General features: G+C 42.1%; 103 protein-coding genes, 4 tRNA genes and 4 pseudogenes (2 of these 111 cut by a window edge). 66 read left to right on the plus strand and 45 right to left on the minus strand.

Annotated features, from left to right (window positions below; genetic code table 11):
• From ACG9ZB_RS04125 to ACG9ZB_RS04155, 7 genes are all read left to right on the plus strand, one after another.
• Positions 1-1,468, plus strand: the 3' portion of a protein-coding gene (locus ACG9ZB_RS04125; RefSeq protein WP_419324316.1) for a hypothetical protein. It extends 593 nt beyond the left edge of the window; only the last 1,468 of its 2,061 coding nucleotides appear in the window; its start codon lies beyond the left edge, outside the window; the stop codon is at positions 1,466-1,468.
• Positions 1,469-1,480: 12 nt separating this feature from the next.
• Positions 1,481-2,173 carry a hypothetical protein gene (locus tag ACG9ZB_RS04130; RefSeq protein ID WP_419324318.1) on the plus strand — a complete coding sequence of 231 codons (693 nt, stop codon included), beginning with the start codon at positions 1,481-1,483 and terminating at the stop codon, positions 2,171-2,173.
• A gap of 171 nt (positions 2,174-2,344) precedes the next feature.
• Positions 2,345-2,965: a Fic family protein gene (locus ACG9ZB_RS04135; protein WP_419324320.1), complete on the plus strand. Its 621-nt coding sequence runs from the start codon at positions 2,345-2,347 to the stop codon at positions 2,963-2,965.
• Between the two features lie 151 nt (positions 2,966-3,116).
• Positions 3,117-5,402, plus strand: coding sequence for a type I restriction-modification system subunit M (locus ACG9ZB_RS04140; RefSeq protein ID WP_419324322.1), 2,286 nt, complete (start codon positions 3,117-3,119; stop codon positions 5,400-5,402).
• A complete protein-coding gene (locus tag ACG9ZB_RS04145; protein WP_419324324.1) occupies positions 5,402-6,751 on the plus strand; it encodes a restriction endonuclease subunit S in 1,350 nt (449 codons plus the stop codon). The genes ACG9ZB_RS04140 and ACG9ZB_RS04145 overlap by 1 nt, the downstream gene beginning before the upstream one ends.
• Positions 6,748-10,014 (plus strand): type I restriction endonuclease subunit R, encoded by a 3,267-nt coding sequence (locus ACG9ZB_RS04150; protein WP_419324326.1) that lies wholly within the window; start codon positions 6,748-6,750, stop codon positions 10,012-10,014. The genes ACG9ZB_RS04145 and ACG9ZB_RS04150 overlap by 4 nt, the downstream gene beginning before the upstream one ends.
• 85 nt (positions 10,015-10,099) lie before the next feature.
• Positions 10,100-11,440, plus strand: a complete 1,341-nt coding sequence (locus ACG9ZB_RS04155) for a hypothetical protein (protein ID WP_117006614.1) — start codon at positions 10,100-10,102, stop codon at positions 11,438-11,440.
• A 222-nt stretch (positions 11,441-11,662) separates the two neighbouring features.
• On the opposite strand, the gene ACG9ZB_RS04160 is transcribed toward ACG9ZB_RS04155, so the two are convergent.
• Both ACG9ZB_RS04160 and ACG9ZB_RS04165 read right to left on the minus strand, forming a co-directional pair.
• Positions 11,663-12,859, minus strand: coding sequence for a tyrosine-type recombinase/integrase (locus ACG9ZB_RS04160; protein ID WP_419324328.1), 1,197 nt, complete (start codon positions 12,857-12,859; stop codon positions 11,663-11,665).
• 180 nt (positions 12,860-13,039) lie between these two features.
• Positions 13,040-13,130 (minus strand) — tRNA-Ser (locus ACG9ZB_RS04165).
• 121 nt (positions 13,131-13,251) lie between these two features.
• On the opposite strand from ACG9ZB_RS04165, the gene ACG9ZB_RS04170 reads away from it, so the two are divergent.
• Positions 13,252-15,129: a potassium transporter Kup gene (locus ACG9ZB_RS04170; RefSeq protein WP_094148584.1), complete on the plus strand. Its 1,878-nt coding sequence runs from the start codon at positions 13,252-13,254 to the stop codon at positions 15,127-15,129.
• Positions 15,130-15,192: 63 nt separating this feature from the next.
• Here the strand turns inward: ACG9ZB_RS04170 and ACG9ZB_RS04175 are convergent, their stop codons facing one another.
• Complete coding sequence (locus ACG9ZB_RS04175; RefSeq protein WP_419324330.1) at positions 15,193-15,801, minus strand: hypothetical protein; 609 nt, start codon at positions 15,799-15,801, stop codon at positions 15,193-15,195.
• 257 nt (positions 15,802-16,058) lie between these two features.
• On the opposite strand from ACG9ZB_RS04175, the gene ACG9ZB_RS04180 reads away from it, so the two are divergent.
• Both ACG9ZB_RS04180 and ACG9ZB_RS04185 read left to right on the plus strand, forming a co-directional pair.
• The gene (locus tag ACG9ZB_RS04180) at positions 16,059-17,147 is read left to right on the plus strand and encodes a DNA/RNA non-specific endonuclease (RefSeq protein WP_419324526.1); all 1,089 of its coding nucleotides are present in this window, start codon (positions 16,059-16,061) and stop codon (positions 17,145-17,147) included.
• 76 nt (positions 17,148-17,223) lie between these two features.
• Entirely contained in the window at positions 17,224-17,469 is a 246-nt protein-coding gene (locus ACG9ZB_RS04185; RefSeq protein WP_419324332.1) for a hypothetical protein, read from the plus strand.
• Positions 17,470-17,562: 93 nt separating this feature from the next.
• Here ACG9ZB_RS04185 and ACG9ZB_RS04190 read toward each other — a convergent pair.
• Both ACG9ZB_RS04190 and ACG9ZB_RS04195 read right to left on the minus strand, forming a co-directional pair.
• Positions 17,563-17,733, minus strand: a pseudogene (locus ACG9ZB_RS04190) (aquaporin); the annotation flags it as partial.
• A 132-nt stretch (positions 17,734-17,865) separates the two neighbouring features.
• A complete protein-coding gene (locus ACG9ZB_RS04195; RefSeq protein ID WP_419324333.1) occupies positions 17,866-18,867 on the minus strand; it encodes an AraC family transcriptional regulator ligand-binding domain-containing protein in 1,002 nt (333 codons plus the stop codon).
• 110 nt (positions 18,868-18,977) lie between these two features.
• Between ACG9ZB_RS04195 and ACG9ZB_RS04200 the strand changes: the two genes are divergently transcribed.
• Entirely contained in the window at positions 18,978-19,616 is a 639-nt protein-coding gene (locus ACG9ZB_RS04200; RefSeq protein ID WP_201952735.1) for a hypothetical protein, read from the plus strand.
• Between the two features lie 318 nt (positions 19,617-19,934).
• Here the strand turns inward: ACG9ZB_RS04200 and ACG9ZB_RS04205 are convergent, their stop codons facing one another.
• Together ACG9ZB_RS04205 and hisF are read right to left on the minus strand one after the other, a co-directional pair.
• Positions 19,935-20,396: a hypothetical protein gene (locus ACG9ZB_RS04205; protein WP_419324335.1), complete on the minus strand. Its 462-nt coding sequence runs from the start codon at positions 20,394-20,396 to the stop codon at positions 19,935-19,937.
• 74 nt (positions 20,397-20,470) lie between these two features.
• Positions 20,471-21,232 (minus strand): imidazole glycerol phosphate synthase subunit HisF, encoded by a 762-nt coding sequence (gene hisF, locus ACG9ZB_RS04210; RefSeq protein ID WP_317112828.1) that lies wholly within the window; start codon positions 21,230-21,232, stop codon positions 20,471-20,473.
• 110 nt (positions 21,233-21,342) lie between these two features.
• Here hisF and ACG9ZB_RS04215 point away from each other — a divergent pair, with 110 nt between their 5' ends.
• From ACG9ZB_RS04215 to ACG9ZB_RS04225, 3 genes are read left to right on the plus strand one after another with little or no spacing between them, the layout of a single operon-like run.
• The gene (locus ACG9ZB_RS04215; RefSeq protein WP_419324337.1) at positions 21,343-22,293 is read left to right on the plus strand and encodes a homoserine kinase; all 951 of its coding nucleotides are present in this window, start codon (positions 21,343-21,345) and stop codon (positions 22,291-22,293) included.
• A gap of 13 nt (positions 22,294-22,306) precedes the next feature.
• On the plus strand, positions 22,307-22,936 hold the full coding sequence (locus tag ACG9ZB_RS04220; RefSeq protein WP_419324339.1) for a DUF1294 domain-containing protein: 630 nt from the start codon (positions 22,307-22,309) through the stop codon (positions 22,934-22,936).
• 28 nt (positions 22,937-22,964) lie between these two features.
• Positions 22,965-23,357, plus strand: a complete 393-nt coding sequence (locus ACG9ZB_RS04225) for a DUF4870 family protein (RefSeq protein ID WP_419324341.1) — start codon at positions 22,965-22,967, stop codon at positions 23,355-23,357.
• A gap of 164 nt (positions 23,358-23,521) precedes the next feature.
• On the opposite strand, the gene ACG9ZB_RS04230 is transcribed toward ACG9ZB_RS04225, so the two are convergent.
• Both ACG9ZB_RS04230 and ACG9ZB_RS04235 read right to left on the minus strand, forming a co-directional pair.
• Entirely contained in the window at positions 23,522-23,731 is a 210-nt protein-coding gene (locus ACG9ZB_RS04230; protein ID WP_419324343.1) for a hypothetical protein, read from the minus strand.
• Entirely contained in the window at positions 23,683-24,582 is a 900-nt protein-coding gene (locus tag ACG9ZB_RS04235; protein ID WP_419324528.1) for a DMT family transporter, read from the minus strand. The genes ACG9ZB_RS04230 and ACG9ZB_RS04235 overlap by 49 nt, the downstream gene beginning before the upstream one ends.
• Before the next feature lie 91 nt (positions 24,583-24,673).
• On the opposite strand from ACG9ZB_RS04235, the gene ACG9ZB_RS04240 reads away from it, so the two are divergent.
• Positions 24,674-25,222 (plus strand): helix-turn-helix domain-containing protein, encoded by a 549-nt coding sequence (locus ACG9ZB_RS04240; RefSeq protein WP_094148590.1) that lies wholly within the window; start codon positions 24,674-24,676, stop codon positions 25,220-25,222.
• 76 nt (positions 25,223-25,298) lie between these two features.
• Here the strand turns inward: ACG9ZB_RS04240 and hisA are convergent, their stop codons facing one another.
• The 3 genes from hisA to ACG9ZB_RS04255 all read right to left on the minus strand — a co-directional run bounded on the left by hisA (position 25,299) and on the right by ACG9ZB_RS04255 (position 27,335).
• Positions 25,299-26,030 (minus strand): 1-(5-phosphoribosyl)-5-[(5-phosphoribosylamino)methylideneamino]imidazole-4-carboxamide isomerase, encoded by a 732-nt coding sequence (hisA, locus tag ACG9ZB_RS04245; protein WP_419324345.1) that lies wholly within the window; start codon positions 26,028-26,030, stop codon positions 25,299-25,301.
• Between the two features lie 79 nt (positions 26,031-26,109).
• Complete coding sequence (locus ACG9ZB_RS04250; protein WP_419324347.1) at positions 26,110-26,778, minus strand: 3'-5' exonuclease; 669 nt, start codon at positions 26,776-26,778, stop codon at positions 26,110-26,112.
• Positions 26,779-26,870: 92 nt separating this feature from the next.
• Positions 26,871-27,335: a DUF805 domain-containing protein gene (locus tag ACG9ZB_RS04255; protein WP_419324349.1), complete on the minus strand. Its 465-nt coding sequence runs from the start codon at positions 27,333-27,335 to the stop codon at positions 26,871-26,873.
• A gap of 356 nt (positions 27,336-27,691) precedes the next feature.
• Between ACG9ZB_RS04255 and ACG9ZB_RS04260 the strand changes: the two genes are divergently transcribed.
• Entirely contained in the window at positions 27,692-27,760 is a 69-nt protein-coding gene (locus ACG9ZB_RS04260; protein WP_410113662.1) for a hypothetical protein, read from the plus strand.
• Between the two features lie 344 nt (positions 27,761-28,104).
• On the opposite strand, the gene hisH is transcribed toward ACG9ZB_RS04260, so the two are convergent.
• Positions 28,105-28,722, minus strand: a complete 618-nt coding sequence (gene hisH, locus ACG9ZB_RS04265) for an imidazole glycerol phosphate synthase subunit HisH (protein ID WP_224216382.1) — start codon at positions 28,720-28,722, stop codon at positions 28,105-28,107.
• Positions 28,722-29,315: an imidazoleglycerol-phosphate dehydratase HisB gene (gene hisB / locus ACG9ZB_RS04270; protein ID WP_058951612.1), complete on the minus strand. Its 594-nt coding sequence runs from the start codon at positions 29,313-29,315 to the stop codon at positions 28,722-28,724. Before hisB ends, hisH begins: the two co-directional genes overlap by 1 nt.
• Before the next feature lie 92 nt (positions 29,316-29,407).
• On the opposite strand from hisB, the gene ACG9ZB_RS04275 reads away from it, so the two are divergent.
• The 4 genes from ACG9ZB_RS04275 (at position 29,408) to ACG9ZB_RS04290 (ending at position 31,154) form a co-directional block, all read left to right on the plus strand.
• Positions 29,408-29,785 (plus strand): GNAT family N-acetyltransferase, encoded by a 378-nt coding sequence (locus ACG9ZB_RS04275; RefSeq protein ID WP_419324351.1) that lies wholly within the window; start codon positions 29,408-29,410, stop codon positions 29,783-29,785.
• A 186-nt stretch (positions 29,786-29,971) separates the two neighbouring features.
• Positions 29,972-30,047, plus strand: a tRNA-Phe gene (locus ACG9ZB_RS04280).
• Between the two features lie 136 nt (positions 30,048-30,183).
• Positions 30,184-30,259, plus strand: a tRNA-Phe gene (locus ACG9ZB_RS04285).
• 142 nt (positions 30,260-30,401) lie between these two features.
• Entirely contained in the window at positions 30,402-31,154 is a 753-nt protein-coding gene (locus tag ACG9ZB_RS04290; protein ID WP_419324353.1) for a class I SAM-dependent methyltransferase, read from the plus strand.
• 10 nt (positions 31,155-31,164) lie between these two features.
• Here ACG9ZB_RS04290 and ACG9ZB_RS04295 read toward each other — a convergent pair whose 3' ends face one another.
• The 4 genes from ACG9ZB_RS04295 to ompR form a co-directional block, all read right to left on the minus strand.
• Positions 31,165-31,584, minus strand: a complete 420-nt coding sequence (locus tag ACG9ZB_RS04295; protein WP_234954528.1) for a GNAT family acetyltransferase — start codon at positions 31,582-31,584, stop codon at positions 31,165-31,167.
• Between the two features lie 128 nt (positions 31,585-31,712).
• Positions 31,713-33,230 (minus strand): acetyl-CoA hydrolase/transferase family protein, encoded by a 1,518-nt coding sequence (locus ACG9ZB_RS04300; protein WP_419324355.1) that lies wholly within the window; start codon positions 33,228-33,230, stop codon positions 31,713-31,715.
• A gap of 206 nt (positions 33,231-33,436) precedes the next feature.
• Positions 33,437-34,897 carry an ATP-binding protein gene (locus tag ACG9ZB_RS04305; protein ID WP_419324357.1) on the minus strand — a complete coding sequence of 487 codons (1,461 nt, stop codon included), beginning with the start codon at positions 34,895-34,897 and terminating at the stop codon, positions 33,437-33,439.
• A gap of 240 nt (positions 34,898-35,137) precedes the next feature.
• Positions 35,138-35,902 (minus strand): two-component system response regulator OmpR, encoded by a 765-nt coding sequence (ompR, locus tag ACG9ZB_RS04310; RefSeq protein WP_004691545.1) that lies wholly within the window; start codon positions 35,900-35,902, stop codon positions 35,138-35,140.
• A gap of 336 nt (positions 35,903-36,238) precedes the next feature.
• Between ompR and ACG9ZB_RS04315 the strand changes: the two genes are divergently transcribed.
• Positions 36,239-38,590, plus strand: coding sequence for a Tex family protein (locus ACG9ZB_RS04315; protein WP_419324359.1), 2,352 nt, complete (start codon positions 36,239-36,241; stop codon positions 38,588-38,590).
• A 55-nt stretch (positions 38,591-38,645) separates the two neighbouring features.
• On the opposite strand, the gene ACG9ZB_RS04320 is transcribed toward ACG9ZB_RS04315, so the two are convergent.
• From ACG9ZB_RS04320 to ACG9ZB_RS04330, 3 genes are all read right to left on the minus strand, one after another.
• Entirely contained in the window at positions 38,646-38,963 is a 318-nt protein-coding gene (locus ACG9ZB_RS04320; RefSeq protein ID WP_004691542.1) for a hypothetical protein, read from the minus strand.
• A 550-nt stretch (positions 38,964-39,513) separates the two neighbouring features.
• A complete protein-coding gene (locus ACG9ZB_RS04325; RefSeq protein WP_419324361.1) occupies positions 39,514-40,389 on the minus strand; it encodes an SDR family NAD(P)-dependent oxidoreductase in 876 nt (291 codons plus the stop codon).
• Positions 40,390-40,709: 320 nt separating this feature from the next.
• Entirely contained in the window at positions 40,710-41,987 is a 1,278-nt protein-coding gene (locus ACG9ZB_RS04330) for an O-acetylhomoserine aminocarboxypropyltransferase/cysteine synthase family protein (protein WP_078425525.1), read from the minus strand.
• A gap of 295 nt (positions 41,988-42,282) precedes the next feature.
• Here ACG9ZB_RS04330 and ettA point away from each other — a divergent pair, with 295 nt between their 5' ends.
• Positions 42,283-43,944, plus strand: a complete 1,662-nt coding sequence (gene ettA, locus ACG9ZB_RS04335) for an energy-dependent translational throttle protein EttA (RefSeq protein ID WP_130235295.1) — start codon at positions 42,283-42,285, stop codon at positions 43,942-43,944.
• 66 nt (positions 43,945-44,010) lie between these two features.
• On the opposite strand, the gene ACG9ZB_RS04340 is transcribed toward ettA, so the two are convergent.
• The 5 genes from ACG9ZB_RS04340 to ACG9ZB_RS04360 form a co-directional block, all read right to left on the minus strand.
• Positions 44,011-44,814, minus strand: a complete 804-nt coding sequence (locus ACG9ZB_RS04340; protein WP_419324363.1) for a DUF4198 domain-containing protein — start codon at positions 44,812-44,814, stop codon at positions 44,011-44,013.
• Between the two features lie 151 nt (positions 44,815-44,965).
• Positions 44,966-45,307 carry a membrane protein gene (locus tag ACG9ZB_RS04345; RefSeq protein ID WP_010327661.1) on the minus strand — a complete coding sequence of 114 codons (342 nt, stop codon included), beginning with the start codon at positions 45,305-45,307 and terminating at the stop codon, positions 44,966-44,968.
• A 152-nt stretch (positions 45,308-45,459) separates the two neighbouring features.
• Positions 45,460-45,535: transfer RNA gene (locus ACG9ZB_RS04350), tRNA-Glu, on the minus strand.
• Between the two features lie 92 nt (positions 45,536-45,627).
• On the minus strand, positions 45,628-47,136 hold the full coding sequence (gltX, locus tag ACG9ZB_RS04355; protein WP_419324365.1) for a glutamate--tRNA ligase: 1,509 nt from the start codon (positions 47,134-47,136) through the stop codon (positions 45,628-45,630).
• Positions 47,137-47,284: 148 nt separating this feature from the next.
• The gene (locus ACG9ZB_RS04360) at positions 47,285-47,569 is read right to left on the minus strand and encodes a hypothetical protein (RefSeq protein ID WP_419324367.1); all 285 of its coding nucleotides are present in this window, start codon (positions 47,567-47,569) and stop codon (positions 47,285-47,287) included.
• Positions 47,570-47,958: 389 nt separating this feature from the next.
• Here ACG9ZB_RS04360 and ACG9ZB_RS04365 point away from each other — a divergent pair.
• From ACG9ZB_RS04365 to ACG9ZB_RS04405, 9 genes and pseudogenes are all read left to right on the plus strand, one after another.
• Positions 47,959-48,957, plus strand: a pseudogene (locus ACG9ZB_RS04365) (sulfate ABC transporter substrate-binding protein).
• A gap of 249 nt (positions 48,958-49,206) precedes the next feature.
• Entirely contained in the window at positions 49,207-50,226 is a 1,020-nt protein-coding gene (locus tag ACG9ZB_RS04370) for a sulfate ABC transporter substrate-binding protein (protein WP_419324369.1), read from the plus strand.
• Between the two features lie 187 nt (positions 50,227-50,413).
• Positions 50,414-51,337: a 16S rRNA (cytosine(1402)-N(4))-methyltransferase RsmH gene (gene rsmH, locus ACG9ZB_RS04375; protein WP_419324371.1), complete on the plus strand. Its 924-nt coding sequence runs from the start codon at positions 50,414-50,416 to the stop codon at positions 51,335-51,337.
• Positions 51,337-51,669: a cell division protein FtsL gene (ftsL, locus tag ACG9ZB_RS04380; protein ID WP_058870427.1), complete on the plus strand. Its 333-nt coding sequence runs from the start codon at positions 51,337-51,339 to the stop codon at positions 51,667-51,669. The genes rsmH and ftsL overlap by 1 nt, the downstream gene beginning before the upstream one ends.
• A gap of 12 nt (positions 51,670-51,681) precedes the next feature.
• On the plus strand, positions 51,682-53,505 hold the full coding sequence (gene ftsI / locus ACG9ZB_RS04385; protein WP_419324373.1) for a penicillin-binding protein PBP3: 1,824 nt from the start codon (positions 51,682-51,684) through the stop codon (positions 53,503-53,505).
• Between the two features lie 7 nt (positions 53,506-53,512).
• Entirely contained in the window at positions 53,513-55,009 is a 1,497-nt protein-coding gene (locus ACG9ZB_RS04390) for a UDP-N-acetylmuramoyl-L-alanyl-D-glutamate--2,6-diaminopimelate ligase (protein WP_419324375.1), read from the plus strand.
• 9 nt (positions 55,010-55,018) lie between these two features.
• Positions 55,019-56,428 (plus strand): UDP-N-acetylmuramoyl-tripeptide--D-alanyl-D-alanine ligase, encoded by a 1,410-nt coding sequence (locus tag ACG9ZB_RS04395; RefSeq protein ID WP_419324377.1) that lies wholly within the window; start codon positions 55,019-55,021, stop codon positions 56,426-56,428.
• Positions 56,429-57,547, plus strand: a complete 1,119-nt coding sequence (gene mraY / locus ACG9ZB_RS04400; protein WP_004691502.1) for a phospho-N-acetylmuramoyl-pentapeptide-transferase — start codon at positions 56,429-56,431, stop codon at positions 57,545-57,547. It abuts the gene before it with no gap.
• Between the two features lie 69 nt (positions 57,548-57,616).
• Positions 57,617-58,423, plus strand: a complete 807-nt coding sequence (locus ACG9ZB_RS04405; RefSeq protein WP_419324379.1) for a putative RNA methyltransferase — start codon at positions 57,617-57,619, stop codon at positions 58,421-58,423.
• A gap of 31 nt (positions 58,424-58,454) precedes the next feature.
• Here ACG9ZB_RS04405 and ponA read toward each other — a convergent pair whose 3' ends face one another.
• Complete coding sequence (gene ponA, locus ACG9ZB_RS04410; protein WP_419324381.1) at positions 58,455-60,983, minus strand: penicillin-binding protein PBP1a; 2,529 nt, start codon at positions 60,981-60,983, stop codon at positions 58,455-58,457.
• 165 nt (positions 60,984-61,148) lie between these two features.
• Here ponA and ACG9ZB_RS04415 point away from each other — a divergent pair, with 165 nt between their 5' ends.
• The 15 genes and pseudogenes from ACG9ZB_RS04415 (at position 61,149) to ACG9ZB_RS04485 (ending at position 78,941) form a co-directional block, all read left to right on the plus strand.
• Positions 61,149-62,207 carry a pilus assembly protein PilM gene (locus ACG9ZB_RS04415; protein WP_004978085.1) on the plus strand — a complete coding sequence of 353 codons (1,059 nt, stop codon included), beginning with the start codon at positions 61,149-61,151 and terminating at the stop codon, positions 62,205-62,207.
• Complete coding sequence (locus ACG9ZB_RS04420; RefSeq protein WP_419324383.1) at positions 62,207-62,863, plus strand: PilN domain-containing protein; 657 nt, start codon at positions 62,207-62,209, stop codon at positions 62,861-62,863. The genes ACG9ZB_RS04415 and ACG9ZB_RS04420 overlap by 1 nt, the downstream gene beginning before the upstream one ends.
• Positions 62,860-63,582: a type 4a pilus biogenesis protein PilO gene (locus tag ACG9ZB_RS04425; protein WP_419324385.1), complete on the plus strand. Its 723-nt coding sequence runs from the start codon at positions 62,860-62,862 to the stop codon at positions 63,580-63,582. Before ACG9ZB_RS04420 ends, ACG9ZB_RS04425 begins: the two co-directional genes overlap by 4 nt.
• Positions 63,582-64,109: a pilus assembly protein PilP gene (locus ACG9ZB_RS04430; protein WP_333640607.1), complete on the plus strand. Its 528-nt coding sequence runs from the start codon at positions 63,582-63,584 to the stop codon at positions 64,107-64,109. Before ACG9ZB_RS04425 ends, ACG9ZB_RS04430 begins: the two co-directional genes overlap by 1 nt.
• 19 nt (positions 64,110-64,128) lie before the next feature.
• Positions 64,129-66,207: a type IV pilus secretin PilQ gene (gene pilQ / locus ACG9ZB_RS04435; RefSeq protein ID WP_419324387.1), complete on the plus strand. Its 2,079-nt coding sequence runs from the start codon at positions 64,129-64,131 to the stop codon at positions 66,205-66,207.
• Between the two features lie 37 nt (positions 66,208-66,244).
• Positions 66,245-66,778 carry a shikimate kinase AroK gene (aroK, locus tag ACG9ZB_RS04440; protein WP_279731413.1) on the plus strand — a complete coding sequence of 178 codons (534 nt, stop codon included), beginning with the start codon at positions 66,245-66,247 and terminating at the stop codon, positions 66,776-66,778.
• A 30-nt stretch (positions 66,779-66,808) separates the two neighbouring features.
• Positions 66,809-67,894: a 3-dehydroquinate synthase gene (gene aroB / locus ACG9ZB_RS04445; RefSeq protein ID WP_419324389.1), complete on the plus strand. Its 1,086-nt coding sequence runs from the start codon at positions 66,809-66,811 to the stop codon at positions 67,892-67,894.
• A gap of 7 nt (positions 67,895-67,901) precedes the next feature.
• Positions 67,902-68,741: a hypothetical protein gene (locus tag ACG9ZB_RS04450; protein ID WP_419324391.1), complete on the plus strand. Its 840-nt coding sequence runs from the start codon at positions 67,902-67,904 to the stop codon at positions 68,739-68,741.
• Between the two features lie 447 nt (positions 68,742-69,188).
• Positions 69,189-73,664, plus strand: a complete 4,476-nt coding sequence (gene gltB / locus ACG9ZB_RS04455) for a glutamate synthase large subunit (protein WP_419324393.1) — start codon at positions 69,189-69,191, stop codon at positions 73,662-73,664.
• Positions 73,665-73,735: 71 nt separating this feature from the next.
• The gene (locus tag ACG9ZB_RS04460; RefSeq protein ID WP_130235310.1) at positions 73,736-75,157 is read left to right on the plus strand and encodes an FAD-dependent oxidoreductase; all 1,422 of its coding nucleotides are present in this window, start codon (positions 73,736-73,738) and stop codon (positions 75,155-75,157) included.
• A 278-nt stretch (positions 75,158-75,435) separates the two neighbouring features.
• A pseudogene (locus ACG9ZB_RS04465) lies at positions 75,436-75,943 on the plus strand (metal-dependent hydrolase).
• Between the two features lie 113 nt (positions 75,944-76,056).
• A complete protein-coding gene (locus ACG9ZB_RS04470) occupies positions 76,057-76,647 on the plus strand; it encodes a LemA family protein (RefSeq protein ID WP_419324395.1) in 591 nt (196 codons plus the stop codon).
• Between the two features lie 37 nt (positions 76,648-76,684).
• A complete protein-coding gene (locus tag ACG9ZB_RS04475; RefSeq protein ID WP_419324396.1) occupies positions 76,685-77,758 on the plus strand; it encodes a TPM domain-containing protein in 1,074 nt (357 codons plus the stop codon).
• Positions 77,752-78,312, plus strand: a complete 561-nt coding sequence (locus ACG9ZB_RS04480; protein WP_419324398.1) for a TPM domain-containing protein — start codon at positions 77,752-77,754, stop codon at positions 78,310-78,312. Before ACG9ZB_RS04475 ends, ACG9ZB_RS04480 begins: the two co-directional genes overlap by 7 nt.
• A 194-nt stretch (positions 78,313-78,506) precedes the next feature.
• Positions 78,507-78,941, plus strand: coding sequence for a pilin (locus tag ACG9ZB_RS04485; protein ID WP_419324400.1), 435 nt, complete (start codon positions 78,507-78,509; stop codon positions 78,939-78,941).
• A 78-nt stretch (positions 78,942-79,019) separates the two neighbouring features.
• Here the strand turns inward: ACG9ZB_RS04485 and ACG9ZB_RS04490 are convergent, their stop codons facing one another.
• Together ACG9ZB_RS04490 and ACG9ZB_RS04495 are read right to left on the minus strand one after the other, a co-directional pair.
• Complete coding sequence (locus ACG9ZB_RS04490) at positions 79,020-79,439, minus strand: type IV pilin protein (protein ID WP_419324402.1); 420 nt, start codon at positions 79,437-79,439, stop codon at positions 79,020-79,022.
• Positions 79,440-79,597: 158 nt separating this feature from the next.
• A complete protein-coding gene (locus ACG9ZB_RS04495; RefSeq protein WP_419324404.1) occupies positions 79,598-80,977 on the minus strand; it encodes an O-antigen ligase family protein in 1,380 nt (459 codons plus the stop codon).
• Positions 80,978-81,031: 54 nt separating this feature from the next.
• Between ACG9ZB_RS04495 and tfpZ the strand changes: the two genes are divergently transcribed.
• Positions 81,032-81,778: a TfpX/TfpZ family type IV pilin accessory protein gene (tfpZ, locus tag ACG9ZB_RS04500; protein WP_419324406.1), complete on the plus strand. Its 747-nt coding sequence runs from the start codon at positions 81,032-81,034 to the stop codon at positions 81,776-81,778.
• Between the two features lie 57 nt (positions 81,779-81,835).
• Here the strand turns inward: tfpZ and bfr are convergent, their stop codons facing one another.
• From bfr to gmk, 6 genes are all read right to left on the minus strand, one after another.
• Positions 81,836-82,300, minus strand: coding sequence for a heteropolymeric bacterioferritin subunit Bfr (gene bfr, locus ACG9ZB_RS04505; RefSeq protein WP_419324408.1), 465 nt, complete (start codon positions 82,298-82,300; stop codon positions 81,836-81,838).
• A gap of 253 nt (positions 82,301-82,553) precedes the next feature.
• Positions 82,554-82,748 (minus strand): bacterioferritin-associated ferredoxin, encoded by a 195-nt coding sequence (locus ACG9ZB_RS04510; RefSeq protein WP_419324410.1) that lies wholly within the window; start codon positions 82,746-82,748, stop codon positions 82,554-82,556.
• A gap of 154 nt (positions 82,749-82,902) precedes the next feature.
• Positions 82,903-83,286 carry a RidA family protein gene (locus ACG9ZB_RS04515; protein ID WP_419324412.1) on the minus strand — a complete coding sequence of 128 codons (384 nt, stop codon included), beginning with the start codon at positions 83,284-83,286 and terminating at the stop codon, positions 82,903-82,905.
• Positions 83,287-83,355: 69 nt separating this feature from the next.
• A complete protein-coding gene (locus tag ACG9ZB_RS04520; protein WP_419324414.1) occupies positions 83,356-85,455 on the minus strand; it encodes a RelA/SpoT family protein in 2,100 nt (699 codons plus the stop codon).
• 223 nt (positions 85,456-85,678) lie between these two features.
• Positions 85,679-85,960, minus strand: a complete 282-nt coding sequence (rpoZ, locus tag ACG9ZB_RS04525; protein ID WP_058870403.1) for a DNA-directed RNA polymerase subunit omega — start codon at positions 85,958-85,960, stop codon at positions 85,679-85,681.
• A gap of 77 nt (positions 85,961-86,037) precedes the next feature.
• The gene (gene gmk, locus ACG9ZB_RS04530) at positions 86,038-86,661 is read right to left on the minus strand and encodes a guanylate kinase (RefSeq protein WP_178904365.1); all 624 of its coding nucleotides are present in this window, start codon (positions 86,659-86,661) and stop codon (positions 86,038-86,040) included.
• Positions 86,662-86,795: 134 nt separating this feature from the next.
• On the opposite strand from gmk, the gene ispH reads away from it, so the two are divergent.
• The 12 genes from ispH (at position 86,796) to rplS (ending at position 97,633) form a co-directional block, all read left to right on the plus strand.
• On the plus strand, positions 86,796-87,746 hold the full coding sequence (ispH, locus tag ACG9ZB_RS04535; protein WP_419324417.1) for a 4-hydroxy-3-methylbut-2-enyl diphosphate reductase: 951 nt from the start codon (positions 86,796-86,798) through the stop codon (positions 87,744-87,746).
• 165 nt (positions 87,747-87,911) lie between these two features.
• Positions 87,912-88,373 (plus strand): GspH/FimT family pseudopilin, encoded by a 462-nt coding sequence (locus ACG9ZB_RS04540; protein ID WP_183173666.1) that lies wholly within the window; start codon positions 87,912-87,914, stop codon positions 88,371-88,373.
• Positions 88,370-88,870, plus strand: coding sequence for a type IV pilus modification protein PilV (pilV, locus tag ACG9ZB_RS04545; RefSeq protein WP_183173667.1), 501 nt, complete (start codon positions 88,370-88,372; stop codon positions 88,868-88,870). Before ACG9ZB_RS04540 ends, pilV begins: the two co-directional genes overlap by 4 nt.
• On the plus strand, positions 88,870-89,775 hold the full coding sequence (locus ACG9ZB_RS04550; protein WP_419324419.1) for a prepilin-type N-terminal cleavage/methylation domain-containing protein: 906 nt from the start codon (positions 88,870-88,872) through the stop codon (positions 89,773-89,775). The genes pilV and ACG9ZB_RS04550 overlap by 1 nt, the downstream gene beginning before the upstream one ends.
• Positions 89,775-90,497 (plus strand): hypothetical protein, encoded by a 723-nt coding sequence (locus tag ACG9ZB_RS04555; RefSeq protein WP_058870397.1) that lies wholly within the window; start codon positions 89,775-89,777, stop codon positions 90,495-90,497. The genes ACG9ZB_RS04550 and ACG9ZB_RS04555 overlap by 1 nt, the downstream gene beginning before the upstream one ends.
• A gap of 11 nt (positions 90,498-90,508) precedes the next feature.
• Entirely contained in the window at positions 90,509-94,423 is a 3,915-nt protein-coding gene (locus ACG9ZB_RS04560; protein ID WP_419324421.1) for a pilus assembly protein PilY, read from the plus strand.
• 59 nt (positions 94,424-94,482) lie between these two features.
• Positions 94,483-94,911 carry a type IV pilin protein gene (locus tag ACG9ZB_RS04565; protein ID WP_419324423.1) on the plus strand — a complete coding sequence of 143 codons (429 nt, stop codon included), beginning with the start codon at positions 94,483-94,485 and terminating at the stop codon, positions 94,909-94,911.
• A complete protein-coding gene (locus ACG9ZB_RS04570; protein ID WP_058870394.1) occupies positions 94,912-95,370 on the plus strand; it encodes a type IV pilin protein in 459 nt (152 codons plus the stop codon).
• Between the two features lie 145 nt (positions 95,371-95,515).
• Positions 95,516-95,773: a 30S ribosomal protein S16 gene (rpsP, locus tag ACG9ZB_RS04575; protein ID WP_004718284.1), complete on the plus strand. Its 258-nt coding sequence runs from the start codon at positions 95,516-95,518 to the stop codon at positions 95,771-95,773.
• Positions 95,774-95,801: 28 nt separating this feature from the next.
• Complete coding sequence (rimM, locus tag ACG9ZB_RS04580) at positions 95,802-96,350, plus strand: ribosome maturation factor RimM (protein ID WP_419324425.1); 549 nt, start codon at positions 95,802-95,804, stop codon at positions 96,348-96,350.
• Positions 96,351-96,377: 27 nt separating this feature from the next.
• The gene (gene trmD / locus ACG9ZB_RS04585) at positions 96,378-97,118 is read left to right on the plus strand and encodes a tRNA (guanosine(37)-N1)-methyltransferase TrmD (protein ID WP_419324427.1); all 741 of its coding nucleotides are present in this window, start codon (positions 96,378-96,380) and stop codon (positions 97,116-97,118) included.
• A gap of 140 nt (positions 97,119-97,258) precedes the next feature.
• A complete protein-coding gene (gene rplS / locus ACG9ZB_RS04590) occupies positions 97,259-97,633 on the plus strand; it encodes a 50S ribosomal protein L19 (RefSeq protein WP_004691454.1) in 375 nt (124 codons plus the stop codon).
• A gap of 59 nt (positions 97,634-97,692) precedes the next feature.
• Here rplS and ACG9ZB_RS04595 read toward each other — a convergent pair whose 3' ends face one another.
• From ACG9ZB_RS04595 to ACG9ZB_RS04605, 3 genes are all read right to left on the minus strand, one after another.
• Positions 97,693-98,664 carry an esterase/lipase family protein gene (locus ACG9ZB_RS04595; protein WP_419324429.1) on the minus strand — a complete coding sequence of 324 codons (972 nt, stop codon included), beginning with the start codon at positions 98,662-98,664 and terminating at the stop codon, positions 97,693-97,695.
• A 172-nt stretch (positions 98,665-98,836) separates the two neighbouring features.
• Positions 98,837-99,790, minus strand: coding sequence for an esterase/lipase family protein (locus ACG9ZB_RS04600; RefSeq protein ID WP_419324431.1), 954 nt, complete (start codon positions 99,788-99,790; stop codon positions 98,837-98,839).
• A gap of 66 nt (positions 99,791-99,856) precedes the next feature.
• Positions 99,857-100,888 (minus strand): lipase secretion chaperone, encoded by a 1,032-nt coding sequence (locus ACG9ZB_RS04605; protein WP_419324433.1) that lies wholly within the window; start codon positions 100,886-100,888, stop codon positions 99,857-99,859.
• A gap of 154 nt (positions 100,889-101,042) precedes the next feature.
• On the opposite strand from ACG9ZB_RS04605, the gene truB reads away from it, so the two are divergent.
• The 3 genes from truB to ACG9ZB_RS04620 all read left to right on the plus strand — a co-directional run bounded on the left by truB (position 101,043) and on the right by ACG9ZB_RS04620 (position 103,366).
• Positions 101,043-101,948 carry a tRNA pseudouridine(55) synthase TruB gene (gene truB, locus ACG9ZB_RS04610; RefSeq protein WP_419324435.1) on the plus strand — a complete coding sequence of 302 codons (906 nt, stop codon included), beginning with the start codon at positions 101,043-101,045 and terminating at the stop codon, positions 101,946-101,948.
• Between the two features lie 34 nt (positions 101,949-101,982).
• Entirely contained in the window at positions 101,983-102,750 is a 768-nt protein-coding gene (locus tag ACG9ZB_RS04615; RefSeq protein ID WP_419324437.1) for a sulfite exporter TauE/SafE family protein, read from the plus strand.
• A gap of 157 nt (positions 102,751-102,907) precedes the next feature.
• A complete protein-coding gene (locus ACG9ZB_RS04620) occupies positions 102,908-103,366 on the plus strand; it encodes a hemerythrin domain-containing protein (protein WP_419324439.1) in 459 nt (152 codons plus the stop codon).
• A gap of 41 nt (positions 103,367-103,407) precedes the next feature.
• Here the strand turns inward: ACG9ZB_RS04620 and ACG9ZB_RS04625 are convergent, their stop codons facing one another.
• From ACG9ZB_RS04625 to serA, 3 genes are all read right to left on the minus strand, one after another.
• Complete coding sequence (locus ACG9ZB_RS04625; RefSeq protein ID WP_201706839.1) at positions 103,408-104,280, minus strand: EamA family transporter; 873 nt, start codon at positions 104,278-104,280, stop codon at positions 103,408-103,410.
• 178 nt (positions 104,281-104,458) lie between these two features.
• Positions 104,459-105,334, minus strand: a complete 876-nt coding sequence (locus ACG9ZB_RS04630; protein ID WP_419324442.1) for an EamA family transporter — start codon at positions 105,332-105,334, stop codon at positions 104,459-104,461.
• A gap of 138 nt (positions 105,335-105,472) precedes the next feature.
• Positions 105,473-106,705: a phosphoglycerate dehydrogenase gene (gene serA, locus ACG9ZB_RS04635; RefSeq protein WP_004691438.1), complete on the minus strand. Its 1,233-nt coding sequence runs from the start codon at positions 106,703-106,705 to the stop codon at positions 105,473-105,475.
• A 364-nt stretch (positions 106,706-107,069) separates the two neighbouring features.
• Here serA and ACG9ZB_RS04640 point away from each other — a divergent pair, with 364 nt between their 5' ends.
• The 4 genes and pseudogenes from ACG9ZB_RS04640 to ACG9ZB_RS04655 all read left to right on the plus strand — a co-directional run bounded on the left by ACG9ZB_RS04640 (position 107,070) and on the right by ACG9ZB_RS04655 (position 110,788).
• The gene (locus ACG9ZB_RS04640; RefSeq protein ID WP_419324444.1) at positions 107,070-108,479 is read left to right on the plus strand and encodes an FAD-binding oxidoreductase; all 1,410 of its coding nucleotides are present in this window, start codon (positions 107,070-107,072) and stop codon (positions 108,477-108,479) included.
• A gap of 140 nt (positions 108,480-108,619) precedes the next feature.
• A complete protein-coding gene (locus ACG9ZB_RS04645) occupies positions 108,620-108,991 on the plus strand; it encodes a hypothetical protein (protein ID WP_419324445.1) in 372 nt (123 codons plus the stop codon).
• A 94-nt stretch (positions 108,992-109,085) separates the two neighbouring features.
• Positions 109,086-109,256 (plus strand): annotated as a pseudogene (locus ACG9ZB_RS04650) (AbiH family protein); the annotation flags it as partial.
• A gap of 302 nt (positions 109,257-109,558) precedes the next feature.
• Positions 109,559-110,788, plus strand: coding sequence for an MFS transporter (locus ACG9ZB_RS04655; protein ID WP_419324447.1), 1,230 nt, complete (start codon positions 109,559-109,561; stop codon positions 110,786-110,788).
• Positions 110,789-110,903: 115 nt separating this feature from the next.
• Here the strand turns inward: ACG9ZB_RS04655 and ACG9ZB_RS04660 are convergent, their stop codons facing one another.
• The 4 genes from ACG9ZB_RS04660 to ACG9ZB_RS04675 form a co-directional block, all read right to left on the minus strand.
• A complete protein-coding gene (locus ACG9ZB_RS04660; protein ID WP_419324449.1) occupies positions 110,904-111,203 on the minus strand; it encodes a DUF3817 domain-containing protein in 300 nt (99 codons plus the stop codon).
• Between the two features lie 114 nt (positions 111,204-111,317).
• Complete coding sequence (yccS, locus tag ACG9ZB_RS04665; protein WP_419324450.1) at positions 111,318-113,468, minus strand: YccS family putative transporter; 2,151 nt, start codon at positions 113,466-113,468, stop codon at positions 111,318-111,320.
• 217 nt (positions 113,469-113,685) lie between these two features.
• Positions 113,686-114,237: a superoxide dismutase [Cu-Zn] SodC gene (gene sodC / locus ACG9ZB_RS04670; protein WP_419324452.1), complete on the minus strand. Its 552-nt coding sequence runs from the start codon at positions 114,235-114,237 to the stop codon at positions 113,686-113,688.
• A 145-nt stretch (positions 114,238-114,382) separates the two neighbouring features.
• Positions 114,383-115,343 carry the 3' portion of an AI-2E family transporter gene (locus ACG9ZB_RS04675; protein ID WP_419324530.1) on the minus strand. The gene runs 161 nt beyond the window's last position, so the window shows 961 of its 1,122 coding nt (coding positions 162-1,122); its start codon lies off the right edge, out of view; the stop codon is at positions 114,383-114,385.

The raw sequence follows: 115,343 nt of genomic DNA on the forward strand, positions 1-115,343 counted from the left end.
AGTGATTGATCAGTGGAAATCTTATCTGGTTTTAGATAAAGGCTTTAAGCAAGGGATTGCTGCACAAGATGAGCTCAGTTCTGCAGATGGTGATTTGATTCGTGTAGTGCATGCGGACAGTGATTATGCTGTGGCTGTACCAGTGTTGATGCAGAGCAGTAGTAAGCACTTTAGTAAAGTTTCAAACAATACACGACAGGCTATGAATAAGCCCAAAGCTTTGGTGGTCGATGTGCTGACTTATCAAGGCGAATCGAAAGATTTAATCGAACAAATTTTTTCTGATGCAGTGGGTGAGCAAGCCTCATTTACTTTAACACCAGTCAATCGTCGTTATAGTGCGATGGCACAAAGTATTAGTGAGCAAACTGGATTAGCGCAAAGTGAAGACATTAACCAACGTGAATTACCCGAATTTTTTATTCGTATAAATGTCATCCCTGTAATTGCTTATCAGCAGCAAATAGGGAAAATAACTCAGCAACAGGTTTTTCATAGTGAAGTCTTTGCTGAAATGATTGATCGTTCTGGCCGGGTAATTTACTCCGCGCATGCGACCGATGATATCAAAGAAGTGATTTCAGATGGAATGGGGTTTTCTCTCGAGGCTCGTAAAGAAGTTGTATTGAAAAATGCACTTTTGAAATTAGGCCAACAATTTCAAAAAGGGATTCAATTTACTCGTTCTGATTTAAAAGTCTCTGGTTCAAGTGGTCAGAACATCGTTATTGATGATGCTGGCGAGCGCTTAAGTACAGGAATGAAAGTCCATGTTTATCATTCAGATAAAGCCGCAGGGCGTAATATTTTAATTCCAACATGGGAAGCGACTGTTTTAGAGCGCCAAGGCACGAAAGTTAATGCGCAATTAGATTTTCCAGTGAACAGCAGTGATCGTTTACCTGTGCGTTCAGGGGACAGCGTTTTGCTTGATAGCTCTGCCCCAGTGGGAGATTCAAAACAATCTCGTGTCTTATGTTCAGGACTGCATACTGAGCAAGTTGGTGAAATTCCATTTTATGGTTTTGGTCCATTGATTTATCACGCTTTTACCAGTCAATCAAAACGACCATTCTATGCCACAGGTTCAGGCTTTAAAGGACAGACTTTACTAAAAGATTCAGTGATCGCCATGACTGAAAATGCAGGGTTTAAAAAAGATATGAAAGTTAACTTTCATATTCCAACAGATGAATGTTTACAGCCAGTGCTTAAGCTCGAAGTGAAACAAGACAGTATTCGATGTAATGCAGACAAAAGTAATTGTGATGCCACATTAGTTATGGCTAGTGGGGCGCGCAGATTTAACCAAAAGGCTGAAAAAATAGGGGCTTATGGTTTGCAACAAGAAATTGGATTGAAGGGTATTGATTATCAGCATCGTCATGAAATGTATAACATTCAGATGTTTGAGGCTTTACCAAAAATTTTAAATCAAATCGTGCAAAAAGCCGATTCTTCACAATAGGGGTAACAGGGTATGAAAAAAATTGCGATTGTTTTAGCAGCAACTGCTTCAATAAGTGCATCAGGTGTCTATGCAGGTTTTGGGTCGTTGAGTAATCTTTCGTCATCATTATCTGAATCTGTAACTGGCGTATCTTCTTCAAATATGGATCTCAATGGTTTTTTCACGCAGGCTAAAGCAACCAATGCAATGTTTATTCAGAGTCGTACGGCTTTAGCTTCATTGCTTGCAAGTAAGCAGGATTCAGATGAATTAAAAGCAAAACAGAAAAGCTTGAAAACGACCTCTGACTTGAAAGAAAAAGAAGCAATTCAAAAACAGATTGTTGCATTATCAGACAGTGTTTTAGAAGCTTCACAAAAAGATGAGGAAGCAACTGTAGCTAAACTTTCGGCACTGAATGCTGAGCAGAAAAAACATTTATTGAATTCTGCAACTAATTTTGCCATAGCAAGCCTAACTGCTCGAGAATTAGCTGTAGGAGCTAAAAAGGTGAGCACCAGTTTAATTGCAAATCCAAACAGCCTAACTAATACAGGAATGTCTTTAGTTGATGCTAAAGGTATGATTGGCGATATCACAGGTATTGCTAAAAATTCAACTATGGCTTTGGTGGAATACCCGAAACTGTTTAAAAAAGCGGGTATCGAATTTAAAGTCCCAACAAGTTCGTCAGAAAAACCAAAAACTCTTAGTGATATTTAAAAAAGATTGTTTGGGATTAATCTTTAAATTAATTAAAGAGCCTATTGAGTAGGCTCTTTTTTATTTTTATGCCCTTGTGAGCTTTTAATTATTAAGCAACAGTTAGCCTTTGCTAAGAGGTTATTAATAAAAGTATTGAACAGTTAAACAAGCATAAGTAAGTACTACGCTATGGCCGCATCGCATCATCGCCTTGCTTGGATTCATCCATTTTTAGATGGGAATGGGCGAGTAACCCGTTTATTTACTGATTGCTTTATGCGAGCCATTGGTTTGAAAAGTTATGGATTATGGTCAATGTCTCGGGGTTTTGCTCGATCGAGTGAGCAGTACTATCGTTACCTATCGATTGCTGATAGACCACGACAAGGTGGAGAAGAGGGCCGTGGAATCCTATTTGGTGCGGGTTTAGTAAGTTTTACTGAATATTTTGTGGATGTCGCAATTGATCAAATGACTTACTTCACCAGTCTTTTAGAGCTTTATAAGCTGGAAGAAAGAATAAATGTTTATTTCCAATTGCGCTTTAATGGTGGTTTGTTTGACAGTAAAGGCAAGCCATTAAAAAAACTACCATTGGAAGCGAAAGATATTTATAAAACGCTTTTATACAATGGCCCACATACGCGTAAAGAGTTACAAGATAAGTTGCAAGTGAGTGAACGGAAACTAAGGGATATCATCAGTGAAATGGCGAAAGATCACCTGATCTTTGCTCCACCCAAAAGGCCTTTACAAGTTCGCTTATCACCACATGCTGTTGAGGTTTTATTTCCTTATTTATTTCAATAGCTCTAAAGGGCATAATGAATAAATGATCAATAACGTCAGCACGACATGTACTGACGTTATTTTTTTTATCTATAGAAAATCTATGCTTATTTCAGGCACAATCAAACTAATTTAAAAATGCTATAGCTTTCACGCTTTGGAAATTGCTGGTATGTCGAATAATAACTTTTCTCAGATTGCAGCCTTCATTTGGTCGGTTGCAGATTTACTTCGGGGCGACTTTAAACAATCGCAATATGGCCGCATCATACTGCCATTTACCTTGTTACGTCGTTTGGAATGTGTACTGGAAGAAAGCAAGGCTGCGGTACTGGCAGAACATGAAAAAGTCTCCAAGCTGAATCTGCCGGAAGAAGCTCAAGAAAAGTTATTGCTGCGTGCCACCAACGGTCTAGCCTTCTTTAATACCTCCCCAATGGATCTTAGCAAAATGGGGCAGAGTGATATCAAGGCCAACTTAAGCACCTATGTGCAAAGTTTCTCTAAAGATGCTCGTGAGATATTTGAATACTTTAACTTCATCGAATTTGTCGGCCTCCTCGATGATGCCAACCTTTTGTATAAAGTCGTGCAAAAGTTTGCTACCACGGATCTGAGTCCAAAGAACGTATCCAACCATGACATGGGCTTGGTGTTTGAAGAACTGATCCGTCGTTTTGCTGAAGGTTCTAATGAAACCGCAGGGGAACACTTTACCCCGCGTGACATTGTGCGTCTGACCACGGCACTGGTGTTTATGGAAGATGATGACGTACTGACCAAAGATGGCATTATCCGTACCATTTATGACCCGACTGCGGGAACAGGCGGCTTCCTGTCTTCAGGCATGGAATATCTGCATGAGCTGAACCCGAATGCCGTGATGCGTGCCTTTGGTCAGGAACTCAATCCAGAATCCTACGCCATCTGTAAAGCCGACATGCTGATTAAAGGGCAGGACGTGAGCCGGATTAAACTCGGCAATACGCTGTCGAATGATCAACTCTCGGTCGATCAGTTTGACTACATGCTGTCGAATCCACCCTTTGGCGTGGACTGGAAAAAGATCGAACAGGACATCAAGGACGAGCATGAACAAAAAGGCTTTGATGGCCGTTTCGGTGCAGGCTTGCCACGGGTATCGGATGGTTCACTATTATTCCTGATGCACCTGATCAGCAAGATGCGTGATGCCAGCAGTACCGAGAGCGGTAGCCGCATCGGGATTATCCTGAATGGTTCACCATTGTTTACCGGTAGTGCAGGCAGTGGTGAAAGCGAGATCCGTCGCTATATTTTAGAAGCCGACTTGCTGGAAGCCATTATTGCCTTACCGAACGATATGTTCTACAACACCGGGATTGCCACCTATATCTGGGTACTCAGCAATAAAAAAGCCGCTGAACGCAAAGGCAAGGTACAACTGATCAATGCCTCAAACCTCAGTACCAAAATGCGTAAGTCGCTGGGTTCAAAACGTAACTATCTGACTGAAGCTGAAATTGCCACCATTACCCAAAATTACGGTGACTTTGTCGCGGTAGACACCTTGGCGCAGGATGGCGAAACCGAACAGCAAAAACCATTCGCCAGCAAGATTTTTGACAGCCATGAATTTGGCTACCGTCGCGTGACTATTGAACGTCCATTACGTTTATCGGCACAGATCACGGATAGCGCCATTGCATCATTACGCTTTGCCCCGAAACCGTTTAATGCCGTGATGCAAAGTATCGATGCGCAATTGGGCACAGCCTTTGGTACAGCCTGGACAGCAGAAACTTATGGTCAGTTGCAGGACGTGGCGCTTGAGGTCCGTGCCCTGATTAAAGCGGAATTCCCTGAGCTAAAAGAAAAAGACATTAAAGAGGTATTGGATAGCAAAATCTGGCTATTCCAGAAAGCCTTGATGGAAAAAGCCGAGGCGTTACAAGAGGTGATTGGTACTGAGCAGTTTGATGACTTTAACCAGTTTGATGAAGTGCTGAAAAAAGCCCTCAAGCAAACCGACATCAAGCTGGATGCCAAAGAGAAGAAACAGCTGTTAGATGCCATTACCTGGAAGAATCCGGAAGCAGAACCAGTGATTAACAAGGTGCTGAAACAGGCGGAAAATCCACTATATGGTCAGTTTAGTTATAAAGGCAAAGTTGTTGAGTTTGTGCAGGATGGTGACTTGCGTGATGCGGAGAACATTGCCCTTGACCCAAGCCAAAGCACCAGCGATTTAATCGAGTCTTATTTTAAGCGTGAAGTGCAACCGCATGTGCATGATGCGTGGATTAATGCAGATAAGCGTGATGCGCAAGATGGCGAGATTGGTATTGTCGGTTATGAGATTCCGTTTAACCGTCATTTCTACGTGTACCAGCCACCACGTGACCTAAGCGAGATTGATGCCGATCTGGATGCAGTGAGTGCCGAGATTATGCAGCTGCTGCAAGAGGTGCATTCATAATGGCAAAGTATCAGGCTTATGCGGAGTATAAGGATTCAGGGGTTGAATGGTTGGGTGAAGTCCCTAATGATTGGGATATTTTGTCTATTGCAAGAGTTAGCAATAAAATAACAAATGGTTATGTTGGTGCGACTAGGGATATTTTTTTTGATTCAGGAATAAGGTACTTACAATCGCTTCATATCAAGAATAATAATATTAATTTTCACACGCCTTACTATGTGAGTGAATCATGGAGTAATGAAAAAAGTAAATCTATTTTGAAAGAAGGAGATGTACTTATTGTACAAACTGGTGATATTGGACAGGTAGCTGCTGTCACTAAAGAATTTGAAGGCTGCAATTGCCATGCTTTGATTATAGTATCAGGAACAGAAAAAATTTCAGGTTTTTACTTGGCTTGGCTTTTAAACTCTAATTATGGTCGGCAAACATTAAAATCGATTCAGACAGGAGCATTACACCCACATTTAAACTGTGATGCTATCAAAGACATTAAGATTCCACTTCCTGATATTGATATTCAAAATAAAATCACAAGTTTTTTAGACCACGAAACCACCAAAATCGACCATCTGATTGAAAAACAACAACAACTGATTGAACTGCTGAAAGAAAAACGCCAGGCAGTGATTAGCCATGCCGTGACCAAAGGGCTTAACCCAAATGTCCCAATGAAAGATTCGGGTGTGGAATGGTTAGCGGAAGTGCCGGAGCATTGGAAAATTATAAAAGGTGGCTATATAGGAACCTTATTTGGCTCTGAATCTATTCAAGAAGATGATGTTACTGATCAAGGATCATTACCCTTTATTAAGGTTTCATCCTTATCGGCAGAAACATTCAAACTAAGTAATATTGACTGGTTTGTCTCAGAAAGAAGAGCTAAATTTTGTAAAGCTGAAAAAAATTATATTGTTTTTCCAAAACGTGGAGCAGCAATCTTTACGAATAAAGTTAATGTTATAGAGGTTGATTCAGTCATTGATCCTAATTTAATGGGGTGGAAAATTGGGAAACAAGGGATAACGGAATATTTTGCGTTATTGTTAAAAACGAGAGGATTGGATGATATTGCAGATGTATCAACTGTACCTCAAATAAATAATAAACATATTGCACCAGAAAAATTTCCGTTACCTACACTAAGTGAGCAATGTGAAATAGTGAAATTTGTGGGTATGGAATTAACGAAATTTGATGAAATGATATTAAAAGCAGAATCCGCAATTCAGCTCATGCAAGAGCGCCGAACCGCCTTAATCTCAGCCGTAGTCACTGGCAAAATCGACGTTCGCAATTGGCAAGCTCCAACGGTTGCTGAGGCAGACACGGAGTTAAGCGCATGAGTCTAGACGCCACCCGTGAAAGTATTTTCCAGAACGACATCATTCAGCAGATGCTGGCTCAGGGCTGGCAACTCGGTACGCCACAAGGCTACAACCGTGAAACCGCCTTGTATGAACAGGACGTACTGGATTTTGTGCAACAGACCCAAGCACAAGACTGGCTGAAGTTTCAGCGCATCTTTCCGCAAGATACCGAACGGCATTTTCTTGAAGCCGTGGTTGCCCAACTGAAGAAAGCCGACATCAATGCCACCGATGAACAGTCACGCAGCTATGGCACTTTAGGTGTGCTGCGTCATGGAGTGAAAACCCGCAGCGCACGATTTTTCCTCTGTCAGTTTAAACCAGAACATGCGCTGAATCCTGATACCTTAGCCAATTACAAAAAGAACATCTGTCGCATTGTGCCGGAGCTGGTGTATAGCCCCTATGCCACCGCTGCCGAGTTACAGGACATGGGCAAACAGGCCAAGAAATGGCGGATTGATCTAGTCCTGTTTATCAACGGCTTTCCGGTGGCGACACTGGAACTCAAGTCCGAGTTTAAGCAGGCGGTGCAGAATGCCATGTTGCAGTACAAGCGCACCCGCTTGCCGAAAGATCCAGAAACCAACAAGCCTGAACCCTTGCTGATGTTTAAGCGTGGCGCATTGGTACACTTTGCCGTGAGTCAATACGAAGTCTATATGGCGACCCAGTTGGCCGGAGAAGATACTTTCTTCCTGCCATTCAATAAAGGCACGCATGACGGTGGCGCAGGCAATGATGTGCCAGAAGACCAGAATCAGTACGCTACGGCCTATCTGTGGAATGAAGTCCTCACACCGGACAATTTGCTGAATATCATTGGACGTTTTGTCCATCTACAAATTGAAGAAAAAGAAGACTGGGAAGGCCGCAAGTACAAAAAAGAACTGCTGATCTTCCCACGTTACCACCAGTGGAATGTGGTCACCAAACTGATAAATGCCGCCTTAGAGGAGGGCACTGGACAGAAATATCTGATTCAGCACAGTGCAGGTTCAGGTAAGTCCAACTCGATTGCCTGGACAGCACATCAGCTGTCGACCCTGTACGATCAACACAATCAGAAACTGTTTGATTCGGTGATTGTAGTCACTGACCGTACCATTCTGGATGCCCAGCTACAGGATACCATCTACCAGTTTGAACATGCCGATGGCGTGGTCGGACGCATCAATAATAAAGAGGGTGATGGTTCCAAGTCGGAAAAACTGGCCAAGGCACTGGAAACCTCACAGCCGATCATTATTGTGACGATTCAGACCTTCCCGTTTGTGTTGCGTGCCATTGAAAACAGCACCAACCTAAAACAGCGACGCTATGCGGTGATTGCCGATGAAGCGCATTCTTCACAAAGCGGCTCTACGGCACGACAACTGAAAGAAGTGTTGATGCTGGAAGAGCGTGAAGAGGATGCTGAACTGTCTTCGGAAGATATTCTGGATGCGGTGGTGGCTGCACGTAAGGGCAGTAATAACCTCAGTTACTATGCCTTTACCGCGACACCGAAAGACAAGACCCTGCAACTGTTTGGCCGTGTCCCCAATCCTGAGCTACCGCCCTCCAAGCAGAACAAGCCGGAAGCCTTCCATGTCTACTCCATGCGCCAAGCCATTGAAGAAGGCTTTATTCTGGATGTGCTGAAAAACTACACCAACTATAAAGTGGTGTATAAGCTAAAACAGAAAATTGAAGAAGCCGACAAACAGGTCGATGCCAAAAAAGCCAAGATCAGACTGAATCAGTGGGTGCGCCTGCATGACCACAACATTTCCCAGAAAGTGAAAGTCATTGTTGAACATTTTAAAAATAACGTGATGGGCTTATTGGGTGGGCAGGCTAAAGCCATGGTGGTGACCAGTTCACGTAAAGAAGCGGTGCGTTACAAGCTCGCTTTTGATAAATACTTGACGGATCAGGGCTATAAGTCCATTCAGGCTATGGTCGCATTCTCGGGTGAGGTTGAGTTTAATGACAAGGATACCGACAGCAGTGGTTTAGTCGGGCAGACCTTAAATGAACGCAACATGAACCCAGGACTGAAAGGTCGGGAAATGCGCAAGGCCTTTGATAGTGATGACTATCAGGTGATGCTGGTGGCCAACAAGTTCCAGACTGGCTTTGACCAACCGAAACTGTGTGCCATGTACGTGGACAAGAAACTTGGCGGTGTGGAATGCGTACAGACCTTATCACGCCTGAACCGCACCTATCCAGGTAAGGAGGAATCTGGCACCTTTGTATTGGATTTCTTTAACGATCCTGAAGACATTCTTGGGGCCTTCCAGCCTTACTACCAAACCGCAGAATTAGCCGATGTTTCCAATCCAGATCAGATCTTTGACTTGTTTGAAAAGCTGAAAGCCAGCAAGATTTTTCTGTGGACGGAAGTTGAACAGTTTGTAGAAGCCTTCTTTACCAAGAACAAATCCAATGCTGCGATCAGTAATATCTGCAAACCGGCGGTTGAACGCTGGCAGAAACGTTATAGTCAGGCCATCGAAGCCTATAACACCACCCGTGACATGCTGGAACGCTGCAAGAAAACCAATGATGCGGTGCTGATTGCTAATGCCGACAATGCCTTTAAAGAGGCTAAGCTTGAAAAAGACAAGTTGGAAATCTTTAAAAAAGACTTGGGAAGCTTTACTCGTTTTTACGAGTTTATGTCGCAGATCGTGGACTACGATGACAAAGAATTGGAAAAGCTCAGTCTGTATGCGCGTAACCTGCGTCCATTGCTGCGTGAAACCGCAACGAAAGATGATGAGGTGGACTTAAGTAATGTCAGCATGAGCCATTACCGCTTGTCCAAGATCCGTCAGCAGGACATCAAGCTGAAAGAAGATGCCGAAGATTTTAAGCTGGAACCGGGCAATGACCTCGGTGCAGCCAAGCCACGTGATAAGAAAGAAGAATTCCTGTCACAGATTATAGAGCGTCTGAATGATGTCTTTATCACCGATAACCTGACTGATAAAGATATGCTCAACTATGCCTATACGGTACGTGACAAACTGGCTGAGAATGAAATTGTCATGAAGCAGATCGCCAACAATACCCGCGAACAGGCTATGCTGGGGGATTTCCCGAAAGCCATGGATGATGCCATTCTTGGCAGTAGTGCGGCACATCAGGAACAGATGATGCAGTTGCTGTCTGATCCGGCGAAGGCCAGCATCTTTGCTAGAGTGATTTTTGATATGTTGGCGAATCGTGGGCAGATGACAGTACGTTAAATGTATGAATTGTAAGAGTGTAATTGAAATTCTTATGCTATTTTAAAAATATATTGAATTAATAAAAACGTAATACGGGGGGTATATGGATAACAATCTTCAACCAGTAGTAGCAAATAATGAACTTGCTAACATAGAGTTTAAGGTGGGATCTGAATTAGGGGTAGAAAATCGAAAACCAGTAGATTCAAAAAATTTACCGTTGTTCAATCAATTTTTGCAATTTGTTCCAGATACAATGGCTTTACATGAAGTTAATACAACAAAATATATGCAGGTTGTAGCTAACGGTACTTTAATTAAAGCTAGAGACGGAAATGGTCATTTAGGAATGGTCATGGGTAATGATGGTATAAAATCCCATGCGAGACTATTTGATCCTGACCAGCTAAAAAAAATACTGACCACCAGTGTGGCAATGAGAGCTGTAACTATGGCGGTAGGGCAAGCTCATTTAGCAGAAATTTCTGCGCAGTTAAAGGAAATCAATGCAAAGGTTGCTGAAATTAAGCAATTTTTAGATGATGAACGTTCTAGTAAAGTCGAAGCTATAAATTATTATTTTGATGAGTACTTTTTAACAGCTAATAATGGGTTTGCATTGGACTCTATAAGACGTAGTCAAATAGAGCAAGATGGCAGAGAAATAGAAGCTGTATTGTTGCACTTAACTAAGGAAATTCAACATGCAATTTCTAAAGTGGAAAACTATAAAGATGAATCACTTTTTGGAAGTGATAGTGCTTTTGAAGCATTAAGTAATATGTTGAATAGCAATTTAACAATTTTAGGTAAGTGGTTTGATATCGCACGTGTTAAGGCAAAAGGTATTCAATCTTTGCTATTAAGTAATGAATATGAACTTTTTCATCAGCGAAAATTAAGCTTCTTGGATCAATTAGAAAAATTTAATAGCACAGAGATTTCATCTTTTCGTACGGTTTGGTTGGATCGCATTGCTAAGCTAGATGCTAAATTAAGTAGTGATAAGGAGTTGGCATTTAAAAGAAATCAACTTCGAACAAAATTGAATAGTTATCTTGATTTAATCAGTAATGTGATGACACAAATGAACTTTACTATTCAGAAACTAGATGAAGATGCTAATCAAGTAGATGTACTGTTAGAAGTAACTGATGGAAAAGTCGTTAATGCCTATTTACCCGAACCTGATACTGAAATCATAACTGGATTAAAGAATAATTTTTTAAAAAATTTGGGTAAAGAAGATGAAAGCTTTGAACTTGTTCCTGTATCTTTCAGTGATGATATTCTCTCTGAACAAAAGCTAATGGATGATTTTAAAAAAGAACAACAGGCTGAGGCATTGAAGATGTCAGCCTCTGAAACTGTAGAATCAACTAAAGAGCTGGTGAGTGAAGTGGGTGGAAAAATTGGTAGTATGTTTAAAAAAATTAAGTGGTAATTCCATTAGCTCAAAATAAGTTATAGAGCTTTTTATTAAAAAATAAAAATGAAATAACAAACAGGGGGTAATACCCTCTGTTTGTTATGCTCTAATCTGTAGGTGAGAAGTGTGCTCATTACTATCAGTAAACGGGAGGTGTGGCTACGAAGGCTATATGTACCTATACTGCTAGTTTAATATCTGAATGTAACAAAATATTTCATAGCTGCATGCAAGCATTCACCCAATTTTTAGTTTAGGAAAAGGCACAATTTTATCTCTCAAACCATCAATAAAATCTGACCATTCCTGCATCATCTTAGTTCTATATTCTAAATGTTGTGCATGGTTGTAGGCTTGAGAGACGGCATTTCCGACAGTATGTGCTAACTGTATTTCAATTGCATCATGCATATAGCCTTGCTCATGTAGTGTAGTAGATGCAAGTCCACGAAAACCATGACCAGTCATTCTTCCCGTATATCCCATGGTGCGAATCGCACTTAACAGAGCATTGTTGCTCAAAGGCTTAGCTGTACTGTGGTTATAAAAAACAAAGTGCTTATTACCAGTAATGGGCTGTAACCCTTTGAGTAATTCAATAGCCTGCCTAGATAAAGGAACAATATGTGGTAACGCCATTTTCATCTTATAAGCTGGAATTCTCCATAAACGATTATCAAAATCAATCTCATTCCATTCCATGTTAATGAGCTCGGCAGTTCTTACAAATGTTAGAGTCATAAACTGTAAAGCTGTCTTAACCAAGATATTGCCATGATAACGATCCATCCGTTCTAAGAAAGGCGGAAACTCAGAAATATCTAGGCGAGCCATATGTTTTACCTTACGTGGCTTGAGAGCTTCTTGAAGGTGGGGTGTAGGGTCGTTCTCAATAAGTCCTTTACGGATCGCATAACGAAAAATACGCCCAGCTAAAGGAATAGAGCGTTTAGCCATCTCCTGAGCACCACGTGCTTCAATTTGCTTAGCACAAGCAAGGACATCTTTTCCTTTAATCTGATCAATAGGTATATTACCTAAAGCAGGGAAAAGGTCTTTTTCAAATACAGATAGGTCACGTAAATATGTACCTTCTTTAATGACAGCCTTACGATCCTCCATCCACTCCATAGCAAGCGCTTTGAAAAGAATGCTTTCATCGGCTTGTTGTTTCTTTTGCTTTTTCTCTTTATTGGGATTAATCCCATCTTTAAGCTTTAATCGTGCTTCATCTCTAGCACGACGAGCTTGTGCAAGCGTAGTTTCAGGGTATGTACCAATACTGAAGATATTCTCTTTTCCATTCAAACGGAACTTCATTCGCCAATGCATTCCTCCAGAAGGAGTGACCTCTAGATACATCCCTTTTTCATCAGAGTATTTGGTTCTCTTTTCTGAAGGTTTTATTTTTCTGACATGAGCATCTGTAAGCATGGCAATAATTCCACAGAATTGGGGGTATAATTTTAGGGGTAAAATATTATACCCCTAGTTATACCCCCAACTGCATCAAGCTTGCAATAGATCAAGTAGATTGTATAAGACGTAAAAAAAGCTTAAACCCTTTAGATTTAAGCTTTTTTAGACCTTATGGGACTTCATAAGAGTTGAATTTGGCGGTGAAAGAGGGATTCGAACCCTCGAAACGCTATAAACGTTTACACACTTTCCAGGCGTGCTCCTTCAGCCACTCGGACACTTCACCATGGCGGAGGATAATATCGAAAAACATAGCCATCGACAAGGTGAAACAATTGAATTCGAGCAAAAGTTTTAGCTCAATGATATGATTCGCAAAAATAGTGTCAATAATTGAAGACAAGCTTATGCAAAGTACTGCAAAAAAAGCCGCCTTGCCTGCGATGACCTTGGCAGCATTAGGGGTCGTGTTCGGGGATATTGGAACCAGTCCACTCTATGCATTGAAAGAATCCTTCCACGCTGCACATGGCTTGGGCATCACCCCTGCAAACGTATTGGGTATTTTGTCCATTATCTTCTGGACCATGACTATGGTCATTACCATTAAATATTCTGCAATTGTCATGCGTGCAGATAACAATGGTGAAGGTGGGATTATGGCTTTGCTTGCACTGAACTTGCGCAATACCAATTTTAGCCATCGGAAAAAATTACTGTTAATTTCGATTGGCTTTATTGGGGCTTCACTATTTTTTGGGGATGGGATCATCACCCCAGCCATTTCAGTCTTGTCTGCCGTAGAAGGCTTATCCATCGCAACCGATGCACTTGACCCTTATATTGTGCCGATTGCAATTAGTATCGTCACTGCTGTATTTGTCATGCAAAAGTATGGGACAGCCTTTGTTGGTAAGTTCTTTGGCCCACTGACCTTATTGTGGTTCTTCTCTCTCGGTATTCTTGGGATCTCGAGCATTATTCAAACACCTTTGGTTTTGGGCATGCTGAGCCCACATTGGGCATTTCAGTTTATCGTGACCAACCCTTTAATGGCCTTTTTCATTATGGGTGCGGTAGTGTTGACCGTCACAGGTGGCGAAGCCCTGTATGCCGATATGGGCCATTTTGGTCCTGTGCCGATTCGTTTGGCTTGGTTTATTGTGGTTTTACCGTGTTTACTGCTCAATTATGCAGGACAAGGTGCATTGCTGTTGCGTGATCCGACTGCGATCGAAAATCCATTTTACCTGTTGGTGCCAGAGTGGGGCTTGTACCCAATGATCTTCTTGGCCACTATGGCCGCCGTTATTGCTTCACAGGCTGTAATTTCAGGGGTCTTCTCTTTAGCGCGTCAGGCCATTCAACTGGGCTATTTACCACGTTTAAATGTGAAACATACTTCAGACTCGGAACAGGGGCAGATTTATGTACCTTTACTGAACTGGATATTGTTGGCATCGATTATTGTCTTAATTTTAATCTTCCAAACTAGCTCACAGCTTTCACATGCCTATGGTCTGGCAGTCACCATGACCATGCTGTGTGACACATTATTGATTGCGGTATTTATTCGTTATACATGGAAATGGAGCATGCCAAAATTGGTGCTGCTGATTATTCCATTCCTTGTTTTAGATTTGGTCTTGGTGAGTGCGACCTCACTTAAAGTATTATCGGGCGGTTGGGTTCCATTGCTGATTGGCGGTATTGCATTCATGTTATTAATGACATGGAAACAAGGGCGCGAGTTAACCTTTGCCAAGCTTCAGCAAGATACATTGCCACTCGATTTATTTGTACAAAGTATTGGTGAACAAGCCAATTGGGTTGAAGGCGAGGCCGTCTTTTTAACAGGAACGCCAACCGTTGTGCCACATGCCATGTTGCACAACATGAAGCACAATAAAGTACTGCATCAAAAGAACATCATTCTCACCGTTAAAATCCAAGATGTTCCTTATGTGGAAGAGACCAATCGCTTCCATGTCGAAACCATGAATCAGCATTTTTATCGTCTTGAATTGTACTATGGCTTTAAAGATGAAATGAACATTCCACAAGCACTTGAAGCGGTGTATCAAGCGATTGATCTGGAATATAACTTAATGCAGATCAGCTTCTTTGTATCACGTGAACGGATTATCAGTACCGTGGGTGATGGTATGGCGCCGTGGCGTGAAAAGCTCTTTATCTCAATGCAACGGAATACCAGTCCTGTGAGTGACTTCTATCAGATTCCACCCAACCGTGTAGTTGAACTCGGTAGTCAGATCGAGATTTAAAACCTCAATAAAAAAAACCAGCATATATGCTGGTTTTTTTGGGAGGATAAATCAGCTGAAGTCTTAGTTCAGTGGGTCATTTACAGGTGCTTCAGGCATCGCTTGGACAGGCTGTTCTGCTGAAGCGTCAGGAAGTGCTTGAGCAGGAGCATCTGGTGATGCCAGTGAATCAGGCTCAACCGCATTGACAGGTGCCTCTGCTGATGAATCTAATTGCGGTGCAGCAGCTGGGGCAGCATTCATGTCTGTATTTGCCGTGGGTGCGACAGCATCATTTAATGCCGCTTCAGCTTGTTGTGCTGAGAGTTCTGCATTCGGTGCTAGTGGATGTTGCTCTGTTGGAGTCGCAGCGACTTGTTGTTGCCCTGTGGTATCAGGTGCGGCCTGTTGAACAGGGGCTTCACTCTGTGGTGCGGTTGGCATCACTGCTTGGTCATTGGGTGCACCTCGGCCCGCTGGACTGATAGGTGCAGCATTTGGATCAAGTATTTTAATTTGCCCTGAGCTTACGAGTTCTTGAATAGAACCTGGTTGACCATTAACAGTAGTCATGACTTTGGCTTGAGACAGACTTTCTAAGGTATCACCCGGTTGGATCGGTGGCTCGGCGAAGGCTGAAGCACTTATCACTGTGCCGATTAAACCAAGAGAAGCTAAAATCTTAGAATGCATAAGAACTCCGTAAATTGCATGTATTATTTCGTTGAATTCATTTTTACCTTGGCATATTTTTTGAAGCGACAGCAATCAAAGATACGCAATCGCATCATGTTGTCGTAGAAAAACTCTACAAAAAAGACATTTTGTTACATGCAAAATCATCTAAATATGGCGTTTTGTTTAATTGTTATGCGAATAGAACTCGAGCGATATACTTCGTATACGCTGATTGTTAAGCTCGTGAAAAACCGATGTTTATTGTAGTTGTTATGGCGAAGAAGAAAAGCAGTTCAGGTAAGTCAGTCTTTAACATGTTTAATCAAAATGGCCTGAAAGTGATTTTAGGATTGGTGGCAACGGGAAGTTTTGCGATAGCCTTTGGTCAAGAAAAAATTCAGCAATACGTGTCTTTAAGCCCAAGCTCAAATTCCGCCTGTTTAGAACAATTTTATCGGGAAATTCCGCCTTATTTACTCAAAGAAAGTTTAAGTAAACACAGCTATGCACTGTGCTTTAACGGTTTTAATGTGATGTATTCGGGCGTTTCGAAAACACCTCTCTGGGTTGCAGAGGCCCTGACGCCAAAGCGCCTGAGCCAAAAAATTCCACGTGAAGATAGTTTTCACGAAGAAAATAATGTTGCAAGCGAACATCGAGCGACATTGTCGGACTACCGTGGTTCAGGCTATGACCGTGGACATATGGCGCCGAATGGGGATATGCCCAACAAAGCCGCACAATTCGACAGTTTTTCTTTGGCCAACATGGTGCCACAGGCCCCTAAAAATAATCAGCAAGTGTGGCGTGAATTGGAAGAAGCCACACGGGCGCTTGTGACCAAGCAAAAGTTAGATGTTTTTGTGGTGACTGGGCCAGTGTTTCAGGGCAAAAAGCTCAAGACCATTGGTCAGGGAGTGATTGTTCCGAGTGCGGTTTACAAAGCGGTCTATATGCCAAAAACGGGTGCAATCGGCGCTTATTACGCACCGAATGATAATTCACAGCAGGTAAGAATTGTCAGTGTCTGCTATTTGGAAGAGCAGTTGGGTGTGAATTTATTTCCGCAACTGACAGAAGAGCAAAAACGTAACACCTATAAACTACCGTTGACAGCAACGGCGGTAAAAGCCAATACGGCAATTCAGTATTCACATTGGGATGCGGAAAGTCAGTGTGCTGAAGAGGTTTCATCCGGGCAGCTCAAAGCCTTACAAAAAAAATTTAAATCGGGCTCTACTCAGTCGAGTAGTGGTAGCACCGTAACAAAGGGCACGGGTATTGATGCGGCGGATCAAGATGTGATTGTGAAACAATTGGTCGACGTCTTATTGCAATATATTTTGCAGCTGTTACGTTAAAGTTCTAGGCAGTTGTATGTATAGACATTCTACTGCAGTGCCCAATGCCTGAAGAATAAATACGAGTAAAAATAAAATGTTTAAACCTTTTGTACAAGGCAACGAGTCCCATGCCATTCATGATTTGACCCTTGAAAATGACACGGACTGCGTCAGTATTTATGGCAATTTACAACTCACCAAAGACCAAGCTGGCCTAGCTGCGGCCAAAGCATTACAGGCGTATCTGAATGCCATTGTGCAACAGCTTGAAAGTGAAGTTCAGCTTCCTGAGAAAATTGAACGTCCGCAGTCGGATGAAATTGACAATCCATTTTTATAACATAAGTCTATCTATGTTCCATGTGGAACAATAACAAAGCCTACAGATTGTAGGCTTTGTTATTAATGGGGAGAGAACAAATTAATCCTCGTCAGAGATATGTCCAAGTGCAAAGGCACCCGTTAAAACGGTTAAACCAAAGACAAGTGCAACGCTAAGAAAGCCGATGCGCAACTCGGGAAAAGCTGCTGCAAAAATGGCACTCCCACAGCCTCCGAAGACCAACCAAAACGTTCCGATGAATTCAGCAAGATATTTATTCATAATGCACTTTTTGTAGTTATTGAGGTTTTATTCGCGTAGAACTTTATATTTAACGAGAAAATACTCGTTTTTTTAATCAATTTAACAAAAAAAGCATGACATCCTGATGACGTGGATCAAACAGATCCGATTTTAATGAAAATGCTGAATACGCCATTGCTGAGGTGTGACTTGGGTCCAGTGTTTAAAGGCACGTTGAAAAGCACTTTGTTCAGAGTAACTCAGCAACAGTGCAATTTCCTGTAAGCTGAGGTATGGATCTTTTAAGTATTGCTCCGCCAAGATGCGTCGGACTTCTTGCATCCGCTGTTGGTAGGTCGTGCCTTGTTGTTGTAAGTAACGTTGCAGCTGTCGGACTGAAAAATTCAGTTGTCGAGCAATATGTTCAATTTGATATTGGTTTTTTTGTAGCCCGGTTAAAATCGCATGCTGTAAGCGCTGGTCGATGTGAGTAGAGTTAGGGAGTTTTTCCAGTAAGGCTTCGGCCTGCTGTAAGAGCAATTTTTGAAGGGTTTGATCACCTTGCTGAAAGGGCATGGATAATTCGCTTAGGGGAATCATCATCATAGGTCTGCTTTGAGAGAAGCGAACTTTACAATTAAAGTACTGCTCATACAGTGCCGTATTTTTCGGGGTAGGGTGAGTAAAATGAACCTCGCTGAGCTGGATGTCATCATGGGCGACAAAGTGCTTCATAAACTGAATGATCAGCGCCATTGCCACTTCATTGCTGAGTTGTGTGGTCAGTTCAATCGGCATCTCCACCCAACCAAAGCATAGATTTTCACCTTCAACTGCAACATATAGCGAGCTGCCATCATAAATGAGACGGTGAAAGTCATGATAACGGGTGAGCGCTTCGCCTAAATTTTCGCAGGACAGTGCAATATAGCCCAAAATGCCTAAATGTTTGGGTCGTACATACTTTGCAATCTCGAGTCCGAGCGCAGGGATATGCAGATGGCTGTCAAGATCATTCAGTAACTCTAACCACAGGGCATAATCAAAACGTTCTAAGTTCTGTGCTTTTTCAAGCTGTTCAGAAATTGGGTAGCCAACGGCTTGGCAATAGGCATAGAGTAAATGCCCCAGTCCACCGTAGACAGAACCTGTGTAGTCTTTGAAATGTTGCATTGATTAGCTCTATTGTTCTTGTCGTAATTTGTCAATGAATTTGAATGCTAGGGTCAATATTTAGCATAGTTTCCACATTATATTCAATCTGAATATAGGAGGAATTTGCCATGTGGAAGGGTTTTGTCGCAGGACTGGTGGTTGCCAATGCGTTTGAGTGGGTCGCACATAAATATATTTTGCATGGAACACACCGTGCTGGAAAGCCACGCTATAGCCCCGTGCCTGACAGCATGAAATCGCATTGGGAGCATCACCGAGAAGTGCGGAAAACCACATTTCACGATCATGGTTATGTTGAAGGTTGGAGCAACTGGCGTACCAAAAATGAAATCGTGTCACTTGCTGTCGTGGCGGGGGTATTTGGGACATTATTTTATCCTGTCTCCAAAGGCATGACGTTGTCTGTGTTGTACAGTGCAGGAAATTATTACTATATCCACCGCCGTGCACACTTAGAGCCAGACTGGGCAATGCGTAAGATTCCTTGGCATTATGACCATCATATGAACTCCAATCAGGATGCCAACTGGTGTGTGACTAAGCCGTGGTTTGATTATATTTTAGGAACGCGGGTCATTTCCTCGCTAGATCTGCAAGAGCAAAATCCGCTGGGTATTGCTTTACCCCAAGTGGTGTCGAATAAGCTCACCCAGTGGGTCAATCAGGTCTTCCCTGCAAAATGGGTTAAGGCACCTGAAGCGATTCCACTGAACTCAGCGCAGACGACGGAAACGGTTGCAGGATAATTGAAAGGGATATTTTTGTCGTGATTTGTCAATAATATTGGTATGTATTGTCAATATTTCGTCATTTGAACATTCTATAGTAAGGCTGTTAATCAGATGAAATCATCTTATGAGTATTAATACGTTATTTTTCATTTTCCAGTCTAACAAGTCAATGTTGTCGTTATTCTAGGTTTATAGGGAGTCGCAAGACTCCCTTTTTTTATCTCAAAAATTGAGAGCATAAGTTCGGTCAAAAGCCAGCGAGCATTCTAAACTTTAACATCTGCTGCATAATAGAGGCACTGGCTGTGCCTGAGTACAGCGTAATTGAGCCTTTTAATTCGCCTGCTTTTTGAAGCCTGTTAAAATATAGCGATCCATTTCATCGGTATAGTCAGGGGAAAACTGAAAGCAAACATGCTCGTTGATGTTTAAGGTTTTGAGATCAGGGAAGCTTTGTCTGGCACGCGGACTATTGCTAAATAAAAAAGCTTGTCGATCACTCTTAAAGTAAAACACTTTTTCAGTACTAATGTTGTGCCGTCGATAATGAGTGACCTCCGACCATTGTGTAAAAATACCACAAGCCCGAATTTGATCAGGTGCAATCAGCGCTTTTTCATAATAGTGTTTAAACTGGTATTTGCAGAAGCTGATATAGCTAAACAGGCATAAACCAAGGAGTAGCAGTACAGCCAGCATACCGAAAGGGCGGTCAGCATATTTCTTCATCAAAAGGATGAAAACAAAACAGATCAATAGACCACAAATAAATAAGATTAGTTCTAAGTGATACATTTTTTCTCATCTTTAAAATGATAAAAAGAGTACTCGAAAGCACTCTTTTTATAGGTTTTACGGTTATGGTCTGTTTATAGACGCATTTCGATGCCTTGATCTGCAAGATATTTCTTCGCTTCAGGAATGGTGTGTTGTCCAAAGTGGAAAATCGAAGCAGCCAGTACAGCATCTGCACCACCTTTTAAAATACCATCGGCCAAGTGTTGTAAGTTACCGACACCGCCCGAAGCAATGGTCGGAATAGTCACGCGGTCATTGATTTGACGCATCAGCTCGAGGTCATAACCTGCTTTGGTACCATCGGCATCCATCGAAGTAATCAGTAGTTCACCCGCACCAAAGTCAGCCATTTTCACGGACCATTCAATTGCATCAATACCCGTTGGTTTACGGCCACCATGGGTAAAAATTTCCCATTTGTTCTCGCCCGTTTTTTTCGCATCAATGGCAACCACAATACACTGTGCGCCAAAGCGTTGCGATGCTTCTTGTACAAATTCTGGGTTAAACACCGCTGCTGAGTTAATGCTGACTTTGTCCGCGCCAGCATTGAGTAAGAGGCGAATATCTTCAACTTTGCGAACGCCACCACCGACCGTTAAGGGAACAAAAACCGTTTCAGCCATACGTTCAACCGTACGATAAGTCGTGTCGCGACCATTCGAAGTTGCGGTAATGTCTAAGAAGGTAATTTCATCAGCACCTTGTTCGTTATATCGACGTGCTACTTCTACTGGGTCACCTGCATCACGAATATCAAGGAATTGAACACCTTTCACTACACGACCGTTGTCTACGTCGAGGCAAGGAATAATACGTTTAGCTAGCATAATTTTTTCCAAAAATAACAGCCGATTATGAAACTTTGCGACTTAGATGCTACACCTTAATAGTCGGAGCGGGTATTCTATCAAACTTATGTAAGTTTTTTTGCAGGTTTTATATGTCGGTTTATACCACTTTGACTTTACAGGAAGTTCAGGCGTTTGCAGCACCCTATGGACTTGAGGTAATCGATCTGATCCCAATTCAAGGCGGTATTCAAAATACGAACTATTTTATTGTGTGTGAAAATGCTGTGCAGTATGTATTGACTGTATTTGAAGAAATGGATGAACAGGGCGCAGGCGAGTTGGTTCCTGTACTTGAGCATTTAGGTCAGGCTGGTTTAGCGGTTCCTGTACCTTTAAGTCATTCAGGCAAAGCCATTCATAGTTTAAAAGCTAAACCCGCACAAATTGCCCCACGGATGATGGGCAAACACCCCATGCCTGCGACCTTTGAACAAGCCGAAGCGATTGCGGTTGCACAAGCGAAAATGCATGTCGCACTGCAAGATTTTCCACTGGAACGTGCAGAATACCGTGACCATGATTACTGGCTCGCTGTAGCGTTACAGATGAAACCGACATTAAGTGAGGCGGATCAAGCACTACTCAATAAGTTGTTGGGGTTATATGATGCATTATCGGCGGTTTATCCTAATCGTCCTAAGGGCTTTATCCATTCGGATTTATTCCGTGACAACACTTTGTTTGAGGGCAATCAGCTTAAAGGCATTTTAGACTTTTATGAACTGAATAAAGATGAGTTTTTGTTTGATATTGCGATTACGCTGAATGACTTCTGTACCGAATATCCAAGTGTGCATTTAAATGAAGACAAAGCCATTGCATTCTTAAACGCCTATGAAAGCATTCGTCCTTTGACTGCCGATGAAAAATCTTGTCTCGAGTTGTATCTTGCAATGGCCGCTGCGCGTTTTTGGATGATGCGTCTACAAGTGGCACAAAAAAATGCTGAACAAGGCCGTACGGGGGATGACATTTTGCAGAAAAATCCTGCCGAAATGCGTAATATGGTGATTGACCGCTTAAAGTTTGTAACTGCTTAAATAGGAAAGAAAAATGCGTGACCAAGGACGACTCGTTGAATGGTTCGATGAAAAAGGCTATGGCTTTATTCAGCCCAACGATGACAGCAAAGATCGCGTGTTTTTACATATCAAGGACTTTGCACGGCAAGGTCCTCGCCCTATTTTAGGCTGTGCGTTGGAATACAATGTGATTGTGGATGCGCAAGGGCGTTATCGTGCACAGCAAGTTAGTTATTTAAAAGCATCACAAACCCAAAAGAGCCGTACCCAAAAAGTCTCCCCGAAAAAGACCGAACAGGGTCAACGCTGGAGTCCAATGCAAATTACGTCGGTGGCATACATCGTGTTTTTGGCGTTATTGGTACTCCTGGGGCGTTTGAGTGGATTGGTGCTGCTGTTGACTAGTGTGATGAATGCGGCCAGTTATTGGTTCTATGCGCAAGATAAAGAAGCTGCGAAAAATGGACAGCGCCGTGTACCTGAAAATACACTGCATCTCCTTTCATTTTTGGGCGGTTGGCCTGCAGCATGGTTAGCGCAGCAAAAGCTACGACATAAAACACAAAAACAACCCTTTAGAAAGATTTACTTTTGTACAATTCTATTCAATATACTTTTAATTTTATGGCTTATTTCTCCTTTCAATAGTTTGCCTATTTAAAGTTCAAGCCCACTTCATGAGGGACAATATGAATTATTCAGTCGATCAAGATCCGAATCGTAGTTTGACTTTTATTCTTTATATTTTTTATATTGTTGCGATTTTTTCCGCAGGGATTTTAGCCATCATTGCTTTAGTGATTAATTATGTAAAGCGTGGCTCTGTGCGTGGTTCCATTTTTGAGAGCCATTTTACTTGGCAGATTCGCACCTTTTGGTGGTATTTGATTTGGAACGTGATTGCCTTTGTGCCATTTATTTTCTTATTCTTTACGGGTGAAAATGCCACCGCTTTCGCAGGTGTCGCACTCGGTGCTTCAACATTCTGCGTGTCTGTGATTGGGTTGTCATGGGTGTGGATTGTATATCGTGCCATTAAAGGCATTATTCGTTTAAATGACAATCAACCGATGTATCAATAACAAGTGATGGGATTTAAAAAGGGCAGTGTGCCCTTTTTTTTTTGTGACTTTTTTATAACAAGGTTTATGCACCGAAGATGAACTAAGCTGATGCAGCATTATGTCTATTTTTGCGTAGGCTTTTAAAAAGCACCTTACAAAATTGAATTTCAATCTTTACTTTTTTATATGGCTTCGCTGCATAAGTATTTTTCAAGATACTGATTTTTAAGACGTTCTCCAAATTTTAATAAAAATAAATATAATAAAATCATAGTTTTAGGTGTTTGTCCAGCAAAGCCGCATTGATCACTCGATTCAGCAGTTTTTGCGTTTCGGAGATAGGCTAAAGTTGTTCGACATTCTTTTTCGACTTCAGCAATTTCGGTTTCCATTCACTGATCATAATACCAAACACCACCAAAAGTCCGCCCAACAAAGCCAGTGGTGCTAAGCGTTCTCCTGCAAGACGCCCAAACAGTGCCGCCCATACAGGCTCTCCTGCATAAATAATTGCCGCTTGAGATGGATTGACTGAGCGCTGTGCCCAATTCATTACATATTGAATCACGGCACTGGCAAGCCCCAAGCCGAGTGCAATACTCAGTAAAGGCCATGAAAAGTCTGGAATGCGGTGTTCACCTGCCAATGGCATGGCTGCAAAGGCGAGCACAGAGGCAACTGCCAGTTGAATTACCGTCACTCGACCAATATCGACTGTTGGAGCAAAATAGCCAATCAGGATAATTTCCATCGCTATAGCGATTGCACCGAGTAGGGTTAAGGTCTGGCCAAAATTCAGTGAAATTGAATTCAGGCTATTGCCTGTAAGTAAGACTAATCCCATAAATGCACAGAGCGCACCAATCCAAATCATAAAATGGGGCACTTTACGAAAGATCAGCCACAACAATACAGGTACCAAAGGCACATACAGTGCAGTTAAAAAGGCAGATTCACTGCTACTGACTGTTTGTAGTCCGACCGTTTGTGTGCCATAGCCAATAGTGACCATACAGCCAATGAGTGCACCTGCCCACAAGTCCTGTCGGGTGATGTGTTTTAAATGTTGATAGGAAAATAAGCCAATAATTGTCGCGGCGCAGGCGAAACGACAACCCACAAAGAACATGGGGGAGCTGAAATTTAAGGCATATTTCACGGCCAAGAAGGTGCCGCCCCAAATAAAGGTAATTAGAATCAGTGCAATGACAGGCGCTTTAGAACCGAGCTTAGTATTCAACATAAAAGAACTGGTGTGCAATATATTGCACATAGCTTGTCATGCTTTGTTTTTGTGTGCAATATATTGCTCAATATTTTTTTGATTGAACTTTATGAAGTCTCCTGCGGTACTACAACACGTCAGTCAAAATGTGCGTCATTATCGAAGCTTAAAAGGCCTGAGCCAGCAACAATTGGCGGATTTGGCTGGTTTAAGCCGTCGTATGGTGGCTGGGGTTGAATCAGGACAGGACAATATTAGTTTGGCAAAACTCAGCTTGATTGCCGATGTGCTTGAGGTCGATTTTGTACAGATCATTGCTGCGCCTGAACAGCAAGGGCAAGCAGTGGTCAATGTTTTGGCTTGGCAAGGTACACAAGCCCACAGTGAAGCAAAATTAATGGCCTCGGCGGCAGCAACACAAAAAGTTGAATTGTGGACATGGGTACTTGCCCCAAATGAACACTATAGTGCAGAACCTGACCCAGAAGGTTGGCGTGAGATGCTCTATGTGATGGAGGGTGAGCTAACTTTGGATCTGGCAGGTGACATGAAAGTCTTGGGTGTAGGAGAGTCGATTGTTTTTTCCAGTGCCATCGAATACCAATATATCAATCGTGGAACTGTACCGTTAAAGTTTATTCGTAATGCGATTTATTAAATAAGATGCAGATCTTACACACTGATATTTAGCGCATAAAAAAGAGGTCCATAGACCTCTTTTTTAAATTCTCTAATTAGAGCGACTGTTCGTCTAATAGCAATTGTGCTTCACGTAGGTTTAAACTGCCTTCGTAAATCGCACGACCAGTAATTGCGCCCAAAATACCCGGTTGACCCTTGAGGTTACGTACGTCATCAAGGTTGGTCACACCACCTGATGCAATCACAGGTAGGCCAGAGTATTGTGCCAGTTGAACAGTTTGCTCAATGTTCACACCTTGCATCATCCCGTCACGCGCAATGTCGGTATAGACAATGCTCGATACGCCCGCATCGGCAAAACGTTTGGCCAAATCTGTTGCTTTCACATCGGTCACATTGGCCCAACCATCGGTGGCCACCATACCATTCATGGCATCGATGCCGACAATGATATGACCTGCAAATTTCTTACAAGCTTCTTCAACAAACTCAGGATCTTGAACAGCTTTGGTGCCAATAATGACAAAAGACACACCCGCTTCTAAGTAGTGTTCAATGGTTTCTAGTGAGCGAATACCGCCGCCAATTTGAATTGGCAGTTCAGGTTGTGCGCGAGCAATGGCTTCAACCACAGGTTTATGAATTGGCGTACCAGCGAAAGCACCATTTAAATCGACCAAATGTAAGCGACGCGCGCCTTCATTTACCCAGTGCTGTGCAGTTGCAACAGGATCATCAGAAAAAACCGTATCGTCTTCCATACGACCTTGTTTTAAACGAACACATTTGCCATCTTTCAGGTCAATTGCAGGGATGATCAGCATGCTTTCGCTCCTAGCCAAATCTTAAATAAAATCAATGTCCGTCATCTTAGCAAAGTATTGGCAATTTTCTAAGCATCTGTTACAGCTTTTCATGACGAGGAGGTTTTATGATATTTTCCAGTTTTTGCAAAATATCTTTTGGGAGTCGCTCTAAACGCCGCAATTCTTCAAAAACCAACAGCGCGGCATAGGCATCGGCAGCAGCATAGTCAACTTGTTCAGGCGTGAGTACTTTCCTCGCCCAATTTGAAGTGCTGACTTTTTTGCTTTTCGGGAAGTGGAGTTGAAACAGCAGGGCCATGGCATTTTTAATGCCGACAGGGTTGGTCAAACCAAAGCTAGCAAAGCATTTTGACAGCTCAACCACGCCTTTGAGCTCAACAACTTTTTTGCGGAACAGATGGGCATCATTTTTTAAACCAAAACCCACTTTGAGTTGGGCGGGATTCGCCAAAAATGGCGCAAGGAAGTTCCAAATGGGTGGGCTCATTTGAAACAAATAAGCACGCTCGACGCTGGCCAGTTGAATGAGATGCGGACCCGTGGAAACCTCTCCTACTTGAAAGGTCGGTTTGGACTCGCTGTCAAAACCGAAAATGGCAATCTGTTCCAGTTCAGTGCGAATGGCTTCACACTGTTCTACGTTCTGAATGACATGAATCGCTTGTTTTGGCAAATTTTGAAAACGAGGAAATTTTTGAATTTCGACTTTGCTGGGAAGGATGTGTTGAAAAGAAGAATCCATCATGCTTTGACTATGCCACTGTTGCTTAAGCCTAAAGCTTTTGCGTTGATTTAGCAAAACAGCCGACCTAGGCAGGCTGTTTTGCACAGATGATTTTAGGACATAAAACCAGCCGCAATACCGCCGATAATTGCTAAAACGAAAATCAGGATGTAAATCCATGCCAAAACGGCTTCCCAGCCTGCGGTTGGGCGTGGTGAGCCATAGCTGTTGCTACGATCATCGCCTGGTGCGAAAATCAGGTAAAGCATTAGGATCACGTTGGCAAGAGGCACCAGCATCAACAGTGATAACCATCCCGTATGGTTGCGGTCATGTAGGCGACGAATAGTAAATACAAACGTGAAGTACATCAGCGCAACATAGATCAGGATGATAAAAATCATGCCGCCACCGAAGTTACCTGTTTCCAAGTTCACGAATGTATTAGGAAAGATGGCGAAGAAAATACCAAGAATAATTGACGCTACAATGGCAAGTAGACAGTTCCATGCTAGGTATGAAAAACGTCCGAAACGACCTGCGGCATTCAGCGCAGATTCTTGTGCATATTGAGTCATAGTGACTTACCTTATCGTTGTAAATTAAGTTTTTTATAAATAAAAATGTCTAAAAAGCAGGCAAAGCATAATCAAATTTGGTGACAATGAAAAGGCATTGTAATTATTTGGTGTGTAGTAGTGTGCTGTAAAACAAAAACTTTCTATTAATATTAGATTAGAACATTGAATTAGTACCCGATCACTAGAATTCCTTTTAATGGAAGAATAATACGCTGTGAGGTGTAAAGCGTATCTAAAAATTGATAGACCTTTTGAAAATCATCTGATTGGCGGTAAGTATTTCGTACAGCTAAAACTAGATAGTCGATATTAACCATCATACTGGCTTGGAATATATCTTTTAAAAACTGGTTATTGACGACTGCACGTCCAGCTTCAACTTCAATAACGATTTTTTGCTCGAAGTGAATGGCATCGGCTAAGAAACTTTTAGAAGCTTGGTTGTTATAACCGAATAGGACTGGAACGGGGATTTTATCTTCGGCAGATTTACTTTTTTCAACTTTGAATCCAATTTTTTCAAGTCCATTTGCAATAGTAAGAAGAACTTCATTGCTGGAAAGTTGATGTGTTTGTGAACTTATACCAGTAATGTGCTGTTTAAAGACTTCAGTAATCTCTAAAAGTTTTGGTGCTGTTGGGTAAGAGCGAGGAAAGAATTGGAATTGGAGCATTTGTCATACATTTCTAAACTGTTATTGGTTGATAATAAGAGAAAAGCTCAACCGAAGTTGAGCTTTTTCAGTCAAACAGAGGCTGGAATGAATTAAATTTTCCATTCCACAAAGTTTTTCAGCAGTTGTAAACCTGCGGTATGACTTTTTTCAGGGTGAAACTGGGTTGCAAACAAATTTTCTTGGTGAATAGCCGTGCAGAACTCTAAACCGTAGTCACAGGTCGCCGCCACAATGCCAGAGTTCTTCGGTTCAACATAAAAGCTGTGCACGAAGTAAAAACGTGCATCTTGCTCAATGTCTTTCCACATTGGATGACTCGGATCAGCCTGATGAACTTGGTTCCAACCCATATGTGGGACTTTCAAGCCGTCTACATCAGGAAAGCGTTTCACGCTGCCTTCAAAAATACCGAGAGCATCCACTCCGCCATTTTCTTCAGAGCGTTGCATCAGCGCTTGCATACCGACACAAATCGCTAATACAGGCTTATTAAATGCCGCATGACGAACGACTTCATCAATCCCTGCTTCATGCATGCCTTGCATACAGTCACGCATAGCACCTACGCCGGGGAATACAATTTTATCAGCTTGAGCCACTAATTTGGGGTCATTGGTCACATCGATCGTTGCACCAACATGCTCAAGCGCTTTTGCTGCTGAGTGTAGGTTACCCATACCATAGTCAAGAAGGGCAATACGGGTCATTACAAACTACCTTTGGTTGAAGCAATGGTGTTGGTTGCACGTGGGTCAATTTCACAGGCCATACGAAGTGCACGCGCAAATGCTTTGAACACACTTTCAATTTGGTGGTGGCTATTTTTCCCTTTCAGGTTGTCAATGTGTACTGTCATGAGCGCATGGTTCACAAAGCCTTGGAAAAACTCAGAGAAGAGATCCACATCAAAACGACCAATCATGGCGCGGGTAAATGGAATATCCATAAACAAACCCGGACGGCCTGATAAGTCCACCACAGCACGGCTTAAAGATTCATCTAACGGTGCATAAAAATGACCGTAACGACGTAAACCTTTTTTGTCGCCTAAAGCTTTGGCAAAAGCTTGTCCAAGCGTGATACCACAGTCTTCAACCGTGTGGTGATCATCAATTTCCAAGTCGCCATCACATTCAATATCAATATCAAATAAGCCATGTCGCTTGATTTGATCAACCATATGATCTAAAAAGGGAATACCTGTGTTGAGCGTGCCTTGACCCGTACCATCGAGGTTTACACGAACTCGAATTTTGGTTTCGTTGGTATTTCTTACCACTTCACTGATACGTTCTGTCATAGACACGTTCCTCAAAGACGTCAAATAATTGATGTAAAATGTTTCGCCGTAACGAAGTCACCGCATATTAGATTGCTCAGGAGGGTTTATCAATGCCTATTACCGTACACGCTTATACTTCACTGGAAAAAGAAGAGTTGCGCAGCCAGCTAGAGCGACTGTACGACACTAGTCCTGAATTTGGCGATGGGCATGATGCCGTAGAACAACTTGAGCAAAATCTAGCTCAGTATACCTTACTTTACACCGCAGAATTTAATACTAAAGTCATTGGCACCATTTGGTGTAGCGGGCAGGGTGAAAATAAAACCTTAGAATACATTGTGGTACATCCTGCAAACCGTGGACGAGGGGTTGCGGAGCGACTGGTTGAAGAAGTCTGTCGTATGGAAGAAGCCAAAGGTGTGAAAGTGTTCGAGCCGGGTTGTGGTGCGATTCACCGTTGCTTAGAGCACATTGGTAAAATTTAAGCTTTTTTCAAGCAGTCTTCGGGCTGCTTTTTTTCATGAATAGTGATGGTGACGCGCTTTAAGTGCAAAGAATGACTCGAAAAATGTACGAAGGGTGCTGGGTTTGCTGTAAAAGTAAACACTCAAATGATTTTTTTGAAAACGGACTTGACGCTGCTTCGCTTAAACTGTTTAATACGCGACATCGGCGTGATAGCTCAGTAGGTAGAGCAACGGATTGAAAATCCGTGTGTCCCCAGTTCGATCCTGGGTCTCGCCACCATATTCAAAATCTTATTTAAAGATTTCAATCCCTGATCCCATCAGGGATTTTTTTTGCCTGAAATTTATCCGATCAAATAAAAAAGTGATGATTTTTATTGACTATTCATCCGAGATACGGCTTAATACACGGCATCGGCGTGATAGCTCAGTAGGTAGAGCAACGGATTGAAAATCCGTGTGTCCCCAGTTCGATCCTGGGTCTCGCCACCATATTCAAAAAAGCCTCAAACAATGTTTGGGGCTTTTTTTTGTCCCATGAAAAGTGCGATTGTATAAGATGTTGAACAACATCATGCTTTAGTTAATAGAAAATGTGTTAATTTTGAGTCAAAAATAAGACTGAGAATGGCTTATGAAAGACCGCTTTTCATCGGGAAGTCAGCTTTATCAACTCGCACGTCCGAGTTATCCAGCGAGTTTGATTCAAGAAATACTCAAGTATGTGGCGACTCCTCAATTTGCATGGGATTGTGGCGCAGGGTCGGGACAATTGACTCAATTGTTGGCGCCGCATTTTGATGCCGTGGTGGCGACAGATATCAGTGCTCATCAGTTACAATATGCACCTTATTTTGAAAATGTCAGTTATCAAGTTCAGTCCGCAGAGCACACCAGTTTTGCCGAGCAGAGTTTTGATTTAATCACGGTGGCTCAAGCCATTCATTGGTTTGATTTTGATGGTTTTTATGCAGAAGTGCGGCGGACTTTACGACCTGAAGGCATTTTGGCGGTCATTGGCTATGGTTTAATTCAGCTGCAGCAACCTGAGTTACAGGGTTGTATTGAACGACTTTATTTTAAGACGTTGAAAGGCTATTGGGATGCCGAACGTCGTTATATCGACGAGGCCTATCAAACCATTCCTTTTCCCTTTGAGGAAATAGCGATGCCTGAATTGTCGATGTCATTTCAATGGTCTGCTGCTCAATTGTTGGATTATTTAAACACATGGTCTGCACTGAAACATTATCGAGCGAAAAATTCAGATGACCCCTTATATGAGTTCAAAGCATTCTTTGCGTTGGATGATCACGCGACCCAACTCTTTGAGCTTAAATTTCCAATTTTTTTAAGATTGGGTCGTCTACCTGTATCGGCACATTGAGTGTCTGAGCTTAATCGGCAATCAGACGTTTACCAAAGCATACGACTTCGATTTCCTCATAGCCCAGCTGCTCATAGAAGCTTTGCACGTCGATGTTTTCTTTACGTACAAGCAGTTGTAGTTTGGGGCAACCTAACGCAATCAGGCGCTTCTCGAGTTGCTGTATGAGTGCAGTTGCGACTCCATTGCGTTGAAAGTGTGGATGTACTGCCAAATAATTAATCCAGCCGCGATGACCATCATAACCACCCATCAATGTGGCGATGAGTTGTTCATCTTTAACAGCCAGTAAAAATAAACCATCTTTTTGTGCGGTTTTTCTAAAAATATCAATTTCAGGGTTGTTCCAAGGGCGAGTGAGGTCGCATAACTCCCAAAGTGCAATGACGTCTTCTAAATCTGTTTCGATATAGGGGCGAATAATGAACATGAGCTTAGCATTTTTATTTTTTGGATGCCTTTAGATTAGTTGAGTTTTTTTATTTTGATAAGTGATTTATTACACTTTTCATCAGACATAAAAAAACGCCCAAGAGGGCGCTTTTCTTAAACTTTAAATTAAGCAGATTTTGCTTCTGCTTGAACAGGAAGCATGTGGCCTGTTTCTTCAAAGTTAGAATGCCAAGACAATGCTTCACGAAGAAGGTGAGGTGTATGACCACCTTTTGCACATGAACGATCAAAGTAATCATTTAATGCATCACGGTACATTGGGTGTGCACAATTGTCGATAATCGCACGAGCACGCTCACGTGGTGCTAAACCACGCAGGTCAGCCAAACCTTGTTCAGTCACAAGAATGTCAACATCATGTTCAGCATGGTCGATGTGCGACGCAAACGGTACGATTGAAGAAATGTCGCCACCTTTCGCAATTGATTTGGTTACGAAGATCGCAAGGTGTGCATTACGTGCGAAGTCACCTGAACCACCGATACCATTCATCATTTTTGTACCACAGACGTGAGTTGAGTTTACGTTACCGTAAATATCAAATTCAAGCGCAGTATTGATGCCGATAATACCTAAACGACGAACCAATTCAGGGTGGTTTGAGATCTCTTGCGGACGTAAAACCAATTTATCTTTGTACGCTTCAAGGTTGTTAAATACTTTCTCGCCGTATTTTGCAGAAAGGGTAATTGATGAACCTGAAGCAAACTTCATTTTACCTGCATCAATTAATTCGAAAGTACAGTCTTGTAGGACTTCTGAGTACATTACGAGGTCTTCGAAGTTTGAATCTTTAAGGCCTGTAAGTACAGCATTGGCAATTGAGCCAATCCCTGCTTGTAATGGTCCTAAGTTCTTCGGTAGACGCTCTTCAGCTACTTCTTTTTCAAAGAATGCGATTAAGTGGTCTGCAATGCCTTGAGTTTCATCATCTGGCGCTGTTACCGTTGATGGTGAGTCGTGCAAGTCGTTGTTGATGACGATACCCACGATTTTTGCAGGATCAATATTGATCGCGTGCGTACCAATACGCTCATCCACTTGAGTCAATGGAATCGGTTGACGTGTTGGACGGTATGTTGGGATGTAAATATCGTGTAAGCCTTCAAATGCAGGACTTAAGTTGGTGTTGATTTCAACAATAACTTTTTCTGCAAAAATTGCGAAGCTTGCTGAGTTGCCTACAGATGTTGTTGGAATGATGCCGCCATCTTCAGTGATCGCAACTGCTTCAATGATCGCTACATCTGGCTTTTTCAACTGAAGGTTACGCATTTGCTCAACAGTTTCAGACAAGTGTTGGTCAATGAACATCACTTCGCCATTGTTGATGGCTTTACGTAAAGTGTTGTCCACTTGGAACGGTAAACGACGTGCCAATACACCCGCTTCAGTCAATTGCTTGTCTAGGTCATTACCTAAAGAAGCACCAGTAATTAATGTGATTTTTAAAGGATTTGTGTGTGCACGTTTAACCAATGCCAAAGGTACAGCTTTCGCTTCGCCAGCACGAGTGAAGCCACTCATACCTACAGTCATGCCATCTTCAATAAAAGCAGACGCTTCATACGCACTGATGACTTTATCGTGAAGTGAAGCTAAACGGATACGATCTAAAGACATGGTTTACTCTCGTTAATATTCTGGATCTGGCACCGATTGTACCGATCAAGAACGACATTGTGCATACCTGTTAGGCTAAGGTCTAATTTTTTGAAAAAATGTGGGTATAAGGGATTCTGATGATTTGTAAGTGGTTGAAATATATTTGGTAAAATTAAATTGTTGAATAGTTAAGCAAAATCGTTTGATCAACTGTTGTACAAAGTTTAAAAATGCTCAACCAAGGTTTGCTTTAATTTTTCGAGTGGGTTGTTGCTGGAAATTTCAGCATCTTGATTGTGATGAAGAGGCAGCGAAATAATTGCTTCAAGACCGCCTTGTTCTCGATTATGAATAGTCAGTTGACCTTGGTGGATGTCGACAATGCGTTTCACAATGGCGAGACCTAAACCACTGCCTTGGACTGTTCTGGCTTCATTCCCACGTACAAAAGGTTGCATAAGCTCTTCAATTTGATCGTCAGGAATGCCTTCACCATAGTCTGCTACGCTAATTAAAATATGTTCATTTTCCACTGTTGCGGAAAGTTCAATCGGCTCAGCACCGTAGCGTTTTGAATTATTAATCAAGTTACCAATCAGGCGTTTAAGAGATAGACTACGTGCCTGAATAATCGGTAATTCAGCAGGTTCAAAACGAATATCCAGCGGTTTGAATTGCACCACCAATTCTTGTAACAGCATATTTAAATCGGTGTCTTGGATTTCCTCATCCGAACCATCACGCATATAGGAAATGAACTGATTTAAGATCGCATCCATATCTTCAACATCATAAATCAGCCCTTCTTTTAAAAAATCATCATCGGGCATCATTTCCGCACTGAGTCGAATACGGGTCAGAGGGGTGCGTAAGTCATGTGAAATCCCCGCCAACATAATTCGACGGTCACGTTCAGTCTGATCTAGGGTATAGATCATGTGATTAAACGCTTGGTTGACCTCGCGAATTTCTTGAGGGCCGTGATTGGTTTCTAAATACGGCGCTGTACCTGTTTTACTATAACTGTTGGCAGCATTTTGCAGACGACGCAACGGGCGATTGAGCTGACGAACCAAGGTTAAAATAATGGCTGCTGCAATAAGTGGTACCCCGAGTAACCAGCCGAAAATTAATTCAGGGCTGTAGTTGGCATAGGTTTTCAGGGGTTCACGGACCCAGTTGCCGTTCATTTCAGGGGTTTGAATCCAAATGCGCGGGCTAGGTTTAAACTGGAAATATACTGTGGCATGTTCTACATTCAGCTCTTTGGCGAGCTTTGCTTCAATTTGGTTAGTAAAGAATTCAGCAATCACCTTATCTTTAACATTGGGATATTCTTTGGGATCGGTGACGTATTCAATGCCAACACGACTTCTTAGCCAGTCATCGACATCGACTTCAGTATTTTGATGATAAATCCGTAAATTGGGGTTGTTGAGAATTTCTATTTCAACAGCAAGATAGCGAGCATGTTGTTGAATTTCTGGAAGATATAAGGTGCGCCAAAAGAACCACAAGGACATAAATAAACTGAAAAATACAATGAAGAGTACCAGTACGGTGGTGCGCATGGCAGCAGAACGCGGCTTGATTTTATCTAAAAAGCGTTCCCAGCGTGTGCGTTTCCGTTCTGAATACGCTTCGTAATCTGTAAATTTTTGAGGGTCGATGGGTTCGAGTTTCACGCCAGCTTCCTGTGGAATATTTTTTATCAATATTACTGAAATATACACGGCGGAGTCTTACCGCTTTTATCAGTAATAGAAGGAGCTAATTCTGTTACTTTTTAAAAAGTAACCAAAACTTTTGCCATTCGCTGAACTCGCAATAAAGTTGGCGAGCCTTGAAAGTAAAATTGGCTCAAACAGCAGCGAATGGCTTTTAGGGACAATAAGTTCGGTGAACGTTTACATTATTGGAGCTTATTATTCCGCGCCATCTGGAACGAACACATAACCTACACCCCAAACCGTTTGAATATAACGTGCACGAGCAGGGTTTTCTTCTACAAGACGACGTAGGCGCGATACTTGAACATCAATTGAACGTTCCATTGCGCCCCATTCACGGCCACGCGCAAGGTTCATCAATTTGTCGCGAGTTAAAGGCTCACGTGGATGTTGTACCAAGGCTTTCAGTACCGCAAACTCACCTGTAGTTAGGGTCACGACTTGACCTTCACGCGTTAGGGTACGTGTTGATAAATCAAGTGACCATGGCCCAAAGCTGACCACTTCCATTTGTTGGCTTGGTGCACCTGGAACTTCACGCACTTGGCGGCGCAGTACGGCGCGAATACGTGCTAACAACTCATTTGGATTAAATGGTTTCGGTAAATAGTCATCTGCACCGGCTTCTAGACCTGCAATACGGTCTGAGTCACTGCCACGTGCGGTGAGCATAATAATAGGCGTATCGATATTGGATTGGCGTAGACGACGACAGATGCTTAAGCCATCTTCAACAGGAAGCATGAAGTCGAGCACAATCAGTGAAAAAAGTTCACGTTGTAAGAGACGATCCATTTGGGTTGCGTCATGCGCTGTTTTTACCACAAAGCCTTTATCTTCTAAAAAGCGTTGAAGTAGCGTACGTAAACGCACATCGTCATCTACCACTAAAATGCGTTCAACGCGATCTGCATCGCTATGTACAGCATCTGTTTTTTCAGCAGGTACAACTAAACTCATTGAAGTGCTCCTTTATTCTTTATTGTCATCGTAAACAAAAGTCGGGATATTCTTGAGTATACGACTCATTTGTATGTCTTTACTATGCTCTAAAGCAACAAATATTGCAGGTAAAATCAAGACATATATACCAAATGTATACATCTTAGCCCATAGAAAAAAATGGCAAAGAATACCTAAAAATAAGATTTAACACTGAAAATGAGATGGATTTATGAAATTTGCCTGAAATATGTCACATTTAAGCCATTAAATTAATAAAAACAGTTGTGGATTTTATAGTCTTGGTCTTTATAATCATGGCTTTTAGTACATATCCTTGTGGGATCACATACGATGACTGACTTAGTTCAGCAGTTGGCAAAAGAAATTGCCGTACGTCCAAATCAAATTGAGGCTGCCATCAAGTTGATTGATGAAGGTGCTAGCGTTCCATTTATTGCGCGTTACCGTAAAGAAGTCACGCAAGGCTTAGATGATGCGCAGTTACGTCAGCTTGATACACGTTTGGCTTATTTACGTGACTTATTTGAACGTCGCGACAAGGTAATCGAATCATTAAAAGAACAAGACAAATTGTCTGATGATTTATTGGCACGTGTAAATGCTGCTGAAACTAAAAATGCCTTAGAAGAAATTTATGCGCCTTACCGTCCAAAACGGACCAGTAAATCGTTTAAAGCCAAAGAAGCAGGTTTAGGCCCAATTGCAGCACAAATATTTGCAGAACAAGTCGAGCCAAGTGAAGCTTTAGCAGGCTTTAGTCATGCAGATTATCCAGATGTAGATAGTCAGCTAGATGCTGTGCAGCACATTCTGATTGATGAATGGGCACAAAATATTGCGCTAACGACAGAATTAAAAGAAATTTTTGCCAAAACAGCGGTATTAAAAAGTTTGGTTGCTTCTGAAGAGAAAAAAGAAGTGGGCAAAAAATTCCGTGATTACTTCGATTTTTCAGAAAACCTGAACAAAGTGCCGTCACATCGTTTATTGGCGATGTTGCGTGGTCGCCAAGAAAATGTCTTGGGTTTAAAAGTTGATGGTGAAGACAGTGCACTATTGGCACGTATTGAAACTGAATACAATTTAGATCAGATTCAGCCACAAGCACGTCAGGACTTTTTAAAGCAAACTGCAAAATTGTTTTGGTTGGGCAAAGTGCGTCCACAAATCGAACATTCATTATTAACTGAAAAACGTTTGGCTGCTGAAGCCGAAGCGATGGATGTCTTTGCAGAAAACTTGCGTCATTTATTGCTTTCTGCACCTGCAGGCGCACGTTGTACACTGGGTGTAGACCCTGGTATCCGTACTGGTGTCAAATTGGCTGTGGTGAACCAATCTGGTGATGTAGTTGCACATAGCACGGTGTATCCATTTGCACCTAAAGAAGACAAAGCAGGCGCGATTGAAGAGATTGCACGTTTATGCCGTGAGCACCATGTTGATTTAATTGCGATTGGTAACGGGACTGCAAGCCGTGAAACTGAAGCGGTGGTGGCAGAAATGATGGCTGCAAACAGTGATTTAAAACTGACTCGTGTTTCAGTATCAGAAGCGGGTGCATCAGTTTATTCAGCATCTGAATTGGCATCTGCGGAGCTACCAGAGCTAGATGTGTCGATTCGTGGTGCTGTGTCGATTGCACGTCGTTTACAAGACCCATTGGCTGAGCTAGTAAAAATTGATCCAAAGTCGATTGGTGTAGGTCAGTACCAACATGATGTGAACCAAACGGGCTTAGCAAAAACCCTTGAGGCAGTCGTTGAAGACTGTGTGAACTCGGTGGGTGTGGATGTTAATACTGCATCATCTGCTATCTTGGGTTATATCGCAGGTTTGAATAAGTCGATTGCGCAGCAAATTGTCGATTTCCGCAAAGAAAATGGCCGTTTTGACAACCGCCAAGATTTGAAGAAAGTGCCACGTTTAGGCGAGCGTACTTTTGAACAAGCGGCAGGTTTCTTACGTATTCAAGATGGTTCAGAGCCACTAGATGCTTCTGCTGTTCACCCAGAGTCTTATGCGCTGGTCGGTAAAATTGCTGAAGCGAAAGCGACGACAGTGAAAGATATCATTGGTAACTCTGAAATCATTCGCCAAGTGAATGCTGAAGAATTTGCAGATGAGAAATTTGGTTTACCAACTATTCAAGATGTACTGTCTGAACTGGAAAAACCAGGTCGTGATCCGCGTCCAGAGTTCCGTACAGCAAAATTCCGTGAAGACATTACGGAAGTTGCGCAACTGACTGAAGGCATGCAGCTTGAAGGTGTCGTGACCAATGTGACGAACTTCGGTGCTTTTGTGGATGTGGGTGTACACCAAGATGGTTTAGTTCATATTTCAGAGTTGGCCAATGAATTCGTTGCAGATCCGCATAAAGTGGTGAAGCCGGGGCAAATTGTGCAAGTACGTGTACTCACAGTAGATGCTGAGCGTAATCGTGTGAATTTGTCGATGCGCCCTGAAGGTGCTGAAGCGGCTAAAGCTCCGCGTCAACCACGTCGTGAAAATACAGAGCGTAGTGAACGTAAACCACAAGGTAAACGTCCACAACAAGCACGTCCGCAAGGCGAGCGTGTTCAAACAAACAAGAAGCCGCAAACGGCTAAACCTCAAGAAAATAAAATTGGTGGTTTAGGTGCATTGTTACTTCAAGCAGGGATTAAAGGTTCGAAATAACTTTTAAAATTTGAGTAAAAAACCTCCCAAGTGGGAGGTTTTTTTATGGTTACTTTTATCCGTTGATGATGGGTACGATCCAACTGGTGATAATCAACATAATGCCAAAGTGCCCAAGCTTTCGGCAAACTTTGACAAAAGTTGGAGCGGGTTGTTCCAGTCTCGTCGCATAATCTTTGAGGCTTATGGCTTGAGTGCTGCGGCTATGCCACAGGAAAACAGCAAGATCGATACAGATTAGAATCGTCCCGACATTGGCCACGATATCCATCATCACATAATCTTGTAAATACAGGCTACTGCCTACTCGGTAGCAGAGATAAATCGCGAAAGCGATACACACATATTGCAGTACGAAAGTAAAAGCGCGCATAAATTCACAAAATAAAAAAAGACGGCTGTTTATAACACAAAAAGTAGAAGGGTTACGTCGTCTTTATCTTTTGTCCACAAAAAAAGGTATGAATCTTAACTGATTAGGCTTTGTGCAATCAGGCTGAAAAAAATGGACACTAAACCTATTTTTGAAAAAATATTGCTATACATGCTTGAGGTGTGTGATGTTGGCTTGTTTTTTGTTTCTAGCGAGTGTATTTCACTCGTTGGTAGGGTAGGCTGTTGCGGTGCGTGTTGGCTCTTAAAGCCAAATTCGAGCAAGATCATCAGCAAACCGCCATGAATCAGCACTTGCCATATTGAAATATGAGAAAGAGTAAGTTCTGTATACAGATTAAAAGCAGTGATTGCAGCAAAGATGAAGCAAAAAAGCTTGAATAAATAAAGTGTATGCATTTCTTTTCCCCTTTTATAATTGCTTTTATGATGAGCTTTTTTTCTTAAGCGAATATTAAGAACTATAAAAGAGTCGAGAAAAATTTAGCTACCCAACCTTTGATCAAAGGTTGGGTAAATTGTAAGAAAACTTACCAGTGTTCACCTGGGAATAAGCGTGCATACGCTTTTTGTACCCAGTTGAGTTTTTGCTGTTCACCCACAGACGCGGTAGAACTTGGGAATAAGTTATAACCAATCGACATGAGCTTATTGTTGATGTCTGGTGCAATTGAATAAGTAATCGATGCCAAGCGACCTAAGTTAGTTGCTACTTTCTTCGGACGTTTCACAATCGCATAAGCAATCAGATCTGCTGCTTGTTCAGGTGAAAGAGTTGGGACGTATTTATAAATTTTCGTCGGCGCAATCATCGGGGTGCGTACCAAAGGCATATACACCGAAGTAATCGCAATTTTATGTGAATGCACTTCGGCAGAAAGACAGCGACTGAATGCATCTAATGCGGCTTTAGACGCCACATAAGCCGAGAAACGAGTGGCATTTGCTAATACGCCAATCGAGCTAATGTTAATAATATGCCCATCACGACGAATCATCATTTGTGGCAGGATGTTCATGACTAAACGTACCGCACCAAAGTAGTTAAGCTGCATGGTGCGTTCAAAGTCGTGGAAGCGTTCCGCTGACTCATGTACAGCACGGCGGATCGAACGACCTGCGTTATTAATTAAAATATCAATATGATCGACTGAAGCTAAAATCTGCTTAGAAACTTTATCAATCGAGTCTAAATCATTTAGGTCACATGGAAAAACAGAAGCTGAACCGCCTTTGGCTTCGATTTCTGCTTTAACTTCTTCTAATGTTTCTTTGGTGCGCGAAACTAAAAGGACGTGTGCTCCTGCGTCAGCCAGTTTGTGCGCAACTGTTAAACCAATACCACTTGAAGCGCCTGTAATTAAGACGGTTTTTCCATTTACACGTTCTTTAAAAAGTCTATCCATTCTTGAATTCACGTTATCATTCCTGATCTAAGTCAAATATTTGAGGGTTATGGCTGTTTTTATATTCGATTATTAAGGCTGCATTTTCTGAGAAATGTAGCGGATTTCCTTCACGGTATAATACCTAAACTGCTTAAAAATATCACTGCATAAGTTATTGAAATAATAAATAAAATTAGAGTAAAAGCTCTATTTTATTTCTTCTAATTACTTGTTTTTAACATGAATTCAATCAAAGTGAAAGGGCTATAAATATAAAAGACAAGCGTATAAAAAACCTCAATCATGTGATTGAGGTTTTAAGTTTAGCACTTTGTATTTTAGACTTGAGCCAAGGCCTGCTCTAAATCTGCAATTAAATCATCAATATGTTCAATACCTACAGATAAACGCACCATATCAATACTTACTCCAGCAGACTTTAATTCTGCTTCATTCAGTTGGCGATGTGTGGTGGTGGCGGGGTGGCAGGCCAGACTTTTGGCATCGCCAATATTGACCAAGCGAGTGAAGAGTTGTAGTGCATCAATAAAGCGAGTGCCCCCTTCACGGCCATCTTGTACCCCAAAGGATAAAATTGCCGAAGGTTTTCCTTTGACATATTTTTGCGCTAAGCCATGCTGAGGGTGATCTTTCAGGCCGGCATAGTTGACCCATTTCACTTTGGGATGGGCTTGTAAATATTCTGCGACTTTCTGCGCATTTTCAGTATGACGTTCCATACGCAGGTTTAATGTTTCTAAGCCTTGTAGAATCAAGAACACGCTTAAAGGGCTAATCGCAGCACCAGTATTACGTAATGGCACCACGCGGGCACGCGCGATATAAGCTGCTTCACCTAGAGCTTCGACATAGTTCACGCCGTGATAGCTTGGGTCTGGCGTATTCAGCACTTTAAAACGTTCAGGATATTTGCCCCAAGGGAATTTACCGCTGTCGACAATCGCACCGCCAATTGAGTTACCATGCCCGCCAATATATTTTGTTAATGAATGCACCACAATATCTGCGCCATACTCGAAGGGTTTCAGCAGCGCAGGGGTTGCGACAGTATTATCGACCACCACAGGCACGCCATATTCATGCGCGATTTTGGCAATCGCTTCTAGATCGATAATATTGCCAAGTGGGTTGCCAATCGATTCAACAAAGACCAACTTGGTTTTTTCATCAATTAAACCGCGTAGTGCTTCAGGGTCTTGATAATCAAAGAAACGGACTTCAATGCCTTGTTTTGGTAGAGTGTGGGCAAACAGGTTATAAGTACCACCGTACAAGGTCGAGACGGAAGCAATGTTGTCGCCTGCTTCGGTAATGGTCTGAATCGCATAAGTAATGGCTGCCATGCCAGAGGCTAAAGCCAATGCACCAATGCCCCCTTCGAGCGCGGCTAATCGTTGTTCTAGCACCGCAGTGGTCGGGTTCATAATTCGGGTATAAATATTGCCTTGAACTTTTAGGTCAAATAGATCCGCACCATGTTGCGTATTATCAAAGGCATAAGACGTAGTTTGATAAATCGGCACAGCCACTGCTTTGGTGGTGGCTTCGGGGCTATAACCAGCATGGATAGCCAAAGTTTCATCTTTATAGGTCATGGGACTTCATCTGCGTGAGTTAAATATTGCACAGTCTACCATCAATGAATGTGAGTGAAAGTGTGAAAATAATGAATATTTATCTAAAAAATTCATAAAGATGAGCTGTGAGAAGTTTCTTGTCTGCGAAAAAGTGAGATAAAGAGGGCGTTTAAAAAACAACCGTGCTGAAAGTTGTAACATTGCATTGAAGATCGGTTTCATGCCTTATTTTTTCAACGTATTCATCGTATAATGCCCGCAAATATTTTTTCGCTTCTTGCGATTTTTTGGTTTTTTTATTGAGGAGTCCTACGTGGCCCAATATATTTATACGATGAACCGAGTGTCTAAGATGGTTCCGCCTAAGCGCGAAATCTTAAAAGACATCTCTTTGTCATTTTTCCCGGGTGCAAAAATTGGTGTACTTGGTTTAAACGGTGCAGGTAAATCGACCTTGCTTCGTATTATGGCGGGCGTAGACAAAGATTTCTCTGGCGAAGCTCGTGCGCAACCGGGCATCAAAATTGGTTACCTAGAACAAGAGCCGCCACTTGATCCAAATAAAGATGTCCGTGGAAACGTAGAAGATGGTTTACGTGAACCATTGGATGCTTTGGCGCGTTTGGACGAAGTATTTGCTGAATATGCAGCAGAAGATGCAGACTTTGATGCATTGGCAAAAGAGCAAGAAAAACTTGAAGCGATTATCCATTCATGGGATGCGCATAACCTGAGCAACCAAATGGATCAAGCTGCAGCTGCCTTGAACCTACCAGCTTGGGATGCAGATGTGACCCTACTTTCAGGTGGTGAGCGTCGTCGTGTTGCATTGTGTCGTTTGCTTTTATCTAAACCAGACATGTTGCTTCTAGACGAACCGACGAACCATTTGGATGCAGAATCTGTGTCTTGGTTAGAGCGTTTCTTGAAAGACTTTGCCGGCACGATTGTGGCGATTACTCACGATCGTTATTTCTTGGATAACGTCGCGGAATGGATTCTTGAGCTTGACCGCGGTATGGGTATTCCATATCAAGGCAACTATTCTTCTTGGTTAGAGCAAAAAAATGCCCGTTTAGAGCAAGAACAAAAGCAAGAAGAATCTTTTGCTAAAGCATTGAAAAAAGAACTTGAATGGGTTCGTTCAAATGCCAAAGGTCAGCAAAAGAAAAACAAAGCGCGTATGGAGCGTTTTGAAGAGCTTAACTCACGCGAATTCCAACAGCGTAACGAAACTTCTGAAATCTATATTCCACCTGGTCCACGTCTAGGGAATAAAGTCGTAGAAGTCGAAGGCATCAGCAAATCATTTGATGGTCGCGTACTGTACGAAAACCTCAGCTTTACCGTACCGCCTACAGCAATTGTGGGTATCGTGGGTCCAAACGGTGCGGGTAAAACCACACTGTTCCGTATGATGACTGGTGAACAACAGCCAGATACAGGTACGGTGACTTTGGGTGAGTCGGTTAAAGTGGCGTATGTGGGTCAGATTCGTGACACTTTAGATAACAACAAAACGGTTTGGGAAGAAGTTTCTGGCGGTTTGGATATCTTAAGAATTGGCGATTATGAAATTGCATCACGTGCTTATATCGGTCGCTTTAACTTTAAAGGTCAAGACCAGCAGAAGCGTGTAGGTGAGTTGTCAGGTGGTGAGCGTAACCGTTTACAACTTGCGAAAATCCTGCAAATGGGCGCAAACGTGATCTTACTGGATGAGCCATCGAACGACTTGGATATCGAAACCTTACGTGCACTTGAGGATGCAATTCTTGTATTCCCAGGTACGGTAATGGTGGTGTCGCACGACCGTTGGTTCCTTGACCGTATTGCAACGCACATCTTGTCGTTTGAGAACGAACAGCCTGAATTCTACGAAGGTAACTATGCTGAGTATGAAGCCTATCGTTTAGCACGTTTGGGTGATGCTGCAGTTCAAAAACGCACCAAATACAAGAAAATTGGCGGTTAATACTCCCGTTAATTCAATTAAAAAACCAGCCTTCGGGCTGGTTTTTTTATGCTTAGCAATTGTCGCTTAAGGCGTTTTAGGGGTATTCACTTGTACGCTGATAATGGTGTAATACTGATTTTTAGGTTTTGCTTTGGCATCGACTTTTTCACTCACTTCAATCAGGTATTGCCCAGCTTGTGCAAACGTGAGTGTGGCATGGCCTTGTGCATCGACAGGTGTGCTTTTCGCTTGTTGCTCAAGCTCACCTTGAGCACGAACCATGAGTTCTGCATGCGCTAGGGCTTTGCCTGCTTGAGTAATATGCAGTTGTACAGGCTGTTGCACCGTAATTTGGTTTGGATGGGTTTTGAAGTTGACTTGAATTGGGGCTGGCGTTACAGCAACAGGTGAGGTGCTGTCTTTGCTCACATAGCTTTGAATGCTCCATTCGCGAACCGTAGAGACTTTGCTTGGCACTTTGCCTTTAAAGTCACTTGGAATGACATAGTCACGCTCGCTTAGGGCAGGGACTTTATCTGCTGCGACATCGGCAAATATTTTCCATTGAAGATTATGTTGTACATATTCAATTGGATATGAGGTCTTGGCAAAAATGGTATAGGTACCTTTTTCTGGTAGCTTAAGATCAAATGCAGTGGCAGATTCTAAGTGCTTCTGTGCTTGAATCGTCGTCTGTGTTTGGTTGGGTTGGAAAACCGTGAACGAAATATCTTTTAGGGCATATTCAGGATGAAAGGCTTGTTCCGCATAGGCACTCAATACAGGGACTTGAGTATTTTCAGTGTGATACGCCAGTGGAGCGACGTAGGGTTCATGTGCTTGAGCCACTGAACAGAACAAGAGTGTGCAGAGTAGAGCGTTTTTCATAGAGACTAGGCCTAAAAATATTTCGTAAGATGAGGTTTTTGATTATATCGAGAAAAACTAACAAGTGATAATAATTATTATTTATTATTTGGGCAGATAAAAAAGGGAGTGCATAGACTCCCCCTTTTGGATGCAGGTTCTAAGTTAAGGCTTAGATTTCCCACTCATGGTCGCATTCGCGGCATTTCCATTTTTTCTGAGACTGCATGAAGCCTTGCATTGAAATCTTAAAGTCAGGAAGGTCTCGGTAAAATAGGAAGCCTGCAATCACACACACGATGAAAACCACAACCGTTGCAATTTGTAATGTTGAGCCAGCGCCATCCCCAAATAGCCACATTGCGATGCTAATGAGCACCAAAAGTAATAATACAAAAATGGCTGGAACTAAAAAAACCAGACTTTTAGGCACGACAGGGCGTGTTGCTGGAGCCCCTGCTTGAGCAACAGGCATAATTTTTGGGCTTTGACATTGAGGACAACGATATTGCATTACAACTCCAAAATTAGAATCTATGCTGTATTCTAATCGGATTGGAGCAGAAAGCCAAAAAAGCGTGGTAATGAAGTGCTGATAATTTTGAGGCAATAAAAAACCCAAGTCATAATGCTTGGGTTTTTTACTAGATGTTGCCATCTTAAATATGGCGTCCCTACGGGGATTCGAACCCCGGTTACCGCCGTGAAAGGGCGATGTCCTAGGCCTCTAGACGATAGGGACTTATTGAGGCATCACGTTGAGTGGTTAACACCGTCTCTCTGTGTGAGCGCTATATTAGGGATATAACGCCCATGCGTCAACTAAAAAATCAATTAAGCTTCATCAACTGCGTCATTTTTCGGCAATTTTAGACTTTCATTGAGTTTTTCCCAAACTTTTGCTTCTTTTTTGCTTGGAGTACCCACAATTTCAAGGGCATGACGTAAGCGCGCGAAGGTTAAGTCAGGGCCAATGGTGACCATAGTTTGCATCACTGGGGTCGAAGCAGTTGAACCTGCAATGGCAATAAAGAACGCTGGCATAAAGTCACGAAGCTTAATTTCCATTTGGCTGGCTAAGTCCATCAATGTTTGACTTACGGTGTCATTGTTCCATGTGAACATGCTTTCCAAACGCCAAATCGCAAATTGCAGACTTTGACGAACTTGTTCTTCGCTCAGTTTCTTGCTTTCAAACTGTTCTTTAGTCAAGCTTGGGAACTGGTTAAAGTAATGCGCAGACCAGTTCACCGCTTCTGAAAGCAAGTTGATACGAGGTTGAATCGCTGCGGCGATGTCTTCGAGCATCTTACGATCGGCTTTCCATGCCAATAAAGTATCTAACAGTTCAGCAGGGCTTAAGCCTTTGATCCATTGACCATTTAGCCAATTCAGTTTTTCCACATCAAAAATTGGACCACCGAGGGATACACGTTGAATATCAAAGTGTTCAATCATCTCCACCAATGTGAATTTTTCGCGTTCATCTGGCATCGACCAGCCCATGCGGCCTAAGTAGTTCAACAAGGCTTCAGGCAAGACACCAATATTTTTGTAGTAATTAATAGAAGTTGGATTCTTACGTTTCGACAGTTTTGATTTGTCTGGGTTACGTAATAATGGCATATGACCCAGTACAGGCATTTCCCAACCAAAGTATTGATACAGCAACTGATGTTTAGGTGCAGAAGGCAACCATTCTTCGCCACGGAAAACGTGGGTGATTTGCATCAAATGGTCATCGACCACATTGGCAAGGTGATAGGTCGGTAAACCATCTGTTTTAAGCAAGACTTGCATGTCCACTTGTGCCCAAGGGATTTCTACTTCCCCGCGCAGTAAGTCATTGACTGTACAAATGCCTTCTTCTGGCACTTTCATACGAATCACGTGTGGCTCACCTGCAGCAAGGCGGCTTTGGATTTCTTCAGCAGATAATTTTAAACCACGACCATCGTACTTTGGTGTTTCACCACGTGCCTGTTGTTCTGCACGCATTTGATCCAACTCTTCACTCGTTGCAAAGCAGTAAAATGCATGACCTTTTTCAACCAAATCCAGTGCATATTGCTTATAGATATGCATGCGTTCAGACTGGCGATATGGCGCATGTGGCCCGCCTATGTCTGGACCTTCAGACCAATTCAATCCTAACCAACGCAATGAATCTAAAATCATTTGTTCAGATTCAGGAGTCGAACGAAGTTGGTCGGTATCTTCAATCCGCAGAATAAATTCACCACCATGTTGCTTGGCATAGCATAAGTTAAATAGCGCAATATACGCTGTGCCCACATGCGGGAAGCCAGTTGGAGAGGGTGCAATACGAGTACGAACAGTCATAGCCAATTATGATTCAGAATGTAAATTGAGGTCTATTATAACGAAAAAGCCCGACCACTTAATGCTTAATTCAACATTCAATGATCAGGCTTTTATGTGCAAATGTCATAACTTGAGAGAGGTTATGACGCTGTTGCTTATTTTTAATTTAGATGAACAATGATTGCAAAAAACGGCTAAAGCGCTGGTTTTGTGTAGCAAAGAAATTTTGTGTCGGCGCAACTTTGATTGAGGTCATGATTTTTAAATCAGTATCCGTCATCGTAGTTCTATCACTGCCTTTTTGTTGGCTGAGTGCTTTTTCAATCAACGATGTTTTTTCAGTGGGCATCGTCGCTTTGTCATTGCTTTGAATGGCTGCACTATGTCCAAGTTGGCTAAAACAAGCCAAGCCGATACTTAACGTAAAGGTATGTAAAAATGTTGCTTTCATGTCCTTTTCCCCCCTCTCAACATGGTATTGGAACAGATTTTTATTAAAGTGATTGGTAATCTAGTTTCAATTTAACCGATTTCACAAATAAAAAAGTAGAACTGTGTCACACAATTTACAAAATTATAAACAAATTTGGGCTAAATTGACATTTAAACATCAAATATAAATCATTTGGCTTTTTGTACCAAATAACTGTGGAGACAGCATGGAGATTTTGAGCTTAATCTGTGGAGGATGGATATGGGATTATCCTTAAAAGTGCACAAAATAGTCCTTTCAGAGATATCTTTTTATCAGATATAAAAGCCATAATGAATTATAACTAGATGATTGTGTTGATTTTTTGTTGTTTATATAGTGGGCAAATTCAGTTCGAGTATAAAGCAATGAAAAAAATATTAGCGACATCTATTTTAGTATTACTTGGGGGCTTTGCAGCCAGTGCTTATGCAGCAAAAGATTTTTTAAACGTGTCTTATGACCCGACCCGTGAGTTTTATCAAGAATATAACCAAGCCTTTGGATAGTATTGGAAAAGCAAAACTGGGCAGGAGGTCAACTTTAAGCAATCTCATGGTGGATCGGGCAAGCAAGCACGTGCCGTTGCAACGGGTTTACAAGCAGATGTGGTGACCTTGGCCTTGGCCAATGATATTGATGAAATTGTGAATACTGGACAAATTGATAAGAACTGGCAAAAAGAGTTTCCAAATAATTCTGCACCTTATACTTCAACCATTGTTTTTTTAGTGCGTAAGGGTAATCCCAAACAAATTAAAGACTGGAATGATTTAACCAAACCGGGGGTTGAGATCATTACCCCAAATCCAAAAACAGGGGGTGCGCCGCGTTGGATTTATTTATCGGCTTGGGGTTATGCATTAAAACAACCGGGAGGTAATGATGCTAAAGCCAAAGAATTGGTGAAAAAACTTTATCAAAATGTCAAGGTTCTTGATTCAGGTGCGCGAGGTTCATTGACCACGTTTGCTGAACGAGGCATAGGTGATGTGTTGTTGTCTTGGGAAAATGAAGCTTTACTGGCAACTCAAGGCCTAGGTAAAGACAAATACGATATTGTTTATCCGTCTATTTCGATTTTAGCGGAGCCGTCGGTTGCTATTGTAGACAAAACCGTGGACAAAAACGGCAATCGAAATTTGGCCAAGGGCTATTTAAATTATCTGTATTCGCCAAAAGGGCAGGAGTTAGCGGCGAAGCATTTCTTCCGTCCACGAAATAAACAAGTGGCGAACAAATATCTTGCGCAGTTTCCAAAGCAAAAAACCTTTAATATTAATGATGTCTTTGGAGGGTGGGCCAAAGCGCAGAAAACTCACTTTGTAAATGGTGCGATCTTTGATCAGATTTATACTGAAAAATAAACGTGCCGTGGTTTGACAAGATCACGTTCGGACATCAAAGTGAATATACGTATATCCACTTTTATTATATTTTAAGCATAAAAATGTATATAATAATAAGTAAAGTGTTTGCTGTTATTTTAAATAAAAACAATTCATTAAGTCTTAGTGATTCTAAAATAACGAGTATTTAAAAAACAAAAGTGAATTGCGATTTATGATTTTGTTTCATATATTTAGCATAATTCTTGATATTTAATTTAATACGCCATGAAAACGCATTTGAAATCTCTCTGGGCTGCTGTCGTAGTGGCAACAGGTCTGACATTCAGTATGACATCAGCTCAAGCGGCTGACCGTACTATGCTCAATGTCTCCTATGATGCAACACGTGAATTTTACGATGAGTTCAATAAATCCTTTGGTGCCTATTGGCAAAGTCGTACAGGACAAACGGTCGACTTTAAACAGTCACACGGTGGTTCAGGTAAACAAGCCCGTTCGGTCGTGGATGGTCTAAAAGGGGATGTGGTGACCTTGGCCTTAGCCAATGACATTGAAGAAATTGTCAAATCGGGTCAAATTCAGCCGGGTTGGCAAAAAGAGTTCCCAAATAACTCTGCACCTTATACATCGACCATTGTGTTCATTGTACGCAAAGGCAACCCGAAAAAAATTAAGGACTGGTCTGATTTAACCAAACCGGGTGTACAAATTATTACGCCTAATCCTAAAACAGGTGGTCTACCGCGTTGGGTGTATCTATCTGCTTGGGGTTACGCACTGAAACAACCTGGTGGCAATGAGGCCAAAGCCAAAGAGTTCGTTGGTAAAATGTACCATAACGTGAAAGTCATGGACTCTGCGGCACGGGCGTCTATGACTACCTTTGCAGAACGTCGGATTGGTGATGTGTTATTGACTTGGGAAAATGAAGCCTTAGTGACACAAAAAACTTTAGGTAAAAATCAATTCGATATTGTTTATCCATCGATCTCGATTTTAACCGAGCCTTCGGTGGCAATCGTGGATAAGACCGTGGCGAAAAATGGCAACAAGTGGTTAGCACAGGGTTATATCAACTATTTATATTCACCACTGGGTCAGGAAATGGCGGCGAAACACTTCTATCGTCCGCGTAATCCTGCGGTTTTAGAAAAATATAAAGCGCAATTTCCACCGTTAAAAACCTTCACTATTGATGAGGTGTTTGGTGGTTGGGCCAATGCTCAAAAGACCCACTTTGTGAATGGGGCGACCTTCGACCAAATCTATAATAGCCGTAAATAGTCCAGTTCATTATTTTAGCTACTACTTAAAAAGCCTCCCTTGGGAGGCTTTTTTGATAATGAATGCCGTTTAAAAACGGTTTTGTCTATGAAAAGTAATATTTCCCTACAAAAAGTCGTTTGGAGCTTTGTTAAAACAAGGTAATAATGTGCAGTTACATTTTTCCTTCCGATCATATTGAGTCTTTATGTCGCATATTTCTGTATTACTTCACGAAACTGTTGATGCTTTGGTAGCAGATCGCAATACAGGGATTTTTATTGACGGGACGTTTGGTCGTGGCGGACATACACGTTTGCTGTTGTCTAAGCTGGATGAAAATGCAAGTGTCTATGGTTTTGATAAAGACCCGCAAGCACTGGAAACAGCCGCGATTTTAGAACAAGAAGATCCACGGTTTAAAATTATCCATGCCAGCTTTGCTGACCTTAAGCATGAGTTAGAAGTACGCGGCATTGGCTTGGTCGATGGTGTTATGGCCGATTTGGGCGTGTCTTCACCGCAGCTTGATCAGGCAGAGCGTGGCTTTAGTTTTATGAAAGATGGACCACTGGATATGCGTATGGACAATTCAAAAGGTCCAACCGCAGCGCAGTGGTTGGTCAATATTGAGGAAGAGGCGTTAGCCAATATTATTTTCCAATATGGTGAAGAGCGTTATAGCCGTCGTATTGCGAAAGCCATTAAAGCGGCTGGGTTGATTGAAACCACCGCGCAGTTGGCTGAAATTGTGAAAGTGGCGCACCCGAAATGGGAAAAAAATAAACATGCCGCAACACGAACTTTCCAAGCAATTCGTATTGCCATTAATAAAGAATTAGAAGATATTGAAGTTTTCCTACCGCAAGCGGTAGACGTATTAAAACCGAATGGTCGCTTGGCTGTGATTAGCTTCCATTCGCTAGAAGATCGATTAATTAAACAATTTATTCAAAAAGAGTCGACACTTGAGGAAGACATGGGTTGGGGTATGCCACAACAACGACCAGATACACGTCGTTTAAAGAAAGTATCACGTGTGAAAGCAAGTGATGCCGAGGTTAAAGCTAATCCACGTTCACGTAGTGCATGGCTTAGAGTTGCAGAGCGCTTAGCACTTAAAGGCGAATAATGAAAACTGAAGTCGTTGAAAAAATTCCAACAAAGTTAAAGTTTAAGAAGCTGATTGCCTATGCCATTTTATTGGTGCTGGTGTTTATCAGTGCCATGATGGTGGTGTTTCAAGTGTTTGAATACCGTCATGACTATCGTGAAATGAGCTCTTTTATGCGCGAGCGTGATGATTTAAATGCAGAGTGGGGCCGTTTGCTGATTGAACAGCAAACTTTCGGCGCAACTGCACAAATTGGAACGCGCGCAGTGACGCAACTGCGCATGTATTCACCACCTGCGGCGCAAACCGTAGTGATTTCTTTACCCACGACTTCAGAAGACAAAAAATAAGGCCGCTGTAACATGGTAGAAAAGCGTAAACCCACTCGTAAAAAACAGCAAGCGGTGACTGAAAAATTGGCTCTACAGGTTGAAATGTGGCGCTTTTATCTCATGTGGGCGGTGGTTTTAGCTTGCTTTATTGCTTTGGTTGGACGTGCTTTTTACGTACAGGTCATCAATACTGAGTTTTTGCAAAACAAAGCCAATGCCAATATTTTAAGAACTGAAAAAATTAAAGCCATGCGCGGTGTGATTTATGACCGTCATGGTGTGCCTTTGGCGATCAGTACGCCGATCATGAAAGTGGTGATTGATCCACGTGATTATTTTGATAATAAAAAGCTGTTTGATGAAATTACCGCTGAATTAGCCAAAGATCCACACAATCGTAAATTGAAGCGTCAATTACCAGACAAAAACTTAAATCTGGATGAGTTGGCTGATGCCGTCGGCATGGATCGTGCGGAACTGAAGCGGAAACTGAATGAACGTCCGCGTTCGCGCTACTTGGTCTTAAAAAAAGAAGTGCCACCTCAGCAAGCTGAACTGATTGCGAAACGTGAGTTCCAAGGGGTGTATACCGAAAAGAACTACAAGCGTTACTATCCACAACCACAACCGAATGCGCAAATTATTGGTTTGACCAACAGTGAAGGTTCGGGCATTGAAGGTTTAGAAATGCAGCTGAATCAACGCCTGTCGGGTGTTGATGGTGAGCAGCAAATTGTTCGAGATAAAAAGGGCAATCGTTTTAAAGATGCAGAGGTAATTAAAGAAGTTGAGCCAGGCGAAAATATTACGCTCAGTATTGACTCGCGCCTTCAATACATTATGTACCGTGAACTGACCGCTGCGGGTGTAGCCAATAATGCACGTTCTGCAACAGCAATTGCGGTCGATGTGAAAACAGGTGAAATTTTAGCAATGGCGTCTTGGCCGTCGTATAACCCGAACGATAAAAATAGTTTGTCCAATAAAGACGCCATGCGTAACCGTGGTGCGGTTGACTCTTTCGAGCCGGGTTCAACCATGAAGCCTTTGACTATTTCAATGGCTTTGGAAAGCGGCAAATACATGCCGAATACTGTGGTCAATACCACTCCGGGTTCAATGCGAGTCGGTAACCACACTATTCGAGATACGCATAACTACGGTCCACTGACTTTGGGTGGGATTATTCAAAAATCCTCTAACGTGGGTGTGGCTAAAATTGCCTTGTCTCTCCCTTATGCAACTTTACCGACTTTTTATAAACGTCTTGGTTTTGGTCAGCGTTCTGCGGTTAAATTTCCGGGTGAAAGTGGTGGTTTAATTCTTCCACCAAGTAAATGGAATGTATCAGAAGTGGCGACCATGGCATATGGCTACGGCTTAAATGCGACTGTGCTGCAACTGGTGGATGCTTATGCCATGTTGGCTAACAAAGGTGTGAAAATGCCTTTGAGTTTGTATAAGTTAGATGCGCCGCCCCGTGGTGAACAAATGGTTGATCCAAAAATTGCGGATCAAGTTTTGTTGATGATGGAAACGGCAACTTTACCGGGTGGTACCGCGACTCGTGCAACCATTCCGGGTTACCGTGTGGGTGGTAAAACAGGAACCGCACATAAGTTACGTGCTGACCGTAAAGGCTACTCAACCAATGAATATCGTGCACTTTTTGCTGGTGTAGCACCAGTCAGCGACCCGCGTTTAGCGATGGTGGTTGTGGTCGAAAACCCGCAAGGGACCTACTATGGTGGTACGGTGTCTGCGCCTGTATTTGCCCGTGTTATGCAAGAATCCTTACGTTTAATGAACGTGCCTTTAGATAAACCTTTAGATGCTCCTGTAATCAAGAAATAGGTGATGAATGTCCATTACATTTCAACAACTCTACACCGCTAACCAAAACACTGGATGGATGGCACAGCCGTTTCAAGGTTTTGTTCTTGATAGTCGTAAAGTACAGGCAGGGCAAATTTTTATTGCGCTGACCTCCCTTTCACAACCTGAAAAAACCTTGCAGTTTGCGCAAATAGCCTTGGATAAAGGGGCTTTAGCGGTGGTGAGTGAAACAGAGCTTGGACTTGAAAACAGCATTGTGGTGCCGAATGTACGCCACTTGATGGGGGGCTGGCAAAAGCAATTTTTGTTGGCCACTAGCCAAGTACAGCCTGCTCGTATTTTAGCGGTGACAGGAACCAATGGTAAAACCACCATTTCTCGTTTGGTTGCTGAGCTGTTGATGTTGCAAGGTCAGTCTTGTGCGGTAATGGGCACGACAGGCAATGGCATTTTACCGAATTTAGAAGCATCGTCGCATACCACCTTGGATGCGCTGCATTTACAAAATGCACTACATAGCTATGCCAAGCAAGGGGCTGAATTTGCATCGATTGAAGCCTCTTCACATGGTTTGGAACAAGGCCGTTTAGCGGGCAGTGAGATTGAAATTGCTGCATATAGCAACTTAAGTCGTGACCATTTGGACTACCATGGCACGCTTGAGGCCTATGCCGAAGCTAAATCTCATTTGTTTCAATTTCCATCATTGAAAGTTGCAGTCATCAATCTGGATGATGCGCATGCTGGGGTTATGATTCAAGCGGCACAAAATAATCCAGCCCAACCGAAAATTTTAACCTATTCAACCACGCAACCTGCAGACTATCAGGTGAAGAATATTCAATATAGCCTGACGGGTGCGAACTTTAGTCTGTGTACGGAACAGGCCGAATATCAGGTACAGAACCCATTATTGGGTCATTTTAATATTGAAAATTTGGTCGCAAGTTTAATTATGGTTGAACAAGCGGGTTTTGATTTAGCCGATCTTGTTGCTACGACAGCACAGCTCAAAGGTGCACCAGGTCGTATGCAAGTGATTCGTGATGATGCGCGTTTATTTGTGGTCGATTATGCGCATACGCCTGATGCTTTGGTGCAAGTCTTAAGCACGTTGAAGCGCCATGTAGAGCAGCAACTCTGGGCAGTATTTGGCTGTGGCGGAGACCGCGACCGTGGCAAACGCCCACTCATGACCCAAGCAGCATTAAACGGAGCAGATGTGGTGTTGTTGACTTCAGATAACCCACGGACCGAAAATCCTGAGCAAATTTTTGCTGATATGAAAGCGGGGATTGATTTCTCAAACCGTGTGGTTCATGAAATCCATGATCGTCGTGAAGCGATTAAATTTGCCGTTCAACAGGCCCAAGCGGGTGATATTGTCGTGATTGCAGGCAAAGGTCATGAAAACTATCAAGAAATAGAGGGTGTTCGGCATTGGTTTGACGATGTCGTCGAAGTGCAATCCGCGATTGATGCACAGCACCACACTACTGATTCTGCTTATCCTGCACACTAAGGAAGTCATATGCATACCTCAACAACCAGCACAGTGCCTTTAGTGTCATGGACCGCCGCACAGTTACTCGAAGCCACCCAAGGTTATTGGCTAAATGATCAAGCGCCGAACAGCGATATCAAACGTATTTTGACGGATTCACGTGATGCAGAAGCAGGAGATGCTTTCTTGGCACTCAAAGGCGAACGTTTTGATGCGCATGCTTTTATTATGCAAGTTGCTGAACAAGGCTGCCAAGTGGCCATTGTGAGTCAGCCTATTGATGCGGAAATTTGTCAGTTGGTGGTGCCCGATACGCGTTTGGCATTGGGACAACTGGGGGCTTATCGTCGTGCACAAAATCCACAGTTAAAAGTGATTGCGCTGACGGGTAGTAGTGGTAAAACCACCACCAAAGAAATGCTCGGCAGTATTTTGTCACGTATAGCACCAACGTTGGTGACCCGTGGCAACCTGAATAATGACTTGGGTGTGCCAGTCATGTTATTGGAATTACGTCCTGAGCATCAATATGCAGTGATGGAATTGGGTGCAAGCCATCAAGGTGAAATTGACTATACTTCGAATTTGGTTCAGCCCTTGGTGGCAGGCATTATCAATATTGGTACAGCACACTTGGGTGAGTTTGGTGGACGCGATGGCATCTGCCGTGCCAAGTCTGAGATTTATGCGCATATTGCCCCAAATGGCACATCTATTGTTCCTGCGGCTGATGATTTTGCCGATAGTATTCGTCAAGCAGTGCAAACTGAACAGATGCTCAGCTTTGGTGCGGGTGGTGAAATCTTTGCCACTGAGATTGAGTTACAGGCACAATCGGCAACGTTTAAGTTGAATACCCCGCAAGGCGTGAGTCAGGTGAATTTACCATTTGCTGGGGAGCATAATGTTCAAAATGCAACCGCTGCGGCAGCTTTTGCTTTAGCGATTGGTATTAGCTTGGATGATATCCTGCTTGGCCTTGAGCAAGCGGTCGGTGCAAAAGGGCGTTTGAACTTTATTCAACAAGGTCGTCATTTGTTGATTGATGATACCTATAATGCCAACCCAACCTCTATGCGTGCCGCTGCTGAAGTGCTTGCACAGCAAGAGGGGGTTCGAGTGATGGTGATGGGTGATATCGGTGAGCTAGGTAGCTCTGCTGCACAGCAGCACTATATGCTGGGGCGTGATTTGGTCTCGGTGAAAGGGCTGAACTTCGTGGTGGTTGTTGGTGAATTTGCACCTGCGGCACAAGAAGGCGCACGCAGCACGCAATATGGCAAAAAGATGCAGGCTTTTTTAACTCAAGAGCAGGCTTTGCCGTTCTTACTCAGTTTAATTGAAACACATCAACCCCAGTCTATGAGTTTCCTGTTTAAAGGTTCTCGTTATACCCATATGGAAACGTTGATGGCTGATTTGATGGAGAAACTCTAAATGTTGTTATGGTTATTTGAACAACTGGCGGGCTACCATAGTTCGTTTCAGGTGGTTCGTTATTTAACATTGCGTTCTTTGCTCAGTGTTTTAACCGCACTGACCATTGGTCTAGTGCTCGGTCCTGTGATGATTCGCAAGTTGCAAGCACTCAAATATGGTCAAGCCGTGAGTTCATATGCTCCTGAAAATCATGCCAAAAAAATGGGTACACCAACCATGGGTGGGGTGCTGATCTTACTCTCAATTGGTATCTCCACACTGTTGTGGGCAGACTTATCCAACCCTTATGTATGGATTGTCTTGGCAGTGATGGTGATTTTTGGTGCAGTGGGTTGGGCCGATGACTGGATCAAGATTCGCTATAAAGACAATGCAGGCTTACCTGCCCGTAAAAAGTTCTTTTGGACCTCGCTTGCATCATTGGGCGCAGGTATTGCGCTATATGTAATTGCGCAACAACAGAGCAATCCTGTGCATACCGCAAATATGCTGGATCTGCTGATTCCATTTTTTAAAGATTTAAGTATTCCTTTGTCGGTGATTCCGCTGGGTATTGGTTTTATCATTTTCACCTATTTGGTCATTAATGGTGCATCAAATGCCGTGAACCTCACTGATGGTTTGGACGGTTTAGCGATTATGCCTGTAGTGCTGGTTGCAGCGGGTTTAGGTGTATTTGCATATTTGGCTGGTGATGTCCGTTTTGCCAATTATTTACATATTCCTTATGTGCGCTTTGCTTCTGAATTGGTGGTGATTTGTGCAGCCATGATTGGCGCGGGTCTAGCCTTCCTTTGGTTTAATGCACACCCTGCACAGGTTTTTATGGGCGATGTGGGTGCATTATCATTGGGTGCAATGCTCGGTACAATTGCGGTCATGGTTCGTCAGGAAATTGTCTTTGCCATTATGGCTGGTGTGTTTTTGGTCGAAGCGATTTCAGTCTTCTTACAAATTGGTTCCCTCAGAATGCGCAATAAAAGGGTATTCCTGATGGCACCATTACACCACCATTATGAGAAAAAAGGCTGGCGTGAAACCCAAGTGGTGATTCGTTTTTGGATTATCACAATTATGCTGGTAGTTTTAGGTCTAATGACCTTAAAATTGCGTTAAGCAAAAGTATGAAAAGAGTCGGTATTTGCCGGCTTTTTTTATGCCTGAGGTACTGTCTTGGAGAAAATAATGAATCTGCTCATGTGTCCTGTGTGTCGTGAGGCTTTAACTTTAAACGAAAGAACATGGCGCTGTGCGAATTCACATAGTTATGATATGGCGAAACAAGGCTATGTCAATCTGCATGTCGTTCAACACAAGCACAGCAAAAATCCGGGGGATACGCCTGAGTCGGTACAAGCCCGCCGTGCCTTCTTAAGTGCAGGTCATTACGGGCCTTTACAGCAAGCAGTGATAAATAAGGTACGTGACTTACGTATTGAAAATTTACTCGATATCGGCTGTGGAGAAGGCTATTACACAGATGCGATGCAGGCTGAAGTGTTGCAATGTGTCGGTGTAGATATTGCAAAAAATGCAGTTCAAGTGGCTGCGAAAATCAATAAAAATATCACGTGGGTGGTGGGTACAGGAGCAACTTTACCCGTGCTGGATCAATCGATTGATTTATGTAGTAGTTTGTTTAGCCCGATTCCAAAACAAGAGATTTTACGGGTACTCAAACCGCAAGGATATTTATTGGTGGTGACGCCTGCGCCTCAGCATTTGTATGCCATGCGTGAAGCTCTGTTCGAAGAGGTCAAGCCGCATGAACCAAGCAAATTTGTAGAGCAGTTGAGCGATGTGTTTGACTTGGTGAGTGATGATGTGGTCGATGCTGATCTTAAGCTTAATCAGCAGGACTTAAAAAACCTGATTGCCATGACCCCTTATGCCTATAAAGCAAAACAAGAGCGCCGTGAAGCTTTAGAGTCGCAAGCAGCTTTTGAACTACACGCCCAGTATCAAATTTTACTGTTTCAGAAAAAAGCATAAGTATAAAAAAGCCCGCAGATGCGGGCTTTTATTATTGGACTTGATCAATCAAATGATCGAGCGCATCCGATTTAGGTTTTGGTTGTTCTTTGGGTGCTTGCATGGTGGGTGGGGTGCTGTTCTTTGGAATCAACGTTTCCTCTTCACCAGGCAAATCATCAAAGTCACGCTCAGGAGCACGTGGAACCACCAACGGTGCAGGGCGATACAACGGCTGCGCCAAAGGTGGGGTTAGCCCTAAGTTGCTCTGAGGTGTTTCTTTCTGATGGCGTTGAATTGGCGCTTTGGCTTTTGCATCGAGTTGAACCCACGCCGAAGGCGTGCCTTGTAAGGCTTTGGCCATGAAGTCCGTCCAAATTGGAAGCGCAGCCACACCGCCGTATTCGCGGCGTCCTAAAGTTGTGGGTTGGTCGAAACCAACCCACGCTACAGTGACCAATTTGCCATTAAAGCCTGCAAACCAAGCATCTTTTGCATCATTGGTGGTTCCTGTTTTACCGCCCAAGTCATCTCGTCCAATACGCAGCGCAGCACGGCCTGTACCATGTTGAATCACGTCTTTTAAAATATTCGCCATATCATAAGCAGAACTGGATTTTAAAATACGTTGCGCTTGACGATAGTCACTGTTGATCTCAACAGGATTTGCCGATTTTTCAGCAGGGTTCAGCTCTTGGTTGGTGACTTCAATTACTTCATCATCAGGCGTGATGGTGTCAGCAGACTGAGGATTTGATTCTTGTTGAGAGATACAACTGATACATGCATATTCAGGGTTGTTCTGATAAATGACCTTGCCATAGGCATCTTCAATACGATTAATGAAGTGCGGTTGAATACGATAACCGCCATTGGCAAAGGCTGAGTATCCCGTGGCCATTTGAATCGGTAAAACCTGAGGTGTTCCGAGTGCAATCGTGTAATTACGCGGAATCTGTTCATCGGTTAAGCCGAAGTCCATGAACAATTGACGTGTACGTTCAATGCCCACGGTTTGCAGGAGTCTAACTGACACGGTATTCCGCGATAAATAGAGTGCACGACGCAATGGAATCATGCCTAAATAGCGACCATCCGCATTGCGTGGTGACCATTTCCCAATGGTGATTGGGCTGTCATTGACCATGCTATACGGTGTCATACCGCGCTCTAAAGCGAGTGCATAGACAAAGGGTTTAATAATCGAACCTGGTTGGCGCCAGCCTTGTGTGGTTCTATTAAATTTAGATTGATAAAAGTTATAACCACCCACCAGTGCTTCTACAGCGCCATTGTTTGGGTTCAGTGCAATCAGCTGGCCCTGAACTTTAGGCAGTTGTACCAAAGCCCATGAGGTTTTGTTGTCATTGGGGCGCAGACGTACAATGTCTTTCACTTTAACAATTTGAGATGCTCTTGATGGTGCACCGCCTACCGCATTCGCATTGCGATAAGGACGTGACCAAGACATGCCAGACCATGGCACGGTTACTGTTGAGCCATCTTGCATTAGGGCATCAAAACTATTTTGATTGACACGAGTGACTTCGGCAGGGAAGGTGTTGGCAAATGCACTAAAGCTACTTAAGGGTTTGTCATGGGCTTCTGCACCACGCCAACCGTGCCGACGGTCGTAGGCTTCTAAGCCATCTTGTACCGCTTGTTCGGCATAGGCTTGGCGTTCACTGTTGATGGTGGTGTAGACCTTATAACCAGAGTCAATTGCATGTTCGCCAAACTTTTCAATCAGTTCGCTACGGACCATTTCGCCGATGTAGGGAAATCGATTGCTTACCCCGCGGTCAGGCATATCGAGGTTAATTGGTTCAGCAATCCCTTTTTCATATTGGCTTTGGTTAATGTAGCCTAGCTGGAGCATACGACCCAAAATCCAGTTACGACGTTCTAAAGCACGTTCTGGGTTGACCACTGGATTGTATTTAGACGGTGCTTTAGGCAGACCTGCAATCATCGCCATTTGTGCAATGCTGAGTTGATCTAAGCTTTTGTTGTAGTAAATTTTAGCTGCCGCTGCGATACCGTAGGCATTTTTACCCAAGAAAATCTTGTTGACATAGAGGGTTAAGATTTCCTCTTTCGTCAAATTTTGTTCAATTTTTCGTGCCAGAAAAACCTCAGTCAACTTACGTTTTAATGTACGTTCGGGACTGAGATAGTAGTTTTTTGCCACTTGCATGGTGATGGTCGAGCCACCCGTTTGAACGTTTGACCCAGTAATACTTTCACTGACTGCACGTCCTAAACCTTTAAAACTGATACCACTATGCTCAAAAAAAGAAGAATCTTCCGCCGCTAAAAAGGCATGAATAAAACTTCGAGGGATCTGATCGTAATCTACGGGTACAGATAGCTTGCCACCGTATTCCGAAATGAGTTGGTTATCCGCACTATAAACTTGTAAAGGTTTTAGTAATGGCGCCTTTTTTAGAGTTGTCATTTGCGGCAAAGATGGGGCAATATAGAGATACATGCCATAAAAACCCATTGGAATTGAGACCAACATTATAATAATGATCAAAAAAAATGGATGAACACGGCCCGAACAAGATAGCTTTTTCATAACAAGTAAGTTTTAATAAGAGCTAATGGCAAACTAATTAGCGGTCAGTATATCCTTTACACATACGGAATGTTAGATGAGTTATTGTATCCGTATAAAATTATAGACGCGGACTAATTAGTGGGTTACTTTTTTTGGGGATAAAAAAATAATAGGAATGATACTGTGCTCAGGTTATATCGTAAGCCAAGTAAGGGGTTAATAGGAGTAGATATTAGTTCGACTTCTGTTAAGGTATTGGAACTTTCTGTTAAAAACAATCGGTATTGGGTAGAGAGCTATGCACTAGTCCCATTACCAGAAGGAAGTGTGGTTGAAAAAAATATATTGAATCCAGAAGCAGTTGGTGATGCCCTTGAGCGTGCGGTAAATTTGGCCAATGTTCAATCGACAGACGTAGCACTGGCAGTTCCGACGTCCATGGTGATTACTAAAATCATTGAAATGGATGCTGATATGAACGATGACGAACGTGAAATTCAGATTCGTGATGATGCTGAGCAATACATTCCATTCCCATTAGATGAAGCGAGTTTGGACTTTGAAGTCCTTCCAGACCGTTTAGCCAATCCTAATCGTGTCAATGTACTCCTCGTTGCAACCCGCATTGAAAATGTAGAGGCACGTGCCGAAGCATTGGAGTTGGGCGGTTTAACGCCTAAGATTGCCGATGTTGAAAGTTTCGCCATTGAAAATGCATTCAAAGTCTTTTCAGATACGCTTCCAATGGGCGTAAATACTGTTGGGATTTTGGACATTGGTCACACCATGACCACCTTGTCCGTTATGCAGAATAATAAAGTCATTTATACGCGTGAGCAGGTGTTCGGTGGTAAACAGCTGACTCAAGAAATTCAGAACCGTTATGGTTTGTCTTTTGAAGAAGCTGGACGTGCCAAAAAAAGCCGTACCTTGCCTGACGACTATGATATTGAAGTACTTGAACCTTTTCTTGAAGCTGTGGTGCAACAAGCAGCACGTTCTTTGCAGTTCTTCTTTTCGTCCTCTCAATTTAATGAGATCGACCATATTTTATTGGCAGGGGGGAATGCCAATATTCCAGGACTGGCGAAGTTATTACAACAAAAATTAGGTTATCGGGTCACTATTGCCAACCCATTTTTACAGATGGGCTTTTCTCCACAAATCGACATTAAAAAAATTGAAAATGATGCTTCATCACTCATGGTGGCATGTGGATTGGCATTGAGGAGTTTTGATTAATGGCAAAAATAAACCTACTCCCTTGGCGTGATGCGTTAAGAGAGAAACGAAAAAAAGAATTTATTGCCTATTGTGTTGGGGCTACATTAGTTGGGGTTTTAGCTGTTGCTTTGGCTTGGTTCTTTTACAGTCAAAAACTGGAAGATCAAGAACAAGCCAATCAGTTGGTGGTGAGTACCAATCAAAACTTAGATGTCCAATTAAAGTCATTGGAAGGGCTGCAAGAGCAGCGCAATGCGATTGTTGAACGGATGAAGTTGATCCAAGGCTTGCAAGGTCAACGTCCTGTGGCTGTGCGTTTGGTTGATGAAATGGTGCGTGTCACCCCAAGTAATATGTATATTACTAAGTTTGTGCGTACAGGTGATAAATTTACCATTGAAGGGAAAGCGGAAAGCCCGAATACAGTTGCGGAGTTCTTACGTAACCTAGAAGCATCGGCGTGGTATCGCAATGCCTTTATGAATTCATTCTTGGTTGCTGAAGAGAAAAAAGATAAAGCACCAAGTTCCATCGTGCCACGTGTAGAAGAAGCCTATGGCACCTTTGTGGTCACCGCAGATTTAGATGAGATTGCACAGCCAGTAGCACCTGATGCGAACGCACCTGAAGCCGCAAGTACAGTTAATAATTCAACAGCGGGGGCAGCACAATGAGTCGCGATGAATTTGAAGAATTAACATCAGAAAACCATGCTGTAACCAAGAAGAAAATGACGGTTGATAAGTTTTTTCAACAGTTCAATACTTTGGATCCCAATAATTACGGTAGTTGGCCCTTTTCAGTCAAATTGACTTGTTGGATCTTTATCATTCTAGTGATTGGGGCATTGGGTTATTTTGTCGTGATTAAGCCGAAGCTCGATGCGATTTCAAATGCACGTGCGCAAGAACAAAATTTACTGAATGAGTTTCGTGAAAAAGATTCAAAATTACGTAACTTGCAGCAATATCAAGCGCAATTGCAAGAAATGGAAGCCAATTTCAATCAGCAGTTAGAACAGTTGCCGAAAGAAACTGAAATTCCTGGTTTGGTTGAAGATATCAACGTGAGCGGCGTAAATTCTGGATTAAAGTTTAAAAATATTCGTTTAGAGCCAGAAATTCGCCAAGAGTTCTTTATCGAACAGCCAATTTCCATTGAAGCGACGGGTGATTATCATTCTTTTGGTTCATTTGTCAGTGGAATTGCAGCTTTGCCGCGTATTGTGACCTTGCATGACTTCGATATCTCAGCGTCAAGTAACAATGAGAAAAAGACTGATATTCCGCAAATTTCATACAGTGTAAAGGCTAAAACCTACCGTTATGTCGGGGCGACAGCTGCTGCAGGTGAGGAAAATACAGCTAAGGCAGATGCAGGAGGAGCTCAGTAATGAAATATCAAAATCTCATGCTTAGTCTCTGCGTAGGACTATTCCTTGTCGGTTGTGATTCACGTATTGATGCGGTCAATATGCAAATGGCTGAAATTCGCAATCAGCCGCCATTGCCGATTGAACCTGCGCCAGATTTTCCACCTGTACCGACCTTTAATTATGCTGCGCATCAGTTAAAGAGCCCGTTCATGCCAAGCTCGTTAGCGGCTGAACTGAAGATTATGGCTGGGAAACGTGTCTATCCAAACCTATCTCGCCAATTACAACCTTTGGAAAGTTATGCGATTGAATCGCTGAACATGAAAGGCAGCATGCGAGGTCAAAATGGACAAATTTTGGCGTTGATTCAAACACCCGATGGTGAAATTGAACGCGTGCAGCGTGGTAGTTATTTGGGGATGAATCATGGTCGTGTGACTAATATCACCGCCACACAAATTGATTTGATTGAAATTATTCCGGATGGGCGTGAGGGCTATGTCGAGCGCCCGAGAAGCCTAGTATTAATTGGGCCGGCGCCTTAAAAAAGGAAAAGGGATAAAAATGAAAAATAGTGCTAAAGATTTTATATTTGGGGATGGTAATACGATGAACCATATGTTCCGTCAGTTTTCAATGGGCGCAATTGCAATGGCGGTGATGCAGGCTGCAAGTGCGCAAGTCAGTATTACGAATATTGTGCCGATGCAGATTCCGGGACAGGGAACAGAAATTCGTGTCATGTTCAACGGTTTGCCACCACAGCCGCAAGCCTATCAATTGGAACAGCCATCACGTTTGGTTTTGGATTTTGATAAAGCACAGCAGAGCTTAAAACAAGGCAGTATTGCGGTGGCAACGGCTGAAGCAAGTACAGTAGATGTAACTTCAGATGCACAACGTTCACGTTTAACTGTAAATTTGGTTGATGCCGGTGCATTTACTACACGTGTTGAAGGTAATACCTTTATTCTGAAAATTAACTCAGCGAAACCAGCGCTAGCAACACCTGTTGCTGCGGCGCGTTCAGAGCAAGGTGTTTCAAATATTGGATTCCAACGTGGTTCTGATGGTGAAGGTCAAGTTGTCATTGATTTAAAAGGTGGCAATACCCCTGTCGATGTGAAACAACAAGGCAGTAAAATTGTGGTGCGCGTTTTGGGGAATAAAATTCCTGCACATTTATCACGCCGTCTCAATGTGAATGATTTTGCCACGCCAGTATCGACCATTGATGCACAAAATGATGGCAGTAACGGCCTAATCACGATCCAATCGAATGGCAGTTTTGAATATATGGCTTATCAGGCAGAAGATAAGCTCACGATTAGTTTAAAGCGTCCTGAAGATAAAAATCCAATGAAGCCTAAAGCACCAAGTGCTTATACGGGCAAAAAGATTTCTTTAGATTTCCAAGATATTGAAGTGCGACGTGTATTACAGCTCTTAGCTGATTTTACAGGCATTAACATGGTGGCTTCTGACACCGTACAAGGCAATATTACCTTACGCCTTAAAGATGTTCCGTGGGATCAGGCGCTTGATATTATTATGAAAACCAAGAACTTGGATAAGCGACGCAATGGTAATGTGATTTGGATTGCACCTGTAGCTGAACTGATCAAATCTGAGGAAGATGAAGCCAAAGCCATCGCACAAAGTATTAAGCTTTCACCAATACAAACCGATTACATTCAATTGAGTTATGCAAAATCGGCGGATGTATTGAAGTTGTTGGAGGACTCTCGTGATAGTAAAGGAAGTGAGTCGAACCGGACAGCGGGTTCAGAATCATTGGCTTTAGAAAGTTTATTGAGTTCGCGGGGGAGCGTAGTTTCTGACTCACGTACAAATACTTTAATTATCAATGATACACTTCAAAATATTGATAAAATTAGAAAAATGATTGACTTGCTAGATGTTGCTGTGAAACAAGTGATGGTCGAAGCGCGTATTGTCACAGCATCAACAGACTTTTCTCGCGAATTGGGGATTAAGTGGAGTGCTCAAAAATTGGGTAATAGCCCAGTATGGGGTGGAGATTTCCAGCCGAGTTTTGATTTGGGGGTGGATTTAGCAACAAAAACTGCTGGTACTTTTAACTTTGGTTTATTGAAAATATCCGATTATATGTTAAACCTTGAGTTAAGCGCGCTTCAAGCGGATGGTCATGGTGAAGTATTATCAGCGCCTAAAGTACTTACTGGCGATAAGCAGAAAGCTTATATTTTACGTGGTACAGAGATTCCTTATCAAACATGGAGTGCGACGGAAGGCTTAAAAACTGAATTCCGTGCGGCCAACTTAAAGTTAGAAGTGACTCCAAGTATTACCCCTGATGGTAAAGTTCAAATGGCATTATTGGTAGAAAAAGATTCGATTGGTGACATTACCAATGATGGTATTGCAATTGACACCAGTGAATTACAAACCAATGTATTGGTTGCAGATGGTGAGACAGTCGTGCTCGGTGGTATTTTTGATGATGTGAAACGCAATGATTATCAAAAAGTACCATTCTTAGGTGATTTACCTGTGGTGGGTAATTTATTTAAGAATAATACCAAAACTACCACGCAAACTGAGTTGTTGATTTTTGTGACACCACGAATTGTTAATGACAGTGTTTCAAGAAATCATTAATATATTTTCAATTTGAACAAATCTAAAAGGTGACTCCTTGCCAAGCAAAGAGTTTGAAACCCTACCAAATATTTATTTGGTAGGGCCTATGGGGGCTGGAAAAACAACGGTAGGACGACATTTAGCTGAACTGTTAGGACGAGAGTTTCTTGATAGCGATCATGAGATTGAGCGAAAAACAGGGGCAACGATTCCATGGATCTTTGAAAAAGAGGGAGAGCTTGGGTTTCGTAGTCGTGAAACGGTTGTAATCGATGAGTTAACCTCTCGACCCAACTTGGTCTTGGCCACAGGTGGTGGGGCGGTGACTCAGGCTCCAAATCGTGCATTTCTCAAACAACGAGGTATCGTTGTTTATCTTTATACTCCTGTAGAGATTCAACTACAGCGAACTTATCGTGATAAAAATCGCCCACTGCTTCAAGTGGAGAATCCAGAGCAAAAGTTACGTGACTTGTTGAACGTTCGAGATCCTTTATATCGTGAAGTTGCCCATTATATTATCGAGACCAATCAAGGGGCTGCACGTGATCTTGCGCAGCGTATCTTAAACTTGATTCTTGTAAAGTAGTTTTGATTCAGTTTTGAAGTGATTTGATCCATGCAAACCTTATATGTTGAACTTGGCGAACGCCGTTACCCGATCTTTATTGGTAGTGATTTAGATCCGAAAGCTTTACTTGAGCCGTATATTCATGGGCACCAAGTGATGATTGTGAGTAATGAAACGATCGCACCTTTGTATTTAGCGCGTTACGTGGCAGCAATTGAAGCATTGGGAAAAACAGTTGCAACCTGTATTTTGCCTGATGGTGAAAAATATAAGAATATTGAGCATCTCAACCTGATTTTTGATGCATTACTAGAATCAGGTTTCAACCGTGATTGCACAGTTTTAGCTTTAGGCGGTGGCGTGATTGGGGATATGGCGGGCTTTGCTTCAGCATGCTTCCAGCGTGGAGTCTATTTTATTCAGGTGCCAACGACACTGCTTTCACAGGTTGATTCGAGTGTCGGTGGTAAAACAGGGATTAATCATCCGCTGGGTAAAAACATGATTGGGGCGTTTCAACAACCGCAAGTGGTCTTGGCGGATATGTCTCAACTTAAAACGCTGCCACCACGTGAGTTATCCGCAGGTTTAGCAGAGGTGATTAAGTATGCACTGTTGGGTGATGCTGATTTTCTCGTTTGGTTAGAACAACATATGGATGCTTTGGTGCAGGGGGATGAAGCTACACTGGCTGAAGCTGTGTATCGTTCTTGTGCCCATAAAGCGCGTATTGTTGCCAATGATGAAAAAGAACAAGGTGAACGTGCCTTATTGAATCTTGGGCATACCTTTGGACATGCGATTGAATCTTATCTAGGCTATGGTGAATGGCTCCATGGTGAAGCTGTGGCAACAGGCATGGTGATGGCAGCAGATCTATCGCAGCGTATGGGCTGGATCAGTGCAGAAGATTTGGCGCGTACAAAAAATATCATTCAACGTGCGAATTTACCGATAGTATGTCCACAGATTCCCCTCGATGAATTTTTGGCGTATATGTCGCATGATAAAAAAGTCTTGAACGGGCAGCTGCGTTTGGTTTTGATGCAAGCAGTAGGGCAGGCCATCATTACCAAAACATTTGATGTAGAATTGATGAAACAGGCGATTTTAGCCAACCAAGAGCAGGCATAACTTTATTATGGCAACAACCCTTCGAACTCAGTGGCAGACAAAGCAAAATTATATTTGGCTTGCATTCGGAGGGGTATGCTTGTTTGGCGCCTTAGTCTTTTGGGCTATTACAGATCAAGAGACTGTCGTTGAAGTTGATAAAAAGGCTGAATCAGAAGTTGAGTTACAAATTCAGCCAGAAAAAGTCGCAACAACCGCACATTTAGGCTCATTTATTGATGAAGTAAAACCTTTGGATATGACGACACGTGTGGTGGCCATTGCACAACACGAAGCTGAATTCCGCGGGACTAAATTTATTCAGGAAAATAAAAAGAACAGCACAATTGAACTGTTTAGAGTCTCAGAAGAAGCGATTATTAAGCGCTTTTTGCAAAGGCAATCTGATCGTCAAGCTTTTAGATACTTAAGACTGACGGGTGAAAACCAAATTGAGCAATATATGTTGATCTATGGTGTGTATAAAAATGCCAATGAGGCGCAAAAGGCATTGGCGGATTTAAAACTGATGTTACCGAAGTCGGTGCAACCCAAAGTTGAAAAAATTGAAAGCTATGCTGAATATGTCAATGACCTCGGTTCTGATGAACTTGGACTTAGTAACAAGCTCTATGCCGTGCAGTTGAAACCAGCCGCTGTGCCTGTGATTGATGAAGTTACGCTTGCTGCGCGTCAACAAGCGGCACGTGCAGCAGTTGAACAAAATAAACAATCGACAACATCGACAACGGTTACTCGTCGTGATGCGGATGGAAATGTGGTTGATGTGCAAAAGTCACAAACGACCGTAGAGAATGCGCCACAAAATAAAACAAATGAACCTGAAGTGACCGACCCATTTAATTAAAATTGGTTCATTATGGCGCATCAAAAAATGTAAATTTCATATACGCACAAATATAGTGCAATAAATTGATTGTCTTCGAACTTCACTCTTACTTAAAAAACACAAACCTAATAAAACTAAAGTGTTTAACACACAAAACAAATAATTGGCACAAAATTTGCTTTAATGGTGCATGAATTGAGTTGATGTCACTGTTTTGGCGCAAAAAAGATTCGATTTATGAGCGAAATAGTAGCGGCCAAGTGCCTTATAAAAGTGCGTGACTGCTGCATACATTTTTTCAATTAAGACATGCATAAAGACGAAAATCAGTCTATCTTGGGTGTGAAGAAAAAATGCTGTACTTCAATCAGAATCTGAATATGAGTCAATTGAACGAATCGGCAAGAAGTAATTAGATTGTTAGACGCCCGACAGGGCCTGTAGAAAGAAGGGTACGCTATGCACATGCCATCGCCTAATACTGTAGCTCCCGCTCAAGGTTTATACCAACCGGATGAGTTTAAAGATAACTGTGGTTTTGGTTTAATCGCCCATATGCAGGGTGATGCAAGCCATGATCTTGTCAAGACCGCTATGCACAGTCTGAGCTGTATGACCCACCGCGGTGGTATTGCTGCAGATGGTAAGACAGGGGATGGTTGCGGTTTACTCTTAGCAATGCCAAAACAGTTTTTCCGTGAAGAAGCGAAAAAACTCAGTGATATTACACTCAGTGAAGTTTTTGCTGTCGGCACGGTGTTCTTAAGCCTTGATCCAGCAATTGCAGCACATGCAAAACAAATTCTAACTAAAGAAATTGAATCTGAAGGTTGCCGAGTATTGGCGTGGCGTGTGGTCCCGACCAATAACGATGCTTTGGGTTCGATTGCGATGCAGTCACTTCCTGCATTTGAGCAAATTATTGTGAACTGCCCAATGGGGGTATCTGAAGTTGAGTTTAACCGTAAACTTTTCTTGGCACGCCGCCGTGCAGAACAGCAGCTCAGCAATGACTCATCATTTTATGTAACTACATTATGTTCAACAGTGATTAGCTATAAAGGCTTGATGATGCCTGAAGCGATTGCTGACTTCTATACAGACTTGGCAGACCCACGTCTTGAGTCACATATTGTGGTGTTCCACCAACGTTTCTCGACAAATACTTTGCCGCGTTGGCCTTTGGCGCAGCCATTCCGTTATCTTGCGCACAATGGTGAAATTAATACCATTACAGCGAACCGTAACTGGGCGATGGCGCGTACGCCAAAGTTTGAAAACCCATTATTGCCTGGTTTAACTGAGCTTAACCCAATCGTGAACCGTACTGGCTCGGATTCTTCAAGCTTGGACAACATGCTTGAAATTCTTGTGGGCGGCGGTATGGACTTGTTCCGTGCATTGCGTATGTTGGTTCCGCCAGCATGGCAAAACGTGGAGACTTTAGATGCCGATTTGCGTGCATTCTATGAGTTTAACTCGAAGCATATGGAAGCGTGGGATGGTCCTGCTGGTCTCGTGATTCAAGATGGTCGTCATGCAATTTGTATGTTGGATCGTAATGGTTTACGCCCAGCACGTTGGGTGATTACCAAAAATGGTTACATCACACTGGCATCTGAAATTGGTGTGTGGGGCTACGAGCCTGAAGACGTGATTTCTAAAGGTCGTGTCGGTCCAGGTCAAATCCTAGTGATCGATACCTTCACAGGTAAAATGCTCGACACTAAGGATGTCAGCACGCATTTGAAAAAAATGCGCCCTTATCGTGAATGGTTACGTGAAAACTCGGTTCGTGTACAAGGTAGTCCAGAGCTTGAAGAATATTTATGTGATCAAGGCTTAAAAGGCGACGACCTTAAAGCATCACAAAAAATGTTTATGGTGACCTTTGAAGAGCGTGACCAATTGCTTCGTCCAATCGCTGAAAGTGGTCAGGAAGCAGTGGGTTCAATGGGTGATGATACGCCAATGGCGGTTTTGTCTCGCCAAGTACGTCATGTATCGGATTACTTCCGTCAACAGTTTGCTCAGGTCACCAACCCACCAATCGACCCATTACGTGAGTCGATTGTGATGTCATTGGAAACGTGTTTAGGCCGTGAGCAAAACGTTTTTGAACAAAGCCCTGAGCACGCAGATCGTTTGATCATTTCAAGCCCAGTGTTGTCAAATTCGAAAATGCATCAAATCCGTACGTTAGGTCGTAAGGGTTATGAAATTGCAGATATCGATTTAAATTATGCGGAAGATGAAGGTCTAGAAGCTGCAATTGCGCGTATCTGTGAAGAAGCAGCTCAAGCGATTCGTGATGGCAAAACCTTATTAGTGTTGTCTGATAAGAAAATTCGTCAAGGTTTCTTGCCTGCAAATGCATTGATGGCAACAGGTGCTGTACATCACTATTTAATTAATGTTGGTTTACGTACGGATGCCAACATTATTGTTGAAACAGCATTGGCGCGTGATCCGCATCAATTTGCAGTTATTCTAGGCTTTGGTGCGACAGCAATTTATCCATACTTGGCTTATGACGTGATCAATGACTTGGTTGCCAAAGGTGACCTATTGGGTGACCCAATCCAAGCGCAAGGGAATTTCCGTAAAGGCATTGAAAAAGGCTTGTTAAAAGTTCTTTCAAAAATGGGTATTTCAACAGTGGCATCTTACCGTGGTGGTCAGTTGTTTGAAGCGGTGGGTCTTTCTGAAGAAGTGGTTTCAAAATGCTTCACGGGTGTACCAAGCCGTATCAAAGGTGCAACCTTTGTTGACCTTGAAAATGACCAAAAGAAATTGGCTGAAACTGCATGGAAAACACGTAAACCAATCGATCAAGGTGGTTTGCTGAAATTTGTTTTCGACAAGGAATACCATGCATTCAACCCAGACGTGATCAATGCTTTGCATAAATCAGTGCGTTCTGGTCAATATGCAGACTTTAAAGAATATGCTGAGCTGGTGAATAACCGTCCAGTGGCAACAATTCGCGACCTATTAAAGTTAAAAACAGATAACTCGATTGCTCTAGATCAGGTGGAGTCTGTAGAAGCGATTTTACCGCGTTTTGACTCTGCAGGCATGTCTTTGGGGGCGTTGTCTCCTGAGGCACATGAAGCGATTGCGATTGCGATGAACACCATTGGTGGCCGTTCAAACTCGGGCGAGGGCGGTGAAGATCCAGCGCGTTACGGTACCATCCGTAACTCGAAAATCAAACAAATTGCATCGGGCCGTTTTGGTGTGACCCCTGCTTACTTAACGTCTGCAGAAGTCCTTCAAATTAAAGTCGCGCAAGGGGCAAAACCAGGTGAAGGTGGTCAATTACCAGGCGGTAAAGTGAATGGTCTCATTGCCCGTTTACGTTATTCAGTACCGGGTGTGACTTTAATTTCTCCACCACCGCACCATGATATTTACTCGATTGAAGATTTATCACAATTGATCTTTGATTTAAAACAAGTCAATCCTCAAGCGATGGTTTCAGTGAAACTGGTGTCTGAACCGGGTGTGGGTACTATTGCAGCAGGTGTGGCAAAAGCTTATGCCGACTTCATTACTATTTCAGGTTATGACGGTGGTACAGCAGCATCACCATTGTCTTCAATTCACCATGCGGGTTCTCCTTGGGAGTTGGGGCTTTCTGAAGCGCATCAAGCACTTCGTGTCAATGACCTACGTGGTAAAGTCCGTGTTCAAACCGACGGTGGTTTGAAAACTGGTCTAGATGTGGTGAAAGCAGCCATTTTAGGTGCAGAAAGCTTTGGCTTTGGTTCTACACCAATGATTGCTTTGGGTTGTAAATATCTGCGTATTTGTCACCTAAATAACTGTGCAACGGGTGTTGCGACTCAGCAAGATCATTTACGCCAAGAACATTATATTGGTGAGCCACAAATGCTCATCAACTTCTTCACCTTCATTGCTGAAGAAACACGTGAGTGGTTGGCAGCGTTAGGTGTTTCGAGCTTAAAAGACTTGATTGGTCGTACAGATTTGCTTGAAATGCTTCCTGGTGAAACGGAGAAACATGCGCACCTTGATTTGAGCGCATTACTGGAGTCACATCCTTCTGCGCAAGGTAAGGCACAGTACTGTGAAGTTGAAGGTAACGCACCGTTCGATAAAGGCTTGCTTGCTGAGAAAATGGTTGCTGAAATGCTACCAGCCATTGAAGCTGGGATCACAGGTGAATATCACTTCACTATTGGTAACTGTGACCGTTCAATTGGTGCACGTATTTCAGGTGAGATTGCGCGTCGTTATGGCAACCTCAGCATGGAAGCACACCCAGTGAAGATGAACTTGGTGGGTACTGCGGGTCAATCCCTCGGTGTTTGGAACGCAGGTGGTTTGCACATTCGTTTAGAGGGTGATGCGAACGACTACGTAGGTAAAGGTATGGCAGGTGGTCGTGTGTCGATCTTCCCGCCAAAAGGTTCGCCTTTCCAAACCCAAGAAACCGCAATCATTGGTAATACCTGTTTGTATGGTGCAACGGGTGGTAAGTTGTTCGCGGCGGGTACGGCAGGTGAGCGTTTTGCGGTACGTAACTCGGGTGCTTTTGCCGTAATTGAAGGTGCGGGCGATCACTGTTGTGAATATATGACGGGCGGTATCGTGACTGTACTCGGTAAAGTGGGTCACAACTTCGGTGCAGGTATGACAGGCGGTTTTGCTTACGTTCTTGACCTTGATAATGACTTCGTTGATCATTACAACCACGAGCTGATTGAGCTGAATCGTATCTCGACTGAGTCGATGGAAGAACATAAAGAGTTCTTAAGCCGTATCTTAGATGAACACATTGCTGAGACTGGTAGTGCTTGGGCGTACAAGATCCGTAACGAGTTTGATTTCTACAGTCGTAAATTCTGGTTGGTGAAACCAAAAGCTGCCAACTTACAGACGTTGTTGAAAACGACTCAAGCTGATCCACAATAATTCCACTACTGCTGATACATAGGCAGGTGCAGACGATAATAAACGGGCTGCACCTACCCACGGAGAGAGACATGGCAGAGCGCCTAAACAATGACTTTCAATTTCTGGATGTAGCACGCCAAGATCCAGAGAAAAAAGAGATTCAGGTCCGCAAAGCAGAGTTTGTGGAAATTTATAAACCTTTTACAGCGGAAGTGGCAGCAAATCAGACCCACCGTTGTTTAGGATGTGGTAACCCATATTGTGAATGGAAATGTCCAGTACATAACTATATTCCAAACTGGTTAAAGTTGATTGCTGAAGGTCGTATTTTCCAAGCAGCAGAATTGTGTCACCAAACCAACACGCTACCAGAAGTATGTGGTCGTGTTTGTCCGCAAGACCGTTTATGTGAAGGGGCTTGTACCTTAAACGATGGTTTTGGCGCAGTAACGATTGGTAATGCTGAAAAATACATCAATGACACTGCGTTTGCACTGGGCTGGCGTCCAGATATGTCTTCAGTAAAGTGGACAGATAAAAAAGTCGCGATCATTGGTGCGGGCCCTGCGGGTCTAGGCTGTGCTGATATTTTGGTGCGTAACGGGGTTAAACCTGTTGTATTCGACAAACGCCCTGAAATTGGTGGTCTACTGACCTTTGGTATTCCAGAATTTAAAATGGAAAAAGATGTAATGAAGCGTCGCCGTGAAATTTTCACAGGCATGGGCGTGGAATTCCGTTTAAATACTGAAATTGGGACAGATGTCACCATCGATCAACTGCTTGCAGAATACGATGCGGTGTTCATGGGTATGGGTACTTATACCTACATGAAAGGTGGCTTCGCAGGTGAAGACCTTAATGGCGTCTATGATGCATTGGATTTCTTGATTGCCAATGTCAACCGTACTCAAGGTTGGGAAAAAGACCCAAGTGAGTACATCAGTGTTGAAGGCAAAAAGGTGATTGTTCTTGGCGGTGGTGACACAGCAATGGACTGTAACCGTACCTCTATTCGTCAGGGTGCAGAAGTGGTGAGCTGTGCATACCGTCGTGACGAAGAAAACATGCCAGGTTCACGTCGTGAAGTGCAAAATGCCAAAGAAGAAGGTGTGAACTTCTTGTTTAACCGTCAACCGATTGAAATCGTCGGTGAAAATGGCAAAGTCACGGGCGTGAAAGTGGTGACGACTCAACTTGGCGAGCCTGATAGCCGTGGTCGTCGCAGTCCAGAACCAATTCCGGGTTCAGAAGAAATTTTACCGGCAGATGCAGTGTTATTGGCATTTGGTTTCCGTACCAGCCCTGCGGATTGGTTTACAAATGTGAATATTAACCTTGATGGTTCAGGTCGTGTAGTTGCGGCTGAACAGCAAACCTATAAATTCCAAACCTCAAACCCGAAAATCTTTGCAGGTGGTGATATGGTTCGTGGTTCAGACCTTGTTGTCACAGCAATTTGGGAAGGCCGTCAAGCAGCTGAAGGTATTTTGGATTATTTAGACATTTAATCTAAATCGTTCAACACAAAAACCCGCTTCGGCGGGTTTTTTTTATGATCACTATTTTCCTGGGATGATATGAACGAGGTGGATCGGGATAAGTCGAAAAAGATCTGGTGGAGAGTCTGGTAAAAATGGATGAGTTTGCAAATGCACTAAGCATTTTTGCCATATGTGAATGGCCTCTAAATTCAGATACTGAAGATCGCTCGGTTAAATGTTAGGAAATAGACATGACTCAAGTGATGACAGAAAAACTATATTAACATTGTCCAAAAGCTCAGGGTATTACGATTCGACGTTTGCAATTTAACCGCAAAGCCATTCGCAGGCATTATTTTGCCAATTCACCAGTCATGTCGCATTTGCTGAAGGCATTGTCTTCGACTTTTCCCATAGGTGAGCAGTTCTTTGTACATAGCGTGCGCAATGTACGTGACCAAGTGAAGGATGAAAATCTGCAAGTGCAGATTGCGGCATTTATGGGTCAAGAGGCGATGCATTACTTTTTACTCGGCCAGCCGTTTATTTTTACAAGACCGTAAAAAGAGTATACCGAAGTTGGGTGGGAATCTGTTTGGATTGTATTTACTGGCGAAGATGTTTGTGCAATTGCTGCCTGAATATCTGTCCTATTATAAAACCAACTTTCATCCCTCAGATATTGATTACAGCCAACTGTTGAAATACTGGAAAACTCGTTTGGTAGAAGACTATCAACTCGAAGATTTTCAGCAGGAATTGCATGCGTTGTTTAATGTTAAGTATAAGAAACGAGCAAGAAAGACCGAGTGAAGATCACTCGGTCTTTCTACTTTTAGATGTTTTAACTAAAAGCAACAAAAGGATAATCAAATGTGTTTACAATCAGGTTATTGCAATAAATACAAAAGAAAGAGGATAGCTGAATGAATTTTATGAAAAAAACTGCTGTTGTTGTTACCCTCGCGAGCACGTTAACCCTATCGGGCTGTGGTTATAATACCTTACAAGTTAAAGATGAGGCTGTTACAGCTGCGTGGTCGGAAGTACAAAACCAATATCAACGCCGTGCAGACTTGGTGCCGAACTTGGTGAATGTGGTGAAGGGCTATGCCAAACATGAAGAGCAAGTTCTGACCGAAGTTACACAAGCTCGTGCTAATGTTGCAGGTTTAAAAGTTGATAAACAAGTATTAGAAGACCCTGCATTATTCCAAAAATATCAAGAAGCGCAGGCGCAAATGACGGGTGCATTGTCGCGTTTAATTGCGGTCTCAGAAAACTATCCCGATTTAAAAGCCAATGAACAATTTCGTGATCTACAGGTTCAACTCGAAGGTACCGAAAACCGTATTGCTGTGGCGCGTAATCGCTATATTACTACGGTGCAGGACTTTAACTCCTATTCACGCCAGTTCCCACAACTCATGACTGCGAAGGTGATTGGGATGGACACCAAACCAAACTTTAGTGCGGAGCAAAGTGCGCAAAAAGCACCAACGGTGTCATTTAACTAAGTCGGGTTTCCTGTAGTTATGAATAGAGGGTGAATGAATGAAGGGAGCACAACAGGGGAAACGGTTTCCGTATAAATGGGTGGTTGCATTCATTTTATCGGGACTGTTGTGTCTAAATTCATTAACGTGGGCAGAGGTTGCGACTGCATCAGATAGTGATGCGGAAACAGTTGTTGCTGGAAAGATGATTCAAGCTCAACAAGCGGCGAGTTCCAATAATGTAAACTCTATCAATACTGATGCAGTGTCACAACCGCCCGTTGCCAATGATATGGCAGAAGGTGAATCGATACGGGTATTACCGACTTTAAATGAACCTGTGATCGATCAAGCACATATTTTAAGTGCTGAAGATAAACAAGCCATTGACCAAAAAATTCGTGCTTTACATGACACAGGAAAAGCCCAAATAGGCGTAGTGATTGTCCCGACCACAGGTCAAGAGGATATTTTTGGTTTTGCTATGCGTATGGCAGACCAATGGCAGCTCGGTTCAGCAAAACAGGACAACGGTTTGCTGATTGCAATTGCCGTTAATGACCGACGTATGCAGATTCTTACGGGTTATGGTTTGGAAGGCGTTATTCCTGACATTATTGCGAATCGCATTATTAACCAACAAATCACACCGTATTTTAAACAAGCTCAGTACGCCCAAGGGATCAATGCGGGGCTTACTGAAATTGAACGGATTTTAAATCTTGATCCTGAAGTTGCAGTCCAAGCGGCGCAGGAGTTACAAGAACGTCAAGACCAAGCCATTCGCGAGCAGGAAGCCAAAAGTAAAACCTTTAGTACAGCTTTATTTATCTTAATTGCTGGCGCAATTGGCTCATTTGTCGTTGGTAAACGTTTAAGTGCCTCGACAGCTGCAGTTGCAGGAACCGTGGCAGGCTTGGTGAATGGAGCAGGTTTAGTCACCAGCTTACTGATTGGTGGAGGGATTTTCTTTTTACTCATCACGACCTTAGCCCAAACGATATTTCAGCTCTTTCTCTCTTCTGGCGGTGGAGGTGGGCGCGGAGGTCGAGGCGGCGGTGGTTTTGGTGGAGGTGGATATAGTGGCGGGGGCGGTGGCTTCGGCGGTGGAGGAGCATCAGGGTCATGGTAACAACAACTGAAACGACGGAAATCGTCACTAAACCAAAGCTAGATGACGTTGTACAACCGAGTTTTAAGCGTTGGTTAAGACATTTATTGCATATGCCTGCGAGTAAACGTTTCTTCAATCAGCAAGATCAACATGCGATTGCACAAGCGGTAGCTGTTGCTGAACATGGGCATATTGGGGAAATTCAGGTAGTGATTGAAGGGTATATCCCTGCACGAGAAGCCTATTACTTAGATACTCGTGGACGAGCAAAACAGCTTTTTGCTGAGCTCGGTGTGTGGGATACCGAGCTGAATAGTGGTATTTTGCTTTACTTAAACTTGTGTGAACGAAAAGTAGAGATTGTGATTGATCGTGGAATACAGCAAGCCACCACACAACAGGTATGGGATAAGGTTTGCCGGGGTGTGATTGAAAAAATGTCACAGCGAGAGTATCGACAGGCTTTAGTCGAAGGTGTTACACAAATCGGGAATATTTTAGATCAATTCTATGCCAGTAAAATAGAAGATAACGATGATGAATTGAGCAATTCGCCAATTATGTTGAACTAGAAAGAGGTAAATTGACAATATTTGTCAGTTTTTTACATAAAAATACAATATCCAAAAATAAATTTTTAAATAGTGAAATAAAGTGCTGTTTTTTATTTGAAAATAAATATAATAAAAGTTGGCATAATACATGCTAATTACAATGTAGCTTAGAAAGCTTATAAAAAATTAACAAAACATTTGTGGAGAATGTTATGAACGCTCAAAAGGGTTTCACTCTTATTGAACTAATGATCGTTGTTGCAATTATCGGTATTTTGGCGGCAATTGCGATTCCTGCTTACCAAGATTATATTGCGAAATCACAAGCTACTTCTGGTTTAGCTGAAATTTCTCCCGCTAAAACACAATTTGAAGTTGCTGTAAATGAAGGTAAAACTCCTTCGGATTCTTCAACTGCTGATGGTTATATCGGTGTATCTACAGCAACCTCTCGTTACTGCACAGTTACGGTTACTGCTCCAACAGCTACAGCTGATGGTAGTATTGCTTGTGTATTTAAAAATGGTAATGCAACCAAAATTAATGGTAAAGGTGTTACTTTAACTCGTAGTAATGCTAATGGTACTTGGTCTTGCAGCACAACAGGTTCTCTAGATGCAAAATATAAACCTGGTTCATGTTCATAATTTGAATCTATAAGAAGAGAGCTAAGGCTCTCTTTTTTTTTGAGTGTGATTTAATTGGTTTGAAAGTAAATGTATAGATTAAATACAAGATGCTGGTAAGAATTTATTTGGAATATCAATGCTTTCACAGGAAAAATGACCGTTGGTATTGCGTGAGAAATAGAGTTCAGCTAAATTGCCTAGTCCATTTTTATTTTTGAGCTTACAACTAATAGCTTTATTTGCAACACCTAAGGTATCTGGAGCTGTAACACTAATCGTGCAAAAGTGTGTAGAGCTTTGCAAGCTGATATCTTCAGCAGTTGTAATGGTTAAATAGTTATGATTTGCATTAATTTCGTAGGAGGCTATACCTTCTGAAATCTCATAAAAAGCTGAGTTAATGCGACTCTTAATCATATAGCTTTGATATAAATTAATTGATATTGTTGCAAGTATACTAATAATAGCAACAACAATTATTAGTTCAATCAATGTAAACCCCATGTTTATTTTCATTGAAATCCTCCTTCATTATATGAAACAGAGCAAAAACAATACCAAACATATTTTAATATAAATCAATGTCTTGTGTTTTAGAGATTATATCTGACATAAAAAAATTGTCAGCAGTTGTCAATAATTGCAAATTAATATGAGCAAAATTGTTAGTTTCATTATTTATGTAAATCGGATATGGGCAATAGATGTAAAACTCGCCCTTGATCCCAAAAATTAGGAGCACCAAAATCATCAATACTTATACATGTATTGCATAATATATCTTGCCCATGAATATACAATAGGGCAATTAATGATAAGTATGAAATGATGGCCCATAGTTTTTTGTTATATTTAAAATAACTCGTTGGTTCTGAAATAGTATAAACTTTTAAAAAGCTTAGTAAAAAAGCTATAAATGTAAGGCTGATAATTTGGCTTACTGGGTATACGAAACTTCCAGAAAGTAAACTATTAGAGAAAATAGCAATTGCTCCTGCGATGAGGAAGATGGGGATATTTTTACGTTGCTTATAGACTGCTTGTATGATGGGAATTAAGCTTAATATGAGAATAAAGATTGCAATACCCCATTCTGATAGTGATTTTAGAAAAAAGTTGTGCGGGTGAGTTGGTAATAGAAATGGTGTATGTAACATAAAGTTATTTCCACCAACGCCAAGGATAGGGTGTTCAAACCAAAGATGTACAGCTTTTTCCCATAAATCGAGCCTTCCACTACTGGTAATGCGGTTAATAGATGGGCCTATCGCTTCAGAAAGTGAGAGGTGATAGAGGCTAAATATGACTAAAGCCAAAATAAAAGAAATGATCGGGAGTTTTAAAAATTTACGTTGATGATTGGGTGTAAATATTAAACTGACACAGAGACCAATAAAAATAGATAGTAAGCAGGCACGTGCACCATGGAATAGAAAGCTTAAGACGTAAATAGTGGACACAATATATAAGCTACTTTTTAATAGCTTATTTTTTTGAAAGTCAAAATTAGAATAAATTGGCTGTAACCAAATGAGAAATAAACATGGAAGTAGAGCATCATCCAACATTCTAATATTCGTAAAAGATTGAGTCCAAACACCGTCTCCTCCTTGTAGTCGATTAACTAGTGCAATGGGTAAGAAAATAAGGCTCAACATTGGTAAAAATGCAATAGATGTAGCAATGTTTCTGGAAAGTTTAGAGTGGTTTTTTATTAAAAATGAATAAATTAAAGTAAAGTTGATGAGTAAAAAAATTAAACTGGCTTCTGCGATCGCACGATCAAAGGCTGTGGAGAAGCTTATGGTTAATATTGCTAAGAATGATATCAAAATAATTGAAATAAAGGTTAATAAATGCGCTCTCCTTGATTCTGTAAGGGATTGATTTTTAATTAAAAAAGTGGAGAAAGCAAAAGTAAATAAAATAAGTATTTCATAAATACGCCATGCATCATAGGGATAGCTGGTCCAATAAATACTTAAGCTGGAATAGGCAATGAAGCAAAAAAAGGGAATAAGAATAAGTAATATCTTGGAGATATAATTTTGCATTGAAGTATAATTCTAAAAATTTTACATATTGTAAACAAAGCGAAGGGAAAGTAAATGACGGATACGCTTCAACTATTTCGTGAAAAGTTTAATGCATTTTTAATACATCTATTCGTATCAGTTTTAATTCTATTTATCGTTTTTTTGATTGTATATTTTGTGTTATACCCTTACCCGCTACTGACAGCTACAGGTGGTAAAGAGATTTTATTAATTATGGTCATGATTGATATTGTTTTAGGTCCTTTGCTTACTTTTATTGTATACAGAAAATATAAAAAGACACTCAAGTTTGACTTGGCTATCATTGGTCTGATTCAACTTATTGCATTGATATATGGCTTATCCAGCATGGTTTTGGCAAAACCATGCTGGATTGTTTTTAATCAAAATAAATTTGAGCTTATTCAATGTAGTCAGATTGTGGGAGATACTGGGAAATCAGACTACCAGTTAGCTCTGTTTGAGCGTCCTATTTTTAGAGCTGTAATGTTGTCTCAGGATCCTAAGCTAAAGTCGGAACAAGTCTTTGATGAAGTTTTGAGTGGTATATCTCTAGCGCAGCGACCAGAAAATTATGTAGACTTATCTAAAGTCACAGAAAAAATACAAGAGCAGGCTCAAAGTGTAATGCTGTTAAAACAATATAATAATGCAAAACAAGTAGATCGTATTTTATCAAAATATCCACAAGCAACTGGTTTTGTTCCTCTAAAAGCCAATGCTGTTGATATGACAGTTTTAATCAATAAAGACAAAGGTGAAGTAGTAAAAATCGTCGATCTTCGACCTTGGAAGTAAACCTAAAACTATAATAAAAAACCTGCATATGCAGGTTTTTTAAATGATAGCAAAGTCCTAAATTTGACTCTGAATATAGTTCTCTACACCTACGGTTTCAACTAGATCGAGTTGTGTCGTTGTCCAGTCCAACCACTCTTCTTCTTTTTCTAAAATCTCTTGCACGAGGTCACGAGTGACGTAGTCCAGTTGTTCTTCGGTAAGCTTAATAGCAGCTTGAATGGATTTAATGTTCTCTTTAACTTTACGGACATCACAGTTTAGAATTTCAACTGTGTGTTGACCGATGTAGAGTTTACCCAAGTGTTGTAAGTTTGGTAGACCTTCTAAAAAAAGAATGCGCTCAATGATTTTGTCAGCATGCTTCATTTGACGAATCGATTCTTTATACTCGGCAGAACCGAGTTGCTCAATGCCCCAGTCATTAAACATACGAGAATGTAGGAAATTTTGGTTGATGGCAGTTAAATGATGATAAAGCACCTGATTTAACTGATTAATTACATCACGATTGCCTTTCATGAGAAAGCTCCATTCAAACTGCGGCTTAAAAATAATATCAATAACTTATGAGAAATATCTTAAACAACAAAGTGGTTTTTGGCGAGTAATTTATAGAACAGCAAATGAAAATCGCAATCAAAAGCATACGAGGTAGAAACTTGATTTTTAGACATTTAAAAAAAGAAAACCCACTTAGAGTCATAAGCGGGGGAGGAGCTACTCATAAAGAGTAAGTTTATAATTATGGTTATTTAAAAAACGAATCAAATACCTAGGCAGCAATAGCTAAGCGTGAGGCAATTGCAGAGACTTCGGCGCTGATGATTGAGCGTGCTTCTGGTGCACAGCGACCACAGCATGTTCCGAGATCGAGCACCTCACGAACTTCGCGATAACTACCCGCACCATTTTCAACAGCGTCTTTAATATCTTGATCTGTAATACCACGGCATAAGCACACGTACATTTCAGCAAGCCACATAAATGAAATAAGATAAGTGATATTATTGATAATTGTTATCGTTTGTCAATAAAAATCATTTGAAATCTCATTTGTCTTTATTGGAGTTTTGGATAAAAAAAAGCCACTCAATCGGTGGCTTTTTCTTAAAGAATATAACTTATTGATTAATAATCACAATACCATCCATCTCTACTAACGCATTTTTAGGTAGGTTAGCCACACCGAGTGCAGCGCGTGCAGGGTAAGGTTGTGCAAAATATTCGCCCATAATTTGGTTGACCAGTTGGAAGTTTGAAAGATCGGTTAAGAAAATATTCAACTTCGCGATATCAGCCAGTGTTCCACCAGCGGCTTCACAGACAGCTTTTAAGTTATCAAATACACGGCGAATTTGTGCTTCAATGCCTTCAACCAACTCCATACTGTATGGGTCTAAACCGATCTGACCAGAAAGGTAAAGTGTATTGCCAACTAAGATTGCTTGCGAATAAGTGCCGATCGCAGCAGGGGCATTTTCAGTATGAATTACTTGGCGGGACATCGTGTTCTCCTATTATATTCAACATCAATCATAGCCTAGATTGGCATTAAAATGTGTGGATTTAAACAATTAACTCGCAATCGATGTTTCCGCAATGCTCACTGGTTGAGCCAATCGACTGATACGTGGGAAGCCAAAATGCATGCGTAGATCGCGGATGATTTTTGCAATTTGCTTGCGGTTGTGTACCACAACATTGACATAAGTCTTGTCGTCTTGATTACGCACCATTTCGACCCCGATTTTTTCTTTACGACATTGATAAATCAGGTCGGAAATTTGTTCGTCATCCATCGCCATGTTAATTAATAAATATGCAGTGAAACTAATTTCTTCTTCATTCTCATTGGTCCACTGCAACGGCATGATGTTTTCAGGGTGTAGATGTTGTTCATGCAGGAGATTATGACAACGCGCACGATGGACAATCAGACCACGACGGGATAAGTGCCCTTGAATTGGGTCGCCGAGTACAGGATTGCAGCAATGTGCATATTTAACATCGACTCCTTCAGTACCTTGAATGAGTCGGTCAGATTCCTGTGTACTTTGGTCATGTGCAAACAAATGATTCGCAACCAATTGCGGCAGTAAATCACCCACGGCAATTTGCTCAAACAGTTGGTCTTTAGTTTCGATATGACGCCATTGTAGAAGCTCTAACCAGTCCGCTTCAGTTAAGTCTTTGATGGAGAGATTAAATAGCTTTAAGGCACGATTTAAAGCTTGTTGACCCACTAAGCGTTGTTCTTCGATATCTTGATCGCGCAGTATATTTTGCAAAGCACGACGGGCTTTTTGCGTATTGACGAAGCTGAGCCAATCCGGGTTTGGGGTGGCTAAGACATCGGTTATAATTTCAATAACTTGACCACTGTGCAATGGCGTAGAAAGTGGTTTAGTTTCCCCATTGATTTTCGCACCTACCGCATGGTTCCCTAAAAATAAGCTAGCAGAGTAGGCAAAATCGACCACTGTTGCACCTTGTGGTAACTCGTGTAGATGACCTTGTGGGGTATACACCCAAATTTTCTCTTGGTGTAAATAATCGAGCAGTTCGCTAAAAGTAGTTTTAGCACAGGCTCCATCGATCAAGACATTCAAGTTCTGCATCGAGGCTTGAATCGCAGAGCGGCAAGCTTGCGGAGCACTTTCGCCTAGGACTACACCAAAACGCGCAGCTTTACGCATCAGTTCGGTTTGAATGGTTACTGATAAGGTTGTGTTTTCACCTTTTAAGCGCAGCAGCAGTGATTGGTTACCACCTGGGAGGGGTTTACGAATATGGTCTGCAAAGTGTAAAACTTGAAAACTCTCTCGCAACACATCGGCTAAGCGGTCACAGTCAGCAATGCTATTTAGAATAATTTCAAAGGCATGACTATGTGTGAGTTCATGTAGATCAATGTCATTTTTGACAAAGTGGCGCAGTAGTTCAATATTGTTATTTTTCTTTTTAATACGACCTGAAATTTGATGGGTTTTCAGTAATTCGGTTAGATTATGTTCCCATTTACTTTGGTATTCACAGCGTTTGGGTTTAGTTTGTAATAAAGCCTCTTGGACATTGTTATACATATCGAGATCGAGGTTTTGATAACACAGATGTTCGAGGTTATCTCCCATCTCATTCATACCAACAATACGTGCCATTGGGACAAAAATATCAAAGGTTTCTTGGGCAATACGTGCACGCTTATCGGGGCGTAGTGCATCCAAGGTGGTCATGTTATGATAACGGTCAGCCAGTTTAATAATAATGACACGTGGGTCTTGTAGTGTGGCTTGCAGAATTTTTCGGAAAGAAGCGGCTTTGTTATATTCTTTATCGCTGGATTGGCTAAGTTTGGTGACGCCATCGACCAGTTCGGCGACGGTTTTACCAAATTTTTCTGCAATGTCTTCTTTGCTAAAGTCTGTGTCTTCAATCACATCGTGTAAAAGTGCCGCCATCAAAGTTTCGGCATCTAAACGCATATGCGCTAAAATACAGCTGACCGCAATCGGGTGTAAAATATAGGGTTCGCCACTTTTACGGGTAATACCATCATGGGCAATATCCGCATAATCACAGGCCGCAAGCACTCGCTCGATGTCGCTTTCAGTTAAGTAAGCATCGATAATAGTTTTGAGCTGTTGTTTAGCTTGACTGACCATTGGGCCTGGCATAAAACACCTTTAAGACGTAGCAATGACAAGAAAATTTTACTGATCCTCTAATGAAAAACATATTGCATGAGTTGTCAAATTTTTCATTGAGAGAAAAGCAAAAAAGATACACCTAAACCACGATGAATCTTATCTTCTAGTTATAACGTGTATTGGATAAATATAAAAGTTATCCAATAAAAAAGCCTAGTTTAAAACTAGGCTTTTAAACGATAAATTTTTCTTATTGGAAAGAAAAACCATCTAAATTCAAATTGTTTGCAGAAAGTGCAAGATCAAGACTCGAAGTTTGGTAGTCTTGGTCACGTTGTTTCAAAATATCTTTAGAAACATGACCGATTGCGATTTCACGTAATGCAACAACAGTCGGTTTGTCATTGTCCCACTCAACAGTAGGTTCAATGCCTTGACGTGCCAATTGACGCGCGCGTTTGCTTGCCACTAGTACAAGCTCAAAGCGGTTGTCTACATGGTCTAAACAATCTTCAACGGTTACGCGTGCCATAAGAGTTCTCGTTATGAATGGTAAAATAAAACAGACTGTGCAGTATAAGGCGCTTTGTGTGTAGACTCAAGTTTTAATCACTTCTCTACAGGGGTGATCAGTTCAGAAATCATTTTTTGATGACGATTGGCTTGCTGAGAAAGAACAAGACGATTGGCAATAATCACAGACTCAAGATCGTGCAACGCTTTATTAAAGTCATCATTAATAATTACATAGTCGAAGTTAACATATTGTTGCATGTCTTCAACTGCACAGCCTAAGCGACGCTCAATCACTTCAACCGAGTCTGTGCCACGGTTAGAAAGACGTTGACGCAGATCAAACTGGCTTGGTGGTAAAATGAAAATCTGTTTAGAATCAGGAAAAAGCTTACGCACTTGCTGTGCGCCTTGCCAGTCAATTTCTAATAGAACATCATGACCTTTCGCGAGTTGTTCTTTTACTGTAGCTTGAGCTGTACCGTAGTAATTACCGAAGACTTCAGCGTATTCAATAAAACCACCTTGTTCAACCAAGGATAAAAATGAGTCTTTTTCGGTAAAATGGTAATGTACACCATCAAGTTCGCCGGGACGTTGCCCACGTGTAGTATGAGAAACAGAAACGTGAAGATTCGTTACACGGTCAAGGAGGGCTTTTACGAGGGATGTTTTGCCTGTTCCTGAAGCTGCAGAAACGACAAACAAGAGACCCGACATGATATTTTTCCTGATATGATAAAATATCTTCTCTATTTTAGAGCAGACAAGGTTTAAACGAAATAGCAAGGCGTCACTTTGTTTGCATTTATTTTATTAGTTTCCGCTGATTGAAAAGTGGTATCGAGGAACATATGGAAATTGTATTGGCCAATCCACGTGGTTTTTGTGCAGGTGTTGACCGTGCGATTGCCATCGTAAATCGTGCGCTTGAGTGCTTTAATCCACCCATTTATGTACGACATGAAGTGGTACACAATAAATTTGTCGTAGACGATTTACGCCAACGTGGCGCAATTTTTGTCGATGAATTGGATGAAGTACCTGATGACAATATTGTAATTTTTAGTGCACATGGGGTCTCTAAAGCGGTACAGATCGAAGCTGAACGTCGTGGTTTAAAAGTTTTTGATGCAACCTGTCCATTGGTGACCAAGGTTCATATTGAAGTCACTAAATACGCCCGCGAGGGGGTTGAGGCCATCTTAATTGGTCATGAAGGCCACCCTGAAGTTGAAGGTACCATGGGGCAATATGACCTGAAAAATGGTGGTGCGATTTATTTGGTTGAAGATGAGCAAGACGTGGCCGAGCTTCAAGTGCATCATCCTGAGCGCGTGGCTTTTGTGACCCAAACTACTTTATCAATTGATGATACTGCAAAAGTGATTGATGCTTTACGGGCGAAATTTCCTGAGATTCAAGGGCCGCGTAAAGATGACATTTGTTATGCGACTCAAAACCGTCAAGATGCGGTGCGTGATTTAGCAACCCAATGTGATGTGGTGTTGGTGGTCGGTTCGCCAAACTCATCGAATTCGAATCGTTTACGTGAATTGGCCGAACGAATGGGTAAAGCGGCTTATTTGGTCGATAATGCAGATGAGCTTCAACAGGCGTGGTTTGAAAATATCGCCAAGGTTGGCGTCACAGCGGGTGCATCTGCACCTGAAATTTTAATTAAGCAAGTAATTCAACGATTACAAGACTGGGGTGCAAAACCACCACAAGAGCTTGCTGGAACGGAAGAAAATATTACCTTTAGTTTGCCAAAAGAGTTACGCATTGCGGTAACTCAAGCCTAAAAGGTGGATTGGTTAACATTCTAATTTTATTGAAAAATTGACAGATGATTGTAAATTGGCAATCATCTGTTTTTTTATGCCTTTTATCCTGTATTGTGCTGATTGTGTAAAGAATTAGAATATGATTTTAAATAGGGTAAAGTTTTGTTGCCTTGGGGAGGGAGTATGCAAAATAAACATAAAGGGTTCACCTTAATTGAGCTGATGGTGACGATTGCTGTTATGGCAATTATCGCGATGATGGCTGCTCCTTCTTTCGGGGATATGTTACAGCGCCAAAATTTAAACAAAAGTACAAAAGAATTGGTTGCTACTTTAAATCAGGCAAGAGCAAAAGCTGCTTTAGAGCGCAGAGAAATTACAGTTGAATTATTGTCTACGGATGAAAATACTGACGATACGTTGAATTGGATGCCAGTCGGTAAGTCGAGTTTAAAGACTGGTCGGGCGACAGAAATAGTTTTTATGCCGACAGGGCTAGTGAAAGATCCAGCAGCAAATCAAATCATTGCCACAGATACGAGTTTTGAAATTTGTGATGCATCTTCTGATCCTAAATATTCCAGAATGGTCACGATATCTAAAATGGGGGCGATCCAGCAGATCGTTGAAGGGGATTGTTCATGATAACTATAAAAAAGCAAGCAGGTGTTGGGTTAATAGAAGTATTGGTTGCCTTACTTATTCTTGCAGTTGGTGTGCTTGGTTTTGTAGCGTTGCAATATCGAGCAATTGAGGCATCTAGTGAGGGGGCTAACCGTGTACAAGCAATTAATTTGGCACGTGATTTAGCTGAGAAAATTCGTGTTAATCGTGACCAGTTGGGTGTGTATACTGCGGCTATTGCGGGAAATGCGACCAATATCACCAATCCGAATTGTTACACAGCATTTTGTACGCCAACACAAATGGCACGTTTTGATGCTGCACTTACAAATTTATCTGCTCAACGAGTGGGGATGACAGTCAATATGTTTGCTTGCCCAGAGGTGAGTAATGGGCGGAGATGCATTTATGTTGCATGGGGGGACACTGCGGCAACCAATGCGGATGGTTTAAATAACTGTACCACAGCGGGTGCTTACCGTAATGAATCAACTTGTGTAGTCATGGAGGCCTACTAATGAAAATACAAAAAGGCTTTACACTTATTGAACTCATGATTGCTCTAGCTCTTGGGCTCATTGTGGTTGCAGCAGCAGCAATGTTGTTTTTGACAGGGGTGAAAAGTAGTCAAGTACAACAAGGAATGGCGGATTTACAAGATAATGCAAACTTTGGCCTTAACTACATTACTCAAGATGTCAGATTGGCCAATTTAGATACTGTTGAAGCTGCAATGAATGATGCCTTACTTCATGGAGGTGTTGTTTTGAGTCAATCCAATCTACCCACAGGAATTCGAACAAATGTGAATGCTACTTTACTAAGCCGAAGTAATGGTGATGCAGTGGGTAGCAATAATGCGTGGACTGGTGCATCGAATGTAACTCAAAACAGTGATCAACTTGTAATTCAGTATAAGCCTGCACAAATAGGTGGTTTTGATTGTGAAGGGCGTGAAATCACGGCAGTAGATCGTATTGTTATTCAGCGTTATTTTTTGCGGGTAGATGCAAATGCGGGAGCTGGGGAGGGGAACCCTTTAGCTTTAGCATGTGATGCTGGTAACTATAGTGACACCAATCTTGCTCGCTATGGTGATGCTGGTGAAATCATTATGAAGCGTGTTGATCATTTTCGTGTATTGCTGAATGTGAGTAATGCTAATGGTAACCGTCGATATATCGGTATTCACGAATATATGGCATTGACAGGGACTAAACCGCGTATTTTAGGGGTGAGTTTAGGTGTGCTCGCACGCTCAGGCCAGTCTACGGGTCAAGATGTGTCGACAGCACAAAACAATGCTTTTGTCGTGTTAGATCAAAACGTAGCAATTGGAGCGAATGGGAACCCGCAAGGTTTTATTCGTCAGGTCGTGACTCAAGAGGTTGCAATACGTAATGCGTTAGGGGAGAGAGAGTGATGATTAGACAACAACATGGCTCGACACTCATCGTCGTATTAATTCTTTTATTGGCGATCACTATTATTGGTACATTGGCTATTCGTCAAAGTATGGTGTCATTAAATATTGCAACCAATAGCCAAGCTCAACAACTCATGATTCAAAACTCTGATGCTGCAACGTTTAACGTTGAAGACACAAATAATTTATTACGCAGTTTAGCAGCTGATGGCATGTTTGGCTTTATTAGAGGTCCTGAAAACAAAGGTAAAGAGTTAGTGTTTTGTTATAGAGGCAGCCGAGCTCAATTCTTTACTTTGTCGCAAGCGAGTATGGTCTATGTGAATGACAGTGGAAATATCGTGAATACGGATCAAGGAGTGAGTGGCTTCTGTCGAACAGGAGCGAATACTGCAAACTTTTTTACCAGCGAACGTAGAGCTGTCATGACTCAAGTATCTGTAAGTTTTACAAATTCGGTATCATCTACGCCATTCCAAGACTCAGTTCGTGGCACGGATGAAGAACTATCTAAAATTCAAAAAACAGATCGAGTAATTGTGAATACGACTTCACTGATGCCCACACTCGCTTCAGCAGATACAGATGATATTGATGACTGTTTAGATAGCCATATTAGTAATAGTTCGACGAATGGTGTAGCAAATTGTCTATCGGATTTAAATGTGCCTTTTACAACACATGTCACTGAATATACGTTAGGTCAGGCATTTCTTTAAGGGTGAATGAAATGAAAATTAGAAAGAAAGAACAACTTATAGCTCATCCTTTAAAGAAAGCATTGGCTATGAGCTTATCAGCTCTTATGACAGGATTTGTGTTTAGTGCAACTGCTTCATATGCGAGTGATATTGAGATTTATCAACAAGCACGCTCAGGAAATATCTCTTTAATGTTTGTTTTAGATATTTCGGGAAGTATGGATTATCATGATGCAAATAACATTGAATATACAAGTTGTAGTAGCAGTAACCTTAGAACCGAAAGCTTTAGTGAAAATGGGATATCGTATACAAAAGTAGGATGTAGAAGAGAAAGTAGAACCTACTATTTTAAAAGAGTTCTAGTGTCTGGAAATTGGAGATATTTGTCTTGTGGGATAGATGGTTCTGTAAACATTTCAGACTGTACATTACAAACAACGAGAACATCAGCACCGTCTGGATATTATACGCAAGATATTTCTGGAAATAGATTTTATTACTCTAGTTCAGGTAATGCAGTTTTTTGGGATCGTTTAACTTTAGTTAAAGATGCGATGTACCAACTTTTATATGGTGCTAATGCCATTGGTAAAGATAAATTTTTTGGATTGACAACCTATTCAATTAATGGCGATGGTACTCGTGGACAAGTTCGTATTCCTGTTCAAAGGTTAGGTTTAGATACTGAAACAACCTTAGCTTCTGAAACACATCGTAAAAAATTAATGACCGAAGTAGCGAATCTTGAGGCTAATGGCGGTACACCAACAGCACATGCGTATGCAGAAGCTGCTGCTTATATGTTGGGAACCTCTACTTCAGGGGGTGTGTACAAATACGCATATTATGATCGTACTTGGTATGGATGTACCACTTCTAGTACAACGAACAACTGCCAAAGTGATGGCTATTCTTATAATACTCCAGGTGGATATTTCGGCGCGCATAGTTGTACATTGAGATATAGCAACAGAAATTATAGCGCTACATGTTACTACGCTGCTAATAATTCAGCATCTGGTCAATATGCTGCAGGTAGTGGAGTTTTAGTTACAGATCACTCAAAGTATCAAATGCCGACCTCTTTGTCTGCACAGTTAGAGCCAGATGCAGAGACCAAGCAGTGTAGTGGTCAAGGTATTTATGTACTAACCGATGGTGTGCCAAATGGGAATAATTCGGCACAAAGTTTAATGCAAACTGCGTTAGCTGGAAGTAGTGCTTTTACCTGTTCTGATTCAAGCGGTGGATGGGATTGTGTAGAAAAATTTAGTACACGTATCTTAAATCAAACAACCAATGCTAGCCCACGTGATTTAAAACTTAAAACAGCCGTAGTCGGGTTCGGTTCAGCTTATAACTCAATCCCTTCGTATAATAAAAACTTATCTGAAGAAGAAAATATCGCATTACTAGGCACGGTGAATGATGGTGATGACGAAAAACGTGCAGCACGTTGGGGTATTCGTGGTCAAGGTGGTTGGTATGCGGGGACAAGTTCTCAAGACGTTATTGATAGCGTAAACGATTTTATTAATAACTTGTCAACAGAAATTCCAGCTGTAACAACAGGAACATCAACGATCCCAAATGATCAATTAAATCCTGCTGCATTGCAAAATTATGCGTATTATCCACAGTTCCAACCAACCCCTGATAAGAGCTATCAATTATGGGCGGGTAATCTGAAAAAGTATAAAGTTACTAGTACAGGTACGTTGGTCGATAAAAACGATGATATTTTTGTCAATAGCCAAGGTAAAATTGGTGATAACTACGATTTATGGTCTGCCGATGCAGTTACGGGTGTAAATCAGGATGATGAATCCATTCTTGGTAGCAATAAAAATAGATTGGTTGGTGGTGTCAAATCACGGTTAAAACTACGTTCAAATACGAATGGTGCAATACAGCGCAAAATATTAACCGATAGACCTGCAACAGCAACAAATAATGAATATTTGGACGCAACTACATTAAGAGCGTTGGATTTAACTTTGGTCAATAGTACTGATCCAGCTAGAGGATATCTATTGTCATTGCTTGGTTATCGTGTAAATGCCAAAGAACCTCAAACCATTACAAATACGTCGATTGCTCAAGCGGAGGAGTTGCGTCAGGTAGGTGCTGTAATGCATTCTTCACCATTGCTTCTTACAAATCAAGGGAAAGTGACATATGAAAATGGTGTCATAGGTTCTGAAGAGCGAGATGACTATATTTTATTTGGAACCACGCAAGGTGTTTTGCATATAGTTGATGCAGATACTGGAGAAGAAAAATTCGCATTTTTACCGAATAGTATGGTGGAAAACCAAAAGGATGCATTGTTAAACTTTGATACCACGATTGGTGGAATGGATAAGTTGTATTATGGGGTTGATGGGCCTTGGACCTCTTATACTGAATATGTCAATGCGGCAGATGATATGTTAACTGTTGGGGCGGGTTTAAATAGTCGATCAGGTAAACAGATAGTTTATGGTGGTTTACGTATGGGAGGACGTAATTATTATGCGTTGGACTTAGCTGATATCAATAATCCAAAACTTAAATTTACTATAACTCCGCCTGCATTAAGTCAGTGTTCGAGTGCGAATCCACTTGCGTGTATGGGGCAAAGTTGGTCTAAGCCTACATTGACTTGGATTAATTGGAAAGGAACCAAAAAACTCGTCATGCTAGTAGGTGGAGGTTATGATGCTGAAGGGTTACCAACATCCATTACTAGTATGCCAGAGACGACAGCGGCAGAGCGTGCAGCGAAACAAGCAAAAATCAAATATTACCGTGGTTATGAATATAATGACTATGCTCAAACCAATAAGATTGGTTCTGGTGTGTATATGTTTGATGCGCTTGATGGTAGTTTATTGTGGTGGGCGAGTGCGAATGCAACAGTGCATACATCACCAACAACAGCAAACCCTGGCCCGACTTATGCTCCAACGACTGGTACAGCCAGTTCTTATGATGTGGACATGAAATATAGTGTTGTGAGTCAGATTAAAGCTGTAGATCGAGACTCTGATGGATTAACTGATCACTTATACTTTGGTGACTTAGGTGGTCAAGTTTGGCGTATCGATTTAAATAATAAAGCTGGTACCAACACAGCATTATTTGCCAAACAGCCTACAAGAGTTCTTAATTTAAACAATGGCATATATAGTCCACGTTTCTACGAAATGCCTAGTTTCTCCACATATTCAGAAGGTGGAACAATTTTTGGTGTTGTATCAATTGGTAGTGGAAACCGAAGTCAACCTCTCGCGGAATATAGTACAAGTACCAATTATAAATACGATGGTGTTTTTAACTTATATGATAAAGACGTAGCCAGAAGTGATTTATTTAATTTGACGAGTTCGAATGCATATGTTGTTACAGCAACAGCGACAGCTCCTAATAAATTAAAGACATTAGGTGTAACGTTGTTGAATGAGAGTAGTAATGTTGGAAACACTCTTATTAATCAACTCGTTGCACTTGATAATACCAATAGATTTGCTATTACCTCTTATAGAGCGCCTTATGACTTAACTCAGGGTTGGTACTACTTATTTAAGTCCACTTTAGTACAGAGTGAGAAGGTGATGTCTACACCATTGGTTATCAATAATGACATGTTTGTAACCACTTTTGATGGAAGTCGAAATGGAATGTCTGGAGATTGTGGAGCTGGTGTAAAGGGTGAAAGCTTCATGACTTTATTCTGTATGCCGTATGGGCAATGTAATGGTGGAACATCTACTTCTTATAGGCTAAGTATGGGAGCAGGTATCGTCGGTGGTGCTGTTGGTGCAGGTGATGGTAGTGGGATGCAACGACTTATTGTTGCAAACGTAGATACATCAGGGGTTACGGGCAATGCTATTTTAGATAAACGTTACAATACTGGGAATAAACTGATTCCTCAGCGTTGGTACGATCGACGTTAATTTAAGGAGGAGCTATGAAAAAAATAATAAAGTCCTCTGGATTTACATTGATAGAACTAATGGTTGTTGTAGTAATTGTTTCGATTTTCGCAGCAATTGCTATACCGTCATACCAAGAGTATGTACGACGCGCGGTAGCCAGTCAGGCACAACAAGAGATACAGCGATTAGCTACTTTGTTAGATCGGCATAAAGCGCGTAATTTTAGTTATCGAGGATTTACGACGACAAGTGCAGTATTACCCGTGGGAGCAACTGGCTCTGCGATTAAATATACATTGACGATCAGAGATGGAAATGATCCAGATTTGGAGTTAACAGATGAGGATGCGGCAGGTCGGAATTGGGCAATTCAAGCTGTGAGTTCAGACGATAAAAATTATACGATGCTACTTACAAGTACAGGGGTGCGTTGTAAGAATAAAACTACAGCAAATGTTGATTTTGAGAATTGTGGCAGTACCGCGAATGGTAGTGAGGAGTGGTAAATGAATAAAGGATTTACGCTTATTGAACTTATGATTGTAGTTGCAATTATTGGTATCTTGGCTGCTATCGCCTATCCATCTTATCAAGAGCATGTACGAAAAACAAAGCGTGTAGAAGCTCAGGCTGAACTGGTTGCTCTAGCTAACCAAATTCAGCGTTATAAAGTATCCAACTTTAGGTTTTTATTGGCGAATGGTAACCCGATCACATTGGGAACATTAGGTTATACACTCAATGCAAACAATAATCTTGAAATTCCTCAAGATAGTGATCCATTGTATGAAGTATCTTTAACAAATGTTGCAGCAAATACATGGACATTAACAGCTACTCCTATTGATGGAACCCTTCAGGAAAATGATGGGGTTAGTATTTTAAATCACCGCGGAGAAAAATGCTGGACCAAAGGTGCATCGACTTGTGCCCTAAGTGGCACATCCAACTGGGACGGCAGATAAAATCCAAATTCAAAACTGTGGATAAACAAATTTTAATCTTTCTTTCGCAGCAAAGATAACGTAAAATATCGCCCTCTATGAAAGGGGTTTGAAATGTTCCGGTGGTCGGGGCAGGGATAATCCGTAAAAACTATAAGGTTGTATCATGGTAGTTATTCGTCTTGCACGCGGTGGTGCTAAAAAACGTCCGTTCTATCAAGTTATTGTAACTGATAGCCGTAATGCACGTGACGGTCGTTTCATCGAACGTATTGGTTTCTTCAACCCAACAGCTCAAGGTAAAGCAGAAAAACTTCGTTTAGATGCTGACCGTTTTGCACACTGGGTTGCTCAAGGTGCTCAACCATCTGAACGTGTTGCTTCTTTAGCTGCTCAAGCTAAGAAAGCTGCAGCTACTGCATAATTTTTGCTAATTAAGTAGTAGGTAGCCCATGACACCAACACAGAATGTTCCCGAAGATCGTATTCAGATTGGACAGTTACGTTCAGCATATGGATTAAATGGGTGGCTCTGGATCTATTCCAATACAGAACCGATGAGCAACATCTTTGACTATCTGCCTTGGTACATTGAAACAAAAGCAGGTTGGCAAACAATAGATGTAAAACGTTGGAAACCGCATGGTAAAGGCTTAGTTGTTTCGCTAAAAGGCATCATTGATCGCACTGCAGCAGATAACCTAGTTGGCGCAAATGTCTGGATTTCAAAAGCGCAACTTCCTAAAGCAGGAATGGATGAGTTTTACTGGTCAGATTTGAAAGGCTTAACAGTGTTAGGTTTGGATGATGAAGAACAAGAAGTAAATCTCGGAAAAATCCATGAAATGTTTGAGACAGGCGCCAATGATGTGATGGTGGTTCACGCAACACCAGACAGCGTTGATGCTGAAGAACGTATGATTCCATGGCATAAAGATGTGGTGCAACGCGTTGATCTCGAAGCTGGTCGTATTTACGTGAATTGGGGCGTAGATTACTAATTATTTTTGGAAATACGGGAGTCTGCGATGTTTTTTGCAGTCATTACGCTTTTTCCTGAAATGTTTGAAGCGATTACAGCCTACGGTATTAGCGGGCGTGCAGCAAAAAGTGATTTAGTACAAGTGACTTGTATTAATCCTCGTGATTATGCTGAGGGCAACTACAAACGAGTGGATGAACGTCCATTTGGTGGTGGTCCAGGTATGGTGATGATGGCTGAGCCTCTGGCAAAAGCAATTCAACATGCCAAAGCGCTTGCCATGCAAACAGGTGCAGTTCATGTTCCTGTGGTGTATATGTCACCGCAAGGAAAAACCTTAAATGAGCCTGCAGTACAACAGTTTGTCGAATATGATGGATTGATTGTGTTGTGTGGTCGTTATGAAGGAGTCGATGAACGTTTGATCCAAAAATATGTTGATCAGGAATGGTCCATAGGGGATTACGTTTTATCGGGTGGTGAGCTTCCTGCGATGGTTTTATTAGACAGTATTATTCGGAGACTCCCGGGTGCAATGTCTGATGAACAGTCTCATGTGCAAGACTCATTTGTGGATGGTCTTTTAGACTGCCCACAATATACCAAGCCAGACCATTTTGAAGGTTTGGATGTCCCTGAAGTCTTAAAGTCGGGACATCATGCCAATATTGAGAAATGGCGGTTTTTGCAGCGTTATCAACGAACACAACAACGCCGACCTGAGTTGGTGGAAAATGTGGAGTTGACGAAGCAGCAAAAGAAATGGCTAACAGATTTGAATACTTAATTCAGAGTATTCTTTTAATAGGCTCTTTGTGCATTGAAGTGGTCAAGCATAAAGAGAAAGATAATCGGGTCTATGCGATTTAGCCTCTATACCCAGCGGATATCAGACCTCTTCTGACCCGCACATATTGGAGATACCCCATGAGCGGTAAGCATCCTTTAGTACAAGCTGTTGAAAATGCGCAGCTTAAACAAGACATCCCAGCTTTTGCACCAGGCGATACAGTTATCGTTCAGGTTAAAGTAAAAGAGGGTGACCGTGAGCGTCTTCAGGCATTTGAAGGTGTTGTAATCGCGAAGAAAAACCGTGGTTTGAACTCTGCTTTCACAGTACGTAAAATTTCTAGCGGTGTTGGTGTTGAGCGTGTTTTCCAAACTCACTCTCCAATCGTTGCTAAAATCGAAGTGAAACGTCGTGGTGACGTTCGTCGTGCTAAACTTTACTACCTACGTGAATTGTCTGGTAAAGCTGCACGTATTCGTGAAAAGTTACCAGCTCGTAAAGTTAAAGCTTAATTGTAAGTTTTATACGAGTAAAAAATGCGCCCAATGGCGCATTTTTTTATGCCTAAATTTTAGAGTCCTTGAAGTTTCAAGCGGTTCGCATGTTGACGGTAAACATCAACAGGGTCTGGAGCAAAAATAGAACGTAGACCAAAGAACTGGTTAATCACATCTAAATGGTTCCAATTATAGTTATCGCGCACGGTCTTGCCATACTTGGCACTACAACGTGAGACTAAGCCATCATTATCATTAGGCGCTTGCATGAGTAAGCCTGTCGCACCCAATAATGAGTCTGGATCAAGAATATTGGTTAATGTTGAGTTGCCAGAGAAAGAGTAAAAATAAACTCCATTTTCTTTCGCTAAGCCTTCACCACAGCTTGTTTTTGGCATACCCAGTGGATATTTCTGTGCAAAAGCTTTAGACCCAGCTTGACTTAAGCTTTTACCCGCACCGAGTGCATCATGTGGAAGTAAATTCGGATTTTGCTGTTGTGCCCAAACAATAGCTTTGGACCCAAAGTTGATTAAGCCTACCAGCGGTTGTTCTAGCGGCGTACCTTGCGCGGAAATAATCAAATCGGCCACCGGAGAGCCTTTTAAAGGACTAGAAATGGCTGTTGCAGACGCGATTTTATTGGGCATAACATTTGAGACATAGGCAATACTATGTCCGCCGTGACTATGACCAAGCAAATTGACTTTGGGTGCTCCTGTAATCGCTAAGATTTCATCCACTTGTTGCAGCAGTTGTTCACCACGCACTTCAGAGGTGTTGAATGGAGAAACGCGTGTTGCCCATGCGTTTGCACCGTTACGGGCTAAATCTGGCAAGATTTGATACCAGTAATCCACACCAAGTTCATCGGTTCCTGCTCGAATCCAGCCACCCATACCATGTGCAAAAACCAAAGGGTATTTGGTCTTTGCATAACTAGATGCAACGTAGTTTGATTTAATTTGTGAAGCAGCTGCTTGCGTTTGTGTAGCAGCAAGTGCGCAGGTCGACAGCAGTCCAGCTATCAATAATCCATATTTCATTGATCATCCTCGTTTTTTATTTTTTATGACGACAATTTAAGTTGTCAAAATGAGTATAAAGGTGAGAGAGGAGGAACGTGGAGAAATCCGATTAAATGAAATACAGTTTGTAACTGGATAATTCTAGGAGACATCCCTCCGAAACGTTAAAGATTCGAAGGGAAAAATAGAACTAGAGTCCTTGAAGTTTTAAGCGATTGGCATGTTGGCGATAGACATCAACAGGGTCTGCGCTAAATAGTCCACGTAGCCCCATAACTTGGTTGACCTCATCTAAATGGTTCCAGTCATAGTTATCACGGATGACTTTACCGAAGTGTGTACTACAGCGTGCCACTAAACCATCATTGTCTAAATGGCCATAGGCCAAAGGCCCCAACAGTGAGATCGCACTGTCTGCAACATCGAGAATGTTCGTGACTTGAGACGTGCCAGTCCACGAATAGTAATATACGCCATTGCTTGATGTTGCACCGCTCTTGTTACAGTCTGAAGCCAGTGCTGTTGTTGGATATTTCTGATTAAAAACACGGGAACCTTGCTCACTAATTGAGGTGAGTGATGCTGTTAAATTGCTTTTTAAGGCAGGGTTACTTTGCCCATAAGCAAGCATAGGGCCAATAATATAATCCGCCGCTAGGCTGAGCAGTTGTGTTCCACCTTGATTGGCAAGAAGCTGGTCTGCCACTTTTGAACCTCTAAATGTTGCTCCCACACCTGTCAGTGAGGCCACATATTGCGGTTTAACTGCTTCTACATAGCGAATGGTTGGTCCGCCATGGCTATGTCCAATCAAATTAACCTTGGGCTTGCCAGTCAGGGCGATGACTTCTTCAACTTGTTGTAGTAACTGTTCACCACGTACTTCAGTTGATTCAAGTGGGGAAATTTGTGCTGCAAAGGTGGTTGCACCATTTCGAGCCAAGTCGGGTAAAATTTGATACCAGTAATCCAGTCCAAGTTCGGCAACGCCCACTCGGCTAAACCCAAACATGCCATGGGTAAATAGCAATGGATATTTAGTTTGAGCATAATTAGTTTTTACGCTTGCAGTCACCGTCTGTAATCCAGCTGTGGCTGTGGTTGCGCTGAGTCCAAGGCTGGTAACCAGACCTACGAGTGACATTGTTTGTATAATTCTTTTCGTTATAAACATTTTTTTCATCCTGAAAAAGTCAAACACGGTATAGCTTTAATCTGCGAACGGAAGTTTTCCTCCTGTGTCATGCGTGGTTTCAAAGGCTCCTAGTCGAAGTTGTTCTTGTGAATTATTAAACTGTTGATCACGTAGTTTTTGAATGGCTTGCTGCTGTGCGTCTTGATTCATATTGCTTTTAAGAATGCTGTCGCGTTGTTCTAAGTAAGTGCTGACCCGAGATTTCCAATTGTTTCGATCTTGGTCGAGTTTTTCTAGGCGTACGGTCGCTTCGGCACCGACAAGATTCTGGCGCATTTGGCGAATTTCTTCGGCAGAACCGCCGCGTGCTTTAATATCTGAGGTCAGTTTACGCAGATCTTCGAGTTTGGAGAGTTGTTCTAGGTTTTCTTTCCAATCTTCAGGCAGTTGAGCAAACAGCTCTTTTAGTTTTTGGGCTTTTTGTACTTCAGTTAAGGACTGATCTGCCATGATGCTCATGCGGTCTAAGGTATATTCATGGTAGGTATTTTCAGCGCCAAAGAGGCCTTCGATTTCATAGTCGGAAAAGAACTGGCTACGTAGGTTTTTCATCGAAGTAAAAATTTTACGATAGTACTCAGGGTCTTCTTTATTTAGGCTTGGCTCCTTCAGGCTCCCCAATTGCACACGATAATCTAAATAACGAGTCCACAGATCTAAAATTTGCTTAAGCGCAGGTTCTTGATAACCTTCCTGGATATAGTCTTTAAAATCTTGCTTGATCTGGTCAATATTTTTTTCACCATATTGGGTGATAAAATATTCAAAACAGTTACGTGTTTGTTCATTAACAACTAAGCGATTACCTTGGTCGAGCACCAGTTGGCAGTTGATTTCGGTGTCCTGTTGGCTGTTACTGACAAAAGGCAGCCCTGAAGCATGTGGCAAGTCTGACGCTGCGGGTAATAAGCCTGTCGTATTTTGAGCACTAGAGCTAATCGGCCCTTGGTTTGAGCCAACAGTTGCATTGGGTGCGAGCCAAATGAGAAAACCAAGAATGACAACGATGATCACGGCGAAAATGAGCCATAATTTCTTTTTTTGCATATCCTATGCCTAACATCCCTATTGTATTTTTTATTTGGTTCATATGAATGAACTCAATTTATTCTGAAACAAAAGGGCAAATAAACAACAGAAAAGTTGTAAAACTAGACAAGCGGTTGATAGTATTGCGGCAGCTTTAAGACGTGTCTATGTTATGAAATCATCTGCTTCAAAAATCCAGCGCCGTGCCGTGAATGGTGTATTTTTATTGAATAAGCCATTGGGGATCAGTTCAAATGCGGCATTGCAAAAAGTGCGCTGGTTATACCGTGCGCAAAAGGCGGGGCATACGGGAGCGCTTGATCCATTGGCATCGGGACTGCTGCCGATTTGTTTGGGCGAAGCAACCAAGTTTTCGCACTTTTTGTTGGACTCGGTGAAGCGCTATCAAACCACCATTCAGCTGGGTCACAGTAGCACCACAGGTGATGTAGAAGGCGAGCAGTTGTTAGAGCAGGCTGTACCTGAGTTAACCGAAGATTTGATTGAAGCCGTTTTGGATCAGTTTGTGGGTGATATTAAGCAAGTTCCACCAATGTATTCCGCTTTGAAGAAAGATGGTCGTCCTTTATATGAGCTAGCCCGTAAAGGGATTGAAATTGAGCGTGAAGCCCGTCCGGTTACCATCTCTGCGATTGAGTTGCTTTCATTCACAGCAGACAGCGTCACCCTTGATATTACCTGCTCGAAAGGTACATATATTCGTGTTTTAGGCGAAGATATTGCGAAGGCATTGGGTACTTATGGTCATTTAACTTATTTACACCGCATTAAAACAGGTCATTTTGATCTGATTCCAAGTTATACCATTGAGTATTTGGAAGGTTTGTCTGAACAAGAGCGCGAAGCACTGTTGTTACCTGTATATGCACCTGTAGATCATTTTCCTAAAGTACAAGTTCCAGAAGGACGCAGTGAATATTTTAGTCGCGGTATGGAAAGTAATATTGAGCATACAGCCGAAGCACAGGTCTTGGTTTTCGATGGGGAAAAATGCTTAGGCTTGGCTGAAATTACGGATAAGAAAAGATTGGTTCCAAAGCGGGTTTTAAATCTATAATCGAAATATATCACTCGGTAAAAAAGGATAAGGCGTGGACATTGACATTATTATCAGTCTGATCTTTTTTGCCTTTTGTGCAGGCGCAATTGACGCTGCCGTCGGTGGTGGTGGGCTGGTCCAAATTCCCGCTTTGATGAATGCATTTCCGTCGATGGCGCCTGCTACTTTATTTGGCACCAACAAATTAGCGGCAGTGGTGGGTACAGCTACTTCCGCCGTTTCCTTTGCTCGCAAAGTTCGCTTTGAATGGAAACTTTTGGCTGTGGTCGCAGTGTGTGCCACCATCAGTTCATTTTGGGGCGCGGCCAGTGTGGCCATGATTCCAAAAGAAGTTCTCCAACCCTTTGTCTTGCTCATGTTGATTGTGATGGCGGTCTATACCCTCATGAAGAAGCAATTTGGGCAAGTGCATATGGCGCAAACTGTGACGCCTAAAATTTTGTTGTTGGCGGGTCTCGGAAGTTTAGCCATTGGCTTTTATGATGGTTTGTTTGGCCCAGGCACGGGCAGTTTCTTTATTTTCTATTTTATTCGCTATTTACGCGTTGATTTTTTGCATGCGGCGGCATTGGCTAAAATTGGCAATGTGATGACCAATCTTGCAGCGCTAAGCTTTTTCATTCCCTCAGGGCATGTGCTCTTTGCTTTAGGAGGCATGATGGCCGTCGCAAATATGATCGGGTCTATTTGTGGGGTAAAAATGGCGCTGAAATATGGCAGCGGCTTTATTCGTATTTTATTTCTTATTTTGGTGACAATTCTGATCGTAAGATTGAGTTATCAAATGTTTTTGATGTAATGGTGAGATAGCTTTAAAACTTCATTACAAAAAACGCGTAGTCTGTGACCTCATTTCTCGTTTATTGCATTTAAGATAAATACAGCGCACTTAATGCTGTGCCAAGAAGCTTTGCAATAAAAATGATGTTTTAAGCTGAACGGAACTGGAGCATAGAATGAATATATTTGAAGCCTTAAGACAAAGTCACGTTATACAACGAAATTTGGCTGAACGACTACTCGAAACTTCAGGGGATACGCCTGAGCGCCGTGAGCTATTTGAACGCCTTAAAAATGAATTATTTGCCCATGCTGTGGCAGAAGATCGTTATTTTTATATCCCTTTAATGATGACTGATTCGGGCCTCAACATTACCCGCCATGCTTTGGCAGAGCACCATAAAATGGATGAGTTATTGGAGCAACTGACGGAGACGGAATTCTCCAATCCGGGTTGGTTGGCAATTGCAAAAAAATTATCGGAAACCATACATCATCACTTACAAGAAGAAGAGCATGGTTTCTTTCAGCAAGCAGGAAAAATTTTACTCGATGCTGAAAAGACTGCACTCGCTAAGCAGTATCAGCAGGAATACAAAAAGTACAAAAAAATTGAAAAAGACAGTTTGGTTTAAGTCCATTTTAAACAAAAGATGGCGAGTGCCATCTTTTGTGATTAAATCGCGTCATCACTTTGCTGTTTGGCTCTAAAGGTAACCCCAACAGAGGCAATCATAATGCAAACCAGCGCCAACGTTTGCCACATGCTAATTTGTTCTTTCAGTAGTAACCAACCTGCCAAGGCTGCTAAAGCCGGTGACAAACTTGAAAGCGTCCCATAGCTGAGTTTACTTAAACGTTTCAAAGCCATGAGGTCTAGAGCATAGGGAATGGTTGTGGCGAGTAGTGCAATCAATAAGGCTTTGGGCCAGTATTCCGTTTGCATTAGCGCTGTAGGGTTATGCGTGGCGCTAATGGGCAGTAGCACCAAGGCTGAGATCACAATAGCAATACTGAGGGCATGCATGCCGATATTTTGACGGACGACTTTTTGCCCAAAATAAATATACAGCGCCCAGCACGCACCCGCCAAAACCGCAAATGCAGCACCTAAGAAAGAGAAGTTGGTTGCATTGGCTTGATGCCACGGCACCATCAGTGCAATGCCTAAAATCGCTAATCCGACCCAAATATAATCACGACGTTGTTTAATCGAGAGTAGCGCTAAAGTTAAAGGGCCTAAAAACTCTAAACCTACGGCAATACCTTGCGGCAGTTTACCCAGCGAAGCGTAGAATAAAATATTCATGAGGCATAAGGCTGCCGTGTAGCTGAGTAAATCTTTCCACTTTAAATGCGGTAGGCGTTTCATGATGCTCCATGAGCGGAACATCAGCACAATTAAAATTGCTGCAAAGCACAGTCTAAGGGTCACCACGGTTAGCGGGTCAAGGATGGCAATCAACTGCTTGGCAAAAGAAGCACTGATTTGATAGGACAGCATGGACAAGACCATGAACATCACTGCCATCAGTTGAGAATTAGGCATCATGCACACATTAGGTCATGGAGACCTGTTATTTTAAGAAGGTGGATTAGTATAACGATTCACAACCCAAGTTGGATGCTGAATAAGCTGATTTTTTGAAATGCAACGACATGAATTTAAAAGTAATCGATAGAACCGTTGGATTTAAAAGCTAAATTCAAACTCTGGATTACATCGTTTAAACTGTAGTTTGGCGGTTTTTCTGAGCTGTATAGGTACAACCAATAGATGCCATGATAATCACGCTAAGTGCAAGCCACTGTGACCACAATAGTTGCTCGCCTAGAAAGACAAAACCAGACAGTGCTGCAATGGCAGGCTCAAGGCTCATGAGCGTTCCAAAACTTAGAGCGGTTAAATTGCGTAGCGCAATCATTTCCAAGCTAAAAGGCAAAGCGCTGGCTAAAACTGCTAAAGCCACGAAATAAATCAGGTTTGAGGGTTCAAACACATTTGTGGGTAAACCACTGAATAGGGCAAGCGGCATTAATATCAGCATGCCGACAAACATACCTAAGCACACGGTATGATTGCCCGAAACACCCGATGGGCGCTGCCCCGCCACGATATACAAGGCCCAACATGCACCTGCACCTAGTGCAAATGCGATCCCAAGAGGATCTAAAGGTTGAGCTGCTTGGTCGAAAGGAAAAAGTAAAACCAAGCCTAAAATAGCCAGCCCGACCCAAACAAAGTCAAAGCGTTGTTTGGCATAAAACAGCGCAACACTGAGCGGGCCAATAAACTCAAACGAGACTGCAATGCCGAGTGGCAGGCGAGCAATGGATAAATAAAACAATAGGTTCATCCCTGCCAAGGCAAAACCATAGCTGAGAATGGCTTTATATTTGACTTGCTTAAAATCAACCTGCCAAATTTTAAACAGCACGGCCAAAATGATTGATCCCAACAGCAAGCGCATGGCGGAAACAGTTAAAATGGGAAATTGATCGAACAGCACTTTGGCCAGTGAACCACTACTTTGCAAGCTGAGCATTGCAATCAGCAATAAAAAGGTCGCTTGGAGGCGGGGAGTACTTTTTAGATTTGGCATTATTAGAATACTAGATAGAGAAATGAATACTTGCAAAAAGTAGCGGAGAATGTGCTTGGGTCGCACATAAAATTTTAACAAGTATTCAAAAATAAAAAAACCACAGCTTGGCAGCTGTGGTTTTTAAATAGAGTCGAATTAGAACAATACGCGAACGCGGATTGTGCCTTCAACGTCTTGTAGAGTATCTAAAGCTTCTTGAGATGCTGTTGCATCTACATCCATTACCAAGTAACCGACATCCCCTTTGGTCATTAAAGACTGACCAGAAATGTTGATGCCGTGTTCAGCAAACAAGTTGTTGATTTTTGACAACACGCCTGGCACGTTTTTATGAATGTGAAGTAAACGGTGTTTGCCTTCAGTCAACGGTAACGCGATTTCTGGGAAGTTCACCGCAGATAAAGTCATCCCTTTATCTGAATATGAAACGAATTTCTCAGCCACTTCTAAACCAATGTTTGCTTGCGCTTCCATGGTCGAACCACCTACGTGAGGGGTTAAGATCACGTTTGGAATGTTACGTAGTGGAGAAATAAATTCTTCACCATTGGCTTTTGGTTCTTTCGGGAACACGTCAACCGCAGCACCAGCAACATGACCTGATTTCAAAGCATCTGCTAAGTCTTCAATCACGACACATGTACCACGTGCAGCATTGATGAAGATTGCACCTTCTTTCATTTGTGCAAATTTTTCTTTGGTCATGAAGTTACGTGTAGACGGAACATCAGGTACATGCAAAGAAACCACGTCAGCATTGGCTAAAAGTTCGTTTAAGCTACCGACTTGACGTGCATTACCTAATGGTAGTTTTGTTACTGTGTCGAAGTAGATCACTTTCATACCTAAGCTTTCAGCAAGGACAGAAAGTTGTGAACCGATTGAACCGTAACCGACAATCCCTAAAGTTTTACCACGAGTTTCGAACGAACCAACAGCTGACTTGTTCCAACCGCCTGCATGTGTATCTGTCGATTTTTCAGGTACACGGCGAAGAAGAAGAATAGCTTCAGCAAGTACAAGTTCAGCCACTGAACGTGTATTTGAGTATGGTGCGTTAAATACTGGAATACCACGAACCATCGCAGCATTTAAGTTCACTTGGTTGGTACCAATACAGAAACAACCAACAGCGATTAATTTATTCGCTGCTTCAAACACTTCTTCAGTGAGTTGTGTACGGGAACGAATACCAATGAAATGTGCATCTTTAATCGCTTCTTTCAACGCTTCACCTTCAAGCGCTGTTTTACGATAATCGATGTTGGTGTATCCGGCAGCATTTAGTGTGTCGATTGCGTTTTGGTGGACGCCTTCTAACAACAAGAAACGAATTTTATCTTTAGGAAGTGAAAGATGTTGGCTCATTACGGCTCCGCTACAAAGGCCAAATTTAGTGGCGATATAATAGCACGTACCGCGCCCGATATACATTTCCTTTATGCGGACTCTGCTGGGTATTTTTAACCTCTATGGTGCCTAAAAAAGTCTTTTTGGTCTAATTAAACTAATCATTTCAAAGGTATCCTGAATAAAACAGCTTTTTCTGCGGGAAACAGAAAAAATGCCTTATAATATGACTCCGTGAAAATAAGCCAGTTGCACACTGCTGCTTAAATCCTCACGAACTGCCTGAGCCTTAGGGCATGGAAAGACTGAAATGAAGCGCTTTTCATGCAGAGAACCCTAGCGCCACAAACAACTTGTTTACTTCTTGCAAGGTCTGAAAACGATGAATGCTCCAGTCGCTTTAACCCCAGAGTTATTGACCCAATTGACAGCAATTGTAGGTGAAAACCGCATTAAAACCGATGTGGATAGCCTTGAAAATTGGGGACGAGATCATACCAAACATTTTGATCCAAACCCATCAGTCATCGTTTTTCCATCGAGCACGGAACAAGTGCAAGCGGTTGTGAAACTTGCAAATGAGTTTAATGTTGCGATTACACCATCAGGCGGGCGTACTGGCTTATCTGCCGGTGCAGTTGCTGCCAACGGTGAAATTGTGGTGAGCATGGACAAGATGAACCAAATTTTGGAATTCTTCCCAGCAGACCGTATGGTTCGCGTCCAAGCAGGCGTGGTGACTGAACAGCTGCAAAACTATGCTGAAGAGCAAGGCATGTATTACCCCGTCGATTTTGCTTCTGCGGGTTCGAGTCAAATTGGTGGAAACATTGGCACCAATGCCGGCGGTATCAAAGTCATTAAATACGGCATGACGCGTAACTGGGTACTCGGTTTAACTGTAGTTACGGGTAAGGGTGATGTGCTGCGTTTGAACAAAGGCATGATCAAAAACGCGACGGGTTATGCACTGCAACATTTATTCATTGGTGGTGAAGGGACACTGGGCTTAGTGACTGAAGCTGAAATCAAGCTAGAACGCCAACCGCAAGACCTTCAAGTAATGGTATTGGGCGTGCCTGACTTTGATGCGGTGATGCCTGTACTACATGCTTTCCAAGCAAAAATTGACCTGACTGCATTTGAGTTCTTTGGTGAACTGGCAATGCAAAAAGTGTTGGCACATGGTCATGTACAACGTCCATTCGAAACCGAGTGTCCATTCTATGTATTGTTAGAATTTGAAGCGCCATTTGAGCCAATTATGGACAAGGCGATGGAAATTTTTGAGCACTGCATGGAGCAAGGCTGGGTACTGGATGGCGTGTTGAGCCAAAGCCTCGATCAAGTGGAAAGCTTATGGCGCTTACGTGAAGACATTTCTGAGTCGATTGCTCCATTTACACCATACAAAAACGATATTTCAGTGTTGATTACCCACGTTCCTGCATTTATTAAAGAAATTGATACCATTGTGGCAAGCAACTACCCAGACTTTGAAATCTGCTGGTTCGGCCATATTGGTGACGGTAATTTACACTTAAATATTTTAAAACCGGCTGAATTAAGCAAAGACGAATTCTTTGCCAAATGTCAGGTAGTGAATAAATATGTCTTTGAAACTGTGAAAAAATACGACGGTTCAATTTCTGCGGAGCACGGTGTTGGTATGACCAAAAAGCCATACCTTGAATACACGCGTTCGGTGGAAGAAATTGAATATATGAAGGCATTGAAGCAAGTTTTCGATCCAAATGGCATTATGAACCCAGGTAAATTATTCGACGTTTAAGTTCGAATTGGGTTTTAAAAGCGCATCCATCGTGATGCGCTTTTTTATGGCTGAAGGAACTGAATTACATTTACTAAATAGTGTAATAGCCCTAAAAAAGGCATGATGGACTGATAAATAATGAATTTTGGGAGGGATTTATGTTGCGTCTTATTTTAGCTTCAGTCGTATGTGTGGGATTATTGTCAGGTTGTGCGACGACAAAAGAGTTAGTAAATAAAGTCGGTTCGTCAGATACGCCGTTGGCTCAGGTACTCAAAGAGCGTCCAGATTTGCGTAATGAGTTGGCTACGGTTGAAATCCGCCAGTACTTTAATACAGTTGAGTCACCGACTGCGGCAGAAATTAAAGTGACTGAAACAGGGTTGCTAGATGATTCGGTAAAGTCGGTGCGTACCGTGTATAACTTTAAGTTGGTCGATGGAGACTGGGAAAAAACTGCGACGAAAACCTCTTACCAATGTGCGCGTGGTAAAAATACCAAAAACTTCCAAACAGCGAAGTGTGCATAATAAATCTTTGATTTATGGTTGAAATATAGGCGAGTCTGCCTCATAAAAAGCGTATCGGTTGATGCGCTTTTTTGCTTTTTGGGGTTTTATAAAAATGAATATTTTGATTGTTGGGAACGGTTTTGATCTGTCGCATTATTTACCGACGAAGTACGATCATTTTATGGCCGCAATGGAAGCAATAGAAAATTGGGATGTGTCAAAAGGTGAAATGAACTTTGATGATCTGTTTAGTGCTTTATATGAGAAAGAAGACTATTTTTTTTGATAAAACAAAAGCGCCTAATACAAAACCAAATAAGACAGATGAAACTTAAAAAAGTAACAATACAAACAGATGCAACACTGCTAAAATAGCTTAACTGAGCTTTGTCGGTGTCACCGCTCGGTCTATTTTAATAACACCTTTTCTAAAAACGCTTTGTGAATACAGCGTAAAACTAGTGTGCATTTCTCGCACCCATTACATTTTTTTATTCAATTTTACAGTGCTTGTCATTGGGCTTAGTCGTCTCTCCCTCTAACTGACTTTGCTCAGGCTTGTACGCATTTTATATGTAGATAACAATGCAAAACGTACAAACTTTAAAGTTAAGCCGTGCCACATTGATGTTTCCTTTGGCATTGGTTTTATTCGAATTTTCGGTCTATATCGGTAACGATTTAGTCCAGCCTGCTATGCTCGCGATTACCCAAGACTTTGGGGTAAGCAGTGCATGGGCACCATCGTCTATGTCCTTTTATTTACTGGGCGGGGCTTGTGTCGCATGGCTACTTGGACCACTTTCAGACCGTTTAGGCCGCAAAAAAGTGCTGCTCTCGGGTGTGGCATTTTTTGTGCTGACCTGCCTTGCAATTTTACTCACTCAAAACATTGAGCCTTTTTTGGCGCTCCGCTTTTTACAAGGCGTGGGGTTATCGATGATTTCTGCGGTGGGTTATGCCGCAGTACAGGAAAGTTTTGAAGAGCGTGATGCTATTAAAGTCATGGCTCTTATGGCGAATATTTCTTTGCTAGCACCGTTACTTGGTCCTGTGGTCGGGGCGTTTATGATTGACCATGTGTCATGGCATTGGGGTTTTATTGGCATCGCCTTTTTGGCTTTTTTAAGTTGGTTTGGTTTAAAAGCCAAAATGCCTGCGACACAACAGCGTCATCCGAAAAAGCCACTGCGCTATATTTGGGATGACTATAAAACGGTCTATAAAAATAAGACCTTTTTGGCGCTCACCTTTGGTTTGCCTATGGTCGCCATGCCATTGATGCTGTGGATTGCGCTGTCGCCTGTGATTTTGGTGGAAGAACTTGGGTTGAGCAGTATGCAATACGGCTTAGCGCAGTTCCCCGTCTTGGGTGGTCTCATTCTGGGCAACATAGTACTGATTAAAGTCATCGACAAAATGGTACTGGGTAAAACTGTGTTACTCGGTTTGCCTTTGATGTTCGTTGGTACACTGTTGGTGGTGCTCGGCACGATTTTCCAAAGCTATTTCTTGCCTTTACTGATTGTGGGGATGACTTTGGTGAGCTTTGGCGAAGGTATTAGTTTTTCTGTGTTATATCGCTTTGCGTTGATGTCATCGGAAGTGTCCAAAGGGACGGTTGCCGCAGCCGTTTCGGTACTGATGATGTTTACCTTCTTCTTCGTGATTGAACTGGTTCGCATGGCTTATGTGGCATTTGGTCTTTGGGCCTATAGCTTGGTCTGCCTGATATTGATTGCACTTTGGTTTAGCTTTCCACGTGCGACCGTGAAAAAAGTGATGAAAAAACGTCTGGAGCGTGGTGTTTACTAAAATTTTATTCGCTGAATTCAGCGAAGTGCACATCATAAAAAAGCGTGCATTCATTTGAATGGGCGCTTTTTTATTAAGGTTTTAAAAAATCCTTTTTAAAGCCAGTTTTTTAAACTTAGGCTTCAGCTTGCTCAGGTTCTAATTTTTTAATTTTGGCATCAAACACAAAAGGTCCAAAAGGTAAGATCGAAGCAATCAAACCTAGAATAAACATCTTCAAAGACCATTTTTGCTTTTCACAGACCACAAACAGCACGATGAGAAAAAGGACAAACAATACGCCATGCCCCATACCCACGTATTTGACTAGGATGGGGTTATCAAAGATATATTTCATTGGCATCGCAACGAATAACAACAGTAAAAAAGAAATCCCTTCTAAAAATCCTACAACACGTAATGTCTGAATGTTCATGGTCAAAAAATCTATGAGAATGAAGCTCGAGTGTACGCAAGAACCAGATAAAAATGAACCACAATACACCCGTACATCATGAACCATTTAAAGATAGTCGTTGTGTCGTCCGTTTTATTTAATGTCTCGGGCCAGCAGTTCAGTTTTTAACTTCAGCAATTCAGGCAAGGTTTCCAGTAGTAGACTGATTTGTTTGAGGACCAAGTGTAAATTCTGACTCATTGTTTCTTGCGCATTTAAACGTTTAATCTCTGCCAGTTTCTGCTGGATGTCGAGTTCAGCTAATGCCTGCTGATGGAGCAGTACATGATTCAGCGTATTTTGACACCACAGCATCAGTTCCAGCACTTGTGTATCCTGCACCAATTCTCGGTGACTTCCCAAAGCAGAAATATAACTGAGTTGACTGTGGCTATATACCAAGTAGCGAAAAGCATGATGTACCAGTTCTGGGTTGGGATTGGGCTCGGTACTGAGACTAGAAATCATGCTTGCAAGTTCAGTTTGAGCATTATGCGCAGTACGACGCGCACTGCGGTAACTCAGACTATTATTTTTGCCCTGTTGGTACTGTTCACAAATGGCATCAAAATAGTTGAGGGTTGCATCGGATGCTTTTTTAATGGTGTTGGAAATATTGCGGAAGTCCCAATCGGGCCAAATAAAACTCACTGCGAACCAAGCAATGGCACAACCAATGAGGGTGTCTATAATTCGCGGTAAAATAATGGCATAACCTGCACCTTTTAAATTAAAAATCAGCAGCACCATGAGTGTTGCCATCAGGGTCGCCATGGCATATTTTTTGGAACTGAGATAGAAAAAGCACACGCCAAAAATAATGCTTAGTAGCAGTTGTCCTTCAATACTCGGCACGAAATACAGCAGTGGAACCCCTAAGACAACGCCCAAAATAGTGCCCAAGGTTCGCATTTTTAAGCGGCTTTTGGTGGCGAAATAACGCATTTGGCAAACAAATAAACTGGTGAGCAAAATCCAATAGCCATGTTGCGCAAAGGGTAGAAGTGAGATGCCATAACCTACAGTAAAGACAAAGGCGATGCGTACAGCATGGCGAAACAGTGCGGATTTGGGGGTGAGATGTTGACTGAGTTTGAGCCACAGATCATGCCAATCATGGATATCATCATCATATAAATTGAGGTTATCAATATGCTGCTGATAACGCTGTTCTTGGCGCGATTGTAGTTCGTTGAGGTGCTGAAAACGTTCATGCACACTGTCTAAATTATTTAAAATCAGTTGTAGGTTTTTGACTTCAATATTGTGTGGATTGTCCCTGACCCAGTCCTGCATGGAACTGTGTAAATTCAGCAATGCTTGATTCGTATTCGGATCTGATACATAGGTTTGATTGTTCAAAATACACCGTGCCAAAGCCTGACAGGAAAGGGCTTGCAGCCGAATATTTTTTTGAATACGAAAAATGAGATCAGTTCGGCTAAAGTTTTGATGTAACTGCTCATAGTGCAAATAATTAGAGCTGGCTTGTTCATGAATGTCTTGAACGAGAAAATAGAGGTTAAGCCAATAAATTATATTTTGGTTAGCGCGAGATGCTTTTAGTCGCGTCAGTAGTGAGCTTTTGGTGTGGTTAAAACTTTGCACCACAGTACTGTTTTGTAGGGATAAATCGTAGAGAAGCGCTTCTACATTGTCTCGATTGTCTGGATCGAATAGACGTGCTTTTGCGTTGAGCAAATCGGCAACTTGATTAAAACAGCGGGCTAAGTTGTCCTGAACGGCCAAGGTGGGTTTAAGGATATAAAACACAATGGCGGTACAGCTATACCACAATGCGCCCAAGACAAAACAACTGGGTTGAAAGTACCACACAGAATATTCACCTAGGCCAAACATACTGTATAGGGAAAGTAGAATGGTGCCAAAGCTCATTGCTGCATAGCGTTGTCCCAGTGCCCCCAGTAAAATAAAACAAGCACTAGACAATGATAAATATAAGATGAAGAGGAATTTATAAGGATGTAAAAAATCTAAAATGCTACTAACACTAAAGAACAAGATACAGACATAGGCTAGGTTTCTGAGACGAATGCTGAGCCTATCATCGAAGTCAGTTAAGGTTGTTGCAATTGCGCCTAATGTGGTCGGAACGATGAACTGTTGCAGTCCTAAAAAATATAAACCTAAGGTTGTGCCACTCAGCACAATCAAGATTTGCAAGCAATACATAAAAATTGCATTAGACTGAAAGGACTGAAACCACTGACGAAAATTGTTCACGATGTAATAGTCTAGTCTTAGTTTTATTTTGGTTTTAGCCTGAACTTTTTTCAGGGCACTGTCAATTTAATGCGGTGCTCCATTGCATGAAAAATTCGCCTATGACAATAAAAATGCAGCGGATCATGGCTCCGCTGCATTGTGTGTATAAGTCGAAACTTATCCACATGTGTGCGGTCAAAACAGTGCTTTATTCACAGTGCAGTGGGCGATAGAGTTACTTAATCACGCCACACGCGATACGGTCACCGCCACCGCCAAGTGGTTTAGGGGTATCTGAATAGTTATCACCACCGGCATGCACCATCACCGCTAAGCCCTTAACGTCGGCTAAACTTAAGCGAGGAGCGAGTAAATTGACTTTTGCATTACCTGCGGAGTCGACATTCAAGATGGGTAAATCACCTAGATGGCCATTCAGTGGTGTGCCGTGGGTTGGCACTTTTTCTGGGTTAAAGTGTCCCCCAGCGGCTAAAGCAGCCACAGGTTTTCCTTCTTTTTCAGCCACATCACACGAACCTTTTTCATGGATATGAAAACCGTGTGGGCCGGGTGGAAGTTGAGTCAAATTGGTTTGAATCGCTAAACCAACAGGGCTATCAATAAAACGAATGGTGCCAATTTTTTGTCCTACACCTGCAGTTGAAACAGCGTGTACATCGACGTCTTTGACCATCGTGTTGGTTTCAGTAGGTGTAGTGGTACATGCCACAGTCCCTAAACCGATTAAAGTCACAAGTGCGCTTAATTTGAAAGCAGAAGACAACATGTTGGGTCCTTTTTTCCTTAAAATTCAGAACCATTCAAACAAAGGCTGGACTTCGGTTCAATGTTGTCCGTACAGCGTTTTTGTATCTGACATAAAAAAGCGCATACTTTCGAGGAAAGCATGCGCTCAAGTCATCTCGCTGAACTTATTTTTTGGGCGTATCTAAAGGCTCTTCAGGAGGATCATAGGCCAATGTCGCTTTCGGCATCATGAGAGGTTCATCGACTTGTTCATGTAGCCATTCGCGCCAAATGGCTAACAGTACTGCTAGAATCACGGGGCCGACAAATAAGCCAACCATACCAAAGCTGGCTAAACCACCCAATACACCAAACATGATGAGTAAGAATGGAATTTGCGTTGCACCTGAGATTACCAATGGGCGGATCACATTGTCTGCCGTGCTGACCACACAAACACCCCACGCCATCACTCCAATCGCTTCAATAGTCTGTCCTTGAGAGAATAACCATAAAGACACGGCACTATATGCCACAGGAGGGCCAAAAGGAATGAGTGCAAAGATAAAGGTCACAATGGTCAGTACCATTGGGTTTGGGACACCAGCAACAAAATAGCTCAGGCCTGCCAAGAGTGCTTGTGCAATTGCAGTCAGGCCAACCCCATAGACTACAGCACGTGTTGTTTCGGAAATGGTGTCTAAATAGTGGTGGATACGTGGGCCAATCACCATTTCTAGCGCTTTACTGACCTGATTTAAAATGGTTTGTCCGTCACGATAGAAGAAGAATAACGACATCACCGCAAAACAGAGTTTAAAAATATTCTTACTGATTTCACTCAGCACCAAACGACCATAGTTTAAGTGGCTTTGAAACCAGCCCGATACATTTTGCACAATACTGTTCGGATCGGTGTTGATTTCTTTTAAAGTACGGGTGACTTCTTTACCGATAATGGGCAAGTCTCGAATAAATTGCGGAACATCTAAATGACCTGAGAACACTTGTCTTTGTAGTTCATAAAATAGATTACGACCTTCATGCTGCAGCATAAAGATGGCAAAGGTTAGCGGGATACCGACAACTAAAACCACCATACTGATCATGAGGGTGGCGCTTAAGGTTGGACGCGGTCCACAGAGT

Source organism: Acinetobacter johnsonii, from assembly GCF_048551975.1.
Taxonomy (GTDB): domain Bacteria; phylum Pseudomonadota; class Gammaproteobacteria; order Pseudomonadales; family Moraxellaceae; genus Acinetobacter; species Acinetobacter johnsonii_A.

What these genes read in the sequence shown, in the direction of transcription:
- ftsL (WP_058870427.1), top strand. Translation starts at nt 51,337, where the DNA reads ATGAAAACTGAAGTCGTTGAAAAAATTCCAACAAAGTTAAAGTTTAAG.
- ACG9ZB_RS04185 (WP_419324332.1), top strand. Translation starts at nt 17,224, where the DNA reads ATGTTTAAACCTTTTGTACAAGGCAACGAGTCCCATGCCATTCATGAT.
- ACG9ZB_RS04450 (WP_419324391.1), top strand. Translation starts at nt 67,902, where the DNA reads ATGGCAACAACCCTTCGAACTCAGTGGCAGACAAAGCAAAATTATATT.
- ACG9ZB_RS04130 (WP_419324318.1), top strand. Translation starts at nt 1,481, where the DNA reads ATGAAAAAAATTGCGATTGTTTTAGCAGCAACTGCTTCAATAAGTGCA.
- ACG9ZB_RS04605 (WP_419324433.1), bottom strand. Translation starts at nt 100,888, where the DNA reads ATGCAAAAAAAGAAATTATGGCTCATTTTCGCCGTGATCATCGTTGTC.
- ACG9ZB_RS04645 (WP_419324445.1), top strand. Translation starts at nt 108,620, where the DNA reads ATGTTGCGTCTTATTTTAGCTTCAGTCGTATGTGTGGGATTATTGTCA.
- ACG9ZB_RS04225 (WP_419324341.1), top strand. Translation starts at nt 22,965, where the DNA reads ATGAATTATTCAGTCGATCAAGATCCGAATCGTAGTTTGACTTTTATT.
- ACG9ZB_RS04425 (WP_419324385.1), top strand. Translation starts at nt 62,860, where the DNA reads ATGAGTCGCGATGAATTTGAAGAATTAACATCAGAAAACCATGCTGTA.
- ACG9ZB_RS04250 (WP_419324347.1), bottom strand. Translation starts at nt 26,778, where the DNA reads ATGATGGATTCTTCTTTTCAACACATCCTTCCCAGCAAAGTCGAAATT.
- ACG9ZB_RS04495 (WP_419324404.1), bottom strand. Translation starts at nt 80,977, where the DNA reads ATGCAAAATTATATCTCCAAGATATTACTTATTCTTATTCCCTTTTTT.
- ispH (WP_419324417.1), top strand. Translation starts at nt 86,796, where the DNA reads ATGGAAATTGTATTGGCCAATCCACGTGGTTTTTGTGCAGGTGTTGAC.
- ACG9ZB_RS04340 (WP_419324363.1), bottom strand. Translation starts at nt 44,814, where the DNA reads ATGAAAAACGCTCTACTCTGCACACTCTTGTTCTGTTCAGTGGCTCAA.
- ACG9ZB_RS04485 (WP_419324400.1), top strand. Translation starts at nt 78,507, where the DNA reads ATGAACGCTCAAAAGGGTTTCACTCTTATTGAACTAATGATCGTTGTT.
- truB (WP_419324435.1), top strand. Translation starts at nt 101,043, where the DNA reads ATGAAATCATCTGCTTCAAAAATCCAGCGCCGTGCCGTGAATGGTGTA.
- ACG9ZB_RS04510 (WP_419324410.1), bottom strand. Translation starts at nt 82,748, where the DNA reads ATGTACGTGTGCTTATGCCGTGGTATTACAGATCAAGATATTAAAGAC.
- ACG9ZB_RS04195 (WP_419324333.1), bottom strand. Translation starts at nt 18,867, where the DNA reads ATGCAACATTTCAAAGACTACACAGGTTCTGTCTACGGTGGACTGGGG.
- hisA (WP_419324345.1), bottom strand. Translation starts at nt 26,030, where the DNA reads ATGCTGATCATCCCTGCAATTGACCTGAAAGATGGCAAATGTGTTCGT.
- ACG9ZB_RS04275 (WP_419324351.1), top strand. Translation starts at nt 29,408, where the DNA reads ATGCCTATTACCGTACACGCTTATACTTCACTGGAAAAAGAAGAGTTG.
- ACG9ZB_RS04140 (WP_419324322.1), top strand. Translation starts at nt 3,117, where the DNA reads ATGTCGAATAATAACTTTTCTCAGATTGCAGCCTTCATTTGGTCGGTT.
- mraY (WP_004691502.1), top strand. Translation starts at nt 56,429, where the DNA reads ATGTTGTTATGGTTATTTGAACAACTGGCGGGCTACCATAGTTCGTTT.
- ACG9ZB_RS04395 (WP_419324377.1), top strand. Translation starts at nt 55,019, where the DNA reads ATGCATACCTCAACAACCAGCACAGTGCCTTTAGTGTCATGGACCGCC.
- ACG9ZB_RS04135 (WP_419324320.1), top strand. Translation starts at nt 2,345, where the DNA reads ATGGCCGCATCGCATCATCGCCTTGCTTGGATTCATCCATTTTTAGAT.
- ACG9ZB_RS04205 (WP_419324335.1), bottom strand. Translation starts at nt 20,396, where the DNA reads ATGTATCACTTAGAACTAATCTTATTTATTTGTGGTCTATTGATCTGT.
- ACG9ZB_RS04255 (WP_419324349.1), bottom strand. Translation starts at nt 27,335, where the DNA reads ATGACTCAATATGCACAAGAATCTGCGCTGAATGCCGCAGGTCGTTTC.
- rsmH (WP_419324371.1), top strand. Translation starts at nt 50,414, where the DNA reads ATGTCGCATATTTCTGTATTACTTCACGAAACTGTTGATGCTTTGGTA.
- rpsP (WP_004718284.1), top strand. Translation starts at nt 95,516, where the DNA reads ATGGTAGTTATTCGTCTTGCACGCGGTGGTGCTAAAAAACGTCCGTTC.
- ACG9ZB_RS04515 (WP_419324412.1), bottom strand. Translation starts at nt 83,286, where the DNA reads ATGTCCCGCCAAGTAATTCATACTGAAAATGCCCCTGCTGCGATCGGC.
- ACG9ZB_RS04390 (WP_419324375.1), top strand. Translation starts at nt 53,513, where the DNA reads ATGTCCATTACATTTCAACAACTCTACACCGCTAACCAAAACACTGGA.
- gltX (WP_419324365.1), bottom strand. Translation starts at nt 47,136, where the DNA reads ATGACTGTTCGTACTCGTATTGCACCCTCTCCAACTGGCTTCCCGCAT.
- ACG9ZB_RS04490 (WP_419324402.1), bottom strand. Translation starts at nt 79,439, where the DNA reads ATGAAAATAAACATGGGGTTTACATTGATTGAACTAATAATTGTTGTT.
- ACG9ZB_RS04300 (WP_419324355.1), bottom strand. Translation starts at nt 33,230, where the DNA reads ATGTCTTTAGATCGTATCCGTTTAGCTTCACTTCACGATAAAGTCATC.
- pilV (WP_183173667.1), top strand. Translation starts at nt 88,370, where the DNA reads ATGATAACTATAAAAAAGCAAGCAGGTGTTGGGTTAATAGAAGTATTG.
- ACG9ZB_RS04460 (WP_130235310.1), top strand. Translation starts at nt 73,736, where the DNA reads ATGGCAGAGCGCCTAAACAATGACTTTCAATTTCTGGATGTAGCACGC.
- pilQ (WP_419324387.1), top strand. Translation starts at nt 64,129, where the DNA reads ATGAAAAATAGTGCTAAAGATTTTATATTTGGGGATGGTAATACGATG.
- ACG9ZB_RS04430 (WP_333640607.1), top strand. Translation starts at nt 63,582, where the DNA reads ATGAAATATCAAAATCTCATGCTTAGTCTCTGCGTAGGACTATTCCTT.
- ACG9ZB_RS04155 (WP_117006614.1), top strand. Translation starts at nt 10,100, where the DNA reads ATGGATAACAATCTTCAACCAGTAGTAGCAAATAATGAACTTGCTAAC.
- ACG9ZB_RS04570 (WP_058870394.1), top strand. Translation starts at nt 94,912, where the DNA reads ATGAATAAAGGATTTACGCTTATTGAACTTATGATTGTAGTTGCAATT.
- ACG9ZB_RS04230 (WP_419324343.1), bottom strand. Translation starts at nt 23,731, where the DNA reads ATGGAAACCGAAATTGCTGAAGTCGAAAAAGAATGTCGAACAACTTTA.
- ACG9ZB_RS04240 (WP_094148590.1), top strand. Translation starts at nt 24,674, where the DNA reads ATGAAGTCTCCTGCGGTACTACAACACGTCAGTCAAAATGTGCGTCAT.
- ACG9ZB_RS04145 (WP_419324324.1), top strand. Translation starts at nt 5,402, where the DNA reads ATGGCAAAGTATCAGGCTTATGCGGAGTATAAGGATTCAGGGGTTGAA.
- ACG9ZB_RS04595 (WP_419324429.1), bottom strand. Translation starts at nt 98,664, where the DNA reads ATGAAATATGGATTATTGATAGCTGGACTGCTGTCGACCTGCGCACTT.
- ACG9ZB_RS04175 (WP_419324330.1), bottom strand. Translation starts at nt 15,801, where the DNA reads ATGCATTCTAAGATTTTAGCTTCTCTTGGTTTAATCGGCACAGTGATA.
- ACG9ZB_RS04470 (WP_419324395.1), top strand. Translation starts at nt 76,057, where the DNA reads ATGAATTTTATGAAAAAAACTGCTGTTGTTGTTACCCTCGCGAGCACG.
- ACG9ZB_RS04480 (WP_419324398.1), top strand. Translation starts at nt 77,752, where the DNA reads ATGGTAACAACAACTGAAACGACGGAAATCGTCACTAAACCAAAGCTA.
- ftsI (WP_419324373.1), top strand. Translation starts at nt 51,682, where the DNA reads ATGGTAGAAAAGCGTAAACCCACTCGTAAAAAACAGCAAGCGGTGACT.
- ACG9ZB_RS04420 (WP_419324383.1), top strand. Translation starts at nt 62,207, where the DNA reads ATGGCAAAAATAAACCTACTCCCTTGGCGTGATGCGTTAAGAGAGAAA.
- ACG9ZB_RS04655 (WP_419324447.1), top strand. Translation starts at nt 109,559, where the DNA reads ATGCAAAACGTACAAACTTTAAAGTTAAGCCGTGCCACATTGATGTTT.
- serA (WP_004691438.1), bottom strand. Translation starts at nt 106,705, where the DNA reads ATGAGCCAACATCTTTCACTTCCTAAAGATAAAATTCGTTTCTTGTTG.
- ACG9ZB_RS04550 (WP_419324419.1), top strand. Translation starts at nt 88,870, where the DNA reads ATGAAAATACAAAAAGGCTTTACACTTATTGAACTCATGATTGCTCTA.
- ACG9ZB_RS04630 (WP_419324442.1), bottom strand. Translation starts at nt 105,334, where the DNA reads ATGCCAAATCTAAAAAGTACTCCCCGCCTCCAAGCGACCTTTTTATTG.
- ACG9ZB_RS04560 (WP_419324421.1), top strand. Translation starts at nt 90,509, where the DNA reads ATGAAAATTAGAAAGAAAGAACAACTTATAGCTCATCCTTTAAAGAAA.
- ACG9ZB_RS04150 (WP_419324326.1), top strand. Translation starts at nt 6,748, where the DNA reads ATGAGTCTAGACGCCACCCGTGAAAGTATTTTCCAGAACGACATCATT.
- ACG9ZB_RS04290 (WP_419324353.1), top strand. Translation starts at nt 30,402, where the DNA reads ATGAAAGACCGCTTTTCATCGGGAAGTCAGCTTTATCAACTCGCACGT.
- tfpZ (WP_419324406.1), top strand. Translation starts at nt 81,032, where the DNA reads ATGACGGATACGCTTCAACTATTTCGTGAAAAGTTTAATGCATTTTTA.
- ACG9ZB_RS04170 (WP_094148584.1), top strand. Translation starts at nt 13,252, where the DNA reads ATGCAAAGTACTGCAAAAAAAGCCGCCTTGCCTGCGATGACCTTGGCA.
- ACG9ZB_RS04540 (WP_183173666.1), top strand. Translation starts at nt 87,912, where the DNA reads ATGCAAAATAAACATAAAGGGTTCACCTTAATTGAGCTGATGGTGACG.
- trmD (WP_419324427.1), top strand. Translation starts at nt 96,378, where the DNA reads ATGTTTTTTGCAGTCATTACGCTTTTTCCTGAAATGTTTGAAGCGATT.
- hisH (WP_224216382.1), bottom strand. Translation starts at nt 28,722, where the DNA reads ATGACCCGTATTGCCCTTCTTGACTATGGTATGGGTAACCTACACTCA.
- ACG9ZB_RS04235 (WP_419324528.1), bottom strand. Translation starts at nt 24,582, where the DNA reads ATGTTGAATACTAAGCTCGGTTCTAAAGCGCCTGTCATTGCACTGATT.
- ponA (WP_419324381.1), bottom strand. Translation starts at nt 60,983, where the DNA reads ATGAAAAAGCTATCTTGTTCGGGCCGTGTTCATCCATTTTTTTTGATC.
- gltB (WP_419324393.1), top strand. Translation starts at nt 69,189, where the DNA reads ATGCCATCGCCTAATACTGTAGCTCCCGCTCAAGGTTTATACCAACCG.
- ACG9ZB_RS04620 (WP_419324439.1), top strand. Translation starts at nt 102,908, where the DNA reads ATGAATATATTTGAAGCCTTAAGACAAAGTCACGTTATACAACGAAAT.
- ACG9ZB_RS04660 (WP_419324449.1), bottom strand. Translation starts at nt 111,203, where the DNA reads ATGAACATTCAGACATTACGTGTTGTAGGATTTTTAGAAGGGATTTCT.
- ACG9ZB_RS04520 (WP_419324414.1), bottom strand. Translation starts at nt 85,455, where the DNA reads ATGCCAGGCCCAATGGTCAGTCAAGCTAAACAACAGCTCAAAACTATT.
- ACG9ZB_RS04320 (WP_004691542.1), bottom strand. Translation starts at nt 38,963, where the DNA reads ATGCGCGCTTTTACTTTCGTACTGCAATATGTGTGTATCGCTTTCGCG.
- ACG9ZB_RS04295 (WP_234954528.1), bottom strand. Translation starts at nt 31,584, where the DNA reads ATGTTCATTATTCGCCCCTATATCGAAACAGATTTAGAAGACGTCATT.
- hisB (WP_058951612.1), bottom strand. Translation starts at nt 29,315, where the DNA reads ATGACAGAACGTATCAGTGAAGTGGTAAGAAATACCAACGAAACCAAA.
- ACG9ZB_RS04160 (WP_419324328.1), bottom strand. Translation starts at nt 12,859, where the DNA reads ATGCTTACAGATGCTCATGTCAGAAAAATAAAACCTTCAGAAAAGAGA.
- ACG9ZB_RS04325 (WP_419324361.1), bottom strand. Translation starts at nt 40,389, where the DNA reads ATGGATAGACTTTTTAAAGAACGTGTAAATGGAAAAACCGTCTTAATT.
- rimM (WP_419324425.1), top strand. Translation starts at nt 95,802, where the DNA reads ATGACACCAACACAGAATGTTCCCGAAGATCGTATTCAGATTGGACAG.
- ACG9ZB_RS04315 (WP_419324359.1), top strand. Translation starts at nt 36,239, where the DNA reads ATGACTGACTTAGTTCAGCAGTTGGCAAAAGAAATTGCCGTACGTCCA.
- aroB (WP_419324389.1), top strand. Translation starts at nt 66,809, where the DNA reads ATGCAAACCTTATATGTTGAACTTGGCGAACGCCGTTACCCGATCTTT.
- ACG9ZB_RS04215 (WP_419324337.1), top strand. Translation starts at nt 21,343, where the DNA reads ATGTCGGTTTATACCACTTTGACTTTACAGGAAGTTCAGGCGTTTGCA.
- ACG9ZB_RS04640 (WP_419324444.1), top strand. Translation starts at nt 107,070, where the DNA reads ATGAATGCTCCAGTCGCTTTAACCCCAGAGTTATTGACCCAATTGACA.
- ompR (WP_004691545.1), bottom strand. Translation starts at nt 35,902, where the DNA reads ATGAGTTTAGTTGTACCTGCTGAAAAAACAGATGCTGTACATAGCGAT.
- ACG9ZB_RS04330 (WP_078425525.1), bottom strand. Translation starts at nt 41,987, where the DNA reads ATGACCTATAAAGATGAAACTTTGGCTATCCATGCTGGTTATAGCCCC.
- ACG9ZB_RS04625 (WP_201706839.1), bottom strand. Translation starts at nt 104,280, where the DNA reads ATGCCTAATTCTCAACTGATGGCAGTGATGTTCATGGTCTTGTCCATG.
- rplS (WP_004691454.1), top strand. Translation starts at nt 97,259, where the DNA reads ATGAGCGGTAAGCATCCTTTAGTACAAGCTGTTGAAAATGCGCAGCTT.
- ACG9ZB_RS04565 (WP_419324423.1), top strand. Translation starts at nt 94,483, where the DNA reads ATGGTTGTTGTAGTAATTGTTTCGATTTTCGCAGCAATTGCTATACCG.
- sodC (WP_419324452.1), bottom strand. Translation starts at nt 114,237, where the DNA reads ATGTTGTCTTCTGCTTTCAAATTAAGCGCACTTGTGACTTTAATCGGT.
- rpoZ (WP_058870403.1), bottom strand. Translation starts at nt 85,960, where the DNA reads ATGGCACGCGTAACCGTTGAAGATTGTTTAGACCATGTAGACAACCGC.
- bfr (WP_419324408.1), bottom strand. Translation starts at nt 82,300, where the DNA reads ATGAAAGGCAATCGTGATGTAATTAATCAGTTAAATCAGGTGCTTTAT.
- ACG9ZB_RS04370 (WP_419324369.1), top strand. Translation starts at nt 49,207, where the DNA reads ATGAAAACGCATTTGAAATCTCTCTGGGCTGCTGTCGTAGTGGCAACA.
- ACG9ZB_RS04555 (WP_058870397.1), top strand. Translation starts at nt 89,775, where the DNA reads ATGATTAGACAACAACATGGCTCGACACTCATCGTCGTATTAATTCTT.
- ACG9ZB_RS04405 (WP_419324379.1), top strand. Translation starts at nt 57,617, where the DNA reads ATGAATCTGCTCATGTGTCCTGTGTGTCGTGAGGCTTTAACTTTAAAC.
- ACG9ZB_RS04180 (WP_419324526.1), top strand. Translation starts at nt 16,059, where the DNA reads ATGGCGAAGAAGAAAAGCAGTTCAGGTAAGTCAGTCTTTAACATGTTT.
- ACG9ZB_RS04360 (WP_419324367.1), bottom strand. Translation starts at nt 47,569, where the DNA reads ATGAAAGCAACATTTTTACATACCTTTACGTTAAGTATCGGCTTGGCT.
- gmk (WP_178904365.1), bottom strand. Translation starts at nt 86,661, where the DNA reads ATGTCGGGTCTCTTGTTTGTCGTTTCTGCAGCTTCAGGAACAGGCAAA.
- ACG9ZB_RS04475 (WP_419324396.1), top strand. Translation starts at nt 76,685, where the DNA reads ATGAAGGGAGCACAACAGGGGAAACGGTTTCCGTATAAATGGGTGGTT.
- ACG9ZB_RS04220 (WP_419324339.1), top strand. Translation starts at nt 22,307, where the DNA reads ATGCGTGACCAAGGACGACTCGTTGAATGGTTCGATGAAAAAGGCTAT.
- ACG9ZB_RS04345 (WP_010327661.1), bottom strand. Translation starts at nt 45,307, where the DNA reads ATGCAATATCGTTGTCCTCAATGTCAAAGCCCAAAAATTATGCCTGTT.
- ACG9ZB_RS04600 (WP_419324431.1), bottom strand. Translation starts at nt 99,790, where the DNA reads ATGTCACTCGTAGGTCTGGTTACCAGCCTTGGACTCAGCGCAACCACA.
- ACG9ZB_RS04200 (WP_201952735.1), top strand. Translation starts at nt 18,978, where the DNA reads ATGTGGAAGGGTTTTGTCGCAGGACTGGTGGTTGCCAATGCGTTTGAG.